Raw genomic sequence first — 115,343 nt, 5'->3', positions numbered from 1 at the left:
GCACGAGTGCGCTGGTGAGTGGGCCGGCGCATACCGGACAGGTGGGGTCGTACCGGCCGGCGGCGACATCGGCCTCGCGACGTGGGGCCGGTCGAACGACCCCGTGCCGGGCGCACGTGTATCGCCCTTCACCGTAGACGACCATGGAACTGGCCAACACCAGACGAGACACACCAGTCCGGTGCATCGCCGCCAGTAGTACCGCCGTGCCGTAGTCGTTGTGGCTGACGTAGTCGGGAGCATCCGACGGGTCCAGTCCGTGCCCGACCATCGCCGCCTGGTGACACACGGCATCGACCCCGGCCAGGAGATCGTCGAGCAGGTGCGGATCGCGGATGTCGCCAACGACCGGATCATGGCGGCGGAACCACGCGGGCAGCACGCTCCCGTGCGCCTGGGGCAACAGCGCGTCCAGGCACACCACCTGGTGCCCCTCCGCGACGAGCAGGTCCGCGACCTGCGATCCGATGAACCCGGCGGCGCCGGTGACGAGTACCCGCATTGCGTCACGCTAGGTCAGCGGGGCGGCCGTCGGGGCCGGTTCGGCTCCGACGTCAGCACTTCGTAAGGGGACGGCCGGTAAGCCTTCGGTAATGCCGCAAAGCCCGCCCGAGGGCGCCGTTGCCGGTTAGCGTCCTGCACGAAGCCCGTCGCGTCCGGTTCGACGCCCTCGCCGACTGGAGGAACCGTGCCAGCCGACCCGCCGTCTGACGATCCACCTGCGGGAGCTGACCGTGGTGAGCCGAGGCGCATGTCCGACGGGCCTGGGCGGTCCGCCGGGGCGATCGGTAAGCGAATGGACGCCTACCCGGCGCGGCTGTGGCGTGCGTTGGATCGGCATCGCCCTCCTGGAGCGGACGCCGCCACCAACGCGTGGCGCAGTCCGGTGCGTGGCCCGTGGTTGACGTCCGTGTTCGGCGTCGTCCTGCTCGCCACGCTACCGTTGGTGATCATCACCGGCCTCCTGGACTGGATCGCGTACGGCCCTCGGCTCGGTCAGGCATTTCCCCGCGACGTGGGCTGGTTGCGCCCTCTCGTCTTCGACTGGCCGACCCGCCCCGCCTGGTTGTTCCGGCTCACCCAGGGGCTGCACGTGACGCTCGGCATCGTGTTGGTTCCGGTGGTGGTGGCGAAGCTCTGGTCGGTGGTACCCAAGCTGTTCGACTGGCCGCCGGCCCGTTCGCTGGCCCAGGTGCTCGAACGGCTGTCGCTGCTGCTGTTGGTGGGCGGAATCCTCTTCGAGATGGCGACCGGCCTGCTCAACATCCAGTACGCGTACCTGTTCGGGTTCGACTTCTACACCGCGCACTGGTACGGCGCCTGGATCTTCACCGCCGCCCTCGTCACGCACGTGGTGATCAAGCTTCCTCGTACGATCTCCGCGCTGCGTGGCCCGCGCTTCACGCGTACGACGGCGGAGGAGACCACGCCGGAGCCGGCGGATCCGGACGGGCTGGTAGCCCGCCGGCCCGGCCCGGCGACGATGAGCCGACGTGGCGTTCTCGCCCTGACCGGGGGCGGCGCGTTGCTGTTGGCGGCGCTGACCGTCGGGCAGAGCCTGGACGGGGTGCTGCGCCGGACCGCGCTGCTGCTACCCAGGGGGCGGCAGCCCGACGAAGGACCGAACGGATTCCCGGTCAACCGGACCGCCGCCGCGGCCGGTATCCGACCCGCTGACACCGGGGCCCGGTGGCGACTGACGGTGCGCGGCGGCAGCCGTACGGTCGAGGTGGACCGCGATGGCCTGCTCGCGATGACGCAGCACACCGTGGACCTGCCGATCGCCTGCGTCGAGGGTTGGTCGACGACGCAGACCTGGACCGGGGTCCGGCTACGGGACCTCGCCGCTGTGGTCGGCGCACCCGACAGCGCCGTGGCGCGGGTCGAGTCGTTGGAACAGGGCGGTCTGTTCCGTCAGGCCCGGTTGCAGGTCAACCAGGTCCGCCACCCCGACTCGTTGCTCGCCCTGCGGGTCAACGGCGTCGACCTCTCGGCCGACCACGGCTATCCGGCGCGGATCATCGTTCCTGCGCTGCCTGGCGTGCACTGCACGAAATGGGTCCGCGGAATCACCTTCGAGGAACAGCCCCATGACTGAGTTCCGGCGCACCTATGGCGCCGCGCTCTGGCATCTACTGCTCCTGCTCGGCTGCTTCGCGGTGACCGGCTGGATAGCCTTGCGGCTGGCCGCAGAGCCGACCGCGGGGCGGATGCTGCTCTGGTTCATCGGCGCGGTCATTGCCCACGACCTGTTCCTGTTCCCGCTCTACGCGCTGGTCGATCGGGCGCTGCGCGCGGCGATGGGTGGCCCCGAGCGTCGATCGGCGCTGAATCACGTGCGGGTGCCCGCGCTTGCCTCCGGGCTGCTCCTGCTCGTCTACCTTCCCGGCATCCTCGGACTCGGCGGCAACACGTACACGGCTGCGACCGGCCTGCCCCCGCAGCCGCTGCTGGCCCGCTGGCTGGTGGCCAGTGCAGCGATCTTCGCCGTCAGCGCGGTGCTCTACGCGCTACGGCGGCGTCCCACTCAGAAGGTTGAGGGTTCGAGTCCGGACACACCTCGTGACCAGCGCAGATAGTGGACCGCCCCGGACGCGACCGAGGGCAGGGCAGGGGCGGGGCGTCGCGGCAGGAGATTCCCGCGACGCCCCGCTGTCCGTCAAACGGGACTGCCGGTGACCGAGCTACCGGACTTGGTCAGGCGGTGCGGGTCACGTAGACCTGGTCCGCGGACGCGGTGGCGGACCGGGTGGGCCTTTCTGACGTACTGCACATTCATCAGGGAACTCTTCGCCACCGTGTCGAAGGTGATCAACGGCCGGGCCGGGTCGCCGCGGACACCCGGGCGCGCGTCGAGGCGGCCATCAACCAGCACGGATACCGTCGGCCGTCACCAGTCACCCGCAGCAACACGATGGAGCTGGCCTTCGACGAGTGGCCCAGCTGGACGAGATGCAGCGCCGCCGGTTGCACGTCGGGGTATCCCGTTCGTGGTCTTCGACCCCACCATCGAGCTGACTGACGATGTTCCGTTCGTCGGAGGCGACGAACCGGGCCGGCGGCCGGTCCGCCACCCGCCACCTGATCGGGCTGGGGCACCGACGCATCGCGATGATCGGGGGCCCCGAATCGGTTCTGTGCTGCCGAGCCCGGCTGGACGGCTGCCACTCCGCCCCCGACGCGGCCACTCTGCCGGTGGATCCCGACCTGGTGGTCCACGCCGGCCTGAACCACGGGACGGCATGGCGGCGGCGCTGGAGCTGTTGAGCCGTCCCGGCCGCCCGACGGCGATCTTCGCCTGCAACGACCTGCAGGCCCCCGGCGTCTACCGGGCTGTCCGGGTCAGGGGCCTGCGGGTCCCCGCCGACCTCAGCGTGGTGGGCTTCGACGACCTGCCGATGGCCGCCCTGGTCGACCCCCCCACTGACCACCGTTCACCAGCCGCTGATCGAGATGGCCGTCACCGCCACCGGGTTGGCGCTCACCCTGGGGCGGGGGAGCGGGCGGCGCAGCTCCGGCTGGAACTGGCGACCACCCTCACGGTCCGTCACCACCGCGTCCCCGCAACCTGACGTACGCCGGCGGCAGCGCGGCGCGACAAGACGCAGCCCCGAACCCGCCGCTCGGCCGGCAACGATATCGCTAACAGGAGTTGCCGCCGACTTCTCTGCCCAAGGTCGCCGCACGGGGGCACCCGGTCGGGATGTCGCGGTCGGGCGTGGCCGAGGTCGGCTTCTCGTTCGCCGCAGCCGATCGCGCGGGCGTGCGCCGAGGGTGATGCGGGCCGAGTTCGGCGCGCTCCGACGGTGTCCCGGCTGTGTGGCATGGCGGCGTTTGCACGTCTTGACGAACCTGATGTTATCGCTCACCCTCGATGTCGAGGATGACGGCAGCCGTGGCTCACCGGGCGAGCTCGCTGGCCGGACCTCGCGTCCAGGGCATCCCAGGCGCCGCCTCAGGACCATCAGCAGCCGTGCACGACAGCCGATAGGGCCGCCGTGCCAGCGCGGACCGGCCGATGACCGGCGGAGCGCGCCCGGGGGGGCATCGCTACCACCCGTCCGACCGTCAGCGAACCGCGTCCGCCGTCCGGACCGGCTTGCCTGAGCGAAATGGCACATCACCACCACCGCTGAGGACAACGAGAAGGAACGACATGAGAACCAAGAGAACCCTGCTGTCGACGGCGACTCTCGTCGTCGCACTGACTGCGGGTATGACGGTGGCGCTGGCCTCGACGGCCAGTGCCGGCACGACCCTGAAAGCGTCCGCCGCCGAGAAGGGTCGCTACTTCGGCGCGGCCGTCGCGACGGGCAAGCTCTCCGACAGCCAGTACGTTGGCATCCTCAACCGCGAATTCAACAGTGTCGTCGCCGAGAACGAGATGAAGTGGGACGCCACCGAGCCGCAACAGGGTCGGTTCAACTACACGGGCGGCGATCGTCTCGTCAGTCACGCACGGGCCAACGGCATGAGCGTGCGCGGTCACGCCCTCCTGTGGCACGCGCAGCAACCGGGTTGGGCGCAGGGACTGTCCGGCACCACCTTGCGTAACGCCGCGATCAACCATGTCACCCAGGTGGCCGCCCACTTCCGTGGGCAGATCCACTCCTGGGACGTGGTCAACGAGGCGTTCGCCGACGGCGGCAGCGGCGGTCGGCGTGACTCGAACCTGCAGCGTACGGGCAATGACTGGATCGAGGCGGCGTTCCGCGCAGCCAGGGCGGCCGATCCCGGCGCCAAGTTGTGCTACAACGACTACAACACCGACGGCGTCAACGCGAAGTCGACCGGCATCTACAATATGGTGCGGGACTTCAAGGCCCGTGGCGTGCCGATCGACTGTGTCGGTTTCCAGTCCCACCTGGGCACCTCGGTCCCGGGCGACTACCAGGCCAATCTGCAGCGCTTCGCCGACCTCGGCGTCGACGTGCAGATCACCGAACTCGACGTCATGACCGGCTCCAACCAGGCCAACATCTACGCGACGGTCACCCGCGCCTGCCTGGCCGTCTCGCGCTGCAACGGCATCACCGTCTGGGGTGTGCGGGACAGCGACTCCTGGCGCGGCACCGACGACGCCCTGTTGTTCGACCGATCAGGCAACAAGAAGGCGGCGTACACCTCCGTTCTCAACGCCCTCAACGCCGGCGCCAACCCGCCCTCCACACCTCCGCCGGGCACCCCGGTGGACACCAGTGCCTGGTACGTGCTGGTGAACCGGCACAGTGGCAAGGCGTTGGACGTGTACAACCTCGCGACCAATGACGGCGCCCGGATCACCCAGTGGGCCAGGAACAACGGCAACCAGCAGCAGTGGCAGTTCGTGGACTCGGGTGGCGGCTACTACCGGTTGAAGTCCCGGCATTCCGGCAAGGTGCTGGACGTCTACAACTTCTCCACCTCCGATGCCGCAGCGATCGTGCAGTGGAGCGATGGCAACGGCACGAATCAACAGTTCCGGCTCGCCGAATCAGCCGGCGGTTACGTGCGTGTGATCAACCGCAACAGCGGCAAGGCCGTGGAGGTGCAGAATGCGTCCACCGCCGACGGTGCCAACATCGTCCAGTACGCCGACTGGGGTGGCAACAACCAGCAGTGGCAACTGATCCGCATCGGTTAGGACGGCCGTACCGTCGGCCCAGCGAACCGCACCAGGATTCCTGAGAAGGCGTCGGCTGGTCGCGGAGGTTGTGAACCGGTACCCACGGTGGCGCGGACGGCATCGTCCGCGCCACCGTGAGGCGTCGCTCACCCCGAGAACCACCTCGCGCTCGACCCCACGTGCAGGGGCAGGCCGTCGAGGGCCTGCCCTCCGTTCACTGCGCAGCGGTGGTACTCGTCCAGTTCTGCCAGCCGCCGGTGCCTCCCGCGGTGCAGGTGCCGACGACCGGGCCGTTCGTACTGTCCAGCCGCAGCTCGATCCACCGTTGGGCGGTACGCCCGCAGCTGGCGAGTCCGGGAGCTGCGGGGCTGGCGGGCGCAGCGTCCCCTCACTACCGGAGTCGCCGGCTCGCAGGCCTGGTGCGACCGAGGCGGGCAGGTGCTGGCGGATCTGGCCCCGCGCCGGCGGCAGACCTCGGGCTGACCCGTGGCCGGGGCGGGTGGGTGCGGGTGGTGCGGTACCTGCACCCACCCGCCCGAACGCGATGCGACGAGCGTGGTGGGGAATCTTCAGAGGGTGAAGACGACCGTGGAGATGCTGCGTGCCCCGATGTTGACGCTGACCTGCCCTCCGTTCACGCTGGTCGGCTGGCTGGCCGCATTGGCGTTCTGCGAGGTGAGGTAGTGCTCCGCCCTCGTCACGTCCTGCGGTGCCTGGATCACGGCATTGTCGACCGCGCTTGCCGAGCGGTTGAGGATCACCAGCGTGATCCTTCCACCACCCTGGTAGGCGGTGACCTCCAACGGTGAGGCCTTGGAACTCTTCGTCAGGGCGACCCGCTGGTAGCCGGGGCGGACGTGCTTGGCGTACTGCGAGAACGCGTACCCACGCTTCAGCGGAGCACCCGCGGTCGTGCCGTAGGCGGCCTCCCCGTCGCCGATGAAGGAGTAGTCACCGGGGGTGCTGGAGGGGCTGTCGGCCGCCCTCTCCGACCCTTCGAGTGCCTCCACCACCGACACGGCATCGCCCACCGTCGGTCAATCAGGTGGCGGGGAAGTCGCCGCCGTCCCGGGAAGTCGGAATGCCATGACCGCCGCACGGGCGGTAGTCGCGGAGCGGCTTCTAGTAAGGCGTCATCGACGGAACCTGGAATCCTGCTTGAATATGCCAAGTGTGGACAGGAGTCGTCCCGTGTTGGCTGACGATGATCGGGGCCACTTGAACCGGCCTAAATCCCCTGACGCGTTCCAAGTGTCCAAGCGCCAAAGACGCTCAACCCGTCCAGGTCGCCAGCCTTTCCAGCAGTGAAGATAGCCAGGGGTGGCCTCGAACGCGGGGGAAAGATCCCACCGCCGCTAGGGCGCCTAGGCGGATGCTTCGGAGCCGGGCGCCGGGATGAGCAAATACGACCTGTACCAGACATAGCGTGCGAATGCGGTTCCTTGCGTGGTACGGGGGGCGCGGCTACGCTCGCCCCATCGAAGATCGCTTATTGGCGCGAACTGCAGTTCCACGCTCCGTTGCTTGCGCCATTGTGTAGTCGCTCCACGGGGGAGTTGGCTTGATGTCTGCTGACGGCAGACATCGAATTCGTCCAGCGCCGCCGATCGCGCCTTCCCTTGTGGATCGTCGCACCTTCCTCAATGACTGTCTTTCATTCGAGGCGGTCTGACCCGCAGGCGATGTCACGCGCCGCAAGGCGCGGATTTGCGCTGCGGTCCGGCCGTGCAACAGCGTAACGGAGGTCTTCAGTTGCAGCTCGTACCCGAGGGCTCCGCCCTGATGTCGGGACGCTTGTCCAGCGGTCCGTCCCGTCAGGTGCATGAAGAAATCCTCCGGCCGCAGTTCATCTTCGACATGACTCACCTGCTTCCTCACTATCTCGCCGTGGAAGTGGCTCTCCTGTTCGAGTACGAGCGGATGGGAGTCATCACCGGCGATCAACGGCGAGACATCACGGACAAACTCGGCAGGATCGACGAATCCACGCTCAGCGCGGACCCCGCCACCAACATGTCCGACACGTCGATGGCCATCGAGCAGTGGGTGCATCGTCAGCTGACCGAGCCCGTCCCGACCTGGCACGTCGACCGCAGTCGCAACGACTCCCAGGCGACCGCACACGCTCTCGCGGCACGCGAGTGGTTCGGTGGCGCGGCGGAGGACCTGCTGGGCCTCGGTGAGGCTGTCCATCGACTCGCCAACGCTACGACCGACATCCTGATGCCGGGATACACCCATCTCCAGGCAGCCCAGGTGATCACTCCCGGCTTCTATCTGGCCGCCCTCTCCCAGCAGATCCTGCACAACCTGCGCCGCTGGCTCGCCACCTATGACAGCAACGACCTCTCGCCGCTCGGCGCGGGCTCGATGGCAGGTCAGCAGATGCCCTGGGACCGTCACCGCATGGCGCACCTGCTCGGCTTCGCGGGACCGGTTCCGCACGCCCTCACCGCGGTCGCGTCCCGGTCGCTGGCCCTGGAGATGATGGCGGAATTCTCCATTCTCAGTGTCGAACTGAGCCGCTTCGTCACCGACCTCATGACCTGGGGTAGCAACGAATATGCCTTCATCGACCTACCTGACGGGCTTTCCGGAATCTCGGCGGCGATGCCGCAGAAGAAGAACTTCCCGATCCTGGAGCGGATCCGCGGAAAGCTGGCGCATCTCGGCGCCTTCGGTGTGGACATCGTCCTCGCCCAACGCTCGACGCCCTATTCCAACATGGTGGAGGTGTCCAAGGAGGCGACCGCGAACCTCCACGTCTCCGTCTCCACCACGCGGACGGCTCTGCGGCTCTTCTCGACCGTCATCGACAACCTGCGTTTCCGATCCGACCGGATGCGGGAAGCCTGCCGGCGGGAGTATCTGGGCGCGTTCGCACTGGCGAACGACCTGACCCTCAACGACGGGATCCCCTGGCGCGAGGCCCAGATCGTCGTCGGGCAGTACATCGCCGCCGCCGTCTCCTCCGACATCCCGCCCCATCCCGGAGACCCCGGGCTGTTGACCGAGGTCGCCGGCCGGCACGGATATCAGGTCTCCGACGCCGAACGCGTGCTAGCCAACGCCTTCGACATCGAAAACGCAATTCGTGACAAGCGGTCGACGGGCTCGGTCAATCCCCAGGCGATGACCGACCTGCTCGCCAGCCAGGCAGACGATTTCCGACTCCTCCGGCAGCAGTGGGACGACCGTCGTGAACGGCGAGGTTCCGCTCGGGCACTGCTCGGACGTCAGCGTCGAATCGGGGAAGAATGACGATCTTGAGCGGAACAGTCCGGATGGGCGCGAACGACGTCGGCACCTACGCACGATCGGGGGCCAGCGCGTGATCTTCCAGAACGTCGTCGACGCCATCGGGCACACGCCGTTGATCAGGCTGAGGATGGATGTCGACCCGCGCGTCCAGGTGTACGCCAAACTCGAACTCCAGAACCTCTTCGCGATGAAGGACCGAGTCGCCCGCCACGTGATCCTCGAGGCCAGACGGCTGGGCGTACTCCAACCGGGCGCGCCGATCGTCGAGAGTTCCTCCGGCACGATGGCGCTGGGAGTCGCACTCGTCGGAACCGCCCTCGGACATCCGGTGCACGTCGTCACCGACCCCCGGATCGACCCCGTGACGCTCGCCAAGCTGCGCGCCCTGGGCTGCCGGGTGCACGTCGTCGACCGGATGTCCCGCCAGGGCTGGCAGGGTGCCCGCCTCGAACGGCTGCACGAGCTGCTCGAAGGCCTGCCGGGTGCGTTCTTCCCCGAGCAGTACCGGAACCCGGACAACCCGGGTGCGTACCGGTCCCTGGCCGCAGAGCTGCTGGGGGACCTCACCTCCTTCGACGTCCTGGTCGGGGCGGTCGGCACCGGTGGATCGCTGTGCGGCTCGGCCCGTGCGCTGCGACGCGCGCTGCCCGAGCTGCGAGTGGTGGGGGTGGACTGCGTCGGCAGCGTGCTGTTCGGTCAACCGGACGTGCCCAACAGGCTGCAGGGCGGCCTCGGCAACAGCCTCGAACCCGCCAACCTGGACCGTCGCCAGATCGACGAGGTGCACTGGCTCAACGACCGGGAGGCGTTCGGCGCCACCCGTGACCTGGCCCGCGAGCAGCAGATCTTCGGCGGGAACACGTCGGGATCGGTCTACCAGGTGTTGAAGGACGTGGCCCGCCGGGCGGAGCCCGGGACCCGCATCGTCGGCATCTTCCCCGATCGCGGCGACCGGTACGCGCAGACCGTCTACGACGACGGATGGGCCACCGACCGCCTCCACGAAATGGACGCGGCGGACCGGCCGCGTCCGATCAACCCCGGCGAGGTCGCCGTGAGCTGGTCGCGGACAGCCGACGTCCCGCGCACGGCCGACGAGCGGTACCTGCTGTTCCTGGAGGCGAACACGAGCGGGACCGGCGTGCTCGCCCTGAGCGTCGCGCGACGGATGGGGCTGCGTCCGGTACTGCTCACCGACCGTCCCGACCGCTACCCGGGGCTCGCCGACACCGACTGCGAGGTCCTCGTCTGCGAGACTCACGACCTGCCGGGCCTACGCTCGCTCATCCAGGGCAGGTTCCGTCGTGAACAGCTCGCCGGGGTGACGACGACGAGCGACTTCTACACCGTGCTCGCCGCCGAACTGGCCGACTGGCTGGGACTGCCGGGCAACCCGCCGGCAGCCGTGGCCGCCTGCCGGAACAAGGCCCTGCTGCGGGAGGCGCTGCGGGACAGCGGGATCCGGCAACCCCGCTTCGTCGCGGTGACGGACCCGGCACGGGCCGCCGCCGCGGTGAGCGAGGTCGGACTGCCGTGCGTGGTGAAGCCCGCGGACGACTCCGGATCGAACGCCGTACTGCTCTGCGCCACCGTCGAGGAGGCGACCGCGCACGTGGAGGCGGTCCTGGGGATGCGCTTCAACGTCCGGGGAATGCCGACCGCCCGCTGCGCACTGGTCGAGGAGTACGTGCGGGGTGCCGAGTTCAGCGTCGAGGTGTTCGGCGAGAGCACCGGGAACCGCTGTCTCGGGATCACCGAGAAGCGGGTGACCGGTGGGCCGCACTTCGTGGAGCTCGGTCACGTCTTTCCCGCGGACCTGCCGGCGGATCAGGCGATCGACATGGTGGATGCCGTCCTGCGGGCGCTCGCCACGGTCGGGATGTCACACGGAGCGACCCACACCGAGGTACGCCTCACGCCGTCCGGCCCGGCCATCATCGAGATCAATCCCCGCCCGGCCGGCGGGATGATCCCCGAGCTCTACCGCCTCGCCACCGGCTCCAACCTGCTCGCCGCGCAGCTGGCGGCGGCCGTCGGCGAACCGACCCGGCTCTCCTCGACCACGAACTCGTACGCCGGGATCGAGTTTCTGGTGGCTCCGCGACCCGGGACGCTCCGGGGTACCGCGGGCGGGGCGGAGATCGAGCGCCTCGACGGCGTCGAACAGGTGACCGTGACGGCGTCCCCCGGCACGTCCGTGCGACCACCACGAAACGCCTACGACCGCCTGGGGCACGTCATCGCCACGGGCTCCAGCAGAGCGGAGGTGATCCACCGGATCCACACCGCCGTGGACCGGGTCCAGCTGCTGGTCGACGAGGAGCGCCCGGAAGTCTTCAGCGACGAAGCGTCCCTGGCCCCGGCCCACTGAGAGACGACCATGACGCACACCTCTCTCATCGCGGCTCTGTCAGCCTGGGCGGACACCCGGGCCGACGAGCACGCTCTGACCTTCGTCGACAGTGCCGGGGCGGCGACCAGCACCACGTACGGGCAGCTCGACGAGGGCGCCCGTACCGTGGCCGGCCACCTGCGGTCGATCGCTGAGCCGGGCGACCGGGCGCTGCTGCTCTTCCCGCCCGGCCTCGACTACGTCACGGCCTTCCTCGGCTGCCTCTACGCCAACGTGGTCGCGGTCCCGCTCTACCCGCCGGGCCCCAACGCGCGCCTCGACCGCGTCACCACCGTCGTGCGCGACTGCGGAGCCACCCACGCGCTGACCACCGCGAAGCTGGTCGAACCGCTGTCGGGGCTGGCGGCCGAGCCGGACGGATTGGCGGTGCACCCGATCGAGGCGGTGCGGGCGCAAGCCGCTCCGGTGGGGCCCCACCGGCCGGGGCAGGACGACCTCGCCTTCCTCCAGTACACCTCCGGATCGACGGGCGATCCCAAGGGGGTCATGGTCGGCCACGGCAACCTCACCGACAACCACCGGGCCATCGCTGCCGGCTTCGGGATCACCACCGACGACGTGGTGCTCAGCTGGCTGCCGATGTACCACGACATGGGTCTCATCGGCACCACGTTGCTGCCGCTGTTCGTGGGCATTCCGGCGATCCTGCTCGACACGTTCGCGTTCGTCCGGGATCCGCTGCGGTGGCCGGCGGAGGTGTCCCGTTTCAAGGCGACCTGTTCCGGGGGACCCAACTTCGCCTATCAGCTCCTGGCGGACCGCTTCGACGCCGGGCTGCTCGACGGGACAGACCTCAGCTCGTGGCGGATCGCCTTCAACGGCGCGGAGCCGGTGGACAGGCGGACGATGGACGCGTTCTCCGCCGCGTACGCGCCGCTCGGGTTCGACCGCCGGGCGTTCTATCCGTGTTACGGCCTGGCGGAGGCGACGCTCTTCGTCAGCGGCCCCGAGGCGTCGACCGGCTACCGTGCCAGCACCTTCGATCGGGACGCTCTCGAAACGGGTCGGCTGACCGAGGCGACCGGAGCAGCAGGGACGGACTCGGTCACGCTGGTCTCCTGCGGTACCCCGCCACCGGGTACGACGGTCGCCGTGCGCCGCCCGGACGGCGAACCCTGCGCCGAGGGCGAGGTCGGCGAGATCTGCGTGAGTTCCGGCGGGGTGGCCGCCGGGTACTGGGGCAGGTCCGACTCCGCCGCGACGTTCGCCGCCACCGTCGGCGGCCGGCAGGGGACGTTCCTGCGTACCGGGGACCTCGGCGCGATGTACGACGGCGAACTCTACGTCGCCGGGCGCCAGAAGGACCTGATCATCCGAGCGGGCCGCAACTACCACCCGCACGACATCGAGGCCTTCGCCACCGCGGGCGACGAGTACCTGCGCCCGGGCGGTGCCGCGGCGTTCCAACCGGAGACCGGTGATCAACGGGTGGCGCTGGTGGTCGAGGCCTCCCGCAGCGGGCTGGCGCGTCTGCGCGCGGACCCCGCGCTGCTCACGTCGTTGACCGGTGGGCTGCGGCGTCGGGTGGTCACCGAGTGCGGGTTGGACCTCGACGACGTGGTCGTCGTCATGCCCGGCGCGATACCGAAGACCTCCAGCGGGAAGATCCGCCGGCGTGCCACCAGGGAGCAGTTCGTCGGCGGACGGCTCAAGCTCGTCGTGCCGGCGGTCCCGTCCGCGGCACCCGAGCGGGCCGCCGCCGACACCCACCCCGGCGACCGGTCCACTGCGGTGGAGCAGCTCGTGCGGCGGTACGCGAACCTCGGCGGGGCCGAGTTGGACCCGTCGCTGCCGCTGGCGGCGCTGGGACTCGGTTCGCTGCGACTGATCGAACTCAAGGCGGCGGTCGAGCGGTTGGTGAACGGCACCCTGGACGCCGAGCTGTTCTTCGGCGACCGGTCGGTGGCCGAGCTGGTCGCCGCCGCCGCGGCTCCCGGCCCGGCCGCCGTACCGCTGCCGGCGCAGACCGGCGCGGTGAGCCCCGCCTCGGCCGGCCAGGTCGAGCTGCACTTCTACGACGAGGTGTCCCGCGGCAACCGGGCGAACAACCTGGCGATCGCCCTGCGCCTCTGCGGCCGCGTCGAGGAGGAACTGCTGCGTGCCGCGATCGACACGGCCGTCGCCCGGCACCCCGCGCTGCGCACGACCCTCGGACCGCTCGGCTCCGGCGTCCAGACCGTCCACGACCACGGCACGGTCGACTGGGAGTGCCGGGCCTTCCCGGACGGCCCCGACGAGGCGGTACGGGCCTACCTGCACGAGCGGGCCTACCGCCCCTTCGACCTGGTGAAGGGCCCGTTGGTGCGGGCCGGGGTGGCGTACCCGCCGGACGGCACGGTGCTTCTCGTGGCGTGTCACCACGCGGTCGTCGACCACTGGTCGCTTCAGCTTCTGCTCGCCGAGATCCTGCCCCGGATCACGGGCGGCGACGCCCCGCCGGCCACGGGGGGACCGGGCGCGGCGGACGCCACCGACTGGGCCCGGCTACAGCAGCAGGCGCGACTCGATCCCGGTTGGCGGGACCGGGTCACGGCCCTGGCGCAGAAGTGGCGGCCACTGCGTGACCTCGTCCTCTTTCCGGAACGACCTGCTTCAGCCCGCTCGCCACGACGACGACCGGACCCGGACCGGCACCGGGCCGGCTGGATCGACTTCGAGGTCGACCCGGACGTCGTACGGACGCTCCACCGGCACGCGGCGAGGCGCGGCTTCACCCCCTTCGTCTCCCTGCTGGCCGCCTACGCCGGAGCCCTGCACCAGGTGACCGGCGAGCCGCGGATCGTGATCGGCGCGCCGCACCACGGGCGCACCGACCCGCGCTTCGCCGGCACCGTCGGCTACCTGGTCAACATGGTGCCCCTCCTCGGTGACCTGACCGACCGGCCCGATCCGTCGGCGCTCGAGGAACGCCTGTGGCGGGAACTCCGGGCGGCGCTGTCGACCGCGGACGTTCCCTTCAGCGACCTGGTCCGGGCACTCGCTGCGGATCGGCACGGCCAGAATCCGCTCTTCCAGGCGACGTTGACGCTCCAGCAGCCCGTGGACGGCAGCGACGTGGGACTGTCCGTGCCCTGGATCCGCCGGCGGCGACGGCTCGGCTCCCACGACGTCGAGACGTTCGACATGCCACCCGTGGACGTCGCCTTCGCGACGAGCCTCTACGGCGCCCTCGACGCGGACGGACTCGCGTTCCGCCTCGTCCACCAACGCAACCTCGTGTCCGCGGAGGCGGCAGCCGAGGTGTGTCGGCGCTTCTCCGAGAATCTCGCCCGGTTGGTCCGACGGCCGTCCACACCACTCGCTCACGACCCGGTTCGACTCAGCTAAGGCGGAGATGATGACTGCTTCCGATGGTGCCGTCGGTAATCTGGTGGAGTCGTTCGACGAGGTCGTCCGACGTCATCCGGACAGCATCGCGGTGTGCTGCGCAGACCGGCGGATGTCGTACGCCGAGGTGGCCGCCCGGTCGACGGCTCTCGCCGCGGCGATCAGGGCGCGGGTCGACGACCCGTCGCGTCCGGTGCTGCTGCTCCTGCCGCGTTCGGCGGACATGGTGGTCGCGAGCCTGGCCGTGCTGCGGGTGGGCGCGGCGTACGTGCCGGTCGATCCGTCCACTCCCGCCGCCCGGCTGAGGCTGATCGTGGCGGACGCGACGCCCTCGGTGGTGTTGACGACTCCCGAGCTGGCGGAACTGCTGCCACCGGACACCCCGGTGATCAGGCCGCAGGACGTCGCGGAGGACCGGAGCGACGACACCGACGGGCGGTGCCCTGCGGCGTGGGACACCCGCGCCTACGTGATCTACACCTCGGGCACCACCGGGCGGCCGAAGGGCGTGGAGGTCAGCCACGGCAACGTGCTGCGCCTGATCCGCGCCACCCGGCCGCAGTTCGGCTTCGGCGCAGGAGACGTCTGGACGATGTTCCATTCGTTCGCCTTCGACTTCTCCGTCTGGGAGATGTGGGGGGCGCTGCTGTCCGGTGGCCGGCTGGTCGTCGTGGGACAGGACGTCGCACGGGACCCGGTGGCCTTCCGGGCGTTGCTCGCCGACGAACACGTGACGATGCTCAGCCAGACGCCCACCGCCTTCAACAGCCTGGTGGCGCACGAGATCTCCCAGCCCGACAGGCTGCCGCTGAAGTGGGTGGTCCTCGGCGGTGAGGCGCTGCGCTTCGGTGACCTCCGGCCCTGGGTGGACAGGTACGGCGACCAGCAGCCGCAGCTGGTCAACATGTACGGCATCACGGAGACGACGGTCCACTCCTCGTACCGCAGGGTCCTGGCGGCCGACCTGACGAGCACGGCCAGCCTCATCGGTCGTCCGCTGTCGGATCTCGACTTCCTGCTCTGGGACGAGCAGGGCCAGCCGGTGGCCCCGGGCCAGACCGGTGAGATCATCGTGACCGGGCCAGGGGTGGCCACCGGATACCTGGGCCAGCCCGGAGCGACCGCCGAGCGGTTCCTCGACCTGACCGTCGACGGCAGGCCCGTGCGGGGCTACCGGTCCGGTGACCTCGCGCGCCTGACTCCCGCCGGGGAGTACGAGTACCTGGGGCGGGCCGACGACCAGGTCAAGATCCGTGGGCACCGGGTCGAGCTCGGGGAGATCCACGCGGCGCTGACCGCGGTACCCGGCGTCGAGCAGGTCGCGGTCACCGTCCGTCGGACGCGGCCGCAGCGCAATCCGGTGGTGAAACAGGAGGCGGTGTCCGGGCGGATCTCCTCGGTGCGCAGTCTCGTCCGGGCCGGGCAGCCGGCGGCGTCGGGCACCGGCAACAACCGGGCGCAGATCGTCGCATACGTGACCCACGACCCCGGCTGCGAGCTGGGGGAGATTCCGGAACTGCTGCGGGCGAGCCTGCCGTCGTACATGCTTCCGGCCTTCATCGTCCCGGTGCCGGAGATTCCCGTGAACGCCAACGGGAAGGCCGACTTCACGCTCCTACCCGCACCGACCGCGGCCAACCAGCTCCGGGCGCCGATGGCCACGGAGGCGGACGCCGACGCCTCGTCGGCGACCCTGGAGCGGGCGATCTGCGCGCTGTTCGAGGAGGTGCTCGGCGTCGAGGGGGTGGGACCCGACGACTCCTTCTTCGGCATCGGCGGGGACTCCATCATCGCGGTGCAGCTGCGTGCGGCCGCGGCGAACCGCGGGATGACGCTGGACCTGGCCGACATCTACGAGCTGAAGACGCCGCGTGCGCTGGCCGCGAACGCGGTCGCCACCGACGAGTCGGTCGACCCGCCGGTCGAGCCGTTCAGCCTCATCGACGCGGCGGACCGGGTGCGCCTGCCGGCCGGCGCGGTGGACGCCTACCCGTTGGCCACCCTCCAGGCCGGCGTGCTGTTCCACAGCGCGTACGCCGAAGGCGTCAACATGTACTGCGACATCTTCATGTTCCGGTTGCGCGCCAGGTTCGACCAGGACGCGATGAGCCGCGCGCTCGCGCGGGTGACCGAGCGCCACGAGATCCTGCGGACGTCGTTCCACCTGTCCGGCTTCTCGCAACCGCTCCAGGTCGTCCACGCGCAGGCCCGAACCCCGCTGAGCGTGGCGGACCTGAGCCGGTTCGACGAGGATCGGCAGCTGGCCGAGTTCGAGGCCTGGCGACGTCGGGAGATGAGCAACCCGTACGACTGGGCGCGGCCACCACTGGTCCGGTTCACGGCGCACCTGCTCGGCCCGGACGAGTTCATGTTCTCCATGAGCTTCCACGACACGATGTTCGACGGGTGGAGCGAGACGTCCCTGCTCGCGGAGATCCTCGTCGACTACTGGCAGGACCTGCGGGGCATCGCGTCGCACGACCGTGCCCTGCCCGTGCGCCGGTACGCCGACTTCATCGCCAAGGAACAGGCCGTGCTCCGCGACGAGGCGGTCCAGGAGTTCTGGCGACAGGAACTGGCCGACGTCGAGCCGAGCCTGCTGCCCCGCCTGGCCCGGGGCTCCGGCGCCGTCCACGAGGGGCGGATGGGCTTCCTCAGCGTGGACCTCCCGGCGGAACTCTCCGACCGCCTGCACCAGCTCGCCGCCGCCTGCGGGGTGTCGGTCAAACACGTGGTGATGGCCGTCCACTCGCGGGTGGTGATGGCGCTCACGGGACGCGACGACGTCGTGCTCGGCGTCGCCGCCAACGGGCGGATCGAGGAGGAGGGCGGCACCGAGGTCATCGGCCTGCACCTCAACCTCGTACCCTTCCGGCTCCGGCCGCGGGGCCGCACCTGGCGCGACCTCATCGCGGCCACCAGCGACAAGGAGCGGGAACTGCTCCCGGTGCGGCGCTTCCCGCACGCCGAGATGCTCCGCCTCGCCGGCGTACCCGAGCTGACCGACATCATGTTCAACTACACCCACTTCCACGGCTACGAACGGCTCGCCCACGCCACGGGCATCGAGGTGGTGGACGGCTTCGGCTACATCCAGACGAACTTCACCCTGCGGGCCGAGTTCAACAAGGATCCGTTCAGTCGACTGCTCACGCTCGACCTCGAAGCGAACATGGAGCGGATCTCGGAGGACCAGCTCCACGACGTGGCGGACATCTTCCTGCGGGCGCTGACGAGCATCGTCGACCAGCCGGACGACGAGCCGACGCAGGTCGCGCTGCTCGGTGAGCAGCGGTACCGGGCGTTGCTGGCGATCTCACGCGGGCCGGTCGAGCCGGCGACGGCGACGGGCTTCCTCGACCGGATGGCCCGTTCGGTGCAGACGTTCCCCGACGAGGTGGCCGCCGTCTGCCGCGGCCGCGAGATCACCTACCGGGAGCTCGCCGTGCACGTCGAGCGGGTGGCCGGATGGCTGCGTGAACGGCAGGTGGGTCACGGCACCGTGGTCGGCCTGGCCAGCGGCCGGAACATCGACTACCTCGTCGTCACCCTCGCCATCCTCCGCCTCGGCGCGGTGTACCTGCCGCTGCCGCAGGGCCCGGCCGCACGCGTCGCCCGCATGGTCCGACGGGCGGAGGCGAGGCTGGTGGTGTGCGACGAGACGCACCGCGCCGCGTTGGCCGCGATCGGTGAGGTGGAACTGGTCGATGTGGCGGACGTCCTCGCCGCCGCTGCCGGCGCCCCGGTCGCGCTCGGACCCGCACCGGGCGGTCGGGACAGCGCGTACATCATCTTCACCTCGGGATCCACGGGCGAGCCCAAGGGTGCCCTGATCCGGCACGACGGCATGCTCAACCACCTCGACGCCAAGATCCAGCAACTGGACCTGCGGCCCGGCGACCGGCTGGCCCAGGACGCCGCCGCCACCTTCGACATCTCCGTCTGGCAGTTCCTCGCACCACTCGCCGTCGGCGCCACGACCGTGATCTACCCGGACGAGATCGGTCAGGACGCGGCGTCGCTACTGCGGGCCGTGGCCGAGGACGGGGTCACGGTGCTGGAGGTGACGCCGTCCGTGCTCAACATCATGTGCGCCGAGCTCGCGTTCTACGGCGTCGACGCGTTCGCCCCGTTCCGCCTGCGCTGGGTCGCCTCGCAGGCGGAGACGCTGACCCCGCAGTCCGCCAACACGTTCCGCCGGCTGCTGCCCGGGGTGGGGCTGCTGAACATGTGGGGGACGACCGAGACGTCCGACGACGTCCTGCACCACCTCGTCGCGGCGGACGTCGACGAGCGGGACGCCTCCGTCCCCATCGGACGGCCAGTGCGCAACACCGCCCTGTACGTGTTGGACGGCGGCCGGGAGCCGGTGCCCACCGGCACGCCGGGTGAGCTGTACGCCGGCGGCATCTGCGTCGGTGGCGGCTACGTCAACGACCCCGACCGTACCGCCGCGGTCTTCGTCAGCGATCCCTTCGCCGTCGACGGGGACGGCATCATGTACCGCACCGGTGACCGCGGCCGCCGGCTGGCGGACGGCTCGCTGGAGTTCCTCGGCCGGATCGACAACCAGCTCAAGATCAGAGGGAACCGGGTCGAACTGGACGAGGTCAGTCGCGCCCTCGCCGGCGTCGAGGGCGTCCAGGAGAGCGTGGTGATCGTCCGGCAGTCCGATGACGGCGGTAAGCAACTCGTCGGATTCTTCGTACCGGAAGTGGTCTCCGGCGGTGCCGGCGGTTCGGCCGAGGGCTCCCTGCTCCGCCGGGACCTGCGGCCCGAGGAGGTTCGCTCCGGGCTGAGCCAGGTCCTGCCACGCAACGCCATTCCGGACTTCCTGGTCCGCATCGACCAGTTGCCGCGGACGAGCCACGGCAAGGTCGACACCCGGTCGCTGGCGGCGACAGCCCTGTCCCCGGTCGACGAACCGACCGAGGAGAGCTGCGCCCCGATGACCTCGACGGAGGAGGCCGTCGCCGAGATCTGGGCCTCCGTGCTGTCCGGTCGCCGGCCCGGGCCCCAGGTCAGCTTCTTCGACCTGGGCGGCCACTCCCTGCACGCGACGCAGGTCCTCGCCCGGCTGCGCGACCGCCTCGGGGTCCGCCTGCCGATCCGGGAGCTGTTCGAGAACCCGACGCTGCGGGGTTTCGCCGCCCGGGTCGAGGCGGCGCTGACAGACGACCGGGAATCGGGCGTGCCGATCCCGGCGAGGCCCGCCGGCCTGCGGGAGTTTCCGCTGTCCATGGCGCAGTCGAGCCTCTGGTACCTCGACCAGCTCGACTCCGACGGCGCCTACACCGACGGTTACCTCCTGCATCTGCACGGCGACCTCGACGTGACGGCGCTGCGGACGGCCGTCGACCGGCTCGTCACGCGGCACGAGGTGTTGTCCAGCCGGATCGTCGAACGCGACGGCGTGCCGTTGCTGGTCGTGGATCCCGAAGCGAAGCCGCGCCTGCGGGTACGGCAGGCCACTGACGCAATGGTCGCTCAGGGGGACACCGAGGCGATGCTGGAGTACGTCCGGCAGCGGGCGACGCGGCGCATCGACCTCGGTGGGGTGCTGACCCAGGCCACCCTGTACCGCTTCTCCGACCGGGACCACGTACTCGAATGGACGAGCCATCACGTGGTCACCGACGGCTGGTCCAACGAGGTGATCCTGCGGGAGATCGCGGAGTCGTACGCGGCCCACCGGGCGGGACGGGAGGCGGACCTGGCCCCGCTCCCGATCCAGTACGGTGACTACTCCCGCTGGCAGCAGAACTACCTCGAATCGGCGCCGGCCCGACGCGAGGGCGACTTCTGGCGGTCCTACCTGAAGGGTTACGACGGGGAACTCGCCCTCGCGACCGACCTGGAGCGGACCGAGGACCGTGCGCGGGCCGCGGGCCGGCACCGCCGGGAGTGGGACGAGACCTTCTCCGCCGAGGTGAGGGCGTTCGCGCAGCAACACCACGTGACCCTCTTCATGGTCGTGCACGCCGTCAGCGCGGTGCTGATGGCCAAGCTCGCCCAGCAGTCGGATGTGGTGATCGGTGCGGCCGTCGCCGGTCGGCACCCGGCGGAGACGAAGGACCTCGTCGGCTTCTTCGCCAACACCGTGCCGTTCCGCTACCAGGTCGACCCCGAGCACAGCGCGCGGGCCGTCGTCGCGGTGGTCCGGGACAGCGCCCTGAACGCCCTGGATCACCAGAGCCTGCCGTTGCAGAAGATCGTGGACCTCGTGGGAGCACCCCGTCGACCCGGAGTCAGCCCCCTGGTCCAGGTCGTGGTCTCCGTCGCCCGGTCGATGCGCGGTGCCGCCGCGCTGCCGGGCCTGGACACGACCGTGACCCAGCTGGGCGCGCAGACGAGCCGCTTCGACCTGTTGCTGCACTTCACCGACGAGGACCGGATCGGGCTGACCATCGAGTACGACCGGTCGCTGTTCACCCCGGAGGCCATCGACCGGCTGGCCGGGGCGGCCGACCGGCTGCTGAGGTTCTTCTCTGGCAGCCCGGACCGGCCGGTGGAGGAGGCGACGCTCGTCGACGACGAGGACCGCAGGGCGCTCGGGGAGATCTGGCGGGAGGTGAGCGGCCAGTCCCTGGAGATCGACCACCGCGCGACGGCGACGCTCATCGACTCCCCGCACTGGGGCGCGTACGTGTCGCGGGTCGAAGCGGCAGGGCTGATCGTCCCGCTGGTGCTCGCCCTGTGAGGACCGGCGGGACGAGACCTGGGGAGAACCGCTCATGACGTCGACCGATCGCGCGCTACGGCTGCGTCGGCGGCTCGCCGGACGCCACGACGTGTCCGTACCGGCGCTCGGCCGGGCCGGCACCGCGACGGTCACCGCCGACAACCTGGTCGCCGCCTTCGACGAGGTCGCCGCTCGGCACCCCGACCGGGCCGCCGTCCGCTGCGACCGGCAGGCCCTGACGTACCGGGAGCTGGCCACCGCCTCCCGGGCCCTGGCCGGCCGGATCGCGACGGTCGCGCCACCCGGCCAGCCGGTCGGCGTGCTGCTGCCGCGCTCGGCACGGATGATCGTGGCGGCGCTGGCGGTGCTCCGGACGGGTGCCGCGTACCTGCCGCTCGACCCGGAGGCGCCCGCCGTCCGTACCGGCATGATCGTCGGTGACGCGGCGCCGTCCCTAGTGATCACCACGGGTACGCTGGCCGGCTCCCTGCCCGCGACGGTCGCGGCGGTCCTGCTCGACGCGTCGGACAGTGGCGAGGAACAGCCGGACCCGCCCGCCGCACCGGTCCGCCCGATCGCGCCCACCGATCGGGCGTACGTCATCCACACCTCGGGCACGACCGGCCGCCCCAAGGGAATCGAGGTCTCCCACGCCAACGTCCTGCGCCTGATCGGCACCACGCAGCCACTGTTCGGGTTCGGGCCAGCAGACGTGTGGACCATGGCGCACTCGTTCGCCTTCGACTTCTCGGTGTGGGAGATGTGGGGGGCGCTGCTCACCGGCGGGTGTGTGGTCGTCGTCGAGGGCGAGGTCATGCGGGACCCGGTCGCCCTGCGGCGCCTGCTGCGGGCGGAGCGGGTCACGATGCTCAGCCAGACGCCCACCGCCTTCAGTTCGCTGGCGGCCCAGGAGGACGAGTACGACGACCGGCTGCCGCTGCGGTGGGTGGTCTTCGGCGGTGAGGCGCTCCGGTTCGGGGACCTGCGGCCATGGGTCGCCAAGTACGGCGACACCGCGCCCGACCTGGTCAACATGTACGGGATCACCGAGACCACCGTCCACGCCTCGTACCGCCGGATCCTCGCCTCCGACGTCGCCAGCACGACCAGCCTGATCGGTGCCCCACTTCCCGACCTCGACTTCCTGTTGTGGGACGAGGACGATCAGCCGGTCGCCGACGGTCAGATCGGGCAGATCATCGTCACGGGTGCGGGCGTGGCCCTCGGATACCTGGGACAACCGGAACTCACCGCGCAGCGGTTCATCACCGTCACCGACGCGCAGGGCCGGCCCGTAGGCGGATACCGCTCCGGGGACCTCGCCCGGCGGACGCCTTCCGGCGAGTACGAGTACCACGGGCGCAACGACGACCAGGTCAAGGTCCGCGGCTACCGCCTGGAGTTGGGGGAGGTGCACGCCGCCCTGGTCGCCCTGCCCGGTGTGCGGCAGGCCGCGGTGGTGCCGCACACCGCACCCGGCACGGGAACCCGGCTGGTGGCGTACGTCGTCGGCGGCGGCGACGCCGGTCCGGCGCAGCTGCGCTCCTCGATGGAGGGTCGGCTTCCGGCGTATGCCGTTCCGTCCGCGTTCATCCTCGTCGACGCGCTACCGCGAACCGCCAACGGCAAACTCGACCGGGCAGCCCTGCCCGACCCGGGCCCCGTCCTGACGCCACATGTGCCCGCAGGCGTCGACGACGTCACGCGGTCCCTGCTGGCGATCCTGGCGGAGCTGCTGCCCGGCACCGAGGTCGAAGCGGACACCGACTTCTTCCGGCAGGGCGGCAACTCCCTGCTGGCGACCCGCCTGCTGGCCGCCGTACGCCGACAGTTCGGTGTCGTCGTCCCGCTGCGCGACTTCCTGAGGGCGCCGACGGTACGAGCGGTGGCGGGCGCGGTCCGTCGGGCCCGGCCGGCCGGACGGAATGCGGCGTCCCGCCGCCCGGTCGACCTGATGCCGCTGGGGGACTCCATGGCGGGCCGGGCGCCCGTGGTGGCGCTGCCCGGCGTCTTCGGGATCGGCGCCTCGATGGCGCGGCTGTCGACGCACGTCCGGGGCCGCCCGTTCTCCGCCCTGCACACCCGCGACCTCCTCCGCGCGCGGGACGGCACGCCGTCCGCCGCCGTCGCCGCGCAGGCCTGCCTGACCGAGCTGCTGCCCGTCGCCGATCCCGGGGTCCACCTCGTCGGACATTCCCTGGGCGGAGCGATGGCGCTGCACCTCGCCCACGCGCTGCGGGCGGCCGGCCGCCAGGTACGGAGCATCACCCTGCTCGACGCGCCGAGCCCACGATGTCTCCACCAGCGCCTTTCCGAGGATCACCGGAGTCGGCTGGTCGCCTTCCTCTCCGACGTCGCCCTCGCGTTTCCCGAGCACACCCGCCGGTGGCGCGAGCTCTCCCCGCAGTCCGCGGCCGGGTTGGCCGACGCGGAACTCCTGAGCTGGGCCACCTCCACCGCGGCGCCCGCGCTGGCTGCCACGATCGGCGGGCTCGCCCGCGCCTTCGCGGACTACCGGACGATGGGACGGATCATGGCGGAGCCCGCGCCTGCCCTGGCCGTGCCCGCACTGCTGCTGGTGGCGGGCCTGGAGAGGTCCGACGACGATGACGGGCACACCGAGGGCTGGCACCTGGTGCTGCCGAACCTGACCGAGACGGTGGTGGCCACCAGCCACGAGGGCATGCTGCGTGACCCCGGAGCGGCTACCGTCGCCGAGGCAATGACCGAGTTCCAGCGCCAGCAGGACAAGACGGAAGGAAACCCGAGTTGACCCGGGAACCGGCTGCGAGCGCAGCGTTCCGCCCACCGCGACTGGCCAGGATCCTCGTCGGCGGTTCCGGCGTGATGAGCCTGGCCAACGGCGTGACGATTCCCTTCCTCGCCATCTACCTCCGCAACGAACTCGGCCTGTCCGTCTCGACGGTCGGCCTGGTCATCGGCTCCTCCGTCCTCTTCGGCATCTCCGGTGGGTTCCTCGGCGGCGCGCTCTCCGACATCGTGGGACGCCGCCGGGTCCTGCTCTCCTGCCTGCTGGTGGTGATCGGCAGCTTCGTCGGGTTCTTCTTCGCGCGCGACGCCGTGACGGCGTTCGTCTTCAACTCGTCCATGGCGTTCGCCACCAGTGCCTTCAGCCCGGTCGCGAAGGTACTCATCAGCGACCTGCTCCCCGTTGCGCTGCGGGTGAAGTGGTTCTCCTACCAGTACCTCGCGATCAACGCCGGCTACGCCGTCGGTCCGCTGATCGGCGTGGCCCTCGGGTTCACCGGCGCCCGGATCTCCTTCCCCGCCGCCGCCGTCGTGTACCTGGTCTACCTCGCCGTCCTCTGGGCGGCCACGCGGCAACTGCCACGACCGTCCCTCGGGGACGCCGGGCTGGCGACGCTCGGCCGCAGCACGGGCGCCATCGTCCGCGGACTGGGCGAATCGGCCCGGGCCGTGATGTCGGACCGCCGCCTGCTCCTCCTGCTCATCGGCGCGATCCTGTTGGAGACGGTGCACAGCAGGATCTCGGTGCTGCTCGCCCAGAACTTCGTCATCGACTTCGCCGACAGCGCCCGGGTGCTCGCCGCAGTCATGACCACCAACGCGGTGGCGGTGATCATCCTCCAGCTCTTCGCCGCCGGTTACGTGCAGCGCTACAACCCGCTGAACGCCATCACCCTCGGCGGGATCCTCACCTTCGTCGGGATGGCCGGCTTCGCGATCTCCGAGCAGATGTGGCACTACATCCTGGCGATGGTGGTGTTCACCGTCGCCGAGACCCTGATCGTGCCGTCGGAGTTCGCGCTCGTCGACCGCATCGCGCCCGAGGACCGGCGCGGAGCCTACTTCGGCGCACAGACCTTCGCGCAGGTCGGCGGGTTCACCGGACCGTTCCTCGGCAGTCTCGTCCTCGCGTCCTTCGGCGGGCCGGTCATGTTCCTCGCCATCGGCTCCCTGGCGATGGTGAGCGTCGCGATCTACCTGCTGGTCGGCCGGCGCATCCCTGACCTGAATCGCCACGACACTCTCCCGGAGACGGAGACCGAAAAGGCGTCATGAGAGCCGCGGCGGGCATCCTGCGCCTGGTCGCCTGGCCGAGCAGTCGTGCGCTCCGGCGCACCCGGGTGCTTTCTCTGGCGGCCCTGCACGGGACCGTCGACATCGACCGCGACGGACGCGGCATCCCGTGGATCCGTGCGCGCGACGAGCGCGATCTCTACGTCGGCGTCGGGGTTGCGATGGCGTACGACCGGCTGTGGCAGATGGACGTCCTGCGCCGGCGGGCGACCGGACGACTGGCGGAGGTGTTCGGCCCTCGCGCCGCCGGTTCGGACGTGCTCGCCCGTACGCTCGCCTTCGAGCGGGCCGCCCGCCAGAGCGAGGCGCTGCTCTCAGCGCCTGCCCGCGCCAACCTCGCGGCCTTCGCCCACGGGGTCGACACCGCGGTGCGCCGGATGCGCCGCCGCGGGCAGCTCCCGCCCGACTTCCACCTGGTGAGGTACCGGCCGGGCCCGTGGTCGGTCAGCGACTCGCTGGCCATCGTCAAGCAGCTCGGCTTCCATCTGGGCCGCAACCTGCAGCAGGAGATCTTCCGCAGCCGGCTGCTGGCGGAGCGACCGGACCTCGTCCGCAGCTTCCTGGCGCCGAAGTACCCGCCCGGCGGCAGCGTCACCATCGGGTCCGACGCCCCGGCAGGGCCGGCGGCACGGCGCGGCGACACCGCGCTGCTGTCCGCGGCCGGCGCCGCCCACCTGGGCGACCTCTTCGCGGGCCGGCAGGGGAGCGGTTCGAACGCGTGGGCGGTGTCTGCGGCCAGGTCCGCCACCGGCTTCGCCGCGCTGGCCAACGACCCGCACATCCTGTTCACCCAGCCGAGCCTCTGGTATCAGCTGGGTCTGGACCTCGACGGCGAACGCGCGTACGGCGTGACGGTGCCGGGCGTGCCCGGACTGGTGATCGGCGCCAACCCGGATCTCGCCTGGGGGGTGACGAACTCCACCATCGACACCCAGGACCTGGCCGTGGGGGAGCGGGCGGACCCGCCGGGAGAGTCACGGTGGTCGCAGACCAGCGTCGTGCGGGTGCGCGGCGGAAACGAGATCTCCGTGACCGCCGCAGGCGGGCCGGGATACGTCGACCTGCCGGGCCCACGCGGTGCGGAGGCGGACCCGGTGGCCCTCTACTGGAGTGGCCTGCACCCGTCCACCGAGGCCGAGAGCTGCCAGCGCATGTGGCGGGCGCGCGACTACCCGGCGTTCCGCGAAACCCTGCGGGGTTTCGGCGTGCCCGTGCTCAACCTCGTCGTCGCGACCCGTGACGGTGCGGTCGCGCTGCGGACGGCCGGGATCGTGCCCCGCCGCGACCGTCAGGAGGGCCTCGCCCCGGCCGGCGCGGCCGAAGTGGCCGCTCGCTGGACCACCACGCTCGCGTTCGACGAGCTGCCGGAGGTCGTCGATCCGCCAGCGGGCTACGTGGTCAGCGCCAACCACCAGATCCTGCCCGACGGAGTCGCCCCGCACCTGGGCAGCGACTGGGGCGGACCGTACCGGGCCGACCGGATCGGGGAGCTGTTGACGGCGATGCCGACGGCCCGTCCGGACGACTTCGCCGCGTGGCAGATGGACCTGCGCAACGGCCGGGCACAGCGCATCCTGCCCACCTTGCTCAAGGCGCTCGACGAGAATCCACCCGAGTCGCCGCTGGCCCGGTTCAGCCATCAGTCGCTGGCCACCTGGGACGGCAGGGACGACGCCGATCAGGCCGCACCTCTGGTCTTCGGGGCGCTGGCCCGGGTGCTGACCGGGCGCTGGATCACCAGCCGGCTCGGTGCAGCCGTCGCAGACGCCATGACCGATGTCACCCTTCAGGTGGATCACCTGGTGATGGACGCGGACGCCCGCCGGCGGCTCGGCGAGACGGAGGAACTGCCGGTCGTCGTCGCCGACGCCCTCACCGAGGCGGCGCGTCGACTCGCCGACAGATTCGGCGACGACCCCACCGGCTGGTGCTACGGCAGGTTGAACCGGATCGCGGACCAGCATCCCCTGGCCGCGGTGTCGGACACGCTGCGTTCGCTGTACGGATCGCCCCCGACCCCGGTGGGCGGTGGCGGGCAGAGCGTCTGTCTGATGTATCCCGACCGCGACGGCCAGGTGGTCGAGGGCGCGCCGTGGCGCTTCGTCGTCGAGTTCGGCCCCGCCGGCAGCACCCGCATCCGCGACGTGCTCCGCCACGGCAGCTCGGGCAATCCCCTCTCGCCCCACTACGGGGACCAGACGCCGGCGCACGCCGAGGGGCGGCTGTACGAGGTACGCCTCGACAGCCTGCCGGAGGTGCGCAGACGCCTGACCCTGGCGCCCCGGACGGCGGGGCGGTCGGATCGCGCACGTCGAGGGTGATGTCGCGGCGCACGAGCTCACGGACCGGCGGTGCAGCCGGGGCGGGGTCGTGGTGCAATCCGCCACGGGCCTTGGACGCGATGGTCGCCCACGCCGAGCGACGGGTACGACGCGACCAACGTGGACCGCGACCGCGATGATCGTGCTGGGTGTGGTCGTACGCTGGGTGATCGTGCTCATCGCCGGCCCGGCTCGCGGTCCGGGGAGCCGGGTCGCGGTGTGACACATTTCATAATGTTCTTAATTCGTGGATTCCCCGGGCGGCGTGGGGAGTGCGCGGGTCCCTTCCCGCGTCAGCGGAAGGGCCACAGAGGGTAGTCGCGGGGTAGCCCATCGCCCGGCCCCGGACCTCCGGCGATGCCCTGGTGGCTGCGGCTGTCCCCATGTGGCCAGTCAGCGGAACGGCGCGGAAGGGTCACGCTGTGTCGCAACGGCGGAAGCGGTCGTCCGGGCGGCATGCCCCCAGATTCCACCGTCGGATTAATACATGTAACTGGTTGATCAAGTTGAGGCGGTGTGTAAGTGTTCCTCCTGGTGGGCGACGGGGGGAGGCCGCGTGTCTGATCCATGCCTGGAAGTTTCCGACTATGTGCTCGAGGAGCTCGAGGACATAGTCGGCGGAAACACCACAGGAGCGATCTCCGCGGGCGTCACGGGTGACGTCAACGCCGTCTTCGGGATCGAGTTGACCGAGTGTGAAATCGCCACCGCGGACTCCCTGGTTGCCCTCGGCGTTCTCGTGCAGACGGCGCTCGTCAGCCGTTCCGTCGCCGGAACGGCTGACGACGAGCCCCGGCCCGATCGCCCGGCCGATGAGGAGGTGCCGCTGTCCGGCGCTCAGCGGCGCATCTGGTTCATGCAGCAGTTCTCCCCGTCCTCAACCGTCTACAACGTGCCGACCAGGTTGGAACTGACGGGCCCACTCGTCGTCGAGGCTCTGCACGCGGCGCTTACCGACCTCCTTGCCCGGCATGAGATCCTGCGGACCTACTACCCGGCGCGCTCGGGTGTGCCGTCCGTCGCGGTCCGGCCGGCGGGGCCCGCTGACGTGTCGCGGGTCGACGCGTCCACGGAAGCCGAGGTGGACCGGCTGGCCGAAGCGCAGGCGCGGATCCCGTTCCGGCTGGAGCGGGACCTGCCCGTCCGGTTCGTGCTGGTCCGCCGCGCGCCCGACCGACACATCCTGATCAGCACGTTCCAGCACATCGCCGTGGACGGCCTGACACTCGATCTGCTCAGCCGGGAACTGGGCGCCCTGTACAGCCGGTACGCCGGCCCGGGCCCGGCTCCGACCCCGCCGGCCGCCCGCCAGTACGCGGAGTTCGCTCGCGCCGATGCGGCGGCGGCCATCTCCGAGGCCCGGCGGAGGGCTGTCGCCGAGCGGGCCGCGCAGCTGAGCGGGATGCCGTTCCCGCTGGAACTGCCCACCGACTTCCCGCGGCCCCGGTCTCCCCGGTTCCAGGGTGACGCGGTGGCCGTGGCGCTCGACGAGAGCCTGACAGCGGGAGTGCTCGGCCTGGCCAGGCAGCAGCGGGTGACGCCGTTCGCGGTGCTGCTCGCGGCCCTCGCGGTCGTGCTGCGCCGGGCCGCCGGACGTCCGGATGTCGTCGTCGGGACGCCCGCCGCCGGGCGTCTGCTTCCGGAGTGCCACGACGTCGTGGGCTGTTTCATCAACATGGTGCCGGTGGCGGTCACGGTGCCGGACGGCAGCACCGGCGCCGGGGTGATCGCCGGCGCGGCGGAGTCGGCGTGGCGTGCCCTGGAGCGGCAGGACGTGCCGTTCGAGGACCTGATGCGCACGCTCACCCGCCGCAACGTGCAGCCGCTCACCGTCATGTTGTCGTACCAGGTCAGCGGTCCGCCGGTCCGCTTCGCGGGGCTGGCCGACACCACGCTCACGGTGAGCCGGCCCGCGGGGACGGCCAAGTACGACTTGAGCTTGTACGCCGTCGCCACCGGCCCCGCGATGCGGCTCGAGCTGGAGTACGACACCGACCTGTACACCGCGGAGACGGCGACCGCGATCCTGGGTGCCTTCCGCGCCCAACTGAAGGCGTTCGTGGCGGACCCGGCGGCGGCCGTGGACCTCCACGGGCCGAGTGGATTCGACAAGTCCGAACGTGTGGAGTTCTGATGACGCGGCTGGAGCCGGGCCTACGGGCCTGCGTCCATGAGCTGTTCTCCCGGCAGGTGCACGCTCGGCCGGACGCCGTCGCGGTCACCCGGGACGGCCACGACATGACCTACCGCGACCTGGACCGGCGGGCCAACGGCCTGGCCCACCGGCTGCGCCGGTTCGGCGTCGGGCCGGATGTGCCGGTCGCCGTCTGTGTCGAACGGTCGGCCGAGGCGGTCGTCGCGCTGCTCGGCGTGCTCAAGGCGGGCGGGGCGTACGTGCCGCTCGATCCTGAGCACCCGGACGAGCGGCTGGCCTTCATCTGCGGCGACTCGGGCGCGACCCTGCTGGTCACCGACCAGCGGGAGCGGACGTTCGGGATCGCGCGATCGATCCTGCTCGACAGCTCCGACGAGGAGACCTCGGGCGAGGACACGCAGCCGCCGCCGGTGGAGGTCCGGCCGGAGCACCTCGCGTACATCATCTACACCAGCGGGTCGACCGGCACGCCGAAGGGCGTCATGGTCGAACACCGCAACCTGGTGGCGCTGTTGGGTAGCACCAGCGCCCGGTTCGACTTCCGACCGGACGACGTGTGGACCCTCTTCGCGTCGCTCGCCTTCGACGTCTCGGTGTGGGAGATGTGGGGCGCGCTGCTGCACGGCGCCCGGCTGGTCGTCGTGCCGAACGAGGTGCGGCGGTCGCCGGCGGCCTTCCACGCCCTGCTGGCCCGGGAGGGCGTCACGGTGGTCAACCTGACACCCGCCGCGTTCCGCCAGCTGTCCCGCTACGACGAGGACGCCGCGCCGGCGCCGGTCCGTACCCTGCGCTGGCTGATCTTCGCCGGCGAGTCGCTCACCCCGGGCATGGTCGGCGCCTGGATGCGGCGGCACGGTGACGAACAGCCGGCGCTGGTCAACATGTACGGCATCACCGAGACCACGGTGCACAGCACGTGGCGGCGGATCACCCTGGCGGACCTCGCCGAGCCGGAGGCCAGCCTGATCGGCCGGCCGTTGGAGAACTGGACGGCCGTCCTCCTCGGCCCGCAGGGGGAGAGTGTCGCGCCGGGTGAGCCGGGCGAGCTCCACGTCGGCGGTGCCGGAGTGGCACGCGGTTACGTCGGCCGGCCCGACCTCACCACGGCCAGATTCGTGGACGGCCCGGACGGCGCGCGGCTCTACCGCTCGGGTGACGGCTGTCTGCTGCGGCCGGACGGGGAACTGCAATACCTGGGCCGGCTCGACCACCAGGTGAAGCTGCGGGGCTACCGGATCGAACTGGGGGAGATCGAGGCCGGGCTGCGCGGGCATCCCGCGGTGCACGAGGCCGTGGTGATCCTCGATCCGGACGGGGCGGCCGAACCCCGGCTGGTCGCCTACCTGGTTCCCACGGGCGCGGAGGCGCCCGCGCCGCCGGACCTGCGGGCCCACCTGAGCCGCACGCTTCCGGAGTACATGCTGCCGGCGCTGTACATGGTGCTGGACCGTCTGCCGCTGACCCCGAACGGAAAGATCGACGTCGCCGCGCTGCCCGCCGCGAGCGCGGAACGTCCGGAACTGTCCACACCGCTGGTCGCCCCGTCGTCACTGGCGCAGCAGCGGCTCGCCGAGATCTTCGCCGAGGTCCTCGGCCTGGACCGGGTGGGCCTGGACGACGACTTCTTCGAGTTGGGAGGGCATTCGATGCTTGCCGTACAGGTGGCCGCCTTGGCCCAGGAACGCTGGGAGATGCCTGTCTCGCTGCGGACGATATTCGACGCGCCGACGGTGCGGTTGCTGGCCGCGGAGGCGGACGCCGCGCCGGTGCTGGAGGCGCGGGCATGATCCCGGACAACGCCGTCGCCGTCATCGGCATGAGCGGCCGCTTCCCCGGAGCTCCGGACGTCGAGGCGTTCTGGCGGCTGATCGTCGACGGCGGTGTCGCCGCGACCCGGTTCACCCGTGACGAGTTGCTCGCCGCGGGCGTTCCCGCGCACGAGATCGATGCCGACGGACACGTTCCGGTGGGCTATCCGCTGGACGGGTGGGCCGAGTTCGACGCCTCGTTCTTCGGCTACTCGCCCGCCGAGGCGGCGATGATGGACCCGCAGCACCGGCTGGCCCTGCAGACCTGCTGGCAGGCGCTGGAACGGGCCGGATATCCGCCGCGCGGCACGCGGGAGCCGATCGGGGTGTTCCTGAGCGCTTCGTCCAGCGCCTATCTGGAGCAGCGGATGCCGCCGCGGGACGCCGCCGAGCGGGGCTCTGACGAGCTGCAACGGGTGATCGGCACCGACCCGGGGATGCTGGCGCTGCGGGTGTCGTACAAGCTGAACCTCACCGGTCCCAGCCTGACCGTCCAGACGGCCTGTTCCTCGTCCCTGGTCGCCGTGCACCTCGCGGTGCAGAGCCTGCTCACCCGCGAGTGCGACACCGCTCTCGCCGGCGGTGCGGCGATCCGGTCGCTGGACCCGCGCGGCTACCGGTACGAGGAGGGTTCGATCCTGTCCCCGGACGGGTCGTGCCGTCCGTTCGACGCCGAGGCCGGCGGCACCGTCTCCGGCGACGGCGTCGGCGTCGTGGTGCTCAAGCGGCTCGAGGACGCGCTCGCCGCCGGGGACCACATCGATGCGCTGATCATCGGCTCGGCCGTGAACAACGACGGCAGCACGAAGATCGGATTCACCGCGCCTTCGAGCGCGGGACAGGCCGCGGCGATCGACGAGGCGCTGGCCGTCGCCGCCGTGACCCCGGCCGACGTGCAGTACGTCGAGGCACACGGCACCGGGACGCCGCTCGGCGATCCGATCGAGGTGCGTGGGCTGACCGAGGTGTTCGCCCGTACCCCGCGTGCCGAGGCGTGCCTGCTCGGCAGCGTCAAGTCGAACATCGGCCACCTGGACGCCGCGGCCGGCATCGCCGGCCTGATCAAGACGGTGCTGGCGATGCGGTACGGCATCGTCCCGGGCACGGCCCACTTCCGGGAATCCAGCTCGCAGCTCAAGCTCGACCCGGCGCTGTTCCGTGTCCGCGGCGAGAGTTCGGGGTGGCCGTCCCCGCCGGCCGGGGCGCCGCGCCGGGCCGGGGTCAGCGCCTTCGGCGTCGGCGGCACGAACGCCCACGTGGTGCTCCAGGCGGCGCCCGCGCGCGCGGAAGCCGCCGACGACGGCGCCGGGAGGCGGGTGCTGCCGTTGTCCGGGCGTACCGCCGAGGGTCTGCTCACCACCGCCGGCAAGGTGGCGGCCGTGCTCGCCGGTCCGCATCCGGTCTCGCTCGCCGACGTGGCCCACACGCTCCAGCGGCGGCGCCGCCCGCTGACGGCTCGCACCTCCGTGGTGGCCCGTGACCTCGACGAGGCGATCAGCGCCCTGAACGCGCTCACCCCGCAGGACGTGGACACCGTCGGCGCCGACGACGACCAGCCGCCTGGCGTGGTCCTGATGTTCCCGGGCCAGGGCAGCCAGTACGCCGGGATGGGTGCCGACCTCTATCGCGACGAGCCGGCGTTCCGGCGGGCGATGGACGAGTGCGCCGAGGCCTTTCGGCCGCATCTGCGCTTCGATGTGCGCGAGGTCGCCTTCGGCGACGACGAGGAGCTGCTCGGGCAGACCGAGTACACCCAGCCCACGGTCTTCAGCGTGGGATACGCGACGGGCTGGCTGCTGCTCGACGCCGGGATCGAACCCGCCGCGATGATCGGGCACAGTCTCGGTGAGTACGTCGCGGCCTGCCTGGCCGGGGTGTTCAGCCTGCCGGACGCGGCCCGGATCGTCGCCGCCCGTGGTGCCCTGGTCCAACGGGCCACCCCCGGCCGGATGATCTCGGTGGCGCTCGGCCCGGAGGAACTCGCCACGGTGGTCCGGGACCACGGCACGATCGCCGCCGTGAACGGCCCCGAGCTGTGCGTACTGGCCGGCACCGACGACCAGATCGCCGCCGCCGAGCGGCTGCTCGCCGAACGGGACGTGCCGGTCCGCCCACTGGCGACGTCCCACGCCTTCCACACCACGCTGATGGACCCGATCCTGGCCGAGTTCGCCGCGGTCGTCGCCGACGTCACCCGCACCGCGCCGCGACGTCCGTTCGCCTCCAACGTGACCGGTCGCCTGATCACCGCCGAGCAGGCCACCTCCCCGGACTACTGGGTCGCGCATCTGCGCCAGCCGGTCCGGTTCGGGGACGGCCTGTCCGGGCTGCTCGGCACCGGCGACGACCGGCGCGTACTGGTGGAGGCCGGCCCCGGGTCGGCGCTGACCGCGATGGCCCGGCTGACCGGAACGACCGCGGCCCTGGTGCCGTTGCTCGCGCGACGCGACCGGCCGCCGTCGCCGCTCGCCGCGGTGTGGCGGGCCGGCGTGGAGATCGACTGGGCTGCCCAGGGTTGCGCGGGCCGGGTGGTTCCGCTGCCCGGCCTGGAGTTCGACCGCCAGGAACACGCGCTGCCGCGCCGTGATCCCGCCGACGGACGGACCGACGAGCCGGCCGAGCCGCTGCGTTGGACGTACGCGCCGGTGTGGCATCGCGGCGGCCGGGTGGCCGCCGACCCGGCGGGGACGCCGGAGACCTGGCTGGTGATCGAGGACGAGGTCGGGCTCGCACACCGCATCGGTGTGCTGTTGCGGGCGGCCGGGCACGAGGTCGAGTCCGTCACGGCGTCCGCCCTGACGGATCCGCAGGAGGCACAGCGGCTGGTGCAGGGGCTGGCCGCCGAGGGTCGGCTGCCGAGCCGGGTGCTGCACGCCGGGGCGATCCTCGGCGCCGACGCGGGCGATGCGATCGGCTCCTTCGACCTCGTGCAGGGTCGCGGCCTGCTCGGCCTGGTCGGGCTGGCGCAGGCGCTCAACGAACTGGGCCACCTGGACGGGCTCGGCGTCGTCGTGCTGACCGACCGGTTGCAGGAGGTCGCCGGGTCCGTTCCGGTCCGCCCCGAGCGGGCCACCGTCCTCGGGGCGGTGACGGTGCTGCCGCAGGAGTTCACCGGCCTGCGCTGCCGCGGCGTCGACGTGGAACTGCCGCCGCCCGGTGCGGAGGCCCGGTGGGCCGAACTGGCCACCACGCTGACCGGCGAACTGCTGGCCGCGGTGCCCGACGACCTGTTCGTCGCCTACCGTGACGGCTTCCGGTGGCGCCGGGCGTTCGCTCCCGTCGAGCTGGCCGGCGGCGTGGCGGTGTGGCGTCCGGACGGCGGCTACCTGCTGCTGGGCGCCGACACCGAGACCGGGCTGATGGTGGCCGAGGAACTGATCGCCCGCGGGGCGCGGGTGGTCGGCGTGACCGAGCCGGCCGCACCCCCGCAGGACCGGCGGGCTCGGCTCACCGACCTGCAGGAGCGGGCCCGGGGGCAGCTGACGCTGCTCACCGCCGATCTGCTGGACGCGGTGCAGGTCACCGCCGTGATCCAGGAGGCGCTGGTCCGGCTGGGCCGGCTGGACGGCGTGTTCCACCTGCTCGACCACCGGGCCTCCGGCATGGTCGCGATGAAATCGGCGACCGACATCATGGCCACCCTGAACGCCCGGGTGCGCACCACGTTGCTGCTGGGCGCGGCCCTGGACCAGATGACCGGCGACGGCTTCGACGGTTTCCTGCTGCTCGGCTCCTCCATCACGGGCGTGGTCGGCGGGTTCGGGCAGCTCGAGAACTGCGCGGTGGCGGCCTTCCTGGAGGCCTACGCCCACACGCACGACGTGCCTGGGCGTACCGTCACCGCCCTGCACTGGGGACAGTGGAGCTGGGACGACTGGTTCGAACAGCAGATGGCGGGTCTGCCGGAGATCCGGGCCGACTACGAGCGGCAGCGCCGCCGGTACGGCATTCCGGTCGCCGAAGGGCTGGAGCGCACCGAGGCCGCGCTGGCCGGTGGGCTGCCGTCGGTGCTCGTCTCCACCCGCGATCTGCGGGACGTGCTCAGCGAGCAACTGCAGCTGACCGCCGCAGGGTTCGCCTCGGCGGTCGTGGCACCCGGCGAGGCGGCCGATCCAGGCTGGGACCCCGCCCGGCTGTGGCCGGACGACGAGGTGGCTCAGCAGGTCGCAACCGTTTGGCGGGAGGTGCTCGGCGTCACTCTCGACGAGCCGGACACCGACTTCTACACCGTCGGCGGCAACTCGCTCTTCGCCATCCAGGTGGTCGCCCGGCTCCGGCAGATCTTCGGCCCGCTGCCGATGAGCGTGATCTTCGAGGCGCCGTCCGTGGCGGGTCTGGCCGCCGCAATCCGTGCCCATCAGACCCGAGCACTGGCCGACGAGGAGATAGCGAGCATGCTCGACGAGGTCGAAGCCATGTCACCCGAGGAACTCGAAGCGCTGCTGGCGAGCGACCATGGCTGAGGCCACGGCGTCCCGCGACGAGCTCCAGCGGCGACTCGCCACCCTGACCCCGCAGCAGCGTGCGGCATTCGAGCGTCGCCGCCGTGAGCGGGCGGCCGCCGCCGGACCGGTCCCGGCCGTCCCGCAGGCGAGCGGCCCGGCCGCCCCCCGCCGCCGGCGACGCCCGGGCAGCACGATGGACTTCAGCGTCTTCTTCTTCTCCGGGGACGGGTCCAGCGTCGAGGAGAACCGCTACGACCTGTTGCTGGAGTGCGCCCGGATAGCCGACCGGGAGGGATTCGCCGGCATCTGGGTGCCGGAGCGGCACTTCGTCGACTTCGGCGGTCTCTACCCGAACCCGTCGGTGATCGCGGCGGCGCTCGCCGTCGCCACCGAACGGATCCAGATCCGTGCCGGCAGCGTCGCGCTGCCGCTGCACCACCCGGCCCGGATCGCCGAGGAATGGTCGGTGGTGGACAACCTCTCCCACGGCCGGGTGGCGATCTCGGCGGCCTCCGGGTGGCATCCGGACGACTTCGTCCTCGCCCCCGGCGACGGCGCCCAGGTCTACCAGGACCGCAAGAACGTGATGTTCAGCCGGCTGGAGACGGTGCAGCGACTGTGGGCCGGTGAGACCGTCGAGATGCCCGGCATCACCGGCACACCGACCGCCGTGCGCACCCTGCCGCGCCCGATCCAGCCGCGGCTACCGGTGTGGGTCTCCTCGCAGGGCAGCATCGACACGTTCGTGCAAGCCGGCCGGGTCGGCGCGAATCTGCTCACCGGACTGGTCGCGCAGCAGCCGGAGCAGGTCAAGGCGAAGATCGCCGCCTACCGGCAGGCACGCGCCGACGCCGGACACGACCCGGACGCCGGCGTGGTCACCGCGATGGTGCACACCTTCCTCGGCTCGGATCTCGACGAGGTACGCGAGATCGTCCGCCGCCCGCTGATCGACTACCTCGGCACGTTCCTGCGCCAGCAGGACAGCACCGGCAGCGGGTACGCGCTGCTGTCCGAAGCCGAGCGTGAGGTGATGCTGTCGGCCACCTTCGACCGGTACTTCGACCATCTGGCACTGCTCGGGACGCCGGACACCGGTGAGAGCTTCGTCGAGGACCTGATCGACCTGGACATCGACGAGGTGGCCTGCCTCGTGGACTTCGGTGTGGCGCCCGACCTGGTGATCGAGGGACTGACCCACCTGACCGAGTTGAAGAACCGCTACCAGGGGACCCGGGGTGTCGCATGACCGAGCTCGCACAACGGCTGGCGCAGCTGACTCCGGCACAACGGGCGGTGCTCGACCGCCGGTTGCGGGAGAAGGGTGCGCGGGCGCCCGAGGTGCCGCCGGTCACCCGCCGTAGGGACATCGGCGGCCACGCGCTCACCGTCGACCAGGAGCGGATCTGGCTGATCCACCAGTTCGACCCGGACGACCCGGCGTACAACATCTTCTTCGCCGCGCGTCTCACCGGGCGGCTGGATCTCGACGCGTTACGCCGGGCGGTCGGCGACTTCGTCGCCCGGCACGAGCCGCTGCGGACCACGTTCGTGGCAGTGGACGGGCGGCCCCGGGCGGTCGTGCACGAGCAGGTTCCGGTCGATGTGGTGGTGACCGACCTGCGGCACGTGCCGCGGGACGAGCGGGAGGCGGTGGCGCAGCGGCTCGCGCTCGACGAGATCCGTACGCCGTTCGACCTGACGGTGTGCCCGCTGATGCGGATCCGCCTGCTGCGGATCGCCGACGACGAACACATGCTGCTCGGCACCGTCGACCATCTGATCTGGGACCGGGCCTCGCTCACCGTGTTCAACGCCGAGTTCCCGGAGTTGTACAACGCGCACGCCACCGGGCGCGCGCACACGTTGCGACCGGTGGAGCTGCACTACGGCGACTACGCCGAATGGCAGCCCGGCTGGCTGAGCCGGGAGGTGGCGACCCGGCACCTGCCGTACTGGAGGGAACAGCTCGCCGGGGCCGCGCCGGCGTTGGAGCTGCCCACCGACCGGCCGCGCCCGCCGGTGCAGACCTTCCACGGCGCGCGTCACCAGTTCCGCCTCACGCCGGAACTCACCGCGGCGATCCGGGAGCTGGCCCGCGCGGAGAACGTGACCGTGAACGTCGTCCTGCTGGCCGCCTGGCAGCTGCTGCTGCACCGGCTGTCCGGCCAGGAGGACGTCGTGGTCGGCACCACCTCGTCGACCCGGGGGCGGCCGGAGACCGAGTCGATGATCGGCTACTTCCTCACCATGCTGCCGCTGCGTGTGCGGGTGCGCCCGGAGATGAGCTTCCGGGAGCTGCTCGGCGAGGCCCGGACGGCCGTGCTGGGTGGGTTCGACCATCACGATGTGCCGTTCGGGGTGCTGCTGGACGCACTCGACGTGCAACGCGACCCGAGCCGGAACCCGGTCTACCAGTCGACGTTCATCTACGTCGACTTCGTGCACGAGGAACGCGTGCCGCTGCACGGACTGCGCACCGAGACGGTCATGCTGGACAACCTCACCGCGAAGGACGACATCACCCTCGGCTTCTTCGACGATCGTTCGCTCGGCGACGACCACTTCTACGGCCTGCTGGAGTACAACACCGACCTGTTCGACGCCGAAACGGTGGAGCGGATCGGCGAGCAGGTCGTCCAGCTGCTGGAGCAGCTCGTCGTGGACCCGGGGCGCACCGTCGCCGACTACCAGCTGATGGACGCCGAGCAGGTGCACCAGGTGGTGGTGGAGTGGAACGCGACGGCGGCCGAGCGGGACCCCGACGCCACGGTCGACCGGCTCGTCCGCGAACGGGCGCTGCGCACACCGGACGCGGTCGCGGTCCGGTGCGGTACGCAACAGTGGACGTACCAGCAGCTGATCGATCGTGCGGCGGTGATCGCGCGGCGGCTGCGGCTGCTCGGGGTCGGCCCGGAGGTCGTGGTCGGCGTCGGACTGGAGCGCTCCTGCGACCTGGTGGCGGCGCTTCTCGGCGTCCTCTGGGCGGGCGGCGCGTACCTTCCGCTCGATCCGTCGCACCCACGCGAGCGGCTGGCCGGCATCGTCGAGCGCTCCGACGCGCGCGTCGTGATCACCACGGCGGAGCACAGCGACGGTGTGCCGGCGCCCGAGGTGCTCCTCCTGGACGACCTGCCGCAGCGGGAGACGGAGCAGGAGCCGTCCGCGTCGGGTGACGGCCGACGGCTGGCGTACGTGATGTACACGTCCGGTTCGACCGGCACGCCGAAGGGCGTGGAGATCACCCACGGCAACTTGATCAACGTACTGCTCGACCTCAACGACCGGGTCGGCGTGGAAGCCGGCGAGGTGCTGGCCGCGGTCACCCCGGTCACCTTCGACATCGCAGGTTTCGAACTGTTCGGGCCGCTGCTGGCCGGAGCCACCGTCACGGTGCTGCCACGGGCGGACACCCGCGAGGGCGGTCGGCTGGCGCGGGCGCTGGCCGAGTGCGGCGCCACCGTGATGCAGGCGACGCCGACGACCTGGCGGCTGCTGCTCGACGCCGGCTGGCGCAACCCGGCCGGCCTGCGGATGCTGGTCGGCGGCGAGGCGCTGCCGCCCACCCTGGCCGCCGAGATGGGTTCGCTACCCGGTCGCGCCTGGAACGTGTACGGGCCCACCGAGACCACGATCTGGTCGACCATCTGGCCCATCCCGGCCGAAGGCGGGCCGGTGTCGATCGGCCGGCCGCTGGCGAACACCCAGGTCTACGTGCTGGACGCGGATCGCCGGCCGGTGCCGGTCGGCGTACCCGGCGACCTCTACATCGGCGGGGCGGGCGTGGCCCGCGGCTACCGCGGCGCCCCGGAACTGACCGCGCAGCGGTTCCTCCCCGACCCGTTCCGCACGGGCGGCATGCTCTACCGGACCGGCGACCGGGCCCGGTGGCAGCGCGACGGCACGCTGATCTTCCTGGGCCGTGACGACAACCAGGTGAAGCTGCGCGGACACCGGATCGAACTGGGCGAGATCGAGTCGGCGCTGGAGCGGCATCCCGGCGTACGACGCGCCGTGGTGATCGTTCGCGAGGACCGTGTCGGCGACGCGCGGCTGGTCGGTTACGTCGAGCCGGCCGGCGAGGACCTCCCCACCGCGCCCGAGCTGATCGCGGACCTGCGCGGAACCCTGCCGGACTACATGATCCCCGCCGCGGTCGTCGTGCTCGACACGCTGCCGATGACGGCCAACGGCAAACTGGACCGCACGTCGCTGCCCGCGCCGTCGATCGACCGCGCCGCGGCCAGCTACGCCGCGCCACGCAATCCGTTGGAGCTGCGGATCGCCCGGATCTGGGAGGACGTGCTCGATGTCCGGCCGGTCGGCGTCCACGACCGGTTCTTCGACCTGGGCGGGCACTCGCTGCTGGTGCTGCGGCTGATGGCCGAGCTGGAGGCGGCGTTCGGCGTGACCCTGCCGATGGCGGCGATCTTCCAGGGCGCGACCGTCGAGCAGTTCGCCCGCATGGTGCGGGACGGCTTCCGTCCGGAGGGCGACGTGCACGCGATCCGGCTGCGGGCCGGCGCGGACACCGAGACACCCATCTTCTTCGTGCATCCGGCGGGCAGCGAGGTGGTCTGCTACATGCCGTTCACCGAGCTCGTCGAGCCGGCCGAGCGACCGCTGTACGCCCTGGCGTCGCCCGAGCCGGTCGACGGCCGGTTCCCGTACGAGACGTTCGAACAGCGCGCGGCCGCATTCGCCGGGTTGGTCCGCGAGCTTCAGCCGTCCGGCCCGTACGAGCTGGTGGGCTGGTGTTATGGCGGTTCCAACGCCTATGCCGTGGCCGCCGAGCTGGAACGTGCCGGTGAGACCGCGTCGGTGGTGCTGATCGACGCCCACCCGCCGGCCCCGGTGGACGTCGAACCGGACCGCGCCGAGATCGTCGCGGCGATCGCCGCCAATCTGCGCTGGGACCACCAGGACGACACGGCTGTCGACGACCTGCGCGCGATGAGCGACGACGAGCACATCGACCACCTGCTGCGCATCGCCCGTGCGGCGAACTACCTGCCGGCCGACAGCGGGCGGGCGCAGATGGCGTCGGTCGTCGAGATGTGGCTGGCGAACCTCCGCCTGCTGTGGAGGTACGAACCGCCGCCGCTGCGCGGCCCGGTGACACTGGTCCGGGCGGAGGCCGAGGAGCTCGTGCCGTTCCGCGCGTGGCAGTCGCTCGCGGCGGGGCGGTTCCGGGAGGTCGAGGCGCCCGGAAACCATTACACGGTGGTGCGGTGGCCCCACGTCAGAGTGGTGGCACAGGTCGTGAGCGATGCCCGTAACCGGGCGCTAGGGGACGAGTCGTGAGAGAACTGCTGCGGGACAGGGTCTACATTCGCTACTGGCTGGCGGTGGTCACCTCCTTCCTGGGAGACGGCATCGCCAAGGTCACCGTGATCTTTGTGGCGGCGGACCTGACCGACTCGCCGGCGCTGTTCATCGCCGCCATCGTCATCGCGCAGCTGTTGCCGTCCGGGGTCCTCGGCACGTTCATCGGCCCGCTGGTGGACCGGATGTCGCCGCGCGTGCTGCTGGTCGGCGCGGACCTCGCCCGCGTGGTGATCGTCCTGGCGATGATCTTCGCGGTGGACTCGGCATGGCTCCTCGTGGTGCTGATCTTCCTGGAAGGGCTGGGCAAGGCGGTGTTCGAGACCGCCCGGATGGCCGCCATCCCCAAGGTCGTCGGCAAGCACAGCATCCCGGTCGCCATCGCACTGTTCCAGAGCACCGTGCAGGCGCTGAACCTGGCCGGCCCGCTGCTCGGCGGCTTCCTGATCCTGGTCGCCGGGGTCAAGCTGGCGTTCGTGGTCAACGCGGTGACCTTCGTGGTCTCGGCGCTCCTGCTGGGCAGCATCGCGGTGCTCAAGGAGGCCACCGTGACCGCAGCCGGGCCGGGCCAGTACTGGAGTTCGCTGCGGACCGGTGTCACCGGCGTGCTGAGCATCGGGTCGCTGCGCCTGGTGGCGTGGGCGATGGTCCCGGTGATGCTGGCGATCGGGCTGTTCACCACGAACGTCAACACGCAGTTGCTGGCCGGGTTCGACCTGCCCGCCTTCGAATTCGGCCTCGCCCAGGCGATGCTCGGCGGCGGCGCGATCATCGGGGCGTTCCTCGGGCCGGCCCTGGTCCGGCGGCTCCCGCTGACCGGGCTGCTGGCCGGCGCCGTCGCCCTGTTCGCCGTCTCCCTGCTGGTGCTGTGGCCGATCGACGACCGCTGGCCGGGCAGTGGTGTGGCCCTGGTCTGCGCGTGGTGCGCCCTGGTCGGCCTCGGCATGAGCCTGGTGCAGGTGCCGGTGGCGAACATCCTGCTCCGGGACCTTCCCGAGGACCTGCGGGGACGAGGGATCGCCCTGCTCAACGCAGTAATGATCAACTTCTCGATCGTCGGCGTCCTGCTCGGCGGCGTGGTGGCCAACGCCATCGGCGCGGCCGCGTCGATCGTCCTCACCGGTGTCGTCCTGCTGCCGCCGGCCCTGGTGCTGTTGTCCAGGTCGCGCACCGAGAAGAACAACCTCGCTCCGGCTGCCGACACCGAGGCGGGGGTCCCGCGATGAGCGCGGACAACCTCGCCACGCCAGTCGACGCGGAGCTCGGCCTGCCGGACGCGGAGTTGGTCGCCGCCTGGGCGATCGTCCGTGCCGCCGCCCTCCGGCAGCAGGCGCTCACCCTCCCGCTCGACCTGCGTGGGCAGTCGACCGAAGTGGACGTCGACCTGGCCGCCACCCCGACCACCAGCGACCTGATCGCGCACTGCGCGTCCGCGCTGGCGGTACGGCGGCCGGCTGGTCGAGGCCCGGCCGTCGACCCGATCACCCTCGCCGTCACCGAGGCAGGGGCGGAACTGCGGCACCGGTCCGGCGCCGTCGACCCGATGCAGGCCACGCTGCTGGCCGAGCTGGCGGGCCGGGCCGTACGGGAGCTCCACCGCGCGCCGCACAGCCCGCCGTCCGACCTGGACCTGCTCAGCGACGACGACCGGCGCCAGCCGCAACGCTGGCGGCAGGCCGCTCACCAGGTCGTCGACGGGCCGGCGCCCGAGCGCCACCGGGCCGTCAGCGAGCAGGCACGCCGGGACCCCACCCGGCTCGCCGTGATCTGCGGGGAGCAGCGGCTCACCTACGGCGCACTCGACGCCCGGGCGAACAGGCTCGCGCACCTGCTCGCCGACCGGGGCGTCGGCGCCGACGTCCGGGTCGCCCTCTGCCTGCCACCGGGCATCGACCTGGTGGTGAGCATGCTCGCCGTGCTCAAGGCGGGCGGTTGCTACCTACCGGTCGACCCGGGGTTCCCGACCGCCCGGATCGCGTTCCTGCTGGACGACGCCGACGTCGCGGTGGTGCTTGTCGACGACGCGACGCCCGCCGCCGCCACGGCGGGACGGCCGGTCGTCCGGCTCGGCACGGAGCAGGCGCGCGAGCAGTTGGCGGCCTGGCCCGAGACGCCGCCGGCCGACCCGTCCGACACCGGACGGCTGGGCTACATCCTCTACACCTCCGGATCCACCGGCGAACCCAAGGGCGTTGCGGTTCCCGAGGCAGCGGTCGGCAACCTGCTGCGATCGCTCGGCCGGTACGTGACGTTGCGGCCCGGCGACACCGCACTGGCCAGCTCCGCGCCGGTCTTCGACATCTCCACCGTCGAGATCTTCCTGCCTCTGGTGAACGGCGCGCGGGTCGTCGTCGCGACCCGCGACCAGAGTCGCAGCCCGGCCGAGATGGTCCGGCTGATCGACGCGTACGACGTGCGGTTCGTCCAGGCCACGCCGACCGCGTGGCGTCCGCTCACCGACGCCCTGACGGCCGGTGGGCGACGCGAGCGCCTCCAGGCGCTGACCGGCGGCGAGCCGCTGACGGCGGACCTCGCCGCCCGGATGACCGCGGTGGCCGGTCAGGTGATCAACGGGTACGGCCCGACGGAGACCACCATCTACTCCACGTTCGCGCGGATCACCGACCCCGCCGACGTGACGATCGGGGAGCCGGTCGACGACACCACCCTCTACGTGGTCGACGCGCGGGACCGGCTGGTTCCCGCCGGCGTCCCGGGTGAGCTGCTGATCGGCGGCCGCGGTGTGGCCCGCGGCTACCTCAACCGGCCCGAGCTCACCGGCCGGCTGTTCGTCCCGGACACCTGGGGACCGGCCACGCCCGGCGAGACGGTGTACCGGACCGGCGACCTGGTGTGGTGGGCGCCGGACGGCCGGCTGCGGGCGATCGGGCGCATCGACACCCAGCTGAAGGTCCGCGGCCACCGGATCGAACCGCGCGAAGTGGAGGCCCGGCTCGACGCGCACCCGGACGTCACCGCGTGCGCGGTGCGGGCGCGCGAGTTCGGGCCGGACGACACCCGGCTGGTCGCGTTCGTGGTCACCAGGGACGGCCGTCCGCTGTCCCTGGCCGACCTGCGGAGCTGGTGCGCCGACACGCTACCGGAGTACCTCGTCCCGACCGTCTGCCTGACGCTCCCCGAGCTGCCACAAACCGGTAGCGGCAAGCTCGACGAGCGTGCCCTGCCCGACGCCGCGCGGATGCGGGACGGCCTCACCTCCACCCCCGGCGGAGAGCACAGCCGGGTGGAACCGCGTACCGCCGCGGAACGGGCGGTGGCCCGCATCTGGCGGGAGGCGCTGTGGGCGGACGAACTCGGCGTGCACGACGACTTCTTCGAGCTGGGCGGCGACTCGCTGGTGGCCACCCAGGTCACCCTCCGCCTGCAACAGGAGTTCGTGCTCGACGTGCCGATGCGCGCCATCTTCCAACACCCGACGGTGAGCGAGCTCGCCGCCGCGCTGGTTCGGGCGCGCCGCGCCGGCGGATTCGACGTCCCGGCACGCGCCGGAGCCGGGGAGGGGCGCGATGGGTGACCGCGAGACCCTCCTCGTCGTCTACGACCGGGGCAGCCTGGCACCCACCCGGCTGGCTCACGCCGCCGAGGCCAACGACGTGGAGCTGGTTTTCCTGGTCGGCGCCCAGACCCTGGGCGGCGGCGTACGGGACCGGCAGGCCGAGGCGCACACCGAGCTGATGCTGCCGACGCTGCGGATGCTCGGGGAGACGATCGACGCCACCGGTACGGGCGAGGACGAACTGCTCTCCCTGATCAGTGGGCACCGACCAGCCGGCATCGTGACCTTCAGCGAGTTCCAGCTGGAGTCGACCGCCCGGCTCGCCGACCGGCTCGGCCTGGCCCACCACCGGCTCGCCGATCTGCCCGGGATCACCCAGAAGGACGTGCAGCGCCGGCGATTCGCCGAACGGGGGGTCGACGCCGTACGGGTCGCCACGATCACCGGCACCGACCAGGTCGACGCGGCGGTCGCACACGTCGGGCTGCCCGCCGTGGTCAAGCCGGTACGTGGCGCGTCCAGCCGGAACACCGTCGCCGTGCACACCGTGGCGGAGGCGCACACGTTCGTGGCCCGGGCCCTCGCCGGTGACGGACCGGGCCCCCGCGAGTCGGCTCTGATGCTGGAGGAGCTGCTCGTCGGCCGGCCGACGCCCGCGCCCTGGGGTGACTACATCGCGGTGGACTGCGCGGTCTCCGCCGGGCGGGCCGAGGCGATGTTCGTGACCAGCAAGTTCGCGCTGGCCGAGCCGTTCCGGGAGCGGGGCGGCTACGGCGGCCGGTCGTTCGTGGAGGACTCCCTGGTCGCCGAGGTGGAGGCGCTCGCGTGTCGGGCGGTGGAGGCGGTCGGCGTCACCACCGGCATCGCCGACGTCGAGATCAAGCTGACCGGGGCGGGTCCACGGGTGATCGAGGTGAACGGCCGCCTGGGGGCCTGGGTCGACGATCTCGCTGTCCGCTCCGGCTTCGCCGACCCGGCGGACGTCGCTGTCCGCGCGGCGCTGGGCCGCCCGTTCGAGGCCCGCCGGCGGCCCGCGCCGGACAGCCCGATCGCGTTCCACTACCTGCTCGTGCCGCCGGTGCACGCCCGCCGGGTGCGGAGCATCCAGAACGTGTCCGCGCTGCGCCGGGTGCCGCGCGTCGGGCGGGTCTCGGTGCTGACCGCTCCGGGGGAGCCGGCGGACTGGCGGCTCGGCGCGGCGGCGAACGCGGCCGCGGTGACCGGCGCCGCCGGATCCCACGCCGAGCTGGCCGACACCGTCGCCGCACTGGAGGAGGTGCCGTGGATCGCCTACGACTGAGCGGTGGCGACTCCGCGGCGATCGAGCTGCCACCGTCGCGGTGGCTGCGGCCGTGCGCCCCGACCGGAGCTTCCGGTCCCTTGCGCGCGGTGCTGGTCCTGCTGCCCCATGCGGGCGGCGCCGCGCACACCTACAGCGCCTGGGGCCCGGCCCTGCCGGAGGGCGTCACCGCGCTGGCGGTCGAGTACCCGGGCCACGGCACCCGGATGAGCGAGCCGCCCAGCGCCGACCTGGGCAGCGTCGTGACCGAACTCAGCGACCTGCTCGTCGCGGTGCAGGATGCGCTCGACGGCCGTCCGCTCATCCTCGGCGGGCACAGTTTCGGCGCCCTGCTCGCCCACGAGATCGCCGGTGAGCTCCAGAACCGTGGCCGGCCCGTCCCCGACCTGTTCCTCTCCGCGGCGGCGCCGCCGCACCGCCGGGCCGGGCTGCCGGACATCAGCCGATGGGACGACGACGCGCTCGCCGCGGCCCTCGGCGACATCGGCGACCTGCCGCGGGAGATCCTCGCCGACGTCGAGGCCCGCGCCCTGTACCTGCCGATGATCCGACACGACTTCGTGCTCGCGCGGCGGTACGGCCCCGACGCCCGCACCGCCGCCACGGTGGTGCGGACCCGGGCCGTGATCGTCGGCGGTGCGGAGGACGGCCGGTGCCCCGCCGCCGACCTCGCCGCCTGGACCGATCTGATCGACGGCCCGGCACAGGTCACCGTGCTGCCGGGTGGCCACTTCTACTACCGCGACCAGCTCGGTGCGGTCGGCCGGCTCATCGACGGCCTGGTGACCGCGCCGCGACCCGCCACGCCACGCCACTGAAGGAGGGACCCGAATGACCATGAGACGACTGCACTTCACCCCCGCCACCGGCACGACGACCGAACTCATCCCCGGCTACCAGGGCCGGTTCGTCCACGGTGACCAGTTGACGGTGGCGATCTGGGACGTCAAGGCCGGCAGCGAGGTGCCCAGCCACAGCCACCCGCACGAGCAGATCGTGAACTGCCTGGAGGGCACGTTCGAGATGCGCGTGGGCGGCGAGGTCTTCCTGATGGGACCGGGTGACAGCGTGGTGGTGCCGGGTGGCGTCGAGCACTCGGCCGTGGCCCACACCGACGCCCGCTGTCTGGACGTCTTCCACCCCGTACGCGCCGACTACCGGATCTGAGGACGGTGACGCTGATGGAGTCCCAGGTGCACGTCCACACCCTCGGTCCGTCCGGCACGAACTGCGAGGCCGCGGCTCACCACTGGCTCGACCGGCAGGGGATCGACGACCACCGGGTGACCTTGTACGGCACGCTGGAGGAAGCCGTCGAGGTGGTCACCACGGCGCCCGCCGCACACGTGCTGCTCGGCTGCGTCGTCTATCCGGACCTGCACCACATCGTCTTCCGTAACCTCGACGCGCTGGCCCTGGTCGAGTGCTTCGTGATGCCGACCCACCACATGGTGGTGGCCGGTGACATGTCCAAGCCGGTGCCGACGGTCGCATCGCATCCCGCCCCGATCAACCTGCTGGACGCGTGGACGCCGGAGATCAGGTTCGTCGACAGCAACGTACGGGCCGCGCTGACCGTCGCCAGCGGCGCGGCGGACGCGTGCGTGACCACCTCGGTCGCCGCCGCCGAGGCGGGCCTGCCCGTGGTGAAGGACTTCGGTCCGGTGCCGATGGGCTTCACCATCCACGCCAACCGCACCTACCGGCGACAGCATGGCTGAGCCGGCGGTCTGGTTCGACGGCCGCATCCACACCGGTGTCACCGCCGAGCCCACGCTGAGCACCTTCGGCCTGCACTACGGGTACTCGGTCTTCGAAGGGCTGCGGTCGTTCGACGTCGGCGGCACCGCGTCGATCTTCGCCCTGCAACCACACATCGACCGGCTGCTCGGCTCCGCGGCCACCCTGGACATCCCCATCCGGTACGACAACGACACCCTTGTCGCCGCGCACTACGAGGTGCTCGCCGCGAACGGGCTGACGGAGGCGTACATCCGGCCGATCGCCTTCTTCGGCGACGGCCTCGCTGGGCTCGGCACCCAGCGGCACCAGGCACACCTGGCGATCCTGGCCTGGCCGTGGGCCAACCCGGCACCGGGCGGAGGCGGTGTCCGGTTGGCGATCGCCAGGCGTCGGCGCCCGTCGCCGGAGAGCCTTCCGCCGCACGCCAAGGCCGCCGGGAGCTACCTGATCGCCAAGCTGGCCCACAACGAGGCGACGGCCCGCGGCTTCGCCGACGCGATCATGCTGGACGACCGCGACCACGTCGCGGAGGCCACCAGCATGAACGTGTTCCTGGTGCGCGACGGCGGCCTGCTCACCCCGACCACCCGGGCCTGCCTGCCCGGCATCACCCGGCGGACCGTCATCGACCTGGCCCGCCGGACGGGCATCGGCGTACGGGAGGCCGACCTCACCGTGTCCGACGTGCTCGGCGCCGACGAGGTGTTCCTCACCAGCACCGCGGCCGGCGTTCGTCCGGTGCTGGCCGTCGAGGACCACGTGTTCGGCGACGGCCGCCCCGGCGCGCTCACCACCCGCCTGCTCGGCCACTACGACGAGCACGTTCTCACCCACTCCACCCCGTCGGCCGCGTTCGCCGGTCCCGCACCGCGCGGGACGTCCGGCCCGGCCGCCGTTCTGATCCCGGAAGGCCGCGCATGACAGAGACCCGAGACATCGTCGCGAAGACGATCGGTGACGTGGAGCTGAGCACCTGCGCGCTCGTCGACGTCCTGGACGGGCTGGGCGTCACCTCCGCCGTGCTGCCCAGCACACTGCAGCAGCGGGCCGGCCGGCCCGCTCTGGCCTACGGGACCGCGTACACCGTGTCCTGGGTGGAGGTGCGCAAGCAGGCCTCCATCCACCAGCCGGCGCCGAGCACCTGGCAGCAGGTCCGGGACTTCCTGGTCCCGGAGATCACGGACGGCGCCGGCCGGATCTACGTCGGCGGCGCCGGCGAGCTGCTCACCCACGCCGCGCTGGCCGGCGGCATGTCGGTGACCTACCTGCTGGAGCAGGTCGGCTTCGAGGCGATCGTGCTGGGCGGCGCCGTGCGGGACCGGGCGGTGGTGGAGGCGGCGGACCGTCCGGTGATCGCCAGCAACTTCACCCCGACCGACACCCAGGGCGCCTACCGGGTCGCCGCCACCGGCACCGAATGCCGGATCGGCGACGTACGGGTCGTCACCGGCGACTGGGTGTTCACCGACGGCAACGGCACCGTCGTGATCAAGGACGAGATCCTGCTCGAGGTGCTGACGAAGGCGGTCGCGGTGGAGAACGCCGAGGCCCGCATCCTGGCGCAGGTCCGGGCCGGCCGGCCATTGCACGAGATCGTGGACGAGGGCGGGCAGATCTGAGTGGGCCACACAGTCGTACCGCTGTCGCCGGCACAGGAGCGGCTCTGGATCTCGACCCAGATCCGCCCCGGTGACCCGTTCTTCCACATCCCCTTCGTCATCGACGTCGCCGGCCGGCTCGACGACGCCCTGTTGCACGCCTGCCTCGGTCAACTGATCCGCCGGCACGTCGCCCTGCGCGCCCGCGTCGCCTGGCGCGACGGCCGGATCTGCCTGAGCGCCCCGCCCGCCGACGAGTCCGTCCTGGACTGGTTCCGGGGTGCGGTGCTCGACGTCCCGGACGAGGCGGCCGCCGATCGGGAGATCGACGCCATCGGGCGCGCGCCGTTCGACCTGACCGCCGGGCCGCCGCTGCGGGTCCAGCTGATCCGGCTCGCCGAGCGGCGGCACCGGCTCGCGGTCACCGTGCACCACCTGGTCTTCGACGGCTGGTCGATGGACCTGTTCGTCGCCGAGTTGGCCGCCCTGTACCGGGCCGGGGGCGATCCGGAGCAGGCGTTCGCCGGGCCGCCGCCGGACTACGCCGACCACCTCGCCCGGCGCGACGCCGGCCGGTCACCCGACGCGGACGTCGAGTTCTGGTCCGCCCGGCTGGCCGGCGCGCCGGCCGCGATCCCGCTACCCAGTGGCCGGGTGCGCCCGGTGACCACCGACCATGCCGCCGCCCGCTACACCCGGGTGGTGCCGGCGGCCGCCGTCGAGCCGCTGCGGCAGCTCGCCCGGTCGCGCCGGGCGACGATGTTCATCCTGCTCAAGGCCGCCTGCGACGTCGTGCTCAGCCACTACGGCGGTGCCGACGTGCTGACCGGCGTGGCGCTGGCCGGCCGCGACCACACCGAGAGCCACGGCCTGATCGGCTATCTGGCCCGGCCGGTCGTGCTGCGCAGCGACCTGGGCGGCGATCCGTCGTTCCTGACGCTGCTGAGTGCCGTACGCGGGGACCTGCTCGACGCCCACGAGCACCCCGAGCTGCCGTTCGACGCGGTCGTACGGGCCCTCGGCGTGCCCCGCGACCCCAGCTACAACCAGCTCTACCAGGTCATGTTCGGCTACTCCGGTGAGCGGGCGGCGCATCGGGCCGGCGAGCTGCGGCTCACGGTCACCGAGTTCGCCCCGGCCACCATGAAGGTCGACCTGTCGGTGGTCTGCACCGACACCCTCGGCGGCCTGCGGCTGGACCTCGACTACCGGCGTGACCTCTTCGCCGAGGCCGATCTCGCCCGGATCGCGGACCGGATGGAGGCCGTGCTCGCGCGGATCGCCGTCGACCCGACCGCGACCGTGTCACAGCTGAGGCAGCTCAGCGAGGTCGAACTGCGCGCGGCGGTGGACGAGCCGAACCGTCCGGCCGCGCTGCCGGACCCCGGTCCTGTCGCGCTGCACGACCTGGTCGCCTCGGTCCTGGACCGTGCGGCCACCACACCGGACGTGATCGCCGTCAGGGCGGCCGGAAGCACGCCGGAGCTGACCTATCGGGGTCTGGCCGCGGCGGTCGCCGCGACCACCGGACGGCTGGTGGCGGCCGGGGTCAGGCCGGGGGACCCGGTCGCCCTGTGCGGCGAGCCGTCCGGTGCTCTGGTGGCGGCCCTGCTCGCGGTGATCCGGCTGGGTGTACGCGCGGTGCTGCTCGATCCCGGCCGGCACTCCTTCGAGCTGCGCAACGCCCAGTCCGAGGCGGGCTTCCGGGTGGTGCTGGCCGACGCGCACGTGGCCCGGCTGTTCGACCGGTCCCGGGTCGACGTGCTCGACATGGGCGCCGCCGGCACTGCCACGGACGACGTCGACGCCGGGCACGGCGGAGCCGCGTTCGTCGCGTACGACGACGACGCGGAGCAACAGGCCGTCGTCCTGTCCGACGAACTCCTCTCGGTGGTGCTGGGCACCCTGCGGCGCGAGGTCGCCTCGCCGCCGGCGGTGGTGCTGCCGCTGGTCAGCTCGACCGCTTCGATCAGCGTCGTGATCGAGGCGCTGCTGGCTACGACGGCGGGCGGAACTCTCGTACCGGCACCGTCGGCCACGGCCGACGCCACCCTGGTCCTCGCACCCGCCGACGGCATCCACCGGCTGGCCGGGGCGCTGCCGGCCGGTGCCGTCGTGGTCGCCGGCCACGTCGACGCGGTGCCGCCGGCCGCCGTGCGGCGCCTGCTCGACGGGCACGGGCTGCGGGCGGTGCATCAGGTGTTCGGCCCGCTCGCCGCGGGCGGGCTGGCCCTGCTCGACGGCCGTCCCCGGCCGGGAATCCGCGCCTACGTGCTCGGGCCGGACGGTACGCCGGTGCCGCCGGGCGCCGCCGGCGAACTGTTCCTCGGCGGGGACCTGATCGCCGACGGTTACCTCGACGAGGAAGCCACCGCCGCCACCTTCCGGCCGGACCCGCTGGCCGGCCGTCCGGGTGCGCGCCGGTTCGCCACCGGGCGGCTCGCCCGCCTCACCGCGGACGGGCGCTTCGAGATCCTCGGCGACGCCCGCGAGCCGCTGCTGCGCCAGGGGCTGCGGGTGGATCCGGGGCCGGTCGAGGACGCCCTGCTGGAGCATCCCGGGGTCGCCGCGGCCCGGGTGCTGCCGTGGCGCCCCGAGCATGGTGGACCGGAGCTGCTCGCGCTCGTCGCCCGTACCGCCGCCACCGCCGAGCCCGGTGCCCTGGCCGTCCACCTGGCCGCCCGGCTGCCCGGCTATCTACGGCCGGACCGGATCGTCGTCCTGGACGCGTTGCCGGCCGACCACGACGAGATCGAGCGGGTTCTGGCCGACGCGCGTAGCAGCGCGGACGCGGCGGAGCCGATGGCGGCGGACGGGCAGGCGATCGCGGCGGCCTGGGAGAAGGTCCTCGGGCGCGCCGTACCGGCGAACCTCAACTTCTTCGAGGCCGGCGGCAACAGCCTGTTGCTGATCCGGTTGCGCGACGAACTGCGGACGGTCCTGGGAACCGAGGTGTCGCTGACGGACCTGTTCAGCCACCCGACGATCCGGGCGATGTCCGACGCGCTGGGCCAGCCGGTGGCAGCGCCGCCACCCGCGGCCAACCGTGGCGAGGCCCGGCGGTCCACCCACATCCGTCGTGGCCGCTGACCCGTGGCCGGGACAGACCGCCGCACCGATTCCGATCTGGGAGACGTCATGCTGAAACGGACGCTGTATCAATGGTTCGAGGAATCGGCCCGCCGGCACCCGGAGGCCACGGCGCTGAAGGCGGGCGGAACCGCGCTCAGCTACGCCCAGCTGGAACGGCGGGCGCTGGCCGTCGCGGCCGACATCATGGCCGGGCGCGACCGCCCGCCCGCGCGGATCGCGCTGGTCGCGCCGCGCACCACGCCCTCCGCGTACGTGGGCATCCTGGCCGTGCAACGGCTCGGTGCCACGGTGGTGCCGCTGAATCCGGATCATCCGAGTCACCGCAACATCGACATCGCCCAGCGGGCGAACGTCGAGGTGGCGCTGGTGGACCGTGAGGTCCGTGACCCGTTCCAGGACCTGCCGCGGCGGTTCCGGCCGGCGACCCTGGTGGTCGGCGACACCGACCCGGTCGGGCACGCCGACGTGGCCGGACTGCCGCCGGTGGGCGAGGACGCCGACGCCGAGGCGTACCTGCTGTTCACCTCCGGCACCTCCGGCATGCCGAAGGGGGTGCCGTACAAACACCGGCACATCTCGCCGTACCTCACGCACAACCTGTTCCGGTTCGAGGTCGGCCCTGGCTGCGGGGTATCGCAGACGTTCGGGCTGACCTTCGACGCGTCGGTCGGCGCGACCTTCATGACCTGGGCAGGAGGCGCCACCCTCGTCGTGCCGAGCCGTGAGGAGCTGTTCCAGCCGGTCGACTTCATCGTGCGCAACCAGCTGACGCACTGGTTCTCCGTACCGTCGGCGGTCCGGGTGGCGCAGCACCTGGGCAACCTGCCGTTGGGCGTCGCGACGTCCGTGCGGCACAGCCTCTTCGGCGCCGAGCCGGTCACGCTCAAGCACGCCCGGCTGTGGCGCTCGGTCGCGCCGAACACCGACATCTACAACCTGTACGGCCCCTCCGAGGCGGTGGTGAACTGCACCGAGTTCCGGCTGACCGGCGATCCGGCGGGCTGGACGGCGGCCAGCAACGACACGCTGCCGATCGGGGTGATGTACCCGGGCATGGAGTCCCTGGTCATCGACCCGGACGGCAATCCGGTCGACGACGGCGAACTGTGTCTGCGGGGATGGCAGAGGTTCGACGGTTATCTCGACCCGCGGGAGAACGACGGCCGGTTCGTGGCGTACGACGGCACCGGCCCGGCCACCCCGCGCCCGCCCGGCCAGGCGCCGTCACCCGAGGACTGGTACCGCACCGGCGACCGGGTCAGCCGCGAGGGCGTGAACCTGGTCCACCGGGGCCGCCTGGACCACCAGGTCAAGGTGATGGGACACCGGATCGAGATCGGCGAGGTGGAGGCCGCGATCCACCGCCATCCGGGCGTCACCGACGCCGCGGTGATCGCGATCCGCGTCGACGACGACACCCAGCTGGTCGGGGTGCACACCGGCGCCGGGGTGGCGGCCGCCGAACTCGACCGGTGGCTGCGCCGCGAGCTGCCGATCCACATGGTGCCCACCCGGCTGGAACACCTGCCCGCGATGCCGCTGAACGACAACGGCAAGATCGACCGGCGGGCGCTGACCGACCGGTTCGCCACGCGGGACGCCGCGACGCTCGGCGCACGGCGGTGACGGCACCGGAGTTGGTCATCTTCGACCTGGACGGCGTGCTGGTGGACACCCAGGCCGCCGAGACCGGGGCGCTGAACCACCTGGCCGGGCTGATGGGCGTGCGACTGTCCGCCGACGAGGCCGCCGAGCTGTTCGCCGGCAAGCGGATGGCCGACTGCATCGACGCGATCTCCGATCGGGCCGCGGTGGAGCCGCCGCCGGGCGCGGTGGAGCTGGTCCGGGCACGCTGCGAGGAGCTGATCGGCGACCGCCTGGAACCGATCGACGGCGTACGACATGTGGTCGACGCCGTGGACCGACTGATGTGCGTGGCTTCCAACAGCCCTCGCGAGCTGATCCGTAAGCGGGTGGAGGCGGCCGGGATCGCCTCGGCGTTCGGTGAGCGGCTCTTCTCCGCGTACGACATCGGCAGTTGGAAACCCGCCCCCGACCTGTTCCTCTGGGCGGCCCGGGAGTGCGGCGTGCCTCCAGCCTCGTGTGTGGTGATCGAGGACAGCCCGGTCGGGGTGGCCGCCGCGATCGCGGCGGGCATGCCGGTGCTGCGGTACGGCCCGGACGGCACCCCGGCCGACCACGCCGCGATCAGTCCGCACCTGCCGCCCGGCACTGCTGTCACCGGCCTGAGTTCCTTCGCGAAGATGGCCGACCTGCCGGCGCTGATCTCGCATTTCTCCGGTCCTCGTGCATGAACGCGTTGGGAGAGTCACACGATGGTTGATACCCGCAAGGCAATGGTGATCGGCGCCGGGGACCTCGGCAGCCGGGTCCTGCAGGGCCTGGCCTCGGGCGGTTCCGGACGCGAACTCCGGCTGGTCGGGCGCGACGGCGAGGCGACGCTGCGCGCGGCGAACCTGGCCGCCCTGAGCGCCCTGCAGACGGGCCACCGCAACGTGGTGTCCGACGCGGTGAGTGACCTGTTCGACGTCGACCGGACCGCCGAGACGATCAGCGCGTTCCGGCCCGACGTCATCTTCCTGACCGCCAGCCTCCAGTCGTGGTGGGTGATCTCGACGCTGCCGCAGCCCGCCTTCCAGCGGCTCTACCAGGCCAACTTCGGTCCCTGGCTGCCGATGCACCTGGTCCCGGTGCTGTACGCGATGCGCGCGATCCGGGCCGCCGGCAGCGACGCCGTGGTGGTCAACGCCGCGTTCCCCGACGCGGTCCACCCCGCGCTGGCCGGCGCCGGCCTGTCGCCGCACGTCGGCATCGGCAATGTCGCGAACAACGTGCCGGGCATCCGGAGGGCCGCCGCCGACCTGCTGGGTGCGGACGTCCACCGGGTGGAGATCCGGTTCATCGCCCACCACTACGTCTCGCACCGGCTGTCCCGCACGGGCGACAGTGGCGCCGCCGAGATGATCCTGCGGGTGCTCCTCGACGGCAGGGACGTCACCGGCCGGTTGGACCTGGGCGAGATGCTCCGCGCGCTGCCCGGGCGTTACCGGCGCACCGGAGGCCGCGACGGGCAGGTGATGACGGCGGCGTCCGCGCTCAGCGTGCTCGCGCCGCTGCTGGACGGCCGGAAGGCGATCGTGCACGCGCCGGGACCGCTGGGGCGGGTCGGCGGCTATCCGGTGGCGTTGTCGCCGTCCGGCGTCGACGTGGTGCTGCCGGACGGTGTCAGCCAGGCGGAGGCCGCCGCGGTCAACCTCAGTGGGCAGCGCTGCGACGGCATCACCGAGATCGACGGCGCCGGCACGGTCGTCTTCGAACCGGAGGCGGCCGACGTGCTCGCCCGGGAACTCGGCTACCACTGCACCCGGATGCAGCTCGACGAGGCGGAGGATCGGGCCCGGGAGATCGCCGAGCGGTTCGCGGCCTACCGCGAGCGGGTGCTGATCGACCCGGCCTACCAGGCCGGGGCGCGATCGGCCGTGACGGTGTGAGCACGCTACTGGTGCTCGGCGGGACCCAGTTCCTCGGCCGGGCGGTGGCGGAGGAGGGGGTCCGCAGGGGAGCGCGGGTGGTGGTCGCGCACCGTGGCGAGCATGAGCCGCCGCCCGGCGTGACCGCCGTCCGCGGCGACCGGACGGATCCGGGCTCGTGGGCCGAGGTCGAGGAGCGGCTGGCCAGTGAACACTGGGACCTCGTGGTCGACACCTGGTCCGGCGACCCGGCCGCGGTCCGCCGGTCGACCGCTGCGCTGCGCGAGAGGGCCGACCGGTACACCTACGTGTCGAGCCGTTCGGTCTACGCCTGGCCGGCCGTGGACGGTGCCGACGAGGACGCGCCAGTGGTCGATCCGCCGTCCGGCGACGATCCGGACGAGCTCGGCTACGCCGAGAGCAAACTGGCCGCGGAACTCGCCGTCGAGCAGGCCTTCGGCGCACGGGCGCTGATCCTGCGCGCCGGCCTGCTGGTCGGGCCGCGCGAGAACACGGGTCGGCTACCGCGCTGGCTGGCCCGGCTGGCCGCCGGCGGTCCCGTACCGGTGCCAGGGCCCGCGGACCTGGACTGGCAGTACGTCGACGCCCGCGACCTCGCGGCGTGGACGTTGCGGGCCGCGGCCGACGGACTCGGCGGGGTGTTCGACGCCGTCGGCCCACCGGGCGGAACGACCACGGCCGAGCTGCTCGAGTTGGGCGTGGGGATCACCGGGGGCGGGAGCACGCTGCACTGGCGCGATCCGGCGGCCTTCGCCGCCGCCGGTGTCGAACCGTGGACCGACCTGCCCGGTTGGTTCCCGCCCGGCCCGGAGCACGCCGCGGTGCATCGCGGCGCGGCGGCCAAGGCGGCCCGGCACGGGCTCGTGCAGCGCCCGTTGCGGGACACCGTGACCGACACCTGGGCCTGGATGTGCACCGCCGAAGGCCGCGCGGCCTGCCGGGACCTCGATCCGCTGTGGTCCCCGGAGGTCGAGCGGCGACTTCTGGACGCGGGCTGAACGCAGCCCGGGCCGGCCCGCTGACGACGTGCGAGGAGCCGCGATCGGCTCTCCGCCGGGGTTCGACTGTCCTGTTGGAGTTCGTGCCGAGGTTTGCGGGCTGTGGGGCGGACCGGCCGGGACTGGCGAGTGCCCGTCCCGGCCGGCTGTCGACTCAGGTCACCTGCTCAGGAGTGGTTGCCAGCCGTCGCGGTAGCGCAGGCCGCGAGGTTGCAGTCGGATCTGGTCGTGCACTGCTCCGGAGACCGGCTCGGTTCGTACCGCCTGGGGCCGCTCCACCACGACGCAGACGTCCTCGCCGGGCCACCACCAGCCGCAGGAGCGGGCCAGGCCGGCCCAGGCGTCGAGGTGCTCGGCCTGGTCCGGCTCGTACCGGGCAAGGCCGAGTCGATGCAGGACGTCGTAGTAGGCGATCCATGAGGCGTCCTGCTGCCCGTACCAGCACACGGGCACCGGGCCGTCGTCCGCGAGCGCCGCGCGCACGGGTAGGTAGTACCCGTGCGCGAGGCTCCGGTGCATTGCCGTGCGTACGCCCTGGTGCAGCACGACAGCGAGCGGCACGCCGCTGTCGAGCGCCTGCGCCGGCGCCAGTTCGGGCCATGGTTCCTTGGTCTTGCTCGTGCGCACGGGTGACAGCTCGGGATCGGTGTGAGTGACGCCCGCGCTCAGCGCACCGCGCAACTGGGAGGCGATCATGGCGAGGTCGCTGGCCAGCGGTGGTGTTCCGCGCGGCCGGGGGGCCCGGATGCGCTCGTAGAGTTGATCGAGGGTGGGCCAGCCGGTGGTCAGGGGCCGCGCCTTGTCTGGCGAGTCGACCCATTCGAACCGAGGTCGCGGCCGCGATGCCCTGGCGTAGATCGCGGTCAGGCACCGTTCGGCGGTCGGCTTGTCAGCCGGCTGTGTGGACAGGGCGTGATCGAGCCATTCCTGGCGGATCCGGATGGCCTGCTGCCACAGGTCGTGCGGGTTGCCGCTGCGAACGGCCTGTGGAGGTTTCGCGGCGTCGTTGCGCCGCGTGGGGGCGCTCACAGCGCCAGGGCGTCGCCGCCCTTCCGGTACGAGATCATGCAACGACTATGGCCCACGACTTGGCACCGGCGCAAGGCGGTTCCCCACCCGCAGCGCCCCGTCAGGGGCGTGGCGCGACGTGCTGCACGAACTGACCGGGACGGCGGCCGGGAGCTTGCGCCGGGGCCTGCCCGGAACGTAAGTTGCCGATGTATCGGGCCGATATATCGGATCGATACCGACAGAGATCCAGGCGGCGAGGCCATCGCGCGCGCAGCGGGGGATGGTGACAGTCAGGGAGGCAGCGACATGTCCAGCGCGCAGCTGTACGACACCATCGGCGCCACCTACACCGCGACACGGTGCACCGAACCGCGGATCGCCGCCCGGGTCTGGGCCGCCCTCGGCGACGCGCGGACGGTCGTGAACGTCGGGGCCGGAACCGGCTCCTACGAGCCCGTCGACCGTGACGTCACCGCGGTGGAGCCGTCGGCGCTCATGCGCGCGCAGCGCCCCGCAGGCGCAGCCCCGTGTGTGGCTGCCGCTGCGGAGAGCCTTCCGTTCGAGGACCAGTCGTTCGACGCGGCGATGGCCTTCGCCACCCTCCACCACTGGCGCGACCCGATCGCGGGCCTGCGTGAGATGCGGCGCGTCGCCCGCCGCCGCGTGGTGGTGTTCACGCACGACACCAGTGACGCCGGGTGGCTTGATCGATTCTGGCTCACTCGCGACTACCTTCCCGAGGTCGCGAGCCTCCTCGTCGACCGGCCGTCGCTGAGCGAACTGGCCGCCGCGATCGAGGCCCGGGTGGAGCCGGTACTCATCCCGTGGGACTGTGCTGACGGCTTCTTCGAGGCCTACTGGCGCCGGCCGGAGGCGTACCTGGACGAGAGGGTCCGCCGCGGCATGTCGGTCTGGACCAAGGTCGGGCCGGACGCCGAGCGAAGGGCGGTACGCAGCCTCCGGGACGACCTCGCCTCAGGCCGGTGGGCGGAACGCAACCGCGACCTCGCCGATCTCGACACGGCAGAACTCGGCCTGCGCCTGCTCGTGAGCTGAGTCCGATCGGGCCGGCGAGCTGGGTCCGGCCGTGGGCCGGCGAGCAGAGTGCCGCCGTGGGCCCTTCACGGCGTGGTCGGGTTCGTCGGGGTGTCGGCGAGCTGGGTGACGAGGAAGTCGAGGCGCTCCTCCTGCGCGTCCGGGGGGATGCGGCCGCTTTCCGACAGGACGGCCATGCCGTGCAACGCGCTCCAGACGACCTCGGCGAACAGTTCCCGCCGCTTGTTGTCCGGGCGGAAGCAGCTGACGAACTCGTCGAAGGCGGCCCGCAGCGGAGGCGGTGTCTCGACGCTTGCGAACTTCAGGTCGGTGGGCAGGATGAACATGGCCTGGTACAGGGCGGGTCGTTCGGTCGCGAAGTCCAGGTAGGCGCGGCAGACGGCGCGCAGGGCCCGCCCGGGATCGGGGGCGGCCTGCCGCGCGCGGCGCAGGTGGACGGCGAGTTCGCCGAAGCCGTCCAGGGCGACGGCGCTGACGATGGCGTCCTTGCCGGTGAAGTGGCTGTACAGCACCGGCTGGCTGTACTCGACGCGCTCCGCCAGCCGTCGGGTCGTCACCGCCTCCCAGCCTTCGGTCTCCGCGAGTTCGCGGGCGGCCGTGATGATCAGCTGATGACGGTGGGCGCGTTCACGTTCGCGGCGCTCGCTGATGGCGGACATGACGACATCCTAGCGGCGCTAGACCTACTGTCGACGTTAGAGTAACGTCGCTCTCATCGCTAGCGCCGCTAGATTCGCTGCTTCGTCGAGGGGGACACCCATGCTCATCACCGTCGCCAACGTGCTCGCCGGCCTGATCGGCGTGAGCATCAGCTTCATCGGCGTACGCGCCTTCTGGGCGCCACAGGCCGCAGCCGGCTTCGGCATCCCCGGCACGCCGACCGGGGACCGCACCTTCCAGGCATGGCTGTCCGTCAAGGCCGTGCGCGACATAGCCGCGGGGCTCTTCATCTTCATCCTGCTGGCGGGAGCGACACCCGACCTGCTGGGCTGGTTCATGCTGGCCGCCGCCGGCATACCCGCCGGCGACGCACTGGTCGTGTGGCGCAGCAACGGGCCCAAGGCGGCCGTCTACGGCGTCCACGGGGCCACCGCCGTGGTGATGCTGGCGATCGGCGTGATCCTGCTCGTCGCCTGACCGGATGTTGCGCCGCTCCGGGCGGCCAGGACGGCCACTGACGGACGGGGGAAAGGTGTCCAGCCATGCTCAGCTACCAGATCACTCCGATAGGTACGGTCCGAAACGACCGTACGGACGTCCAGCACACCGACAACTGGGGTGCCGTCCGCAGCACGGTCACCATCGACGAGCGCTTCGGCGAGGCGTGCCTCCAGGGCCTGGAGGGCTTCTCCCACGTGGAGGTCCTCTTCCTCTTCGACCAGTTCCCGGAACACGACGACTACCGCGAACCCCGCCCCAACCGTGGCCGTTCCGACCTCCCGCCCGTGGGCGTCTTCGCCGGCCGCGGCCCCCGCAGACCGAACCGCATCGGGGTGACGTGCTGCGCCATCGAGTCCGTCCAGGGCCGCGAACTGACGGTGGTGGGCCTCGACGCGGTGTCGGGCACCCCGGTCATCGACCTGAAGCCGACGATGACGGAGTTCCTGCCGGTGGACGTCAAGCAGCCGGAATGGATCAGCCGCCTGATGTCGGAGTACTTCCGGCCGTAGCCGGGACCTGGGGCGAAGCTCGACGCCGGTCGCGCAGGAGCTTCGCCGAGTGCGCCTGTCCCGGAGGACTCGACCGTGGAGCCGCCGTCGCGTACCCCCGGGGACGGTGACCGGCTCGGCGGTCAGCCGTCGGCACAGGCCTCCCGGAGGGTCTGGGCGTCGCGGTCCGTTCTGGCCTGCACCGCGTCGGGGTCGCCCGCGACCATGCCCGACAGGATGAAGCGCAGCTCCGAGAAGTCCTGCGACAGCGTCACCGTGGCCTGGTAGACCCCGCCCTGGGCGTTCAGGCTCGCGCCCATCATGCCCTGGTACGCCGTCGTGGCGGCGGCCTGCCGGCTCTGCCTGGTCGAACCCGAGGTCCGGTAGAACCGGTCGACGACCGCGAGCGCTTCCTCGCAGCCGGCGGGTCGCAGCGGCGCCACCGACGGCAGTCGACCCAGGGCCGGCGTCCGGGACGTCGCGCTGGTGGGGCGGGGCGTCGTCACGCCGGGCTCCGGCACGGTCGTCGGGGCCGGCGTCGTCCGGTCGGGCGTGGCCCGGCCCGGCGTTGTCAGGTCGGGCCCCGTGACTGGACCCGCTCCGGTTCCTGAGGCCGGCGGCGGCACGGGCGGCTCCCGTGGCAGCACGTACGTCAGCAGGGTGAGAAGGGTGGCCGCCACACCGGCGATCGCGCCCACCGCGGCCCAGTCCGGCTTGCGCGGCGTGGAGCCGCCTCCGGACGGGCTGCGAGCAGGCCGTTGACTGCTGATGCCTCCAATGTAGCGCCCGGCGCCATCCGGGAGCGTCCGCGCCGTCCGCCGGGTGCTCCTCGCCCCGACCGGCGACGGCACCCCTGCCGCGCGCGGCCAAGCAGGCATCGGCTAGGAACGTGACATGCCCCGCTACCTGCTCTTTCCCGGCCGCCACCACCTGCTGACCCGGTTCCAGGCCGGGTACCTGCGCCAGCTCGCGGCGCAGGGCGACGGCCCCCTCGCCGACGGTGACGGTGCGACCGGGGGCGGGGACGCCGGCGGGGCGACCGTGGTGTGGGCGGTCACCTCGGCCAACCACGAGAACACCCGGCGCAACCCGGTTCCGTACCACCGGCGGGAGGCGGCGATCGAACGGTTCAGCGTGCTCGCCGGGCTCCGGTCGGTGGTGGTGCCGATCTTCGACACCGCGCCGACCGACCGGTTCGCCGAGGTGACCCTCAAGACCGTCGCGGCGTCCACCGGGCTGGAGCTGACCCCGGCGGACACGGTGGTCGCCTGCTCCACGCCGGAGGTCGCCGCGATGTACGAACGACTCGGGTTCCGCATCGCCGGCGTGGAGGCCGACGTCGAGCCGGCCCCGGTGCGGCCGTGGGACGTCCTGCTACGGCTGGCCGACGACGACCCGTCGTGGCGTGAGCTCACCCACCCGGCGACCGTCGACGTGTACCGCCGCTACCGGCTCGACGACCTGGTCCGCTCGGTGGTGAACGACCCGGTGGTCGGCGACGAGGGCGGACTGACCGCAACCCGCGACTACCGGACGTACGCCGAGGCGTTCAGCGACGCCGCGCAGCGCAAGTGGGACGCGGTACGCGAGCACGTGCGGCCGGGGCGGATCGTCGACGTCGGCTGCGGCGCGGGCGCCGTCCTGGAGCTGGCCGACCGGGAGCCGGCCCTGCGTGAGAGCGACCTGATCGGCGTCGAGGTGGCCCGGCAGCTGTTCGAGGAGTGCGTGCACAAGAAGGCGCAGGGCGTGTTCACGAACCCGAACGTCTTCTTCTACCGTCGCAACGTGCTCGGCGGGGCGGTGTTCGCGCCGCGCTCGGTGGACACCACCATGACCTTCGCGCTGACCCACGAGATCTGGTCGTACGGCGAGCGGATGGCCTCGCTGCGCCGGTTCGTGCAGGCCCTCTACGACCACACCGTGCCCGGCGGGGTGTGGATCAACAGTGACGTGTGCGGGCCGGACGGCAGGGACCGGACGGTGCGCCTGCGGCTGACGGTCACGGACGGCGTCAACCCGCCGCGGCCGCGTACCGACCTGGCGGGCCTGCCGCCCGGCGAGGTGGCGGCGTACGTCGGCGGGCTGTCGACCCGGGCCCGGCTGGGCCAGTTCGCCGTCGACTACCGGTTCCCGTTCGCGTACCGGCCGGTGGCCGGGGCGGACGACACGGTCGAGCTGACCCTCGGCGCGGCGATGGACTTCCTCACCCGCAAGGACTACACCGACAACTGGCTGTCGGAGACCCAGGAGCAGTTCTGCGGCATGGAGTACGCCGACTGGAAGTCGTTGCTCACCGACGTCGGCTTCGAGATCGACGGCGCGAGCGGGACGTCCCGTAACGACTGGATCGTCACCAACCGTCTCGCCCCGGTGGCCGCCCTCAGCACCCCGGCGGGCGAGCCGCTGGACTGGCCGGTCACCCACGTACGCCTGGTCGCCCGCCGTCCGGTCAACACCTGACACCTGCTGGCCGGTCGGGCGAGGACCACCCGGTCGTCGACGCTGCCTGGTGCGGCTCCGGTGGCGCCCGACCTGCCGTCAGCGCCGTAGGGCGGCCGACCCGGACATGGCGGTGGCCGGGCCTGTCCGGCCCGGCCACCGCCCGGCCCACACCTCGGGTGCCCCGGGCCCTCCACCGACCGGCGGCACCGATCGGGCGTCGCGCTCGGGCCGCGGCTGGTCACCGGCCTGTGGCGTACGCGGGCCGGCGGTCAGCCCGTCGTGCAGGTCAGCCCGTCGAGGGTGAAGCCGACCGGGCGGTTGTTGCTCGTCTTCCAGCCGGCGAGGAAGCCGAACTCGACCGTCCCGCCGGCGGGCAGGGCGGAGTTCCAGGACGCGGGGGCGACCGTCACCTCCGGGCCGTCCTGCCGGACCGTGCCGTTCCAGAGCTGGCTGATCAGCTGGCCGTCCGGGAACCGCCAGCGCACGGTCCAGCCGTCGTGCGCGGACACCCCGGTGTTGGTGATCCTGAGGCTCGCCTGGAAGCCGCCCGGCCACTGGTTGGTGACGGTGTACGTCGCCCGGCAGGTGTCCAGCCCCGTGGTCGGCGTGGCAGTCGGGGAGGCCGTGGGGGAGACCGTCGGGCTGACCGTGGGGGAGGCCGTCGGCGTCGGAGTCGGGTCGATCCGGGTCGGGTCGACGATCCCCCAGTACGCCGACTTCGCCTGGAGTTCCGTGTCGAACAGCAGCGGCGCGTCCTTGCGGGCCACCGGGAAGGTGTCCAGCCAGGTGTCGTCGTCCGCCAGCCCCCAGAGGGTCACCGAGGTCAGTTCGTCGGCGTAGCGGCGGTAGAGGGCGAACAGGTCCCGGTACCGGTACGCCTGGGTCAGCAGCCGGTCGGCCGGCGGGGTGGGGAAGGACTCGTTGTCGGCGACGTAGATGCTGACGTCCATCTCGGTGACCTGTTGCTCCACGCCGAGCGGGATGAACGCCTGGAGCATGGCCTCGGTCTCGGCGATGGACGGCCACTGGACGTTGACGTGCATCTGGTGCCCGACGCCGTCGACCGGCACCCCTTCGGCGCGCAGTCGACTCACCAGGTCGCGCAGCTTGTCGCGCTTGGCCGGCACGTTGGTGTTGTAGTCGTTGATGTAGAGCTTGGCCGTCGGCGCGACCTCCCGGGCCACCCGGAACGCGGTACGCAGGTAGTCCAGCCCGCTGATCTCGTACCAGCGGCTGCGCCGCAGCCCGTCGGACTGGTTCTCGTCGATCACCTCGTTGGCGACGTCCCAGACCCCGATGGCGTCGCCGTAGCGGCCGACGACCGCCCGGACGTGCGCCTCCAGCCGCGACAGCAGCAGGGCCTTGTCGGCCGGGTCCGAGGTCAGCGGGGTGCCGTCGGTGTCGGTGAAGACCCAGGCCGGGGTCTGCTGGTGCCAGACGAGGGTGTGTCCGCGTACCGCCAGGTCGTTGTCGGTGGCGAAACCGACCTGCGTGTCGGCGTCGGCCCACCGGAAGGCGCCCTCGGTCGGCTGGGTGGCGTCCCACTTGAGCGCGTTGCCGGGCGTCACCGTGTCGAAGTGCCGGCGCAGCAGGACCGCCTGGTCGCCGATGATCTGCCGGTTGCCGATCGCCGCCCCGATCGGGAAGTCGGCGGCGAGCACCTCCCGCAGGGCCGGGATGTCCGTCTGCACGGGCCTGGTCGGCTGGTACGCCATGGCGAAGTCGTCGACGTGCAGGTCGGCGGTGCCGTCGGCGGTCTCCACGTACGCCGACAGTCCGTCCACGTCGTGGGCGAGCACGTACGTGCCACTGAGCCGGACCCAGGCGTCGGCGGTGACCGCGGTGTCACCCACCACCTGGTCGTAGGCGGAGGTTCCGCCGGAGTCGCGTTGCACGCTGAGCCGCGCCTGGCCGGGCGACTCGCCGGCGGCGAGCCGGACCCACACCGTCAGCGTGTAGCGGGTCCCCTTGACCATCTCGTCGAGCAGGTCGATGGCGGGGCCCTGCCAACTCGCGGTGCGGCCGGAGGTGAGCAGGCTGCGGGTGCCGCCGTGGGCGACGGCGGTGCTGACCGCGACGGTCTCACCGGCCCGGGGCCGGAAGCCCTGAATGGTGCCGTCCTCGAAGGTGGCGTCGAGGACCAGGACGGGGTCGGCGGCGCGGGCGGGCGGGGTGGTCAGCGGAACGGCGGCGGCCACGGCGACGGTGGCGAGGCAGGCCAGGGCCAGCAGCCCCGGCAGGAGGCGGCGACGGCGCGTCCAGGGAGCGCGCATGGGGGTGTCCTTCCGGTGCGGGTGGATGCGCGCGGACCGCTGGGCGAGGTTCTCGCGGATGCGGTCGCACGCCGGTGGACCGGCATGAGCCCGCATGCCGGTGGTCGGTGGTCCCGCTCCGCTCGCGACACCCGTGCCGGGCGCCGCTGTCGAGGACCGATGGTACGGATCACGGGCGCGGCGCTCCAGGGCCCGTGCCGACCGACGGGCAGGAGCGGCCGTCCGCGTGCCCGCTGCGCCACGGCGTCGGGCCGGCGCTGTCACCGTCCGACCACGTGATCGATCTTGTCAAATATTTACCAACCCGTATATCGTGCCGGTGCTAAGTTCCGGACCCGGACGAAGGGCGGTCGCATGGCAGCCAGAGGTGCGCCGGTGACGCATCGTGCGATCGATCAGAACCGGTTCACGCTGGACGGTTCACTCGACCTCAGCGCGCCGTTCACCTCCGTGGCCGACGTGACGATCGGTGGCCGGCTGCACGAGTTCACGGCCGGCGCGATCGGGCTCGCGGACGACGTGGCCCGCACCCTCGGCGTCGAGACGTTCGACGAGGAACTCACCTACCAGGGCGGAACGCTGCTGACCGCGCGCGTCCGGTCCTACGACCCCCAGATCCAGTTGGCCGAGGAGCGGCTCGTGGCGGTCTGGCGGGGGCGGCGACACTGCTTCTTCACCGAGATGTACGGCGCGGCGACCACCGACCTGCTCGGCGCGCTGCGGGCACTGCGCGTCGAGGAGCACGACGACGGGCTGGCCCTGCGCCCGACCTCGAAGACCGGCGCCAGGTTCGCCGAACCCGCCACCGTGCTCAAGGAGGTGCCCGGGCTCGGCCTGCTGGAGATCGCACCGCTGACCAAGCAGCGCGTCGGGCAACTGCCCTCCTGGCGTGGCCTGCGGACGCAGGCCGGTGAGCTCTTCCGCGACGTCCTGCCCGACGGGCAGCCCTACTTCGTACTGGCTGCGGCCGACGCCTGGCTCAGCCTGGTGCCGTTCGCCGACACGGACGTGGAGCAGGTGCCCGCCCTGGTCGACCGGCTCCGCGTCCGGACGGCCGGGTAGGCCGCGATGTCCGTACTGCTGGCCGGCGTGGCCGCGTACACCGTCCTGTTCACCCTGCTCGTCAGCACCGCCGAGCACCTGTCACGGCCGGCGGCGCTCGCCGGGGCCCTGGCCGCGCACCGGATCCTTCCCGCCCCGGCCGCGCTCGCCGCCGTCGCCATCGTCGGCGAGGCGGTGCTCGCCGGTGCCGGGATCGTGGCGCTGCTCCGTCCCGGCGGCGAGGGCCTGCTCGTCGGGGTCCTCGCCGGCAGCGCCGCGCTCCTCGCGCTGTACGCCGGCTACGGCCTGCTCGTGAGGTCGACGGGGCGCGCCGGGCCGTGCGGATGCTCCCGGGTGGAACTGCCGATGACCGGCTGGGTGGTGGCACGAGCGGCGGTGCTCGCCGGGCTCGCGCTGGTCGCGCTGTCGCTGTCCGACTCGATCGTTGCGCCGCACCGCGCCGACGCCGCACTCGCCGTCGTGCTGCTGGCCTCCGCCACGTTCACCGCGCTGCTGTGGCACCTGCCCGCCGCGATGAACGACCCGGCGACGACGCCGGCCGGGCGCCCCGCGACCGGCCGGTCCATCGGCACGACGGAGAAAGGCCTGCCCGGATGAGCTTCCAGACCAGCGCACTGATCCTGAGCTGGATCGCGATACTCCTGCTGGCGTTCACGGTCTCGGGCCTGGTACGCCAGGTGCACGCGCTGTCGAGTGGGGCGGTGCAGCGTCGTTCCGAGTCGGTCGGCCTGCGTCCCGGCACACCGGCCCCCGGAATCGCCCGGTTGGCGCCGGCGGCACCGACGGTTCCGCTGGTGCTGCTCTTCCTGGAGCCCGACTGCGGGACCTGCACCGAGGTGCTGGCCGAAGCGACCGACCACCACGAGCGCCCCGGCCTGGAGTTCCGGGTCCTCTACCGGGAGGACCCGCCGGCGCGGGCCGCACAGCTGCCGATCACCGTGCTCGGCGGGCAGGCGGAACTGTTCGAGCGGTACGACGCCATCGCCACCCCGTTCGCCACCGTCGTCGACCGGGCCGGCCGGGTGCTCCGCGCCGAGCCGATCGGCTCCCGCGCGGCACTGCACCGCCTGCTCGACGAGGTCGACAGCCCACCCGGCGGCTCCGCACCGGCGGGCGCCACGAATCAGGGAGGCCGGGCATGACCGGTATCGACACCGTCCCCTGGCTGCGCGGCGACGACCCGGGGACCGGGCCCGCCGTGCGGCGGGTGCCGCTGGAGCGGGGCGGCCGCAGGCGCGGGGGGTGGGAGCTGTCGCGACGCACCCTGCTCCGGGCGGGCACGGCGGTGGGCATGGCCGCGCTCAGCGTGTTCCCGGCAGCCCGCCGCGCGTACGCCGACGGCTACACGATCTACGCCGGATGCCCGACGTACGCCAGCGACCACAACTGCTCCCCGGGGTGCGGCCCGAGCACGATCTTCGCCGATTCCTGCAACACCAGCGGCACGTACACGGGGTTCCACAAGAACGACGGCGTCACCTGGATCCTGCGGCCGAACCAGTGCTACGGCGGCACCTACGACGGCTGGCTGTGGGCCTACAACGGGGCGTGCGGCGCCTGCGCGTGCTCGGTGGAACGCCGGTGCCACGACGGATACAAGAAGACCAGCGCGGGCTGGGTGAAGTCGATCTGCCGCTGGAACACCAAGTGCGGATGCCTGGGCGCGGCCAGTTGGCCCACCACCCGGCGGAGCAACACGGGGGTCAACGTCTACACCGTGCAGCACCTGCTGACCGTCCGCGGGCACCCGACCGACATCGACGGGATCTTCGGTGGCGACACCGAGGCGAAGGTGAAGAGCTTCCAGACGGCGGCCGGCCTCGGAGCCACCGGTGTCGTCGACGCGACCACCTGGCCGAAGCTCGTGACCACGGTCCGCTCCGGGAACAACGGCCACGCCGTCAGCGCCGCCCAGCGCCAGCTCAACAGGCGCGGCTACGCGCTGGTGGTCGACGGTTCCTTCGGGCCGGCGACGGACAGCGCGACGCGGGACTTCCAGCGGCAGAACGGGCTGACGATCGACGGGGTGATCGGGGGCAACTCCTGGCGGACGCTGACCGGCGCCGCCGTATGACCCGGACGCTGCCGGGAGGTGCCCGGGCGGTCCTGCGCCGGGGCGGCGACCCCCTCGTACCCCTTCTGCTGCTCGCCGTCGGCGCGCTCGCCGCCGCCGCGTACGGGCACGTCCTCACCTGGGCGATGATCGGGGGGCTCGCGGGTTACACGCTCTCCGGCTCCGTTTGAACGCACAACAGCGCGCACGCGCTGGCCTCGCCCGGGTGGCGGGATCGAGATCGGCAGGGCGTCGTGCTCACCCTGTTCGTCGTGGGGTTGATCGCCGGTGGCCTGCTCAGCGGATCGGTGCTGTGGTTGCTCTCCGGCCTGTCCGCGCCCCTGCCCGTCCCGTGGCGGTACGCGGGCATCGTGGCGGTGGCGGTGCTGGGGCTGCTCCGCGAGGTCGGCCTGGTGCCGATCCGGCTGCCGCAGAACGCCCGGCAGGTGCCGCAGGACGTGCTCCAGCGCAGCCTGCGGCGCGGGGCCCTGCAGTTCGGCTTCGAGATGGGCACCGGGGTCCGCACGTACGTCTCGGCGAGCGCCCCGTACGTGCTGGCGGTCGCTGTGCTCCTCGGCGGTCAGCGCCTGCACGTCGCGTTGCTCGCCGGGATCGGGTTCGGCGTCGGACGGGCGTCGACCCCGCTGGCCCGCCGCGCCGCCGGCACGGGCGACAGGTGGGACGCCGATCTGCGGCTACGGATCCGGACGATCACCGTCACGGCGGGCGCCGTGCTCATGGCGGCCGTCAGCCTGCTGGCCGTGCGGCAGTTCTGAACGCGGCGCGAGCCGCTCCTGTCCCGGCAGCCGCGGCTTCCCCTCGATGACGGCCGGGAGTACGGTGACGGCAGGTGCGCCGGGAAGTCTGGTCGGCAGTTCGAGTCCTGCTGCTGGCCTATGGAGGCTCCGATGGGCATTGCCGCCCTGCACACCGAAAACCTGTCCAAGCGGTACGGCCGGCTGCTCGCGGTCGACGACGTCACCCTCGACGTCGCGCCGGGAGAGGTGTTCGGCTTCCTCGGCCCGAACGGCGCCGGAAAGTCGACCACGATCCGGCTGCTGCTCGGCCTGGCCCGGCCGACCTCGGGCCGGGCGTGGATCTTCGACACGGACGCTGCCGACGTCGCCGCCGCGCATCGCCGGCTCGCCTACGTGCCGGCGGACGTGGCGCTGTGGCCGCGGCTGACCGGCGCCGAGGTCCTGGACCTGCTCGGGCGCATCGGCCCCGGCGTCGATACCGCCTACCGGGACGAGCTCGTCGAGCGGTTCGCGTTGGACGTGTCCAAGCCGGCCGGCACCTACTCGACGGGTAACCGGCAGAAGGTGGCCCTGGTCGCGGCGTTCGCCACCCGGGCGCCGCTGCTGGTGCTCGACGAGCCGACGAGCGGCCTGGACCCGCTGATGGAACTCGAGTTCCGGCGGGCCGTCGGGACCGCCCGCGACAACGGGCAGACGGTGTTCCTCAGCTCCCACCAGCTCGTCGAGGTCGAGTCCGTCTGCGATCGCGTCGGCATCCTGCGCGCCGGCAAGCTGATCGAGGTGGCATCCGTCGCGGGGCTGCGCCGGCTGCACCGCACCGAGGTGGCCGCCACGTTCACCGGCACGCCACCGGACCTCACCGGCGTCCCGGGCGTCGACGCCCTGCGCGCCGACGGCGTGTCGGCCCTGCGGTTCACCCTGAACGGCCCGCCCGCGGCGGCGCTGCGCGCCCTGGCGGACGCCGGCGTGGCGACGATCGCGGTGCGCGAACCCAGCCTCGAGGAGATCTTCCTCGCCTACTACGGCCGGGACGCCCGATGAGCGCCCCCACGCTGGCAGCGGTGCGTCCCCGGCGGGTGCTGAACGCTCTCGCGGCGCGACAGGTGCGCCGCGGCGCCGCGGTCGTCGTCGCGGTCTGCGCCGGCATGTCCGCGCTGATCGTGGCCACCTACCGTACGCAGCCGCTGGATCCGGCCGCGTTGGCGGCGCTGACGCGCAACCCGGCGATCCGGACCCTGTTCGGCGAGCCGGTCGCGCTCGACGACGCGGGCGGGTTCACGGTGTGGCGGACCGGAACGGTCCTGGCCGTGCTGCTCGGTGTGTGGTCGATGCTGGCCGCCACCCGGATCACCCGTGGCGAGGAGGATGCCGGTCGGTGGAGTCTGCTGCTGTCCGGTCGTACCACTCTTCCCGAAGCGGTCCGCTGGCACCTCGGCATCCTCGCGGTCGTACCGGCTGTGGCCGGCGGGGCGACCGCGGCGGCGATGATCGCCGCAGGAGCGGGCGTCACCGGTTCGGTGCTGCACGGCACCGCCCTGGCCGTCGTCGGGTTCTTCTTCGTCGTCGTGGGTGGACTCGCCGCGCAGCTGTTCGCCGGCCGGTCGGCGGCCAACGGCGCCGCGGCCGCCGTTCTGGTCGTCGGGCTGCTGATGCGGATGGTGGGCGATGGCGTAGCCGCCCTGGCCTGGCTTCGGTGGCTGTCACCGTTCGGACTCATGGCGCTGGCCCGCCCGTTCGACACCGACCGAGGGCTGCCGGTGCTGGTGCTGGGGTTCGCCGCAGTGCTGCTGACGGCCGGCACGGTCCGGCTCGCGGCGCGCCGCGACGTCGGCGGGGCGATCGTCGGTCCGGCCGGCGGCCGGTCGGCACACAGGGCGCTGCTCGGTTCCGTGCCGGCCTTCGCGGTGCGGCGCACCCTGCGGCCGTTGGCCGGGTGGTCGGCCGGCATCGGCGCGTACTTCCTGCTCATCGGGGTGATTGCCCGGTCGATGACCGACTTCCTGACGGCCAGTCCGGAGTTCGCGACGAGGGCGGCCGCGGCCGGCTTCGGGGAACTCGGCACCGTGCGGGGCTACGCGGCGACCATGTACGCCCTGCTCGCGGTGCCCGTCGGGGTGTTCGTCGCGGTCCGGCTCGCGGCCGTCGCGGCGGACGAGAGTGCCCGGCGGCTCACGTTGGTGTTGGCCGCGCCGGTGACCCGGCTGCGGCTGCTGGCCGCCGAGACGGCCGCCGCGATCGGCGGCGCGTTTGTCCTGGTCACGGTGGCGGGTCTCGCCATGTGGGTCGGTACGGCCACGGTCGACGCGGGACTGGGCGTGGGCGACGCCCTCGCCGGTGCCTGGAACGTCCTGGCCGTCGTGGCGCTCTGCCTCGGCGCCGCGGTCCTGGCGCTGGGCTGGATGCCCCGCGCCGTCGCGGCGATCGGAGCCCTGCCGGCTGCCGGTGGTTTCCTGTGGCACGTCGTCGCGGACAGCGTCGGCGCACCCGCCTGGCTCGCGGCGTCGACTCCCTTCGCGCACCTGGCCGCCGTGCCGGCCACGACACCGGACTGGGCCGCAGCCCTGGTCATGGCCGGCCTGGCAGCGGCCGGGCTCGTCGCGGGCGCGATCGGATACCGCCGCCGCGACCTGCACGCCTGAGCGCCTGCGACACGGTCTCGGCCCTGCGCCGACGGTTGCGGTGACGCGCGGGGCGGCCGGAGTCGGGCATCCGGCCGCCGGTGGGCAGCCGGCCAGGTCGTGCTCAGCGGACGGCGCCGCCGCGGGCCCGGCAGGTGTCCCGCACGTGCCAGAAGTCGCGCAGGTACTCGTCGTGCATGCCGCGCCCCATGATCCGCAGCAGGGTCTCGTCGGCCTGTCGCAGGGCCGAGACGGCGTAGTTGTGGCTGCCGGTGAAGACCCGCGGCACGATGTCGTCGTCGTACGCGCCGTCGATCAGCATGTACTTGTTGTGGGTCCGGATGTCGCGCCCCGGGCCGACGTTGAAGTTGCACCTGGTGAGCTGGATGTTGCCGCCGAGCGCGTTGAGCACGGCGGTGTTCGCCTCGGTGTAGACGACGTCGACCCAGCAGCCGGCGTTGCGCAGGGCGGTGAGTCGCTTGGCCACCTCGGGCCGGTTGAACGAGTACATGTTGACCCGGATGTCGGTCTGCCGGCGGGTGCCCGCGTCGTCGTAGCTGCACGAGGTCACGGCGTTCAGGATGCTGACCACGGTGTCGGTGGCGGGGTCGGAGAGCGGCTGACCGGAGCGTTCGCGGCGGGGGAAGAAGTGCGCCTTGTAGGTGCTGCCGGTCGGCGTCACCCAGTAGTAGTCGTTGTCGCCGGTCGAGCTGTACCGGTGGGAGCGCAGGTCCGCGAAGTACGTCCGGTAGGCGTTGTAGGTGGTGGCGTCGCTGAACGTCACCCCGTTGTTGTACGCCTCGTTCGCGTCCCACCACGTCAGGTTCGCCGAGCCCTGAAAGACCACGTTGGACACGCTCGCCCCGGTGCCGAGCACGATCCGCGAGGCGGTCAGGAACTTGTTGTGGTTGTACGCGGTGACCGTCGAGTCGGTGTACTGGATCGCCCGGGTGCCGATGCAGCCGCGGTCCTGGCTCGGAAAGCGGTCCGCGCAGTGCACGATGTACGAGCCGGCGGTGTCGGTCGAGCCGAGGACCGGTTGCAGCCGTTGGAACGGGCGCCCGGTCGCCGAGGACTGGTCCACGATGATCTTCACCCGGACGCCCCGCTGGTACGCGGAGACGAGGCGGCCGGGGATGTCCGGCGTGGTGGCGGAGTCCGTCACGTCCGAGAACGAGAAGTGGAACCACGACATCTGGATCTCCTCGCCCGCCGGAACCCGGTCGATGATCCCGGCCAACTGCATGAAGATCGCGTTCTGCTCGGCGACCGAGCCGAGCGGCCGGCTGAACACCGGCTTGTCCAGCACCGGGTCGGGCCCGGCGGCGCTGGCCGGCGCGGGGCGGAGGGCGGGGACGCCGCTGGCGGCGAGGACGGCCACGAGGACCAGCGCCGAACGGGTCGCGAGTCGCGTCATGAATCGATTGGCATCCATCAATGGAGGATCCCATCGGCGCCGGTCGGCGGGCTACCCCCTCGCCGTAGCGGCCGGAAAGGGCGCGGACCGCCCTTCCCTGCTGCTCCCGCGAGCGTCCACGCGCCCACCGCCGTCCACGACGCCCAGCCAAGGTGTATCAGGACCTCCTGGACCCTGAAGCAGCCGGGCGACGTCCATGGCGTCCTGATCACCATGCGGGCCTCCCGCGTTCGCGCTGTCGGTGCGCGGCGGCGGAGGAGGTGGACAGGCCGGTGGGCGGCCCGCGCCGTGCATCTCCCGTGGCAGCGCGGAGGCCCGACGAAAGCCGATGTCCTAGGACGCTTAAGGGGGTGTGCCGGCTGTCGCCGGCCTCACCCGACGACGCCTGCCACGCCCGCGCCATCCGGCGATGGCGCACGGCGGTAGCGGCGCAGGTCGCCGGTGGGTGGGGGTGCCATGCGGACCCCACCGCAGCGCATTCGCCGGCAAATGCGATGGCCATGCCGAAACGGCGGGTGCGATGATCGACACCTGGGTCGCTAGCTCAACTGGCAGAGCATTCGACTGAGTAGCGCGTCCGCTCTCCGCCTGTGCGGGCATGGAGGCGCTTCCTTCTCCTTGTTGGATCGAAGGGTTCGGGGTTCGAGTCCCCGGCGACCCACTGTGCCGCGGCTGCGGGTTGGCAACCGCCGGAGTCGAGCGGAACGGGGGACCACGTGCTCGAGAAGCTGATCATCCAGAAGACACTGCGGGTACCGGCCAGCACCGGCGCGGCCGGCGACGGCGGGCCGGTGGCCCGGCAACTGGACGCGGCGCTGCTCGACGTCGGGTTCTCGGCGTCAAGGGCGCTGCTGGAGCACATCGGCGCCCTGGCGCCCGCGCCGGCGATGGACCTCGCCGCCACGGTCGTCGGGGCGGTGCGCGAGCTGGTGGGCGACCACGTCCAGCACAACGCCTATTTCATCGGCTTCCCCGACGACGTGCCGGACACCATCGAGTTCTGGACGGACCGCCTGCGGGCGGCCGTACTCACCGGCGGAGGCACGGCGAGCGACGCCCAGCTGCGCGACGCCGTGGCCTCGGGCGGCGTGAACCTGCTCGACCTGCCGGCCTACGGGACCTACCAGCACACCTGGGCCGAGCTCCTTGCCGCACACGACGATCTGATCAGCGCAGCCGGTGACCGGGTGACGGTGCTGCGTCTCGGCGACGCCGTCGACGTGGAGACAGAGCGGCTCTATCTTGCCCTCGCCGGCAGCGCGACGCCGCACGGCGAAGCGGACCTCGCGATCCTCAGCGAGCTGGCGGTCGCCTGCGTGGACGGCACGCAGCCGGCCGAGATCCCGGTACGCGAGAACCGGGCCGTGCTCAACGGGATCCGGCTCGTCCTCGGGCGGCCGCTGGTCGGCGTCGACACGACGACCGACGTGCTGCGCCTCGCCTGCCAGGTCTCCGGCGGCGACGCCTCGCTCGTGGCACCCACGCGCTTCCGTGCGTTCCGGCGCCCGGAGCGGCGGATGCTGCTGGCCGCGCTGGACGAGGTCGTCGGCGCGAGCCCGGCGAAGCTCGCCGACGTCGTGCGCCACGCGGAGCGGTGGAAGCGGCTGGGGGAGCGGCTGCACCCGCACGAGTACGGCCAGTGGCCGCACGCGCAGGCGGTGTTCGCGGTCGCGCGCGGCGAGCGGCCGGTCCGCACCATCGCCGGCCGCGCGGAGGCCGCGATCCGCGCCGGAGCCGTCGGTCGGGCCGCATCGGTGCTGTCGGCCGCGCCGGGCCTGCTCCTGCGCTCCGCCGACCGGCTGCTGCGGCTGGCGCCGCCGGCGCAGCGAACCGCTGTGGTCGAATCGGTCACCGGTGCGCTCGCCTCGGCGTCGGGCCGGGTCCTCCTCTCCTTGCGCGAGCATGTCGACAACCGGCTGACGCCCGCGTCCGCCCGGATGTACGCGAGCCGCTCGCGCAACGCGTGGGTCGGGCCCGACGAGCGGCCACCGCTGCCGGCCGGGCTGGTGGCCGAGCTGTCGTCGTTGCTGGACGCCGAGATCAGCGCCCGGCTGCCGGAGCTGGAACGACCGCTGGTGGTGGATCCGGAGGTGCTCGACGTCGCACTGCCGCTGTCCGGCAAGGCCGCCGAAGGCGGTTTCGCGGTGCTGCCGAGGGGCTCGCGCGCGGCGGTCTCCGGCGAGCTGCTCCGCTTCTTCACGTACTGGCGTCAGAGCAGTCGTCGCACCGACTACGACCTGTCGGTGCTGCTGCTCGACGACGGGTTCCACAGCGCGGGCCAGGTGTCGTGGACCAACTACCACCACGACGGCGTGGTGCACTCCGGCGACATCACCGAGGCGGGGAACGGTGCGACCGAGTTCATCGACGTGCCCCTGACGGTCGGTGGGCGCTACGTGGTGCCGCAGGTCAACATCTACGCGGGCGAGTCGTTCGACGAGGTCGCCGAGTCGATGTTCGGGTACCAGACCCGTTCGCGCGACCAGCTCGGCGCCCCGTTCGACGCGCGCACCGTGCGGGCGCGTTCGCACCTGCGGGGCCAGGGCCGGGTCGCGCTGCCGATGGTGTTCGTCAGGGGCGAGGAGGGCTGGCAGGCCGTGTGGCTGCACCTGTACCTGCGCGGCCGGCCCTCGTTCAACCGGGTGGAGGGGAACACGTTCACCACCGCCGACCGGGTGCGAGCTCTGCTGGAGCGGCGATACCTCACGGTGTCGTACCTGGTCGACCGCTGGCGGGCTGGGGCGGAGGTGACGATGTGGGACGGCCAACTGCCGGAGGAGCCGGTCACCTTCGTCGGCATCGAGGCCCCCGAGGGGCTGCCGGACGGGTCGGAGGCCTATACGCTTGATCGGCTCAGTGAGTTGATCCCTGAGTAAGCGGCGAGAGCCGAGGCCATGCGGGCGCTTCCTGCTATCCCGTTCGATTCGGTACCTCCGCCACGCGGGGGATTGGTATTCAGCACCCGCGCTCTCCTCGGCCCTCGCCCGCTCAGGCGGTGTCCTCAGGCCAGCAGGCCCTCACGCATCCGCGCGCCCAGGTTGATCGCACCCACCGCCCGGGGGCTGGTCGGGTCGTACACGTCGTAGGTGTTGTTGCGGCGCATCAGCTCCCGGACGGCAGGCGGCAGCCGGGGCGGGTCGTCCATGGCCGCGAGGACCTGCGCGGTGCTCGAGATCAGGCGATCGGCCAGGGTGGCGGCGTCGGTGTCCAGCCGCACCCGGCCGTACTCCCAGCCGGCCGTGGTCAGGTCGAGCACCTCGAACATGCGGGTCACCAGCGGGTCCGGGTCGGTCACCCGGTCGAGCCGGGACGCCTGGCTGCCGAGCACCGTGACGGCGGCGGCCACCTGCGCGTACGGATGAAAGCCGCACGGCAGCGCGGACAGCGGCCATCGCAGGGCCTGGCCGGCTTCCTTCCACAGCGGCCGATAGTTGCGGCGGTTCACCAGGAGCCGCCGGCCGGTGCGTCGGTGCACCTCGTGGGCCTGGCCCTGCAGGTCCGCGTGGGCCTCGTCGGCGACCTGGCTCACGATCCGGGCCGCCACCACCAGGCCGTCGTCGTCGCCCAGTATCGCGGTGACCGCCTGGGCCTGCTCGCGGAACGGGATTCGCGCGTGGGCGCCGTAGCGGTGCTGGACGTCCCGCAGCAGCGCCTGCTGCCGACCCTCATCGAGTTGGATCCGCCCGCCACCGCCCAGTAACCCCCGGAGCCACCGCATTTCGCCTCGTTTCAGCAGAGCCGTCCCGGACCGCGGCAATGCTAGTGCGTCAGACCTTTCCCGTACGGATCGGGTGGCTTGATCGCCACGGCGCCCGTGATCCCCGCCCCGGGCGCCCGTCGTGGCCCTTCGCGCGGCGGGCCAGGAGCACCCGTGGCTCTTCGCGCGGCGACCATGAGCACCGTGGCCCTCCGCGCGGCGGGCCAGCGGCAGACGTGCGGGGACGCCGCCGTCGCAGCCGTGTTCGCGTGCCGTGGCCCGTCGCCGGCTGGCGGCCTGGCGACGTTACGGCTTGACGAACGGCATGTTATCGCTGACAGTCGATGACTAGGGACGGCGGCGGTGTGGTTCACCGGGCGGCCACGCTCGCCGCCTCGGGCCAGGCTTCACCAGGGCGTGCACGAAAAGTGTTAACGCTAACTAGCGCGCGCCCGGCGCGCCGCCACGCGTCGCGGTGCGCCCGTCCGTACGCCATTTCCCTGTGTTTGAGGAGGATCATGTCTGCCTTTCGTCAGGCTCCATCGATCGCGCCGCCGTCGCGGCGGCGCGGGCTGCTGCTGCGGTTCGTCGCCGCCGGCGTGGCCCTGTTGGTCGGCGGTGCCGCCGCGGCGGTGGTGTCGTCGACGCCCGCCGCCGCGGCGACGGTCGACACGAGCGCGTGGTACGTGTTGATCAACCGAAACAGTGGCAAGGCCCTGGACGTCTACAACCTGGCCACGAATGACGGCGCGCGCATCGTGCAGTGGGCGCGCAACGACGGCAACCAGCAGCAGTGGCAGTTCGTGGACTCCGGCGGTGGCTACTACCGGTTGCGGTCGCGGTTGTCCGGCAAGGTGCTGGACGTCTACAACTTCTCGACCGCCAACGGTGGCAGCATCGTGCAGTGGGCCGACAACAACTCGGTCAACCAGCAGTTCCGGTTGGCCGACTCTGCCGGTGGCTACGTCCGCCTGATCAACCGCAACAGCAACAAGGTGGTGGAGGTCCAGGGCGCCTCGACCGCCGACGGTGGCAGCGTCGTGCAGTACGACGACTGGAACGGCAACAACCAGCAGTGGCAACTCGTCCGCGTCGACGGTGGAGGAAACCCCACCACGCCGCCGCCTGGTACGTGTGCTCTGCCGTCGTCGTACCGGTGGTCGTCGTCGGGTGCGTTGGCGCAGCCGCGGGCGGGATGGGTGTCGCTGAAGGACTTCACCCACGCCCCCTACAACGGCCGCCACCTCGTCTACGCCACCACCCACGACACCGGCACCACGTGGGGTTCGATGAACTTCGGTGTCTTCACGAACTGGTCCGACATGGCCTCGGCCAGCCAGAACCCCATGCCCTTCGCCGCCGTCGCACCGTCACTGTTCTACTTCGCCCCCAGAAACATCTGGGTCCTGGCCTACCAGTGGGGCGGACCCGCCTTCTCCTACCGCACCTCCACCGACCCCACCAACGTCAACAGCTGGTCGTCGCCGCAGACGCTGTTCTCCGGCAGCATCTCCGACTCCGGCACCGGCCCCATCGACCAGGCGATCATCGGTGACAGCACGAACATGTACCTGTTCTTCGCCGGCGACAACGGCAGGATCTACCGGGCCAGCATGCCCATCGGCAACTTCCCCGGCAGCTTCGGCTCCACCTCGACGGTGATCATGAGCGACACGACGAACAACCTGTTCGAAGGCGTTCAGGTCTACAAACTCCAGGGCCAGAACCGGTACCTCATGCTCGTCGAGGCGATCGGCGCGCAGGGTCGCTACTTCCGCTCCTTCACCGCCACCAGCCTGGGCGGTACGTGGACACCGCAGGCCGCCACCGAGAGCAACCCCTTCGCCGGCAAGACCAACAGCGGCGCCACCTGGACCAACGACATCAGCCACGGCGAACTGATCCGCAGCAACGCCGACCAGACCATGACCATCGACCCCTGCAACCTCCAACTGCTCTACCAAGGCCGATCCCCCAACTCCGGCGGCGACTACGGCCTGCTGCCCTACCGACCGGGCGTGCTGACGCTGCAGCGCTGACGACGTGACACCGGTTCCGCTCGGCTGTTCCTGACGTCCGCGGGCGCCGGCGAGTGCCGGCGGTCAGCGTCAGGGTGCGGGGCCAGGATCGGAAAGTCGCCAGGGGCGGGCTCGGCGTGACGCCGAGCCCGCCCCGGGCCACGCAGAGGGTACGTGGCGCGTGAAACGATCGATCTCGTGCCGGACGCCCGGCGCGCGGGTTTCCTGCCGGCCAGCGGCATCCGCTTGACCCTGGCTTCGATGACACGACAGATGTCGACTGCTACCCGAGTTCGGATAGCGACATCGATCATCGCCGACAGGAGAGGGCCGCGCGGCGACGGTCGAGCGTCACCGCACAGCCCTCTCCCGAGGCCGACCCGGGCGCGGGACCACTGCACGCTGGCGGCGGAGGTCGCAGGTGCCGGAGGCCCCGCTGACCGCGCAGGTGGAGGTGGTCCACGTCTGCCAGCCGCCGGCACACGTGCCCGCGAGCGGGCCGGTGACGCTGTCGAGTCGTACCTCGATCCGACCGCCGGCCGCTCCGGAGGCCACCCGGGCGCGGAGGAACTCGCGTCGGCGCCGAATCGCCAGCGCCCCGGTCACCGTCGCCAGCACCCGGTCGCGGTACAGGCCCCGGCCGGAGGTCTCCGGCGGGCGGATCTGGGTGCTGGCCAACGCCGACATCCGACCCGGCTCGGGGCGGCAGGAGAGGTTCTCGTACAGCACCGACGGGGTCACCTTCGTCGCGCTGGGCAACGCGCTGACCCTCAACAACGCCTGGCAGTTCTTCATGGGATACCGGTTCGGCATCTTCAACTACGCCACCCAGTCCCTGGGCGGCGCGGTGACGGTGCGCCGGACCGGACGGCTCAGCCGCACTCTGGGCGACGGGACGGCTGGCGTAGACTGTCGACGTTCCAACCTCGGTCACCCGGCACACGTCGCCGTGGCGGATGGGAGGGCGGCTTCAGCACCACGAAGGCCGCTCCTGTCGACGTCGGCGTGCGCGATCGCCGACGGGCGGGCGGGGGAGGTGAGGTGGCCGTGCGGAGTCCCGCGATGACAGACGTTGCTCGCCTCGCCGGCGTCTCCCACCAGACGGTGTCCCGGGTGCTCAACGGGCACCCGAACGTGCGTGAGCAGACCCGGCTTCGCGTGCAGGCGGCGATCGCCGAGCTGGGCTACCGGCCCAACCGTGCGGCCCGGGCACTGGTGACCGGTCGGTCCCAGGTGATCGGTGTGGTCGCACAGAACACCACCCTCTACGGTCCGGCGTCGTTGCTGGCCGCCCTGGAGCAGGCGGCCGCCGAGGCGGGGTTCGCGGTCAGCGTCGGCAGCGTGAGCGACCTGGACCACCGGTCCATCTCCGCGGCGGTGGAGCGGCACCTCGCGCACCGGGTCGCCGGCATCGTCGTGATCGCGCCGGTCGAGTCGGCCGGGGAGGCCCTCGAACGACTTCCTCAGGACGTGCCCCTGGTCACCGTCGACGGTGACCCGCGCCGACCGATCCCGCTGGTGACGGTCGACCAGGTCGCCGGCGCCCGGGCGGCCACGCAGCACCTCCTCGACGCGGGGCACCGGACGGTCTGGCACGTCTCCGGCCCGTCGGACTGGTTCGACAGCGCGGGGCGCATCGAAGGATGGCGGGAGGCCCTGCGACTGGCCGGCGCCGAGGTGCCGCCGCTGGTCTCGGCGGACTGGTCCGCGGCGGCCGGCTACCGGTGCGGTCAGATGCTCGCCCGGATGCCGGAGGTCACGGCGGTCTTCACCGCCAACGACCACCTGGCGCTCGGTGTGCTGCGGGCGTTGCACGAGCACGGCCGACGGGTGCCCGACGACATCAGCGTGGTCGGCTTCGACGACGTGCCCGAGGCGGCCTACTTCATCCCGCCGCTGACCACCGTGCGGCCCGACTTCGCCGCCGTCGCCCGGGCGAGCCTGGACATGTTGCTCGCCCAGATCGGGTCCCCGGACCTCGCCGGCCCGCTGCGGCAGACGGTCGCACCGAGCCTGGTCGCCCGCGCCAGCGTCGCGGCCCCGCCGCGCCGCTAGCCACCCCACCGCGCGTGGGCGCGGTGCGACGGGCTTGTGGCGTACGCCTTCGCGGCCAGCGGGCACGCCAACCACAGGTCGCGGCAGGCCGCGTCCCGACCGCCGGAGCGCCCTTCCGCGGCGTCGATTTTTCGGCGCGTGGCCTTGTCCCGGCATGCGGTCGTGGTGGGCGAGCGGGGTCGTCCGGTGGGTCGCGGGCCGGGTCGACTGACCTGCTGATTCTCGGCCGAATACTCCCTAATCGCCGCAGGCGCCACTGGTCGAGCTGTCCGGACCCAAGGTATGAGAAGTGGCTGAGTCCGACCAACCATCACTCTTGCAACCAATATGAGATCTATGAATACCGCGCTCTTCAGCGGAAGTACCGCCCTGGGCCTGACCTCCGGTGGCAGCGGCAACTGTTCCTCCGGCGGAACCACCTACTTCCAGCCGGTCACCGAGGCGCTGAGCGTCTACGGGGTGGAGATCGTCTGAGGGACGGCACACCAGCGGGGCCGCCGGGACACCGGCGGCCCCGCTGGTGTGCCCGCGCCCGAGCCGCCGACCCGGCCGGGGACGCCGGTAAGGGTCATCGATATTGACGTTCGACGACGGCACGGACAGAATCACGGCACCCACCATGATCCCTCTGGGAGATGCCATGACCCGTCCCCGCCTGCCGTTGCTCCGGGCGGCCAGCCGGCTCGCCGCGTTCGCCGCGGCCACCGCCGGTGTGCTGCTCGCCTTCGCCGTACCGGCCAACGCCGCCGCACCCACCGGGCGCTACGTCGCGCTCGGTGACTCGTACACCTCCGCCCCGCTGGTCCCCACCCAGGTGGACCTGAACTGCCTGCGCTCCAACCGCAACTACCCGTCGCTGGTCGCCGCCTCCGCCGGTTCGTCGTCGTTCGCCGACGTGAGCTGCTCCGGCGCCACCACCGAGGACATCCTCGTCGGCGGCAGCGGCGCACTGGGCATCTCGCTGCCGCCGCAGCTCAGCGCCGTCACCTCGAACACGAGCCTGGTCACCGTGCAGATCGGCGGCAACGACATCGGCTTCTCCGGCATCATCAGCGACTGCGCGGAGGCGAGCCTCAAGAGCCCGCTCGGATCCCCGTGCAAGAACCGGTACACCGCCGGTGGCGTGGACCAGTTGCAGGCCAGGATCGCCGCCACCGCGCCGAAGGTGACCGCCGTGCTGCAGGCGGTCCGCCGGGCCGCCCCGGGCGCGCGGGTCGTGGTGCTCGGGTACCCGGCGATCCTGCCCGACAGCGGCTACGGCTGCTGGCCGGTGGTGCCGATCGCCTACCAGGACGTGCCGTACCTGCGCAGCGTCCAGAAGTCGCTGAACACGATGCTCGCCGCCACCGCGGCCGCGAACGACGCCAGCTACGCCGACGTCTACGCCCCGTCGGTCGGCCACGACACGTGCAAGAGCAGCGGCACCCGGTGGGTCGAGGGGCTGATCCCGCAGAACGCCGCCGCCCCGTTCCACCCCAACGCCAGGGGCGAGCAGGGCATGGCCAACGCGCTGCTGGCCAAGCTGAACAGCTGACCGACCCGTCGGCCCACCGGGCCGCGCTCTGCCCGGTCTCCGGACCGGACAGGGCGCGGCCGCCGCCTCACGCGCAGGGCCCGCGGACCCGACCGGTTTCGGGCCGGGGTCACGCGATGATGTGATGGCCCGCCTTGACGACCTGGTCGTACTCGCTGCGCCGGGCGTCGTAGGCGGCCTCCAGGAAGGTCTCCGAGTCCGGTCCCACCGGCAGCCGTAGCGGCGGCGACTCCATCTGACCGAGCCGCCAGACCACGTCCGCGAAGAGCGCGGGGGAGTTCACCTCGACCTTGGTGTTCATGCCGCGCAGCGCGCCGAGCAGGCCGTCGCTGATGGGCGTGTAGTCCGCGATCCGGTGCTCCGGCATGACCAGGTTGGCGCTGTAGCCGGTGGCGAAGCCGCCCGGCTGAAGGATGGTGACCTTCACCCCGAGGTGCCCGGCCTCGGCGGCCAGCGACTCGGCCGCTCCCTCCATCGCGAACTTGCTCGCCGTGTACGCGGCCAGCCCGGGAAAGGGGACCACACCGGCGACCGAGCTGACGAAGACCGCGTGCCCGCGGCGCTGCGCCCGCCACACCGGCAGTACGGCCCGGGTGAGCCGCCACGGCCCGAAGACGTTGGTGTCGAACTGCGCGGCGACCTCCGCGTCGGAGACCTCCTCGAAGGTGCCGAACTGCCCGTAGGCGGCGTTGTTCACCAGGACGTCGACGCCACCGAAGGCGTCCACCGCCCGCTCGACCGCCTCCGCGCACTGCGCCGGATCCCGTACGTCCAGGGCGGCGGCCACCAGGTTGCCCGGATGCCGGGCCACCAGTTCGTCGAGGGTCTCCGGCCGTCGGGCCGTCGCCACCACCTCTTCCCCCTCGGCGGCGAGCCGGGCCGCGAGGGCCCGACCGAGTCCGCTCGAACATCCCGTGATCAACCAACGCTTCGCCATCGCTCTCGACCTGCCCCATCCGAAGGGTAACCCATCGGATGCAGAGTGTCAGGATCGCCGACGCGGGTGAAGGGACACCGGCTGTCGCCAACCGGATTCGTCGGGTACCCGGCGCACCGTCCTGATCCATCAGCTGACTCGTTTGGATCGATCAGCTGCGCCCGTCAGGCGGCGAAGTCGCACGGGAAGCAGCCGTCGTAGGGTTCAGCGTCCGTTCGCCCGCGACCACGGCGGACAGCCAGCGATCCTCGGCAAGGAGCTCCGCCGGCGGGCCGTGCGCGACGACCCGGCCGTCCCGAACCACCGCCACCGCGTCCGCATCCAGTGCCCCCAACAGGTCGTGGGTCACGACGATCGTGGTGCGTTCGAAGCGCAGCAGGCGGGTGGCCTGCTGCACGGCTCGGTCAGTCTCGACGTCCAGGCTGCTGGTCGCCTCGTCCCAGATCAGCACCGCCGGGTCCGCCATCCACGCCCGTAGGATCGCGACCACCTGACGCTGACTCGCGGACAGCGCCGCCCCGCGCACGCCCACCTGAGTGCCGAGGCCACCGGACGTGGCGGACAGGACCGGCCAGATCCCCAGCTTACGGGCGGCCGCCTCGATGTCGGCGTCGGTGGCCGTGGGATCACCCCACCGGATGTTGTCCCCGACGGTACCGGTGAAGAGGAACCCCTCCTGCGGCACGTAGGCGACCGCCCGGCGCAGGTCCGCGTGGGTCAGCCGGCGCAGGTCCACCCCGTCGAGGGTGATCCGGCCCCGCCGCGGGTCGTAGAAGCGCAGCACCAGCTTCGCCAGCGTCGACTTGCCGGCCCCGCTCGGGCCGACGACGGCGAGGGTGCTGCCGGCCGGCACGGTGAGGTTCACCTCGTGCAGCACGTCGGGTCCGGTGACGCCGTCGGCGTCGGGGTAGGCGAAGGTGACGCCGGACAGGACGACCCCTCCGCGCGGCTTCACCAGCCGTACCGGAGACGCCGGTTCGGCCACGGTCGCCGGTGTCGCCATGATGCCGTTGACCCGCTCTGCGCCCGCGACTGCGGCCTGCACCGTGTCGTACACGGTGGACAACTCGTAGATCGGGCTGAAGAAGCCGCGCAGGTAGAGCAGGAAGGCGGTGAGGGTGCCGATCTCCAGGCCGTCGGTGACGACGGAACGGGCGCCCATGGCCAGGACGGCGACGGTGGCGAGCGTCGAGCAGAGGTCGATGGTGGGGAAGTAGACGCCAGCGCTGCGGACTGTCGCGGCCTTGGCCAGCCGCTCCTCGGCGTCCACCGCGGCGAGCCGGGCCAGTGTGGCCCGTTCGTGGCGGAACGCCTGGATGACCGGCACAGCGGTGAGCATCTGCTGCACCTGAACGGTCACCGCCGTCGCGGTCTCCCGCACCTGTCGCCAGGCCACCGCGGACCGGCGGCGGAACCATCTGGTGGCCAACACCAGCACGGGCACCACGACCAGGCAGGCGAGGGCCAGCCCTGGATCAAGTAGTACGAGGACGACCGCCGTGCCGGCGAAGGTGAGCGTACTGACGAAGAGGGTGACGAATCCCTGGGTCAGCAGCCCCGTCATCGCCTCGATGTCGGCGGTGAGGCTGGCCACGAGCCGGCCGGGGCGACTGTGTTCGTGGTACTGCATGGGCAGCCGCTGGAGGTGCGAGAACAGCGCCACCCGGGCGGTGCACAGCATGCCGTGTCCCGCCCGCGCGACCGCGCGGACCTGGGTGCGGGCCGCGAGCACCTCGATGCCAGCCAGCGCGATGCCGGCTATTGCCGCCAGGGACAACACCCCGGCGTTCCCGGTCAGGATCCCGTCGTCGATGGCGACCTTCACCAGGTACGGGATGGCGAGCGCGGCGGCGGTCTGGACGACGGCCGCCGCGACACCGAGCAGGACCTGTCCTCGGTGCGCCCGCGCCAACGGGCGCAGCAACGCGACCGTGCCCCCACGCCGCGCGGTCACCGATGACCACCGCCCGCCTCGGTGGCCTCGCGCAGAACGCCTGCGTCGGTCAGCGTCACCACCCGGCCGGCTTTGTGTCGTGCGGTGCCGGGTCGTGTCAGGTGCAGCACCGTCACCGTGCCGACCAGTTCGCCCAGCCGGTCGTGCACGCGGCGTCCGGTCTCCATGTCGAGCTGGGTCAGCGCGTCGTCGAGGACGAGGATCCCAGGTTCCGTCAGGAGCGCCCGGGCGAGGGCCAGGCGTTGGCGTTGACCGCCGGAGAGAAGGTGTCCCTGGTCACCGACCACGGTGTCCAGACCCTCGGGCAGCGATCGGATCACCTCGTCGGCAGCGGCGAGGCGCAGGGCCCGCTCGAGTTGCGCGTCGGTGGCCATGGAACGGCCGATGAGCAGGTTGTCCCGGATGGTGCCGTGGAACAGGGTGGCTTCCTGCGGCACGTAGCCCACCGTGCCGCGCAGGGAGGCGAGCGTGACGTCGGAGACGTCGACGCCGTCGACCAGCAGGCGACCGGAGTCCGGCGGCCAGAGCCGTACCAGGAGCCCGGCCAGGGCCGACTTGCCGCAACCACCGGGGCCCTCGATCGTCACGTGCTCACCGGCCATCACGTGCAACCGGATCCGGCGCAGGCCCGGCCATGTCCCGCCGGGATGCCGGAAGCAGAGGTCGTCGAGGGTGACGGAAGCCCCGCCGGAAGGTCGGGGCAGGTCGACCGCGCCAGGACGGTCGGTCATCGTCGGGCGTTGGTCCAGCACCTCGAAGACGCGTACAGCGCTCGCGGCGGCCCGCCGGGCGGAGCCGAACAGCCCGACCATCGAGGCGACCGGCCAGACCAGCAGCGCCATGTAGGTGCTCAGCGCCACGAGGGTGCCCACAGTCAGCGATCCCCGGATCGTCAGGTACCCGCCGAACCAGACGATGAGCACCAGCCCGATCTCGGGCAGCCCGATCGTCCAGGGCAGGTAACGGGCCTGGAGAGCGGAGGCGGCCACGTTCTGCTCGCGAACCTCGATCGACCTGCGGGTGAACGCCCGGATTTCCTCGTCCTCCCGGCCGAGCCCCTTGACGACCCGGATTCCCGCCGCGTTCTCCTCGGCGTGTGTGGCCAGCGCGGCCACCCTCTCCTGAAGGGTGGCGGAGACGGCGAACGTCTTGCGGCCGTAGCCCACGGTGACCAGCCCGAACAGCGGCAGGACGCAGGTGGCGGCGAGTCCCACCGGCCACGACAGCACCCAGATCTGGGTCAGTGCGGCGGCCGCGGTCAGCGAGTTGAGGATAATGAACAGAGCGGAGTAGGAAACGAAGGCGCGGACGATCCGCACGTCGGATCCGACGAGGGAGAGCACCCGGCCGCTCTCGACGCGGCTGTGCCAGCCAACGTCGAGCGAGAGCAGGTGTCGGAACAGCCGGGCCCGCAGGTCGGCCTCCAGTCGCAGCCCGACGCCTCCGCTGGCCTCCCGACGGACGACGTCGCAGAGCCAACGCAGGGCGGCCAGGCTGAGCAGGAGCCACAGGCCGTCGATGGTGGCGTCGCTGTCGCGGGGCACCAGTCCGTGATCGATGATGTGCCGGATCACCAGCGGCAGTGCGTTGGTGAGGAGGATGACCAGGACGCCCAATCCCACTGCCGCCGCGGCCGCCCGCCACTGGGGCCGCAACAGTGCCATTACGCGGAGCAGGCCATCCCGCTCGTCGACGGTGTCGGTCGGCATAGGACTGCTGGTCAGCCGCGCAGGGAAAGGGCCGGCCGGCGGGCCTGCTCCGTCATGAAGTCGAGCATGGTGAATCCGTCGGGCAGCACGCCCCGGTATCGGATGAAGATCTCCCGGTACAGGTTGAACACCAGCAGGTCGGACTTCTGGTCGAAGTACGCGCCGTACTCGTCGTCGCGCAGGTAGTCCGCCGGCAGCACCTGCTCGCAGAGGCGGATGAACCGCTCCCGGTGCCCGAGTACCGAGGTGGGTGCCCCGATCTTGCGGCGCAGCACGCTGCCCACCAGGTTGACCTCGTCGCCCCAGGTGGTCAGGACGGCATGCTTCAACAGTCGCTTGGCGATGCCCAACTCCCAGTCGACCCGGTACGCAAGCGGCTGACGGAAGGCGAACTCGACCACTCGGTGGTCGAGGAAGGGCACCCGCATCTCCAGGCTTGCCGCCATCGAGGAGGCATCGAGGAGCTCCAGGTGGTCCCGGGTGAGCTGTTCCCGCATGTTCTCGGCGAACAGCGTCCGCAGGTACTCGGGGAATGGCTGGTCGGCCGTGAGGGAGTCCAGGAACTGCCGGCCCCGACTGCTGACGCTGTGGCCCGACGTTTCGAGGGCGGCGAGTCGGTCGAGCATGCGACGGGTGCGGAACCGCCGGTCGACGTACTCGCCGTAACCACCGAAGACCTCGTCCGCGCCCTCGCCGTTGAGACACACCTTGACATCGCGGCCGATGCGTCGGCAGAGGACGTTGAGTGCGATCCCGCCAAGACCGGCGGGCTGCTCGGCGGCGGTGAGGTAGCGGGGGATGGCGGCGACGAAGTCCTGGAAGCTCAGGATCGACACATGGTGGTCCAGTCCGAACTGCCCGGCCAGCCGTCGGGCCTGCACCACGTCGGGATGGTCCGGACGGTCCCCGATCGTGTACGCGCGGATCGGGCCGTCGTGCAGCTCGCGCATGAGCCGTGCCAGGAGCGTCGAGTCCAGCCCGCCGGAGAGCGTGACGCCGACCTCGACCTCGGCCATCAGGTGCGATTGGACGGTGTTCCGCAGCAGGTCCATGAGTTCGGCGGCGGCCTCGGGTAACGGGACCGGATCGGGGTCGACGTCCGGCAGCGTGTGGTAGCGGGTGAGCGCGGTGACCAGCCGGCCCTCTGCCACGACCGCGCTGAGCACGTGGCCGGGCGGCAGGCTCACCACCCCGCGCAGCAGGGTGCCCGGGCCGGCGGGATGGCCGAGCACGACGGTGTCCACCAGCGCCTCGCCGTCGATCTCGGGCGTCAGCGAGGAGTTCTGTAGCAGGGCCTTGACCTCGGAACCGAACAGCAGGGCACCGTCGACCTCGGCGTAGTGCAGCGGCTTGATGCCGAATCGGTCGCGGGCCAGCAGCAACCGTTCACCGTCGACGACCGCGAAGGCGAACATGCCCTGGAGATGATCGACGCAGCGGTCGCCGTACTCCTCGTACAGGTGCACGATCACCTCGGCGTCCGAGTCGGTACGGAAGTCGTGTCCCCGCCGCCGCAACTCGTCCCGGAGTTGTCGATAGTTGTAGATCTCGCAGTTGGCCACCACGTACACCTCGCGGCGGTCGCCGCGGATCGGTTGGGCGCCGTTGTCGATTCCTATGATGCTCAGGCGTCGATGACCGACGCCCACGACGCCCGCGTCGTACCGGCCCTCGTCGTCGGGGCCGCGGTGGCGCAGTACGTCCGTCATCGCCGTCAGAGCCGACCGGTCCTGACTGCCGAAGATTCCGGTGATGCCGCACATCCTCAGCACGTCCTTCCGGTCGTCAGCGCGATCGCCCCGAACCGGTGCAGGGCGCGGAGCGCCTCGACGACCGGGCGCGGGTCGGGATAGGCGGAAGCGATCTCGTCCACCGTGCGGACGCCGTCGCACCGGCGCCACACCGACTCCATCGCGACGTTGAGCCGACAGGTCTGTACGAGGGCCTTCAGCGGCCGCTTGACGAACAGGATCCGTACCGGCTCGGCCAACGGCGGCACGTGCTCGGGCACATCACCGGACTGCAACCTTGGCAGAAGGGCGGTCAGGTCGTGTCGGAAATGGTCGACGAGCACATGGGGGCCGGTGATCGGCACGTGGTCGCCGAACGACCCTGGCGGGGTCGTCCGGTGCGCGAACTCGGCGGCGCTGGCACAGGATGCGACACCGAACCCCTGCACCAGCAGGTGTTTCTCGTACCGGAGCAGATCCCAGGCGTACGCGGGCCGCAACTCGCCCTCGGCGAACAGCTTCTCCGCGAACTCGCACAGCCGGGTGGTGGCCAGGATGACGGCGCTCTCCGCGACCGGGATCGGGGGATACTCCCGACAGAAGCGGACCAGGTGGCGGTCCAGTTGGGTGTGCAGGACCAGCGCCGACAACGGCGTCGACTTGAGCGCCAGGCCCAGCCGGGCGTGCGCGAGGTTGCCGGCGTGCAGCCGCAGTCGCTTCCGGTCCATCCGCCGCAGGCTGTCCAACTCCCGTTCGGTGAGGTCGTATCCTGGCGGCCGGTCCGCGCCGTCGGCGAAGAACTCCCGCTGGAAGTACGGGTCGGTGAGTAGCCGGCTGAACACCCGTTGCATGTCGAGCAGGCTCATGAGCCGGCTTCCACCCGGTCGGGCAGCAGGTCACGTGCGCGGTCCAGGTGGTCGAGCAGCTCTGCGAACTCCGGCCAGTCAGAGTCCCACTCGAGCAGGATCGCCTTTACCGGCGCGCGTTCCACCACGTGGGCCGCCAACTGCCAGACATGCTCGTTGACGGGGCTGCTGTGGGTGTCGACGATCATCCCGGCCATCTCGACCCCGCCGGCGATGTGCATCTGCACCACCCGCTCCAGAGGTATGGAGTCGAGGAACTCGTACGGGTCGAAGGCCAGGTTCACCGAGTTGATCCACACGTTGTTCACGTCGATCAGTAGGCCGGTGTCGGTTTCCTCCAGCACCCGGGTGAGAAACTCGCCCTCGCTGAGGTCGTTGCCGGGGACGGGAAAGTAGTAGGTGACGTTTTCCAGCAGGAAGGGCGGATCCGGAATTCGCGCCTTCAATTGCCGGACATTCCGGCACACGGCGTCGAGGCTCTCTTCGGTGAACCATACCGGAGTGAGCTGCTCAACATCGACCTCGGGCACCTTGGTGAAGCTGAGGTGGTCGCTGAACCAGTGGCCCTTCGTGGCCTCCACGAACTGCGCGAGCCTATTCAGGTAATCGTCGTCGAGAGGCGCGGCCGTGCCCACGGAGAGGCCGACGCCGTGCGGAATCAACGGGAAGGTGTCGCTGAGTTCCAGAAGCCGAAGGAGTTTCTCCGGCGGGGCGTGGAGATATTGGTCGGAAATTACCTCGAGAAAATCGATTCGGTCCGCGTTGGCGACAATGTCGTGGTGCAGCGCCGTGCGGTACCCCAGGCCGGCGCCGAGCCGTGGTAGAGCCTTGCTCATTGCATCCTCCTGTGGAAAATTGTGAGGAGTGCGGGCTGCGGTGCCGGCCTAGGGCATCAGCGGCTTGGGTCAGAAGGCGGTCAGGCCTCCATACCGCAGCCCGTGCACCCACCGCAGCTCGAGCAACTCGCGCAGCCGGGGGCGTCGGTGTCGGGGACGTTGCTGAGCGAGAGCTCCTCCATCTCGAACACGATGTCCTCCTTGGTCTCCATGTGGTTCACCTCCCTTCGTGGTCGAGTGGCCGACCGACGGTGCGGACGCACTGCCGGGGTCTCAGGGAGTGCCGTCTGGGGCGGCTTCCTCCAGCACCACCGCGCCCTCGCCGCGCAGGCGCACGAGGGCGCCGATGACGTCGGCCTCCGGGGCCGGGGCCAGCGCGGCGACGATGTCGCCCACGGTGCGGGTACCGTCGCAGAGGCCGAGCAGGCGACGGGTGCCGTCGTTGAGACGCAACTCGCGGTGCTCGAGGTTGGGGTACCGGACGAAACAGACGACGCAGCCTCTGCCCGCCTCCCCGGCAGCGGCGCGGACCGGGTCGGAAGGCTGGCAGAACAGCTCGGTCACGTCGTGGTCGAACGACTCCACCAGGGTCGTGCGGGTGCGGCGCGGTACCATCCGCCGCAGGACCGGCGTCGGGAACCGGGTGCCGGCGTGCACGTCCCGGTCGTACGGGCCGTCCTGACTGGCCCAGAGCCGGCCCCGCTGGTAGCGCAGCACGTCGGCGAGGTAGGCCGGGGTGACGGCGGCAGCCGCCGCGGCCCGGTCCAGGTGCCGGGCCAGGTGGTCACAGAACGCCTCGGCGACGGCGAACTCGTCGGCCGGCGGTGTGGCGTCCCGCGTCGCCACGAACCCGGCGACGACGTCGGACCAGGCTGTGCCGAACAACGCGGCCAACTTCGGCGTGAGCTCGGCCAGCAGGTCGGGCAGGTGCGGGGGTGCGGGCATACCCCGGGCCGACGAACCGATGTCGACCAGCGATTCCCAGGCGTCGGCGAAGACGTCGAAGGTGTCGAACTCGGTGCCGAGCATCCCTCCCGCCGCGCCGATGCGGGCGGCCTTGTCGGGGTCGCGGATGACCAGCTCGAGTTGCGCAGCCAGCTTCTCGTGCTCCTTGGGGTCAGCGACAGTCAGGACGTTCTCCTGGTCGATCAGGCGGTGGGCGTACGACTGCTTCTCCAGGATCTCCCCGGACAGCACCAGGCAGGTGCCGCAGGAAAGCACCTCCCGCGGTACGACCGGACCATGGATGCCGATCGGAAAATCCCGCTCCAGGAAGCACACCGCCGTGCAGGTACGGATGAACCGGGCCACCCGCCACGGCGGCACGAACCCGAGGATCGTGCTCCGGTCGGCGAGACCGGCGGCGCGGATCTCCGAGCGCATCCGGTCGAGCTGGGACTCCCCGCTGAGGAAGAGCGCGTTGAAGCGAAGTCCCCGGCCGGCGAGGACGGCCATTGCCGCGATCAGGTCGAACGTGCCCTTCCGGTCGCCGGGTTTGCCGTACATGCCGATGGTCGGTAGCGCCGGGTCGAACTGGACGCCGAAACCGTCGATGGATGCGGCGGCGATCTCGGCGGGGTTCATCGGCTCGGCTTCGGGTGAGAACGCCGATCGCGGCAACGGGTAGGGCGGGCCGGCCCGCAGCGCGTTGCGCTCGACACCCATGCCGAGGAACCGGCGTACCAGGGAGGGTTTGGTCGCGACGGCGGTGGCCGAGCGCAGGATCTCCTTGTAGACCGCCGCCAGTTCGGGCAGGCGCATGAGCCGGTCGAGGTCGCTACCGGCATGCTCGACCAGCATCGGCGTGCCGGTGAACGTCGACGCGAGGTGTCCGGCCACCACGTACGGCTCGAAGTAGTAGGCGACGATGAGTTCGCAGTCGTGTTCGCGAATCGTCGCGGTGGCCAGGCCGGCGAGCTTCGAGACGAATGGGTTGCTCAATGGGATGTGTGTCATCCGGCGCGGCGTCATCGGTTCCGGGTTTAGCACCCTGACCCCGCCGCCCGAATCGGGGAATTGCGGTTCGTAGTGCTCCGCGTCCCCGTCGTCGAGGCGCTGCCGGAAACGCGCCTCGACCTCATTCGCGTTCGTTACCACGAATACTTGGTGACCACGGGACGCCAAAGCCCTCGCGGCCCAGTAGTTCTGGGCACTGACTCCGCCCTCGATCGGAGGATACTTGCCGATAAAACATATCCTCAAGGATCCGCTCCTCTGGGTGAGGGGAGTTGCGAAGCGAGCGTATGGGGAGGTCGAGTTTTCCGTCAACGGATCGGAGAATCCTGGGCCGGGTTGAAGGTGCATCAAATGGCGGGTAGACCCCGGAGGGGTGTCACGCTCGGTCATGTCTGGCCCAATGGATCAACAGTCTGGCTGCCGGAACGGGAAAGGCTCCTGAAACCGCCGGCCAACGGGAATCGCACAGCCTGTCGGGCATTCGCGTCGAGGCCGCCGGCCAGCTCCGCCCCGGGCTGCCTGTCCGACATGCGTGACATCGGCCAGTGATGCCTGGGCCACGCATCGTGACGGTCGTGGCTGGAGAATGCAAAGCATTGGTAAGCCGTTGACCAAACAGGTCATCAGGGAACAGGAGGAGCCATTCCCTGCTAGCCCGAGCCCATTTTTAGCCTGTTCGGCGCTCGTTGCGCAGTGCGGGATACCGGACAAGACGCCCCGCCGGACGGTGCGCCCGGGGGTCTTCCCACGTCCGTAGCGCGGCGCGACGCTGGAGAAAGCTGGGCCTTGAAGATCTTCCCGTACGAGGAAGCGGGACGACGAGCCAGGGGTGCGCGCCGATCGGACGGACCGCCGGGCGGCCCACCAGGACGCCGCCACCACCGTCGGCAGCCCGCCGATCCCGCCAGGGCGGCGTGCGTTCCGTGCCGACGAGACGGTCAGGTGGCGACGGTACGGTGCAGCCGGAGGAAGGACTCGGTGAATCCGAGGGCCGGCCAGGCGCGCGACGCGAGCAGGTTCGTCACCCGCCAGTCGGTCGCCACGCTGTCGAATCCACTGTCGGCGGCCCAGTCGATGACGGCCTCGCCGAGCGCCCGGCCCGCGCCCCTGCCCCGCGAGTGGGGGAAGACAGCAGCGAAGCCGAGGAATCCGGCGTTGTCCGGGCGGGCCAGACCCAGATGCGTACTCGACTTCTCCAGAGCGCATCCGATGGCCGAACCGACGACGTGGCCGTCCGACTCGGCCACGAACGTGACGAGTCCGGTGTCGGCGATGCCCTCCTCCCACTCGGCCAGGTTCTCCTTGACGGTCGACAGCACGCCGGGGGAGAACGTCGGGGACGATCCGTGCTGCCGGGGAAGTTCCAGGTCGAGCTCGGCGAGTGCCGGGATGTCCCCACGAACAGCCCGACGCACCGACAGCCCCGCGACGTCGACGGTCCGCGTCCTGACCGCAGGCCTGACGGCGTGCGCCTGCTGCTGTCCGAAACCGAGTCGGAACCAGGCCCGGACGAGGTCGGCGTCGTGCGCCGGCACCAGCACGTAGTGGGCCGTCCGGCCTTCTGCGACCCATCGGGTCGCCGCCGCCGCGTACAGGTCCCGTATCACCTCTGCGTCGGTCACCGCCTGCCCCGCCGCTTCCACCCAGATGTTCGGCCCCCACACCGGTGACGATTTAGGCGATCCGAGGACGAAGCCGACCGCAACGGCGTCGCGCAGTGCCACCGCGCCTGACGCGCCGGTCATCTCGAACGCGACGGTCAGCTCGCGCAGTGCGGCGTCGACCGCACAGAACCGCGCGGACAGCAGCGGCTCGGCCATCCGGTGCCGGCGGTGCCGTTCGGCCAGCAGCGCGCCGCACGCGGCCAGATCGGCGGACTCCATCGGCCGTACTCTGACTCGGGACATGTCCCGCAACGGTAGCCACCGGCCCGTCCGCCGGCATCGGATTTTCCGGGACGGGCAGCGACAGGCACGTCACGGGTCACGACTCAGGACCCTGCGTCGGATCCCGCCTACGCCGGTACCGCCTGCGGATCCTCGGCGGCGTCGTGCGCGGCCATGGTCTCCTGCCGCAGGGGTTCCTCGCGCAGGATGGCGCAGTGCAGCCACGCGTCCGGGATGCCGAAACCGTCGACGAGGGTCCGCATGTGCGGGCGCAGCTCCTTGAGCAGCCCGTTCACCACGCCGGTGATCGCCTTGCTGCGGGCCGGCGTGAGACGGCCGTGCTCCAGGAACCATCCCTTGTGGGCCTCGATGACGCTGAGCGCGTACAGGTCGCAGACCCGGGACAGCAGCGCCCGGACCGCCGGGTCCGGGGTGTCCTCGATGCCGGCGACGAACGCCTCCAGGGTGACCCGGTCGACGTGCGCGGCGGCGACGGCGAGGACGTGGTCCTGGACGTCGTTGAAGATGTCGAACGGGCGGTCCTGCTTCGTGGCCGCGCCGTTGCGCAGGCGCCGGACGGCGCCGTCGAGGAGGTGCCTCTCGCGGTCGTCGAAGACCTTGAGCTGCCAGCCGCGGTCGGTGACGGCGACCTCGTCGTCGCGGCCGGGCACCGCGCTGATCATCCGCTCGATGAGCGAGCGCGCGGCGGTGCGCTCGAGCACCATCTCGCGGACCTGTTCGGCGACGAACGAGGCGCGCCCCCAGCCGTCCAACGAGCCGAACTCGTCCCGGTAGCCGGTGAGCAGCCCCTTGGCCACCAGTTGCAGCAGCACCGTGTTGTCGCCCTCGAAGGTGGTGAAGACGTCGGTGTCGGCCTTGAGGCTGGGCAGCCGGTTCTCGGACAGGTAGCCGGCGCCGCCGCACGCCTCGCGGCACATCTGGATGGTGCGGGTCGCGTGCCAGGTCTGCGCGGCCTTGAGACCGGCGGCCCGAGACTCCAGCTCCCGTTGCCGGTGCTCGTCGACCGGCTCGTCGCCGCCCTGCGCCTCGCTCAGCGCGACCACCAGCTCGGCCTGGGCGAAGTGCAACGCGTACGTGGTGGCCAGGGCGGGCAGCAGCTTGCGTTGGTGGGCCAGGTAGTCGTTGAGCAGCACCTCCCGCTCCGCGTCGGGCGTGCCGAACTGGCGGCGGATGTCGCCGTAGCGCACCGCGATGGCCAGCGCCGACCTGGTGGCCGCCGACGCGGCCCCGCCCACGCTCACCCGGCCCCGGACCAGCGTGCCGAGCATCATGAAGAAGCGCCGGGAGTCGTTCTCGATCGGGCTGGAGTACGTCCCGTCCTCCGCGACCTGACCGTAGCGGTCCAGCAGCATGTCCCGGGGCACCCGCACGTGGTCGAAGCTGAGCCGTCCGTTGTCGACGCCGAGCAGGCCGGCCTTGGCTCCGGCGTCGCCGATGGTCACGCCGGGCAGCGTGTTGCCCTGCGCGTCGCGGATCGGGACCAGCCACGCGTGTACGCCGTGCCGCCGTCCATCGGTGATCAGTTGCGCGAAGACCACCGCCATCCGCCCGTCCCGAGCCGCGTTGCCGATGTAGTCCTTGCGGGCCGCCTCGTGCGGGGTGTGCAGGTCGAAGGTCTGCGTCTGCGGATCGTACGTGCAGGTGGTGCGCAGCTGCTGGACGTCGGAGCCGTGGCCGGTCTCGGTCATCGCGAAGCAGCCGAAGATCTCGCCCGAGACGATGTCCCGCAGGTAGGCGTCGTGGTGCCGCCGGGTGCCGAGGGCCGCGACCGCGCCGCCGAACAGGCCCCACTGCACGCCCGCCTTGACCATCAGCGACAGGTCGACCTGCGCCAGCATCTCGCAGGCCACGATCGAGCCGCCGATGTCGCCCCTGCCGCCGTACTCGGTGGGGAAGGCCGACGCGATGCCCAGTCCGACGGGGAGCTCGGAGAGCAGCCGGGTGATCCGCTCACGTGCCTGGTCGCCGGTCTCGCCGTACACCGGGAGGAAGCGCGCGTCGAGGTGGTCGCGGTGCGCGTTGCGGACGTCGGCCCACGGCCCGTCGAGCGTTTCCCGCAGGCGGGCGGGGTCGATGCGGTCGGACGCGTGATCGGCCATGGTCACCCCTCGAAATGGCGGACATATCGGTACGTCTCTGCCCAATCAACACTACCCGCCACCTACCATGGCCCGGCGAGCGAGATCGCGGTGAGACGGGACACCATCGCCGTGTCGTAACGTCGGCGGCCCCCGCACGGTCGTGCTCGTCGCCGGCCGCTCCCGTCGTCCCCGACAAGGCACCTACCCGCACAACGGCAGGCGCACACGTCCGATCCTCCCGTCGCCATGGCTCGTCACCGTCCCGGGCGTGAATCGTCACGAGGCTGTCGTATTGCGGCGGAGCCTGCGGGGTAGGGCTCTCCGGGAGACGCCAAGACGTGAGGAGCGAGTCGTGACGTACCCCTGGTTGTTCCCCGACGGCCTGCCGTCGCAGTTCCGTGCCGAGCCCACCTCGGCGGACGCCCGGCTGGCCTGCCGGCTGCTCGACCGGATGCAGCGCGATCCGCTGCTGCGTCCCGAGCGCATCTGTATCGAGGTGCAGAACCGCGTGGTGATCCTGGAAGGAACGGTCGGCGAGCCCGACCTGAAGGCTCGTGCCCACGCCCTCGCGTGGAGCACCCCTGGCGTGCACGACGTGAACAACCGGCTGTGCCCGCCCTCCGACGCGTGATCGCACAGACCTGAGAAGAATCTCCACGGCGATGTCGAGAATCCGGGACTGGCTCCGTCCCTGCCATGAACGCGACCACAATGGTCGGCGCCAGCACCGAGGAGAGACATCATGGCCAAGTACCTGCTTCTCAAGCACTACCGTGGCGCACCGGCCGCGGTCAACGACGTGCCCATGGACCAGTGGACGCCGGAGGAGATCTCGGCACACATGCAGTACATGGACGACTTCGCGACCCGGCTCGAGGGCACCGGCGAGTTCGTCGACGGCCAGGCCCTCGCCCCCGAGGGGACGTTCGTCCGGTACGACGGTGAGGGGCGCCCGCCCGTCACCGACGGCCCGTTCGCCGAGACCAAGGACCTCATCGCCGGCTGGATGGTGATCGACGTCGACAGCTACGAGCGCGCCGTCGAACTGGCCGGGGAACTGTCGGCGGCCCCGGGGGCCGGCGGGAAGCCGATCCACGAGTGGCTGGAGCTGCGTCCGTTCCTGACCGCACCGCCCACCATCACCGAGTGACCTGATGGACGAGGCGCTGCTCCGGAGCCTCACGCCGGTGGTGCTCGGCGTCCTCGTCCGCCGCGGAGCCGACTTCGCGGCGGCCGAGGACGCCGTTCAGGACGCGCTGCTCGACGCTGTCCGGACGTGGCCGGCCGACCCGCCGCGCGACGCGAAGGGCTGGCTGGTCGCCGTGGCCTGGCGCCGGTTCCTCGACGCGACCCGCTCCGACGTGGCCCGCCGCCGGCGGGAGGACCTGCTCGACGAGGAGCCGACGCCCGGGCTCGTGCCCGCGGTCGACGACACGCTCCAGCTCTACTTCCTGTGCGCCCACCCGACGCTGACGCCGTCGTCCGCGGTCGCGCTCACGCTGCGCGCCGTCGGCGGACTGACCACCCGCCAGATCGCCCAGGCGTACCTGGTGCCCGAGGCGACCATGGCGCAGCGCATCAGCCGCGCCAAGCGCACCGTGGCCGGCGTACGGTTCGACCAGCCGGGCGACGTCGCCACCGTGCTGCGCGTGCTCTACCTGGTCTTCAACGAGGGCTACTCCGGTGACGTCGACCTCGCCGCCGAGGCCATCCGGCTCGCCCGGCAACTCGCGGCCGCGATCGACCACCCCGAGGTGGCGGGGCTGCTCGCCCTCATGCTGCTGCACCACGCCCGGCGTCGCGCCCGGACCGCGCCCGACGGCAGCCTGGTGCCGCTGGCGGCGCAGGATCGCGGCCGGTGGGACACCACGTCGATCACCGAGGGCGTCGCCATCCTCCAGGCGGCCCTCGCCCGCGACCGGCTGGGCGAGTTCCAGGCCCAGGCCGCCATCGCCGCGCTGCACGCCGACGCGCCCACCGCCGAGGAGACCGACTGGGTGCAGATCGTCGAGTGGTACGACGAACTCGTGCGCCTGACCGACAGTCCGGTCGTCCGGCTCAACCGCGCCGTGGCGGTCGGCGAGGCCGACGGGCCGCGCGCCGGACTGGCGGCGCTCGCGGCGCTGGACGATTCGCTGCCCCGCCACACGGCGGTGGCGGCCTACCTCCGCGAGCGCGACGGCGACCTGACGACGGCGGCCCGGCTGTACGCCGAGGCGGCCCGGAAGGCACCCAACCTCGCCGAACGCGACCACCTGACCCGCCAGGCCGCCCGGCTCAACACCCGCCGGTGCCCCTGACAGCCGGACCGGTGGTGACACCGGCAACGGTCCACCGGTCGCGCGGACAGCAGCGCCGGCCCGCCCCCTGGGGGGACGGGCCGGCGTACGCGCTGCGCGTCAGCGAATCCGACGGCGACCGTAGGCGCCCGCGACGACGGCCACACCGATCGCGGCGAAGATGACCTGGATGGCCAGCTCGATCCAGTCGATGCCCCTGGTGTCGTCGACACCGAGGGCGCCGGCGACGAGGGTGCCGAGGATCGCGGCGACAACGCCGATGAGCAGGGTCAGCCAGATCGGGATGTTCTGCTTGCCCGGTACGACCAGCCGACCCAGCGCGCCGATGATCAGGCCGATGATGATCGCGGTGAAGAAGCCGGTAACTTCCACGAGAGTCGTCCCTCCAGAGGGGTTGTCGTCGGTTCTGATCTTGCCCAGCCCCGTCGGCGTCGAAACCCTCGCCGTGTCGGCCGTCAGGCACCTCAGCAGGTACGGAGGACGCTCCGCACCGGCGGCCGGCGGCACATGATCACGGAGAGTGAGTCAATGCCTACCTCACCGTAACCCGAACCGGACCCGGCGGGCCGGAACACGCGCAACGCCGCCACACCGTCCGCCGTCGGCGGGAACCCGGCCGGGTGCCGCGGTGCGTACGGCACCCGGCCGGGTTCCGCGTCAGGCCGCCTTGACCCAGTCGAGGGTGAAGCGGGCGAAGTGGATGCCTCCGGTGTTGCCGACCTCGTACAGGTTGCCGATCCTTCCGTCGGACAGCACGGCCATGGTCGAGTAGCCCGCCCCGCCCGGCTTGATCAGCGCCCGGGCCGGCCAGCTGGCGCCGTCGTCGGTGGACAGCCGGACGGTGAGGTCGTTGCGCGCGGTGGGGTGGGCGTTGTTGCTGAACAGCGCCGTACGGGTGCGCACCGGCGCCCCGTTCGCGCCCACGTCCGACGGGCGCAGGTAGGACAGTTCGTCTGCGTTACACAGCGGATCGGTCAGCGCGGCGCTGGCTGTCGCCGGGCCGAACGTCGCGCCGCCGTCGGTGGACGTGGCGTAGAAGCGGCTGCGGGTCGAGTTGTGGCGCATGTTCTGCACGACGGCTCCGGTGCCGCGCTCGATCGCCTTGCTCTCGTTGATGTTCCCGCCAGCGGAGCCGCCCCGCCGCCACGTCACGCCGTGGTCGTCGCTGTAGATGTTGCCGGCGTGGCTGGTGCCGGCCGCGTCCCGGTAGGCGATCGGCTGGACCAGGCGCCCGGTGCTGGTCTGGATGCCGTGGCCGGAGGAGAAGAACACCTGCCGCCACGCCGGGTCCTTGATGGCCGGGTTCAGCTCCACCGGCGCGCTCCAGGTGGCGCCGTCGTCCCGGCTCGTGATGTACCGCAGGTGCATGCTGTTCGGGTCGTCGGCGGTGTTGAGTCCGGAGCTGCCCGACCAGAAGCTGATGCCCGGCCTGGGGGAGTACGTGAAGAAGCAGTAGACGGTGCCGGTGGCGCGGTCGACCAGCAGGCTGGGATCGCCCGCCCCCTCACGGGTGGTGGCGGGGGCGTGGATGACGCGCGGCTGCTCGAAGGTGCGGCCGCCGTCGGTGCTGCGGATCATGGCGATCTGGATGTTGTTGGTGCCGCCGCCGAGGTCGTACGAGCCGTCGACCCGCGCGTCGGCCACGGCGATGACGGTGCCGCTGTTCGTGACGGCCATCCCGGGGATGCGGACCGAGGCGACGGTGCCGTCGTAGCGGCCGCCCGCGCCGTTGAGGTTGCGGATGACGGTCTGCGTGGTCAGCAGCGTCGTCGTGGTCAGCTGCGGGTTGCCGGCGGCCATGTCGCACGCGGTGGTGCCCCGCAGTGTGGTGTCGAAGCCCGGGGCGGTGACCCGCAGGGTGTACGGGGTGCCGCTGCCGACCGTCCAGTAGTGCAGGAAGTTGCCGCCTGCGGCGACCGTGCGGGTCCATGGCGAGCCGGTGCGCCCGGGCCACGTGACGGTGAAGTCGCGGGCGGTGGTGGTGCGGTTCTCCAGGATGAGCTGGAGACGGCCGGCGGTGCAGTCGAAGCCGGTCTGCGCGGACATGCCGGTGCCGCAGTGGAACACGCCGGCGGAGGTGTCGTCCAGACCCGTCGGGGTGGTCGTGCGCAGCGTGTAGGCCGTGCCGGCCGCCAGGGTCCAGTAGAGCTGTGCGCTGCTGCCGGCGGTGACCGTCCTGGTCCACGGGGAGTTGGCGCGCCCGGGCCAGGTGACGGTGAACGTCTGTGTGGTGGTGCTGCGGTTGTCCAGCAGCAGGAGCAGTCGGCTGGTCGTGCAGTCGGCGCTGACCGTCGCGCCCACTCCGGCGGGAGCGGCGTGGGCCGGCGTGGCGGGCAGGAGCGCGGCCAGGCCGAGGAGGGCGGCCACGACGGCTGTCACTCGGCGCGGTATGGCGCGGGCAGGAGGCACGGGGATTCCTTCCGGGGGAGGTGGGGAATCGGAGAGCCGAATCAGCCATAAGACGTCGGATGTCCGATGTCCTGACGCTAAGGGGCGCCGCGCCGGCCGTCAAGAGATCGATCGATGGGCAGGCGTCGGCGCCGGCGCGGGACGTGTCCACGTGCCACCGCCCCGGAGCTGTCCGGTCGACGGCGGGTGATGGCGGGTCTGGCCGCCGGGCGCAGACCGGGCGGGCGCGGGAGCCGGCCGGACGGCACGCTCCGCCACGGCGGGCATCCTCGTGCCCGCCGGTGGGCCGGGGCCGTCGGCCGGCGCGGCGACGGTGCGGCGTACGCCATCGGTCGGGTCGCCCGCGAGCGCGTGCCGGCCGCGAGCCTGGTGCTGCGGGCGCCGTCGCGGGGCGTGCGGGGTGGGGGGGAGGTGGGCCGCCGTCTGCCGGCTCAGGGCTGTACGGCGCGCGCGATGCTCGCCCGGATGGGCGCGTAGTGCTCGGCGATGGCGGAGCGCAGGCCGGCGGGGTCGCCGGCCGCGACCGCGTCCACGATCGCCCGGTGCCGCTGCGCGGTGATCACCCGGTCCTCCGGCTCGGTGCGCAGCGTGGGGGCCACGATGGCCTGGACCTGCCAGAACGCCTCGGTGAGCTGGAGGATCAGGTCGTTGCCGAGGGGCTCCATCAACTTGAGGTGGAACGCCCGATCGACCTCGAGGAAGTCCTTGCCCTGGGCGGCCAGGTTCTCCATCTCGTCGGCGAGCGCGGAGAGTTCCGCGCGGTGCTCCTCGTCGAGGACGTCGATGGCCTGGGCCGCCAGCCCCTGTTCGAGGGTCTGCCGGACGTCCACGACCTGCCCCAGTACGTGGTGGTCCTCCTCGCCGCTCAGCAGGCCACGGAAGGCGAGGCTCTCCACGAGGGCGTTGAGGGACATGCGCCCGACGAAGGTGCCGTGACCGTGCCGCACCTCGACGATGTCGAGGGCGGAAAGGATCTTGACTGCCTCGCGGACGCTGGAGCGGCTGGCTCCCACCGCCTCGCACAGCTCGATCTCGGTGGGCAGGAGGTTGCCCGGCTTGAGGCGGTTGCGCAGGATGTACTCCTTGATCCTGGTCGCGACCTCCTGCCGGCGGGGACCCGGGCGCTCCGTGCCGCGTAGCGGAGTCGCGTCAATGGTCGTCATCTGCCCCTTGCCCTTCGTTCATGAATCTGACACGCTCAGCCTATCGGCATCAGACGTCAGACGTCATACCCATAACTTCGAATCCCCCAAGCGCGAGCGGTGACGCGAGCGCATGAAGAGCCTATGGAGGCATCTCCGTGAGCACCACTGGTAAGCCGCCGAGGAGCCGGCGCGTCCCCGCGCGCCGAGTCCGCCCACTGGCCATCGCGTCCGTCGCAGCGACCCTGGCGATCGGGCTGGCGGCGTGCAGCGGCGGCCCTGCATCGACCAACGCCGTCGGCGACGGTAAGGGGGGATCGTCGATCGAGACCACGTTGGCGTTCACCCTCTCCAGCGGGTTCGATCCCGCCAACGCCTCCTCGGCGGTGGCGACGGCGGTCAACCAGCACATCTTCGAAGGCCTCGTGGATCTTGACCCGGTTACCCGGGAACCCTACCGGGCGCTGGCCAAGGACGACCCGACGGCCAGCGCCGACGGGCTCACCTACACCGTGTCGCTGCGTGACGGCGCGAAGTTCTCCGACGGCACCCCCGTCACAGCGGAGGACGTGGCCTGGTCCTTCACCCGGGTGCTCAAGCCGGCGGACCCCAAGACGCCGCCGCTGATGCAGGGGTTCGTCTCGTTCATCGACTCGGTCGAGGCCAAGGACGCCACGACGGCCGAGTTCACGCTGAAATACCCGTTCGCCCTGTTCGCCGAGCGCATCTCGGTCATCAAGATCGTCCCCAAGGCGAAGACGGCGGACGCCGCCGCCGCGAAGGCCTTCGACACGGCACCGATCGGCTCCGGCCCGTTCAAGATGGACAGCGCGTCCAAGGAGTCGGGCATCAAGCTGAGCAGGAACCCGAACTACGCCGGCCCCCGGCCCGCCAAGGTGGACACGATGACGTGGAACACCACCACCGAGGCCTCGGCCCGGGTGTCGGACCTGCAGGGTGGCCGGGTCCAGGCCATCGAGTCGGTGCCCTACCTCAACGTCGACGCGCTCAAGGGCAAGTACACCGTCGACGTGAAGCAGGCCTTCAACCAGGTCTTCCTCATGTTCAACTCGGCGGCGGCGCCGTTCAGCGACAAGCGGGTGCGCCAGGCCCTGCACCACGCGATCGACAAGGACGCGGTCATCAAGACCGCGCTCAACGGCTACGGCAGCCCGGCGACGAGCTACCTCGACGAGGGCAACAAGGACTACCAGAAGGCCGCCACGGTCTACGACTACGACCCCGAGAAGGCCAAGGCCCTGCTCGCCGAGGCCGGCGTCACGAACCTGTCCTTCCGGCTCGACACGACGGACAACTCCGTGGTGAAGGACGTCGCCCCGCTGGTCATCGAGCAGTGGAAGAAGATCGGCGTCAACGCCAGCCTCAACACGGTGCCAAGCTCGGCCATCTACGGCGACATCGTGCCGAAGGACACCTTCCGGGTGCTGATGGCCACCGGGGACCCCAGCGTCTTCGGCGTCGACACCGACCTGCTGATGCGCTGGTTCTACTACGGCGAGACGTGGCCGGGACAGCGCTACCGCTGGAGCGACGCGAACCGTAAGGCCATGGCCAACCTGCTCGACAAGGCGGCCCAGACGTCCGACGAGGCGGCCCGCAAGGCGCTGTGGAAGCAGGCCCTCGACCTAGCGGCCGAGGAGGCCGCGCTGTACCCCGTCCTGCACACCAAGGTCGTCACCGCGTACGACCCCGCCAAGCTCACCGGCTTCTCGGGCGCCGCGACCACCGGCCTGTACTTCCTGGGCGCCAGCCGGAGCGGCTGAGCCCGCCCCGGGGGCCCGGCCCCCGGCCCTGCGCGTCCCGCCCGGCCCACGCCACCCGCGGACCGGGCGGGACGCCTCGGCGGCCCTCGACGAGAGAAAGACACCATGCTGAGCGTTCTGAGCCTGGTCGCGCGACGACTCCTGACCCTGGTTCCCCTGGTGCTGGGCATCACGCTGTTCGTTTTCGTGATCATGCAGTTCTCCCCGATCGATCCCGCGCTGTCCGTGCTCGGTGACCAGGCGACCCCCGCGCAGGTCGCGGCGTTCAAGGCCGCCAACGGCCTCGACGACCCGCTGCCCCTGCGCTACCTGCACTTCCTGGGCGACCTGGTCCGGGGAGACCTGGGCATGACCTTCCCGCCCTCGGTGCCGGTCGCCGACAAGATCGCCACCGCGCTGCCGCTGACCATCCAGCTGACCGCCCTGGGCGTCGTCGGCGCGCTGGTCATCGCGTTGGCCCTCGGCATCCCCGCCGCGCTGTACCGGGACCGCTGGCCCGACCAGGCCATCCGGTTCGTCTCCATGGCGGGCATCGCCACGCCGTCGTTCTGGCTGGCGCTGCTGCTCATCCAGGAGCTCTCGGTGCGGCGCCCGGTCTTTCCGACGGGCGGCTACGTCAACCCCGCCGACTCGGTCGGCCTCTGGTTGCAGTCCCTCGCCATGCCCGCGCTGGCCCTCGCGGTTCCGGTCGGCTGCTCACTCGCCCGGATCGTGCGCACGTCGATGGTGGAGGAACTCGACAAGGACTACGTCCGTACGGCCGTCGGCGCCGGACTGCCGCCCCGGGTGGTGATCGGCCGCAACGTGCTGCGCAACGCGCTGGTCAACCCGCTCACCGTCCTGGGCCTGCGGATCGGCTACCTCATCGGCGGCACGGTCGTCATCGAGGCCATCTTCTCGCTGCCCGGCATGGGCACCCAGATCATGAGCGCGGTGCAGCAGAACGACACCGCCCTCGCGCAGGGAACCGTCCTCACGATCGCCGTCGGGTTCGTCGTCGTGAACCTGGTTGTCGACATCCTCTACCTCTTCGCCAACCCTCGACTGCGCGGAGCCCACTGATGCGTCGCACCCTCACCGCCCGGCTGTCGCGTCCCGGCATCGCCTTCAGAAGGCTCACCGTCACCTCCCGGATCGCGCTCGGCTTCGTCCTGCTCATCGTCCTGGTCGGCATCTTCGCGCCCCTGCTTCTCCGGCACGATCCCGCCCAGGCAGGGCTCGGCCCGGCCCTGACGGGCCCGAACGGCGAGCACTGGTTCGGTCTCGACAAGCTCGGGCGCGACGTCTTCTCGCGGCTGGTGGCCGGCACCCGGCGTTCGCTGATCGTCGGCTTCGGCGCCGCCGGCATCGCCCTGTTCGTCGGCGCGATCCTCGGCGCGCTGGCGGGAACCAGCCGGACCGCGGTCGACGAGGCGGTGATGCGCTGCCTCGACGTCGTCATGGCCTTCCCGGCCATCGTGCTGTCCGCCCTGCTGATCATCTCCTTCGGGAAGAACAGCCTGCTGGTCCTCGTGATCGCGATCGGCTTCGTCTTCACCCCGTCCGTCGCGCGGATCGTGCGCGCCAACGTGCTCTCGCAGTACCGGGAGGACTACGTGGCGGCCGAACGGATCATCGGCGCACGCCGGCTGCACATTCTCTGGCGACACGTCCTGCGCAACTGCGCCGCGCCGATCCTCGTCTTCGTCACCGTCATGGTGGCCGACGCCATCGTCTTCGAGGCGTCCCTCTCCTTCATCGGTGGCGGGCTGGCCCCCCAGGAGGCGGAGTCGTCGTGGGGCTCGGTCATCGCCTTCGGTAAGGAGATGGTGCAGATCGGCGGCTGGTGGGCCACGTTCTTCCCCGGCCTGCTGATCCTGCTCACCGTGCTCGCCCTGAACGTGCTCTCCGAGGGGATGTCCGACGCCTGGGCCGCCCCGGCGGCCCGGCGCGCCACCAGCTCGCCGGCCGCCGACCCGCTGGCACGGGCACAGCCCGGCTCCGGCGAGGTCGTGCAGCTGCCCGGCCTGCCGGAGGCGGCGCGGCGGCTGCGCGAGCGCGCCCGCCCTCTCCCGCAGGGCGAGCCCGTGCTCCAGGTCAGAGACCTGTCGATCGGGTTCGAGGGACGCCACCGGGGCGTCGACATCGTCGACGGCCTGAGCTTCGACGTGCGCCCCGGCGAGGTCGTCGGCCTGGTGGGGGAGTCGGGCTCGGGCAAGTCGCTGACGTCCCTCGCGGTCATGGGGCTGCTGCCCCAGGGGGCCAGGGTGCGCGGTGCGGTCCACTTCGCGGGTACGGACCTGCTCACCCTAGGCGCGAAACGGCGGCGTGCCCTGATGGGCCGCGAGATCGCGATGATCTACCAGGACGCCCTCTCGGCGCTGAACCCCTCGCTGCGCATCGGCCCCCAGCTCGCGCAGATGATCCGCCGCGGCGGCACCCGGTCGGCCGAGGAGCTGATGGGACTGGTGGGCCTGGACCCCGGGCGCACCCTGGCGGCGTACCCCCACGAGCTCTCCGGCGGGCAGCGGCAGCGCGTGGTGATCGCCATGGCCCTCTCCCGCGACCCGCGCCTGATCATCGCCGACGAGCCGACCACCGCGCTCGACGTGACGGTCCAGGCGCAGGTGATGGAACTGCTGCTGCGGCTACAGGAGCGGCTGGGCTTCGCCCTGATCCTGGTCAGCCACGACCTCGCGCTGGTCAGCGACGTCGCCGACCGGGTCGTCGTCATGTACGGCGGTCAGATCGTCGAGAGCGGTGTCACCGCCGACGTGGTCGGGGCCCCGGCGCACCACTACGCCCGGGGGCTGCTCGGCTCGGTGCTCTCGCTGGAGGCCGGCGCGCAACGGCTCACCCAGATCCGCGGCGTGGTGCCGTCCCCGGCCGACTTCCCACCGGGATGCCGCTTCGCGGACCGCTGCCCCATGGCGACCGAGGTCTGCCGCGACACGGCGCCCCGCCTGACGGGCACCGCCGCCCACGGGTACGCCTGCCACCACCCGGCCGTCACCGTCAGCGAAGAGGAGCTGGCCCGATGAGCGCGACAGCCACGCGACAGCCGATCGTCGAGCTGTGCGACGTGCACGTGGTCCACCGAACCCGCGGTGGCGGCATGTTCAACCGGGAGCGGGTGTACGCCCTGACCGGCGCGGACCTGACCGTCCGCGCCGGCGAGACCATCGGCGTCGTCGGTGAGTCCGGGTGCGGCAAGTCCACCCTGGCCAAGGTGCTGGTGGGGCTCCAGCGGCCGACGAGCGGCACGGTCACCTTCGCCGGCTCCGACGTGTGGTCGATGGCCGCGTCGCAACGGCGCCATCTCATCGGCACCGGCATCGGCATGGTCTTCCAGGACCCGGCCACGTCGCTGAACCGCCGGATGCCGGTACGCGACATCCTGCGCGACCCGCTCGACGTGCACCGCCGGGGCAGCAGGAGCCAGCGGGAGGAGCGCGTCGCCGAGCTGATGGCCCTGGTGGGACTGCCCAACTCGGTCGCCGACGTCCTGCCGAGCCAGCTCTCCGGCGGGCAACGCCAGCGGGTTTCCATCGCGCGCGCCCTGGCCCTGGAGCCGGGCCTGGTGATCGCCGACGAGCCCACCAGCGCCCTCGACGTCTCGGTACGCGCGCAGATCCTCAACCTGCTCCTGGACCTCAAGGAGCGCCTCGGCCTGGCCATGGTCTTCGTCTCGCACGACATCCAGACCGTCAAGCGGATCAGCGACCGCGTGGTCACCATGTACCTCGGCCGGATCGTGGAGCAGGCGCCCGCCGCCGGGCTCCCCGAGGGCGCCCAGCACCCGTACACGCGCGCGCTCTTCTCCGCCACGCCGGGCCTGCTCTCGCCCATCGACCCCATCCCGCTCGTGGGTCCCGTCCCCCTGGCCACCCGGCCACCCAGCGGATGCCCGTTCCGCACCCGCTGCTGGCAGGCCACCGACGTGTGCGCCTCCGACATGCCACCGGTCGAGCCGGGCGCCGACGGCGGTGGCCACGAGTTCCGCTGCCACCACCCCGTGCCCGCCGGGTCCAGCAACGCCGAGTTGATGGAACTCGCCAGAGCAGCGACGGGCCGCACCACCCCCCTACACGTCGAGGAGACAGCGTGACCACCCCAGCCCCGCGGATCGCCGGAGTCGTACCGCCGGTCGTCACCCCCCTGACCGAGGAGGGCACGGTCGACATCCGCTCCCTGGAGCGGCTCGTCGAGCGGCTGCTCGCGGCCGGCGTCGACGGCATCTTCGCGCTCGGCAGCTCGGGCGAGACGGTCTTCCTCACCGACAACCAGCGGGACCAGGTCCTCGAAACCGTCGTGAAGACCGTCGGTGGGGCCGTACCCGTCATCGCCGGCTGCATCGAACCGACCACCCGGCGGGTCCTGGACCGCGCGGAGGCGTCGGCGCGGCTGGGCGCCGACGGCCTGGTGGCGACCGCGCCCTTCTACGCCATCGTCGGCCCCCACGAGATCGAGCGGCACTTCCGGTCCCTCGCCTCGTCGGTCGAGCTGCCCCTGTTCGCGTACGACATTCCCGTCTGCGTGCACACCAAGCTCTCCACGGACCTGCTGACCCGGCTGGCGGCCGACGGGGTCGTGGCCGGCGTCAAGGACTCCAGCGGGGACGACGTCGCGTTCCGCCAACTGGTGCTGCGGATCGCCGAGCGGGCGCCGGACAGCGGCTTCAGCCTGCTGACCGGGCACGAGGTGGTCGTCGACGCGATGATGCTCGCCGGCGCCTCCGGTTCCGTTCCCGGGCTGGGCAACGTGGACCCGGCGGGCTACGTGCGACTGCACCGGGCCTGCGTCGGCGGCGACTGGGACACCGCCCGGCGCGAGCAGGACCGCCTGACCCGGCTGTTCCGGATCGTCGACGCGGCCGACCCCGCCACGACGGCGGGGGCGACGAGGGGTGTGGGCGCGTTCAAGACCGCCCTGGCCCTGCTCGGTGTCATCGACGGCAACGCCGTGTCGCTTCCCCTGCGGCCGCTCGACGCCGACGAGACGGCCCGCGTGCGTACGCAGCTGGAACTGGCGGGGCTGCTCTGAGCATGTCCGAGGCACGCGATCGCGGAGCCGGCGCCGACGAGGCGGTCGCCGCGCTCGACATCGGGGGAACGAAGACGGCAGCCGCCCTCGTGACGGGGCAGGGGCTCGTCCTCGACCGGATCACCGCCGCCACCCCGGGCAGGGCGGGCGCCAGCGCCGTCCTCGCCACCGCCGCCGACCTCGTCCACCGGCTGAGGGCGAGGGCGCCGGGGACACGCGTACGCGCCCTCGGGGTCGGCAGCGCCGGGGTGGTCGACAGCCGGACGGGCCGGGTGCTCTCGGCCACCGACGTGCTGACCGGCTGGGCCGGCACCGACCTGGCCGGGCGGCTGCGGGAGCTGACGGGCCTGCCCGTGGCCGTCATCAACGACGTGCACGCGCACGCCCTCGGCGAGGCGCGTCACGGCCCGGCGGCCGGGCACGAGACGATGCTCTTCGTCGCCGTCGGCACCGGCATCGGCGCCTCGTTCGTCGTAGGCGGCGGCGTGCTCGCCGGCGCCCACAGCGCGGCCGGCCACGCCGGTCACCAGCCCTCCCCGTACGCGGGGTCGCTGCCCTGCACCTGCGGCCGGCTCGGGCACCTCGAAGCGATCGCCGCCGGGCCCGGCCTCGCCGAGGAGTACGCGCGGCGCACCGGCCGGCCGGTCGACGACCTGCGGTCCGTGGCCGCCCGCGCCGAGGGCGGCGACGACACGGCCCGGGAGGTCGTCCGGCTGGGCGGGGCGGCCGTCGGCTCGGCCGTCGGCGGGCTGGTCAACGTGCTCGACCCGCACGCCGTGGTGGTCGGCGGCGGCGTCACCGGGCTCGGCGAGCCATGGTGGCGGGCACTTCGCGACGCCGTACGGCGGGAGACGCTGCCCGGCCTGGCGGACGTGCCCGTGCTGGCCTCGACCCTCGGCGCCGACGCACCCCTGCTCGGCGCCGCCTCGCTCGCCTGGGAGACCGTCGCATGAACGCGCTCGTCGCACAGCTGCGCCACCGCCTGGTGGTCTCCTGCCAGGCGTACCCGGGCGAGCCGATGCGCGACCCGGAAACGATGCGCCGGGTCGCCCTCGCCGCCGCCGCCGGCGGCGCCGCCGGCATCCGCGCCCAGGGGCTGGCGGACATCGCGGCCATCCGGGACGCGGTCGGCCTCCCGCTGATCGGGCTCTGGAAGGACGGCGACGACGACGTCTTCATCACCCCGACGCTCGACCACGCGCTGGCCGTGGCCCGCGCCGGCGCGCACGTCGTCGCGCTCGACGGCACGTCCCGGCCGCGGCCCGACGGCCGTACCCTCGGCGAGACCGTCGCCGCCGTCCACGAGCGGACCGGGGCCCTGGTGATGGCCGACTGCGCCACCTTCGAGGAGGGGGTGGCCGCCGCCGAGGCGGGCGCAGACCTGGTGGGCACCACCCTGGCCGGCTACACGGCGTACACCCGCAAGCAGCCCGGCCCGGACCTGGACCTGGTCGCCCGGCTCGCCCGCGAGGTCGACGTGCCGGTGGTCGCGGAGGGCCGCATCCACACCCCCGCGCAGGCGGCGCAGGCGCTGCGGGCCGGCGCGTGGGCGGTGGTGGTCGGCACGGCGATCACCCACCCCACCACCATCACCGGCTGGTTCGCGTCCGCCATGGCCGGCGCCCGATAGCGACCGGGGCGTACGGCGGCCGCCCCTCGGCCGTCGTCGCCGGTCGCACCCGCACGACGACACCCGACGATCCTGTCTGGCACGGAGGTCACACTGTGGCGCTGAGCGATCTGACCCTCGCCGACTGCCGGGCGTACCGGCCCGAACTGGCCGTTCCCGAGGACCTGGACGCCTTCTGGGCGCGGACGCTGGGTGACGGCGGGGCGGGACCGGCGGCGTACGAACCCGTCGACACCGGCCTCACCCAGGTCCGTACGTTCTCGGTCACCGTCCCCGGATACGGTGGCGAGCCCGTGCACGGCTGGTTGCATCTGCCCACGAACGTCGCAGGGCCGCTGCCGTGCGTGGTCGAGTACCTCGGTTACGGCCGAGGCCGCGGCCTGCCGCACGAGAAGCTGTTCTGGGCGGCGGCCGGCTTCGCGCATCTGATCATGGACACCCGGGGCCAGGGCTGGAGCGCCGCCGCCGGCAGCACCGCCGACCCGCACCCTCATCCGGGCGGCACCGTGCCCGGCTTCCTCACGCGCGGCGTCACCGATCCCGACGACTTCTACTACCGCAGGCTGATCACCGACGCCGTGCGGTTCGCCCGCGCCGCGCGGGAACATCCCGCCGTCGACGCCGACCGCGTCGCCGTCACGGGCGTCAGCCAGGGCGGTGGCCTGGCGCTGGAGGTGGCGGCGCTGTTCCCGGGCGTGGCGGCGGCCATGCCCGACGTGCCGTTCCTGTGCGACTTCCGCCGTGGCGTGCAGGTCGCCCTCCGCGGCCCCTACGGCGAGATCGCCGAATACCTGAAGCTGCACCGCGACCGGGCCGGCCGGGTGTTCCGCACGTTGTCCTACTTCGACGCCGCCGTGCTCGCGCCCCGCGCGACCGCGCCCGCGCTGTTCTCCATCGCGATGCTGGACCAGGTCTGCCCGCCCTCGACCTGTTTCGCCGCCTACCACCGCTACGGCGGCGAGAAGGAGCTGCGCGTGTACGAGTTCAACGACCACGAAGGCGGCGAGGCGGCGCATCAGCTCGAACAACTCACCTGGCTGCACAAGGTCCTCGGCCGGCGGTGACGGGGGCGGTCCGCCGATCCGGTCGGCGCCGCGGCCACGGCTGCCCGCGCCGCGGCGCCCACCCCGTCCCGGCCGGTCGTCGCGGCGGTCAGCCGGTGCGCCGGGAGCGAACCATGGCGAGCCCGCCGAGGACCGTGGCGGCCAGCCCCAGCACCAGGGCCAGGTAGGCTCCGCCCCGCCCGTTGCCGGTGCCGATGCCGCTGTCGGCGGTGAGCACCACCACGGCGCCGAGGGCCATGCCGGTCAGCGCCGCCGCCAGGGCCAGGGTGGCGCCGAGCCGCCCGGCGCCGGTGCCGATCCGACTGGTGGGGCGGGCCAGGGCCAGCCCACCGACGATCACGCCGGCCAGCGCCAGCACGCCGGCGGCGGCCGCCGTGAGCCGTCCGGCGCTCATGGCGTACGCCTCGGCGGCCGCCGGTCGGGTCGCCACGTGTGCGGCCGCCGGCGCGGCGAGCCCGAGCCCGCCGAGCGGGGCGGCCACGGCGGCGGCCAGCATCAGCCGGGCCGACTTCAAGGTTCGTGACGAGCTCATGTCGTCTCCTCCTGCGTGCGTCTCGTTGCCGAGCTTCGGATGTCGCCCGATCATGTCGCCGGGCACGCCGCCGGTCGTCGTGCGTACGGATGCGGTTCGCGCTGCCGTGGCCGCCGCAGCCGGCTACCGCGGACGCGGTAGGCGACGGCGCGCGTACCGCGGGCGCGGCAGGCGGCCGCTCGGCTGCCAGGAGGAGTCGCGGGCGGCGGGATCTGGCTAAGGTGCGCCCATGCGCACAGGACGGTCCGGCGTTCCGGCCGGTGTCAGAGACTGGGCGGTCGCCGTCGGCGTGGCGGCGACGCTGCTGGTCGCGGGGCTGTCCGGGGACCGACCCGACGCCGACCCGCTCGGCTACGTGCTGTTGGTGGCCGGCGGCCTGGCGTTGGCTGCCGCACGGCGCGCTCCCGTCGCGGTCCTGGCCGTCACCGGGCTGTGCGCGGCGGGCCACCAGGCGCTCGGCCTCGACGTGCCCGCCGTCGCGTTCCTGTTCGCGGTGTACGCCGCCGTACGGGCCGGGCACCGCGTCGTCACGATCGTGGCGGCGGTGGCGATGCTGGCCGCTCTGCCGCTCGCGGCCCTCGCCCCGCCGTCGGACCTGTCCCTGGGCGAGGCGCTCGTCCGGTCCCGGGGCGCACTGGAGCTGGCCTGGCTGGTCGCCGCCGGGGCGGCGGGCGAGGCGCTGCGGCAGGCCGAGCGGCGCGCGGACGAAGCCGAACGCACCCGGGAGGAGGCGGCGCTGCGCCGCGCCGACGAGGAACGGCTGCACATGGCGCGGGAGCTGCACGACACGCTCACCCACCAGATCTCGGTCATCAAGGTGCAGGCCGAGGTGGCCGTCCACCTGGCCCGCAGGCGGGGCGAACCGGTGCCGGAGGCCCTGCTGGTGATCCAGGAGGCCGGCCGGGAGGCCGCCCGGGAGCTGCGAGCGACCCTGGAGGCGCTGCGCGACGACGGCAGGACCCCGCCGCACGGGCTCGCGCACCTACCGGACCTGGTGCGACGTGCCCGGGTGTCCGGTCTGGACGCGACGTTGACCATCGCGGGGCGGCGGCAGGACGTGCCCGTCGCGGTCGACCGGACCGCCTACCGGATCGTCCAGGAGTCCCTCACCAACGTCGCCCGTCACGCCGCTGCCGCCACGGCGTCGGTCCGCGTCGACTACCGGCCGGACATTCTCGCGATCCGCGTCGACGACGACGGCAGGGCCACGCCGGACGCGCCCCCGGTGCCGGGCATCGGACTGCTCGGGATGCGCGAACGCGTCACCGCCCTCGGGGGCCGGCTGCGCGCGGAGCCCCGCAACGGGGGCGGCTTCACCGTCCACGCCGAGCTCCCCGTGGGCGGAACGGCATGATCCGCGTCCTGCTGGTCGACGACCAGCCGCTCCTGCGCAGCGGCTTCCGCGCGCTGCTCGACGCGGAAGACGACATCGAGGTGGTGGCCGAGGCCGCCGATGGCGAGGAGGGCCTGGCGCTCGCCAGGGAACGCCTGCCCGACATCGCGCTCGTCGACATCCAGATGCCGGTCATGGACGGCATCGAGACGACCCGCCGCATCGTCGCCGACCCGGCCCTGGCCCGGGTGCACGTCGTCATCCTGACCAACTACGGCCTCGACGAACACGTCTTCCACGCGCTGCGCGCTGGCGCGGCCGGCTTCCTCGTCAAGGACATCCAACCGGAGGACCTCCTGCACGCCGTACGGGTCGCCGCGCGCGGCGACGCGCTGCTGGCGCCGTCGATCACGCGCAGGCTGATCGACAGGTACGTCAGCGAACCGCTCCACGACGGTGCCGAGGCGGGGCTGCGGGGGCTGACGAACCGCGAACGCGAGACCGTCGCCCTGGTGGCGAAGGGCCTGTCCAACGAGGAGATCGCCGAGCGTCTGGTGATCAGCCCGCTGACCGCGAAGACCCACGTCAACCGGGCGATGGCCAAGCTCCACGCCCGGGACCGCGCCCAACTCGTCGTCCTCGCCTACGAATCCGGTCTGGTCGCCCCTCGCAACCGCTGACGTCGCCGGCCCGGACGCCCTCGGGGGTGCGGAGCTGCGCCGCCTCAGGCTTCCGTTCGACCCGTGTCGCGCCGGTTCAGTCGACGACCGCGGTGGCTTCGATCTCCACGAGGAGATCGGGGCCGGCGAGCGCGCTGATGCCGAGCCCCGTGAACGGCGGGGCCGAGGTGACGCCGAGTTTCGCGGCGGCCCGGGCGATCCCCTCCATCAGCGCGGGCATCTTGTCGGGCGTCCAGTCGACGACGTAGGCGGTCAGCTTCGCCACGTCGGCGAAGGTGGCGCCGGCCGCGGCCAGGGCGGTGGCCACGTTGAGGTAGCACTGTTCCGCTTGGGCGGCGTAGTCGCCCGCGCCGACCGTGTTGCCGTCGGCGTCGACGGCGACCTGGCCGGCGGTGAAGACCAGCTTCGTGCCGGTGGCGACGGACACCTGCCGGTAGAGGTCGACCGTCGGCAGTCCTTCGGGGTTCACCAGGGTGATGGCCACGTTTCTTCCTTGTCCTCGAAGCCGGGTGTCCGCCGAAACATAGCACAGCTATGTTATGTATCGTCGTGGCATGGCGAGGACGAAGGATCCGGCGGTACGCACCCTGCTCATCGAGCGCGCCGCGCACATGCTCCGCACCCGCGAACCCGTCACCCTCCGCTCGCTGGTCGCCGGGACGT

Annotated in this window: 82 protein-coding genes, 1 tRNA gene and 4 pseudogenes (2 of these 87 cut by a window edge); 62 read left to right on the top strand and 25 right to left on the bottom strand. The window is 71.9% G+C overall.

Annotated elements, in window-relative coordinates:
- Positions 1-502, bottom strand: partial view of an NAD-dependent epimerase/dehydratase family protein gene (locus ACTMS2_RS15025; protein WP_441175906.1) — the start only. 560 nt of this gene lie to the left of the window's left edge; only the first 502 of its 1,062 coding nucleotides appear in the window; its start codon is at positions 500-502; the stop codon falls past the left edge of the window.
- Between the two features lie 249 nt (positions 503-751).
- Between ACTMS2_RS15025 and ACTMS2_RS15020 the strand changes: the two genes are divergently transcribed.
- The 4 genes and pseudogenes from ACTMS2_RS15020 to ACTMS2_RS15005 all read left to right on the top strand — a co-directional run bounded on the left by ACTMS2_RS15020 (position 752) and on the right by ACTMS2_RS15005 (position 5,623).
- Positions 752-2,098: a molybdopterin-dependent oxidoreductase gene (locus tag ACTMS2_RS15020; RefSeq protein ID WP_441175905.1), complete on the top strand. Its 1,347-nt coding sequence runs from the start codon at positions 752-754 to the stop codon at positions 2,096-2,098.
- Positions 2,091-2,579, top strand: coding sequence for a hypothetical protein (locus ACTMS2_RS15015; RefSeq protein ID WP_441175904.1), 489 nt, complete (start codon positions 2,091-2,093; stop codon positions 2,577-2,579). Before ACTMS2_RS15020 ends, ACTMS2_RS15015 begins: the two co-directional genes overlap by 8 nt.
- Before the next feature lie 663 nt (positions 2,580-3,242).
- A pseudogene (locus tag ACTMS2_RS15010) lies at positions 3,243-3,410 on the top strand (substrate-binding domain-containing protein); the annotation flags it as partial.
- A 746-nt stretch (positions 3,411-4,156) separates the two neighbouring features.
- The gene (locus ACTMS2_RS15005) at positions 4,157-5,623 is read left to right on the top strand and encodes an endo-1,4-beta-xylanase (RefSeq protein WP_441175903.1); all 1,467 of its coding nucleotides are present in this window, start codon (positions 4,157-4,159) and stop codon (positions 5,621-5,623) included.
- 196 nt (positions 5,624-5,819) lie between these two features.
- Here the strand turns inward: ACTMS2_RS15005 and ACTMS2_RS15000 are convergent, their stop codons facing one another.
- Positions 5,820-5,924, bottom strand: a complete 105-nt coding sequence (locus tag ACTMS2_RS15000) for a carbohydrate-binding protein (RefSeq protein ID WP_441176018.1) — start codon at positions 5,922-5,924, stop codon at positions 5,820-5,822.
- Between the two features lie 250 nt (positions 5,925-6,174).
- Positions 6,175-6,615 carry a hypothetical protein gene (locus tag ACTMS2_RS14995; RefSeq protein WP_441175902.1) on the bottom strand — a complete coding sequence of 147 codons (441 nt, stop codon included), beginning with the start codon at positions 6,613-6,615 and terminating at the stop codon, positions 6,175-6,177.
- Positions 6,616-7,330: 715 nt separating this feature from the next.
- On the opposite strand from ACTMS2_RS14995, the gene ACTMS2_RS14990 reads away from it, so the two are divergent.
- The 25 genes from ACTMS2_RS14990 (at position 7,331) to ACTMS2_RS14870 (ending at position 57,165) form a co-directional block, all read left to right on the top strand.
- The gene (locus ACTMS2_RS14990) at positions 7,331-8,866 is read left to right on the top strand and encodes an argininosuccinate lyase (RefSeq protein WP_441175901.1); all 1,536 of its coding nucleotides are present in this window, start codon (positions 7,331-7,333) and stop codon (positions 8,864-8,866) included.
- Between the two features lie 70 nt (positions 8,867-8,936).
- On the top strand, positions 8,937-11,237 hold the full coding sequence (locus ACTMS2_RS14985; RefSeq protein WP_441175899.1) for a pyridoxal-phosphate dependent enzyme: 2,301 nt from the start codon (positions 8,937-8,939) through the stop codon (positions 11,235-11,237).
- Positions 11,238-11,246: 9 nt separating this feature from the next.
- Positions 11,247-14,606 (top strand): AMP-binding protein, encoded by a 3,360-nt coding sequence (locus ACTMS2_RS14980; protein WP_441175898.1) that lies wholly within the window; start codon positions 11,247-11,249, stop codon positions 14,604-14,606.
- Positions 14,607-14,616: 10 nt separating this feature from the next.
- Positions 14,617-21,306 (top strand): amino acid adenylation domain-containing protein, encoded by a 6,690-nt coding sequence (locus ACTMS2_RS14975; protein ID WP_441175897.1) that lies wholly within the window; start codon positions 14,617-14,619, stop codon positions 21,304-21,306.
- A 34-nt stretch (positions 21,307-21,340) separates the two neighbouring features.
- Entirely contained in the window at positions 21,341-24,061 is a 2,721-nt protein-coding gene (locus tag ACTMS2_RS14970) for an amino acid adenylation domain-containing protein (protein WP_441175896.1), read from the top strand.
- Positions 24,058-25,332: an MFS transporter gene (locus ACTMS2_RS14965; RefSeq protein WP_441175895.1), complete on the top strand. Its 1,275-nt coding sequence runs from the start codon at positions 24,058-24,060 to the stop codon at positions 25,330-25,332. The genes ACTMS2_RS14970 and ACTMS2_RS14965 overlap by 4 nt, the downstream gene beginning before the upstream one ends.
- Positions 25,329-27,671, top strand: coding sequence for a penicillin acylase family protein (locus ACTMS2_RS14960; protein WP_441175894.1), 2,343 nt, complete (start codon positions 25,329-25,331; stop codon positions 27,669-27,671). Before ACTMS2_RS14965 ends, ACTMS2_RS14960 begins: the two co-directional genes overlap by 4 nt.
- Positions 27,672-28,260: 589 nt before the next feature.
- Positions 28,261-29,805: a condensation domain-containing protein gene (locus tag ACTMS2_RS14955; protein WP_441175893.1), complete on the top strand. Its 1,545-nt coding sequence runs from the start codon at positions 28,261-28,263 to the stop codon at positions 29,803-29,805.
- Entirely contained in the window at positions 29,805-31,613 is a 1,809-nt protein-coding gene (locus tag ACTMS2_RS14950) for an amino acid adenylation domain-containing protein (protein ID WP_441175892.1), read from the top strand. Before ACTMS2_RS14955 ends, ACTMS2_RS14950 begins: the two co-directional genes overlap by 1 nt.
- Positions 31,610-36,097 (top strand): type I polyketide synthase, encoded by a 4,488-nt coding sequence (locus ACTMS2_RS14945; protein WP_441175891.1) that lies wholly within the window; start codon positions 31,610-31,612, stop codon positions 36,095-36,097. The genes ACTMS2_RS14950 and ACTMS2_RS14945 overlap by 4 nt, the downstream gene beginning before the upstream one ends.
- Positions 36,090-37,328: a MupA/Atu3671 family FMN-dependent luciferase-like monooxygenase gene (locus tag ACTMS2_RS14940; protein ID WP_441175890.1), complete on the top strand. Its 1,239-nt coding sequence runs from the start codon at positions 36,090-36,092 to the stop codon at positions 37,326-37,328. Before ACTMS2_RS14945 ends, ACTMS2_RS14940 begins: the two co-directional genes overlap by 8 nt.
- Entirely contained in the window at positions 37,325-41,383 is a 4,059-nt protein-coding gene (locus ACTMS2_RS14935) for a non-ribosomal peptide synthetase (protein WP_441175889.1), read from the top strand. The genes ACTMS2_RS14940 and ACTMS2_RS14935 overlap by 4 nt, the downstream gene beginning before the upstream one ends.
- Positions 41,380-42,630: an MFS transporter gene (locus ACTMS2_RS14930; protein ID WP_441175888.1), complete on the top strand. Its 1,251-nt coding sequence runs from the start codon at positions 41,380-41,382 to the stop codon at positions 42,628-42,630. Before ACTMS2_RS14935 ends, ACTMS2_RS14930 begins: the two co-directional genes overlap by 4 nt.
- Complete coding sequence (locus ACTMS2_RS14925; protein WP_441175887.1) at positions 42,627-44,939, top strand: non-ribosomal peptide synthetase; 2,313 nt, start codon at positions 42,627-42,629, stop codon at positions 44,937-44,939. Before ACTMS2_RS14930 ends, ACTMS2_RS14925 begins: the two co-directional genes overlap by 4 nt.
- A complete protein-coding gene (locus tag ACTMS2_RS14920) occupies positions 44,932-46,221 on the top strand; it encodes an ATP-grasp domain-containing protein (RefSeq protein WP_441175886.1) in 1,290 nt (429 codons plus the stop codon). Before ACTMS2_RS14925 ends, ACTMS2_RS14920 begins: the two co-directional genes overlap by 8 nt.
- Entirely contained in the window at positions 46,203-47,039 is an 837-nt protein-coding gene (locus tag ACTMS2_RS14915; protein ID WP_441175885.1) for a thioesterase II family protein, read from the top strand. The genes ACTMS2_RS14920 and ACTMS2_RS14915 overlap by 19 nt, the downstream gene beginning before the upstream one ends.
- Positions 47,040-47,052: 13 nt before the next feature.
- A complete protein-coding gene (locus ACTMS2_RS14910) occupies positions 47,053-47,388 on the top strand; it encodes a cupin domain-containing protein (protein WP_441175884.1) in 336 nt (111 codons plus the stop codon).
- A 14-nt stretch (positions 47,389-47,402) separates the two neighbouring features.
- A complete protein-coding gene (locus tag ACTMS2_RS14905; protein WP_441175883.1) occupies positions 47,403-47,942 on the top strand; it encodes a hypothetical protein in 540 nt (179 codons plus the stop codon).
- Positions 47,935-48,885: an aminotransferase class IV gene (locus ACTMS2_RS14900; RefSeq protein WP_441175882.1), complete on the top strand. Its 951-nt coding sequence runs from the start codon at positions 47,935-47,937 to the stop codon at positions 48,883-48,885. Before ACTMS2_RS14905 ends, ACTMS2_RS14900 begins: the two co-directional genes overlap by 8 nt.
- Complete coding sequence (locus tag ACTMS2_RS14895) at positions 48,882-49,583, top strand: hypothetical protein (protein ID WP_441175881.1); 702 nt, start codon at positions 48,882-48,884, stop codon at positions 49,581-49,583. Before ACTMS2_RS14900 ends, ACTMS2_RS14895 begins: the two co-directional genes overlap by 4 nt.
- The gene (locus ACTMS2_RS14890; RefSeq protein WP_441175880.1) at positions 49,584-52,652 is read left to right on the top strand and encodes a condensation domain-containing protein; all 3,069 of its coding nucleotides are present in this window, start codon (positions 49,584-49,586) and stop codon (positions 52,650-52,652) included. It begins immediately after the preceding gene.
- 48 nt (positions 52,653-52,700) lie between these two features.
- Entirely contained in the window at positions 52,701-54,281 is a 1,581-nt protein-coding gene (locus ACTMS2_RS14885) for an AMP-binding protein (RefSeq protein ID WP_441175879.1), read from the top strand.
- A complete protein-coding gene (locus ACTMS2_RS14880; RefSeq protein ID WP_441175878.1) occupies positions 54,278-54,970 on the top strand; it encodes an HAD family hydrolase in 693 nt (230 codons plus the stop codon). The genes ACTMS2_RS14885 and ACTMS2_RS14880 overlap by 4 nt, the downstream gene beginning before the upstream one ends.
- 21 nt (positions 54,971-54,991) lie before the next feature.
- On the top strand, positions 54,992-56,167 hold the full coding sequence (locus ACTMS2_RS14875; protein WP_441175877.1) for a hypothetical protein: 1,176 nt from the start codon (positions 54,992-54,994) through the stop codon (positions 56,165-56,167).
- Positions 56,164-57,165, top strand: coding sequence for an NAD-dependent epimerase/dehydratase family protein (locus ACTMS2_RS14870; protein WP_441175876.1), 1,002 nt, complete (start codon positions 56,164-56,166; stop codon positions 57,163-57,165). The genes ACTMS2_RS14875 and ACTMS2_RS14870 overlap by 4 nt, the downstream gene beginning before the upstream one ends.
- A gap of 159 nt (positions 57,166-57,324) precedes the next feature.
- Here ACTMS2_RS14870 and ACTMS2_RS14865 read toward each other — a convergent pair whose 3' ends face one another.
- Positions 57,325-58,194 (bottom strand): DUF6745 domain-containing protein, encoded by an 870-nt coding sequence (locus ACTMS2_RS14865; protein ID WP_441175874.1) that lies wholly within the window; start codon positions 58,192-58,194, stop codon positions 57,325-57,327.
- Positions 58,195-58,491: 297 nt separating this feature from the next.
- Here ACTMS2_RS14865 and ACTMS2_RS14860 point away from each other — a divergent pair.
- Positions 58,492-59,232 (top strand): annotated as a pseudogene (locus ACTMS2_RS14860) (class I SAM-dependent methyltransferase); the annotation flags it as partial.
- 65 nt (positions 59,233-59,297) lie between these two features.
- Here ACTMS2_RS14860 and ACTMS2_RS14855 read toward each other — a convergent pair.
- On the bottom strand, positions 59,298-59,891 hold the full coding sequence (locus tag ACTMS2_RS14855) for a TetR/AcrR family transcriptional regulator (RefSeq protein WP_441175873.1): 594 nt from the start codon (positions 59,889-59,891) through the stop codon (positions 59,298-59,300).
- Between the two features lie 100 nt (positions 59,892-59,991).
- Between ACTMS2_RS14855 and ACTMS2_RS14850 the strand changes: the two genes are divergently transcribed.
- Both ACTMS2_RS14850 and ACTMS2_RS14845 read left to right on the top strand, forming a co-directional pair.
- Positions 59,992-60,369 carry a DUF4267 domain-containing protein gene (locus ACTMS2_RS14850; RefSeq protein WP_441175872.1) on the top strand — a complete coding sequence of 126 codons (378 nt, stop codon included), beginning with the start codon at positions 59,992-59,994 and terminating at the stop codon, positions 60,367-60,369.
- A gap of 65 nt (positions 60,370-60,434) precedes the next feature.
- Positions 60,435-60,902 carry an SAM-dependent methyltransferase gene (locus ACTMS2_RS14845; protein ID WP_441175871.1) on the top strand — a complete coding sequence of 156 codons (468 nt, stop codon included), beginning with the start codon at positions 60,435-60,437 and terminating at the stop codon, positions 60,900-60,902.
- 122 nt (positions 60,903-61,024) lie between these two features.
- On the opposite strand, the gene ACTMS2_RS14840 is transcribed toward ACTMS2_RS14845, so the two are convergent.
- Complete coding sequence (locus tag ACTMS2_RS14840) at positions 61,025-61,387, bottom strand: hypothetical protein (RefSeq protein ID WP_441175870.1); 363 nt, start codon at positions 61,385-61,387, stop codon at positions 61,025-61,027.
- 388 nt (positions 61,388-61,775) lie between these two features.
- Here ACTMS2_RS14840 and ACTMS2_RS14835 point away from each other — a divergent pair, with 388 nt between their 5' ends.
- Positions 61,776-63,341, top strand: a complete 1,566-nt coding sequence (locus tag ACTMS2_RS14835; protein WP_441175869.1) for a class I SAM-dependent methyltransferase — start codon at positions 61,776-61,778, stop codon at positions 63,339-63,341.
- Positions 63,342-63,592: 251 nt separating this feature from the next.
- On the opposite strand, the gene ACTMS2_RS14830 is transcribed toward ACTMS2_RS14835, so the two are convergent.
- Positions 63,593-65,596 (bottom strand): endo-1,4-beta-xylanase, encoded by a 2,004-nt coding sequence (locus ACTMS2_RS14830; protein ID WP_441175868.1) that lies wholly within the window; start codon positions 65,594-65,596, stop codon positions 63,593-63,595.
- A gap of 375 nt (positions 65,597-65,971) precedes the next feature.
- Between ACTMS2_RS14830 and ACTMS2_RS14825 the strand changes: the two genes are divergently transcribed.
- The 8 genes from ACTMS2_RS14825 (at position 65,972) to ACTMS2_RS14790 (ending at position 72,108) form a co-directional block, all read left to right on the top strand.
- The gene (locus ACTMS2_RS14825) at positions 65,972-66,658 is read left to right on the top strand and encodes a hypothetical protein (protein ID WP_441175867.1); all 687 of its coding nucleotides are present in this window, start codon (positions 65,972-65,974) and stop codon (positions 66,656-66,658) included.
- Positions 66,659-66,664: 6 nt separating this feature from the next.
- Positions 66,665-67,255, top strand: a complete 591-nt coding sequence (locus tag ACTMS2_RS14820) for a MauE/DoxX family redox-associated membrane protein (protein ID WP_441175866.1) — start codon at positions 66,665-66,667, stop codon at positions 67,253-67,255.
- On the top strand, positions 67,252-67,800 hold the full coding sequence (locus ACTMS2_RS14815; RefSeq protein WP_441175865.1) for a hypothetical protein: 549 nt from the start codon (positions 67,252-67,254) through the stop codon (positions 67,798-67,800). Before ACTMS2_RS14820 ends, ACTMS2_RS14815 begins: the two co-directional genes overlap by 4 nt.
- Positions 67,797-68,732: a peptidoglycan-binding domain-containing protein gene (locus ACTMS2_RS14810; protein WP_441175864.1), complete on the top strand. Its 936-nt coding sequence runs from the start codon at positions 67,797-67,799 to the stop codon at positions 68,730-68,732. The genes ACTMS2_RS14815 and ACTMS2_RS14810 overlap by 4 nt, the downstream gene beginning before the upstream one ends.
- Positions 68,729-68,902 (top strand): hypothetical protein, encoded by a 174-nt coding sequence (locus ACTMS2_RS14805; protein WP_441175863.1) that lies wholly within the window; start codon positions 68,729-68,731, stop codon positions 68,900-68,902. The genes ACTMS2_RS14810 and ACTMS2_RS14805 overlap by 4 nt, the downstream gene beginning before the upstream one ends.
- Positions 68,903-68,965: 63 nt before the next feature.
- Positions 68,966-69,487, top strand: a complete 522-nt coding sequence (locus ACTMS2_RS14800; RefSeq protein ID WP_441175862.1) for a hypothetical protein — start codon at positions 68,966-68,968, stop codon at positions 69,485-69,487.
- Between the two features lie 132 nt (positions 69,488-69,619).
- Entirely contained in the window at positions 69,620-70,510 is an 891-nt protein-coding gene (locus ACTMS2_RS14795) for an ABC transporter ATP-binding protein (protein WP_441175861.1), read from the top strand.
- Positions 70,507-72,108, top strand: a complete 1,602-nt coding sequence (locus ACTMS2_RS14790) for a hypothetical protein (protein WP_441175860.1) — start codon at positions 70,507-70,509, stop codon at positions 72,106-72,108. The genes ACTMS2_RS14795 and ACTMS2_RS14790 overlap by 4 nt, the downstream gene beginning before the upstream one ends.
- Positions 72,109-72,211: 103 nt before the next feature.
- On the opposite strand, the gene ACTMS2_RS14785 is transcribed toward ACTMS2_RS14790, so the two are convergent.
- Positions 72,212-73,504, bottom strand: a complete 1,293-nt coding sequence (locus ACTMS2_RS14785) for a phospholipase D-like domain-containing protein (protein ID WP_441175859.1) — start codon at positions 73,502-73,504, stop codon at positions 72,212-72,214.
- 533 nt (positions 73,505-74,037) lie between these two features.
- On the opposite strand from ACTMS2_RS14785, the gene ACTMS2_RS14780 reads away from it, so the two are divergent.
- A tRNA-OTHER gene (locus ACTMS2_RS14780) sits at positions 74,038-74,165 on the top strand.
- 55 nt (positions 74,166-74,220) lie between these two features.
- Positions 74,221-76,380, top strand: coding sequence for a hypothetical protein (locus tag ACTMS2_RS14775; RefSeq protein WP_441175858.1), 2,160 nt, complete (start codon positions 74,221-74,223; stop codon positions 76,378-76,380).
- A gap of 125 nt (positions 76,381-76,505) precedes the next feature.
- On the opposite strand, the gene ACTMS2_RS14770 is transcribed toward ACTMS2_RS14775, so the two are convergent.
- The gene (locus tag ACTMS2_RS14770; protein WP_441175857.1) at positions 76,506-77,222 is read right to left on the bottom strand and encodes a hypothetical protein; all 717 of its coding nucleotides are present in this window, start codon (positions 77,220-77,222) and stop codon (positions 76,506-76,508) included.
- 497 nt (positions 77,223-77,719) lie between these two features.
- Here ACTMS2_RS14770 and ACTMS2_RS14765 point away from each other — a divergent pair, with 497 nt between their 5' ends.
- Positions 77,720-79,240, top strand: coding sequence for a non-reducing end alpha-L-arabinofuranosidase family hydrolase (locus ACTMS2_RS14765; protein ID WP_441175856.1), 1,521 nt, complete (start codon positions 77,720-77,722; stop codon positions 79,238-79,240).
- A 330-nt stretch (positions 79,241-79,570) separates the two neighbouring features.
- On the opposite strand, the gene ACTMS2_RS14760 is transcribed toward ACTMS2_RS14765, so the two are convergent.
- Positions 79,571-79,906, bottom strand: coding sequence for a carbohydrate-binding protein (locus tag ACTMS2_RS14760; RefSeq protein ID WP_441176017.1), 336 nt, complete (start codon positions 79,904-79,906; stop codon positions 79,571-79,573).
- On the opposite strand from ACTMS2_RS14760, the pseudogene ACTMS2_RS14755 reads away from it, so the two are divergent.
- The 4 genes and pseudogenes from ACTMS2_RS14755 to ACTMS2_RS14740 form a co-directional block, all read left to right on the top strand.
- Positions 79,866-80,081, top strand: a pseudogene (locus ACTMS2_RS14755) (glycoside hydrolase); the annotation flags it as partial. The gene ACTMS2_RS14760 and the pseudogene ACTMS2_RS14755 overlap by 41 nt on opposite strands.
- A 200-nt stretch (positions 80,082-80,281) precedes the next feature.
- Positions 80,282-81,274 carry a LacI family DNA-binding transcriptional regulator gene (locus ACTMS2_RS14750; protein WP_441175855.1) on the top strand — a complete coding sequence of 331 codons (993 nt, stop codon included), beginning with the start codon at positions 80,282-80,284 and terminating at the stop codon, positions 81,272-81,274.
- A 345-nt stretch (positions 81,275-81,619) separates the two neighbouring features.
- Positions 81,620-81,748: pseudogene (locus ACTMS2_RS14745) on the top strand (S1 family peptidase); the annotation flags it as partial.
- A 166-nt stretch (positions 81,749-81,914) separates the two neighbouring features.
- On the top strand, positions 81,915-82,808 hold the full coding sequence (locus ACTMS2_RS14740; protein WP_250101454.1) for an SGNH/GDSL hydrolase family protein: 894 nt from the start codon (positions 81,915-81,917) through the stop codon (positions 82,806-82,808).
- A gap of 109 nt (positions 82,809-82,917) precedes the next feature.
- On the opposite strand, the gene ACTMS2_RS14735 is transcribed toward ACTMS2_RS14740, so the two are convergent.
- From ACTMS2_RS14735 to ACTMS2_RS14690, 10 genes are all read right to left on the bottom strand, one after another.
- Positions 82,918-83,745: an SDR family oxidoreductase gene (locus tag ACTMS2_RS14735; protein ID WP_441175854.1), complete on the bottom strand. Its 828-nt coding sequence runs from the start codon at positions 83,743-83,745 to the stop codon at positions 82,918-82,920.
- Between the two features lie 151 nt (positions 83,746-83,896).
- Positions 83,897-85,699 (bottom strand): ABC transporter ATP-binding protein, encoded by a 1,803-nt coding sequence (locus ACTMS2_RS14730; protein WP_441175853.1) that lies wholly within the window; start codon positions 85,697-85,699, stop codon positions 83,897-83,899.
- Positions 85,696-87,408 (bottom strand): ABC transporter ATP-binding protein, encoded by a 1,713-nt coding sequence (locus ACTMS2_RS14725; protein WP_441175852.1) that lies wholly within the window; start codon positions 87,406-87,408, stop codon positions 85,696-85,698. Before ACTMS2_RS14725 ends, ACTMS2_RS14730 begins: the two co-directional genes overlap by 4 nt.
- Positions 87,409-87,419: 11 nt before the next feature.
- On the bottom strand, positions 87,420-89,171 hold the full coding sequence (gene asnB / locus ACTMS2_RS14720; protein ID WP_441175851.1) for an asparagine synthase (glutamine-hydrolyzing): 1,752 nt from the start codon (positions 89,169-89,171) through the stop codon (positions 87,420-87,422).
- A 2-nt stretch (positions 89,172-89,173) separates the two neighbouring features.
- On the bottom strand, positions 89,174-90,004 hold the full coding sequence (locus ACTMS2_RS14715) for a hypothetical protein (RefSeq protein WP_441175850.1): 831 nt from the start codon (positions 90,002-90,004) through the stop codon (positions 89,174-89,176).
- A complete protein-coding gene (locus ACTMS2_RS14710) occupies positions 90,001-90,840 on the bottom strand; it encodes a DUF692 domain-containing protein (RefSeq protein ID WP_441175849.1) in 840 nt (279 codons plus the stop codon). Before ACTMS2_RS14710 ends, ACTMS2_RS14715 begins: the two co-directional genes overlap by 4 nt.
- 80 nt (positions 90,841-90,920) lie before the next feature.
- A complete protein-coding gene (locus ACTMS2_RS14705; protein WP_269458869.1) occupies positions 90,921-91,052 on the bottom strand; it encodes a hypothetical protein in 132 nt (43 codons plus the stop codon).
- A gap of 61 nt (positions 91,053-91,113) precedes the next feature.
- Entirely contained in the window at positions 91,114-93,144 is a 2,031-nt protein-coding gene (locus ACTMS2_RS14700; RefSeq protein WP_441176016.1) for a glycosyltransferase, read from the bottom strand.
- Positions 93,145-93,734: 590 nt separating this feature from the next.
- Positions 93,735-94,679, bottom strand: coding sequence for an N-acetyltransferase family protein (locus tag ACTMS2_RS14695; protein WP_441175848.1), 945 nt, complete (start codon positions 94,677-94,679; stop codon positions 93,735-93,737).
- A gap of 131 nt (positions 94,680-94,810) precedes the next feature.
- Positions 94,811-96,802 carry an acyl-CoA dehydrogenase family protein gene (locus ACTMS2_RS14690; RefSeq protein WP_441175847.1) on the bottom strand — a complete coding sequence of 664 codons (1,992 nt, stop codon included), beginning with the start codon at positions 96,800-96,802 and terminating at the stop codon, positions 94,811-94,813.
- A 334-nt stretch (positions 96,803-97,136) separates the two neighbouring features.
- Between ACTMS2_RS14690 and ACTMS2_RS14685 the strand changes: the two genes are divergently transcribed.
- From ACTMS2_RS14685 to ACTMS2_RS14675, 3 genes are all read left to right on the top strand, one after another.
- On the top strand, positions 97,137-97,415 hold the full coding sequence (locus ACTMS2_RS14685; RefSeq protein ID WP_441175846.1) for a BON domain-containing protein: 279 nt from the start codon (positions 97,137-97,139) through the stop codon (positions 97,413-97,415).
- A 111-nt stretch (positions 97,416-97,526) separates the two neighbouring features.
- On the top strand, positions 97,527-97,934 hold the full coding sequence (locus tag ACTMS2_RS14680; protein WP_101410960.1) for a YciI family protein: 408 nt from the start codon (positions 97,527-97,529) through the stop codon (positions 97,932-97,934).
- A 4-nt stretch (positions 97,935-97,938) separates the two neighbouring features.
- Positions 97,939-99,084 carry an RNA polymerase sigma factor gene (locus ACTMS2_RS14675; RefSeq protein ID WP_441175845.1) on the top strand — a complete coding sequence of 382 codons (1,146 nt, stop codon included), beginning with the start codon at positions 97,939-97,941 and terminating at the stop codon, positions 99,082-99,084.
- Positions 99,085-99,183: 99 nt separating this feature from the next.
- Here the strand turns inward: ACTMS2_RS14675 and ACTMS2_RS14670 are convergent, their stop codons facing one another.
- From ACTMS2_RS14670 to ACTMS2_RS14660, 3 genes are all read right to left on the bottom strand, one after another.
- Positions 99,184-99,456 carry a GlsB/YeaQ/YmgE family stress response membrane protein gene (locus ACTMS2_RS14670; RefSeq protein WP_357720257.1) on the bottom strand — a complete coding sequence of 91 codons (273 nt, stop codon included), beginning with the start codon at positions 99,454-99,456 and terminating at the stop codon, positions 99,184-99,186.
- Positions 99,457-99,741: 285 nt separating this feature from the next.
- Positions 99,742-101,463 (bottom strand): exo-alpha-sialidase, encoded by a 1,722-nt coding sequence (locus tag ACTMS2_RS14665; protein ID WP_441175844.1) that lies wholly within the window; start codon positions 101,461-101,463, stop codon positions 99,742-99,744.
- A 461-nt stretch (positions 101,464-101,924) separates the two neighbouring features.
- Entirely contained in the window at positions 101,925-102,656 is a 732-nt protein-coding gene (locus ACTMS2_RS14660; RefSeq protein WP_088999715.1) for a FadR/GntR family transcriptional regulator, read from the bottom strand.
- A 137-nt stretch (positions 102,657-102,793) separates the two neighbouring features.
- Between ACTMS2_RS14660 and ACTMS2_RS14655 the strand changes: the two genes are divergently transcribed.
- The 8 genes from ACTMS2_RS14655 (at position 102,794) to ACTMS2_RS14620 (ending at position 112,135) form a co-directional block, all read left to right on the top strand.
- On the top strand, positions 102,794-104,419 hold the full coding sequence (locus ACTMS2_RS14655) for an ABC transporter substrate-binding protein (protein WP_441175843.1): 1,626 nt from the start codon (positions 102,794-102,796) through the stop codon (positions 104,417-104,419).
- A gap of 105 nt (positions 104,420-104,524) precedes the next feature.
- Positions 104,525-105,481 carry an ABC transporter permease gene (locus ACTMS2_RS14650; RefSeq protein ID WP_441175842.1) on the top strand — a complete coding sequence of 319 codons (957 nt, stop codon included), beginning with the start codon at positions 104,525-104,527 and terminating at the stop codon, positions 105,479-105,481.
- Positions 105,481-107,439 carry a dipeptide/oligopeptide/nickel ABC transporter permease/ATP-binding protein gene (locus ACTMS2_RS14645; protein WP_441175841.1) on the top strand — a complete coding sequence of 653 codons (1,959 nt, stop codon included), beginning with the start codon at positions 105,481-105,483 and terminating at the stop codon, positions 107,437-107,439. The genes ACTMS2_RS14650 and ACTMS2_RS14645 overlap by 1 nt, the downstream gene beginning before the upstream one ends.
- Complete coding sequence (locus ACTMS2_RS14640) at positions 107,436-108,506, top strand: oligopeptide/dipeptide ABC transporter ATP-binding protein (protein WP_441175840.1); 1,071 nt, start codon at positions 107,436-107,438, stop codon at positions 108,504-108,506. The genes ACTMS2_RS14645 and ACTMS2_RS14640 overlap by 4 nt, the downstream gene beginning before the upstream one ends.
- Positions 108,503-109,441 carry a dihydrodipicolinate synthase family protein gene (locus tag ACTMS2_RS14635; RefSeq protein ID WP_441175838.1) on the top strand — a complete coding sequence of 313 codons (939 nt, stop codon included), beginning with the start codon at positions 108,503-108,505 and terminating at the stop codon, positions 109,439-109,441. The genes ACTMS2_RS14640 and ACTMS2_RS14635 overlap by 4 nt, the downstream gene beginning before the upstream one ends.
- A 2-nt stretch (positions 109,442-109,443) precedes the next feature.
- Positions 109,444-110,394: an ROK family protein gene (locus tag ACTMS2_RS14630; protein WP_441175837.1), complete on the top strand. Its 951-nt coding sequence runs from the start codon at positions 109,444-109,446 to the stop codon at positions 110,392-110,394.
- Positions 110,391-111,071, top strand: a complete 681-nt coding sequence (locus ACTMS2_RS14625) for an N-acetylmannosamine-6-phosphate 2-epimerase (RefSeq protein ID WP_441175836.1) — start codon at positions 110,391-110,393, stop codon at positions 111,069-111,071. Before ACTMS2_RS14630 ends, ACTMS2_RS14625 begins: the two co-directional genes overlap by 4 nt.
- Before the next feature lie 95 nt (positions 111,072-111,166).
- Positions 111,167-112,135 carry an acetylxylan esterase gene (locus ACTMS2_RS14620; RefSeq protein ID WP_441175835.1) on the top strand — a complete coding sequence of 323 codons (969 nt, stop codon included), beginning with the start codon at positions 111,167-111,169 and terminating at the stop codon, positions 112,133-112,135.
- Positions 112,136-112,223: 88 nt separating this feature from the next.
- Here the strand turns inward: ACTMS2_RS14620 and ACTMS2_RS14615 are convergent, their stop codons facing one another.
- Positions 112,224-112,667: a DUF6223 family protein gene (locus ACTMS2_RS14615; protein WP_441175834.1), complete on the bottom strand. Its 444-nt coding sequence runs from the start codon at positions 112,665-112,667 to the stop codon at positions 112,224-112,226.
- Between the two features lie 229 nt (positions 112,668-112,896).
- Between ACTMS2_RS14615 and ACTMS2_RS14610 the strand changes: the two genes are divergently transcribed.
- Entirely contained in the window at positions 112,897-114,021 is a 1,125-nt protein-coding gene (locus ACTMS2_RS14610; RefSeq protein ID WP_441175832.1) for a sensor histidine kinase, read from the top strand.
- Entirely contained in the window at positions 114,018-114,680 is a 663-nt protein-coding gene (locus ACTMS2_RS14605) for a response regulator (RefSeq protein WP_441175831.1), read from the top strand. Before ACTMS2_RS14610 ends, ACTMS2_RS14605 begins: the two co-directional genes overlap by 4 nt.
- Positions 114,681-114,756: 76 nt before the next feature.
- Here the strand turns inward: ACTMS2_RS14605 and ACTMS2_RS14600 are convergent, their stop codons facing one another.
- Positions 114,757-115,164 carry a RidA family protein gene (locus ACTMS2_RS14600; protein ID WP_441175830.1) on the bottom strand — a complete coding sequence of 136 codons (408 nt, stop codon included), beginning with the start codon at positions 115,162-115,164 and terminating at the stop codon, positions 114,757-114,759.
- Between the two features lie 70 nt (positions 115,165-115,234).
- Between ACTMS2_RS14600 and ACTMS2_RS14595 the strand changes: the two genes are divergently transcribed.
- A protein-coding gene (locus tag ACTMS2_RS14595) for a TetR/AcrR family transcriptional regulator (protein ID WP_441175829.1) crosses the window boundary here: on the top strand, positions 115,235-115,343 show its start. 515 nt of this gene lie beyond the right edge of the window; only the first 109 of its 624 coding nucleotides appear in the window; its start codon is at positions 115,235-115,237; the stop codon falls past the right edge of the window.

Origin of the sequence: Micromonospora sp. SD12, assembly GCF_052068495.1 — a bacterium.
In the GTDB taxonomy this organism is placed as follows: Bacteria; Actinomycetota; Actinomycetes; order Mycobacteriales; family Micromonosporaceae; genus Micromonospora; species Micromonospora echinofusca.
The sequence above is the reverse complement of the archived record's forward strand: the minus strand, read 5'-3'. Positions and strand labels throughout refer to the sequence as shown.

Excerpts from the sequence above, each read along its gene's own strand:
- ACTMS2_RS15020 (WP_441175905.1), top strand. The coding sequence starts at position 752 with ATGTCCGACGGGCCTGGGCGGTCCGCCGGGGCGATCGGTAAGCGAATG.
- ACTMS2_RS15015 (WP_441175904.1), top strand. The coding sequence starts at position 2,091 with ATGACTGAGTTCCGGCGCACCTATGGCGCCGCGCTCTGGCATCTACTG.
- ACTMS2_RS15005 (WP_441175903.1), top strand. The coding sequence starts at position 4,157 with ATGAGAACCAAGAGAACCCTGCTGTCGACGGCGACTCTCGTCGTCGCA.
- ACTMS2_RS14980 (WP_441175898.1), top strand. The coding sequence starts at position 11,247 with ATGACGCACACCTCTCTCATCGCGGCTCTGTCAGCCTGGGCGGACACC.
- ACTMS2_RS14975 (WP_441175897.1), top strand. The coding sequence starts at position 14,617 with ATGACTGCTTCCGATGGTGCCGTCGGTAATCTGGTGGAGTCGTTCGAC.
- ACTMS2_RS14970 (WP_441175896.1), top strand. The coding sequence starts at position 21,341 with ATGACGTCGACCGATCGCGCGCTACGGCTGCGTCGGCGGCTCGCCGGA.
- ACTMS2_RS14960 (WP_441175894.1), top strand. The coding sequence starts at position 25,329 with ATGAGAGCCGCGGCGGGCATCCTGCGCCTGGTCGCCTGGCCGAGCAGT.
- ACTMS2_RS14950 (WP_441175892.1), top strand. The coding sequence starts at position 29,805 with ATGACGCGGCTGGAGCCGGGCCTACGGGCCTGCGTCCATGAGCTGTTC.
- ACTMS2_RS14945 (WP_441175891.1), top strand. The coding sequence starts at position 31,610 with ATGATCCCGGACAACGCCGTCGCCGTCATCGGCATGAGCGGCCGCTTC.
- ACTMS2_RS14940 (WP_441175890.1), top strand. The coding sequence starts at position 36,090 with ATGGCTGAGGCCACGGCGTCCCGCGACGAGCTCCAGCGGCGACTCGCC.
- ACTMS2_RS14935 (WP_441175889.1), top strand. The coding sequence starts at position 37,325 with ATGACCGAGCTCGCACAACGGCTGGCGCAGCTGACTCCGGCACAACGG.
- ACTMS2_RS14925 (WP_441175887.1), top strand. The coding sequence starts at position 42,627 with ATGAGCGCGGACAACCTCGCCACGCCAGTCGACGCGGAGCTCGGCCTG.
- ACTMS2_RS14920 (WP_441175886.1), top strand. The coding sequence starts at position 44,932 with ATGGGTGACCGCGAGACCCTCCTCGTCGTCTACGACCGGGGCAGCCTG.
- ACTMS2_RS14910 (WP_441175884.1), top strand. The coding sequence starts at position 47,053 with ATGACCATGAGACGACTGCACTTCACCCCCGCCACCGGCACGACGACC.
- ACTMS2_RS14905 (WP_441175883.1), top strand. The coding sequence starts at position 47,403 with ATGGAGTCCCAGGTGCACGTCCACACCCTCGGTCCGTCCGGCACGAAC.
- ACTMS2_RS14900 (WP_441175882.1), top strand. The coding sequence starts at position 47,935 with ATGGCTGAGCCGGCGGTCTGGTTCGACGGCCGCATCCACACCGGTGTC.
- ACTMS2_RS14895 (WP_441175881.1), top strand. The coding sequence starts at position 48,882 with ATGACAGAGACCCGAGACATCGTCGCGAAGACGATCGGTGACGTGGAG.
- ACTMS2_RS14885 (WP_441175879.1), top strand. The coding sequence starts at position 52,701 with ATGCTGAAACGGACGCTGTATCAATGGTTCGAGGAATCGGCCCGCCGG.
- ACTMS2_RS14875 (WP_441175877.1), top strand. The coding sequence starts at position 54,992 with ATGGTTGATACCCGCAAGGCAATGGTGATCGGCGCCGGGGACCTCGGC.
- ACTMS2_RS14855 (WP_441175873.1), bottom strand. The coding sequence starts at position 59,891 with ATGTCCGCCATCAGCGAGCGCCGCGAACGTGAACGCGCCCACCGTCAT.
- ACTMS2_RS14850 (WP_441175872.1), top strand. The coding sequence starts at position 59,992 with ATGCTCATCACCGTCGCCAACGTGCTCGCCGGCCTGATCGGCGTGAGC.
- ACTMS2_RS14845 (WP_441175871.1), top strand. The coding sequence starts at position 60,435 with ATGCTCAGCTACCAGATCACTCCGATAGGTACGGTCCGAAACGACCGT.
- ACTMS2_RS14835 (WP_441175869.1), top strand. The coding sequence starts at position 61,776 with ATGCCCCGCTACCTGCTCTTTCCCGGCCGCCACCACCTGCTGACCCGG.
- ACTMS2_RS14830 (WP_441175868.1), bottom strand. The coding sequence starts at position 65,596 with ATGCGCGCTCCCTGGACGCGCCGTCGCCGCCTCCTGCCGGGGCTGCTG.
- ACTMS2_RS14820 (WP_441175866.1), top strand. The coding sequence starts at position 66,665 with ATGTCCGTACTGCTGGCCGGCGTGGCCGCGTACACCGTCCTGTTCACC.
- ACTMS2_RS14815 (WP_441175865.1), top strand. The coding sequence starts at position 67,252 with ATGAGCTTCCAGACCAGCGCACTGATCCTGAGCTGGATCGCGATACTC.
- ACTMS2_RS14810 (WP_441175864.1), top strand. The coding sequence starts at position 67,797 with ATGACCGGTATCGACACCGTCCCCTGGCTGCGCGGCGACGACCCGGGG.
- ACTMS2_RS14805 (WP_441175863.1), top strand. The coding sequence starts at position 68,729 with ATGACCCGGACGCTGCCGGGAGGTGCCCGGGCGGTCCTGCGCCGGGGC.
- ACTMS2_RS14795 (WP_441175861.1), top strand. The coding sequence starts at position 69,620 with ATGGGCATTGCCGCCCTGCACACCGAAAACCTGTCCAAGCGGTACGGC.
- ACTMS2_RS14790 (WP_441175860.1), top strand. The coding sequence starts at position 70,507 with ATGAGCGCCCCCACGCTGGCAGCGGTGCGTCCCCGGCGGGTGCTGAAC.
- ACTMS2_RS14785 (WP_441175859.1), bottom strand. The coding sequence starts at position 73,504 with ATGACGCGACTCGCGACCCGTTCGGCGCTGGTCCTCGTGGCCGTCCTC.
- ACTMS2_RS14770 (WP_441175857.1), bottom strand. The coding sequence starts at position 77,222 with ATGCGGTGGCTCCGGGGGTTACTGGGCGGTGGCGGGCGGATCCAACTC.
- ACTMS2_RS14765 (WP_441175856.1), top strand. The coding sequence starts at position 77,720 with ATGTCTGCCTTTCGTCAGGCTCCATCGATCGCGCCGCCGTCGCGGCGG.
- ACTMS2_RS14760 (WP_441176017.1), bottom strand. The coding sequence starts at position 79,906 with ATGTCGGCGTTGGCCAGCACCCAGATCCGCCCGCCGGAGACCTCCGGC.
- ACTMS2_RS14750 (WP_441175855.1), top strand. The coding sequence starts at position 80,282 with ATGACAGACGTTGCTCGCCTCGCCGGCGTCTCCCACCAGACGGTGTCC.
- ACTMS2_RS14740 (WP_250101454.1), top strand. The coding sequence starts at position 81,915 with ATGACCCGTCCCCGCCTGCCGTTGCTCCGGGCGGCCAGCCGGCTCGCC.
- ACTMS2_RS14735 (WP_441175854.1), bottom strand. The coding sequence starts at position 83,745 with ATGGCGAAGCGTTGGTTGATCACGGGATGTTCGAGCGGACTCGGTCGG.
- ACTMS2_RS14725 (WP_441175852.1), bottom strand. The coding sequence starts at position 87,408 with ATGCCGACCGACACCGTCGACGAGCGGGATGGCCTGCTCCGCGTAATG.
- asnB (WP_441175851.1), bottom strand. The coding sequence starts at position 89,171 with ATGTGCGGCATCACCGGAATCTTCGGCAGTCAGGACCGGTCGGCTCTG.
- ACTMS2_RS14715 (WP_441175850.1), bottom strand. The coding sequence starts at position 90,004 with ATGAGCCTGCTCGACATGCAACGGGTGTTCAGCCGGCTACTCACCGAC.
- ACTMS2_RS14710 (WP_441175849.1), bottom strand. The coding sequence starts at position 90,840 with ATGAGCAAGGCTCTACCACGGCTCGGCGCCGGCCTGGGGTACCGCACG.
- ACTMS2_RS14705 (WP_269458869.1), bottom strand. The coding sequence starts at position 91,052 with ATGGAGACCAAGGAGGACATCGTGTTCGAGATGGAGGAGCTCTCGCTC.
- ACTMS2_RS14700 (WP_441176016.1), bottom strand. The coding sequence starts at position 93,144 with ATGCACCTTCAACCCGGCCCAGGATTCTCCGATCCGTTGACGGAAAAC.
- ACTMS2_RS14695 (WP_441175848.1), bottom strand. The coding sequence starts at position 94,679 with ATGGAGTCCGCCGATCTGGCCGCGTGCGGCGCGCTGCTGGCCGAACGG.
- ACTMS2_RS14690 (WP_441175847.1), bottom strand. The coding sequence starts at position 96,802 with ATGGCCGATCACGCGTCCGACCGCATCGACCCCGCCCGCCTGCGGGAA.
- ACTMS2_RS14680 (WP_101410960.1), top strand. The coding sequence starts at position 97,527 with ATGGCCAAGTACCTGCTTCTCAAGCACTACCGTGGCGCACCGGCCGCG.
- ACTMS2_RS14675 (WP_441175845.1), top strand. The coding sequence starts at position 97,939 with ATGGACGAGGCGCTGCTCCGGAGCCTCACGCCGGTGGTGCTCGGCGTC.
- ACTMS2_RS14660 (WP_088999715.1), bottom strand. The coding sequence starts at position 102,656 with ATGACGACCATTGACGCGACTCCGCTACGCGGCACGGAGCGCCCGGGT.
- ACTMS2_RS14650 (WP_441175842.1), top strand. The coding sequence starts at position 104,525 with ATGCTGAGCGTTCTGAGCCTGGTCGCGCGACGACTCCTGACCCTGGTT.
- ACTMS2_RS14645 (WP_441175841.1), top strand. The coding sequence starts at position 105,481 with ATGCGTCGCACCCTCACCGCCCGGCTGTCGCGTCCCGGCATCGCCTTC.
- ACTMS2_RS14640 (WP_441175840.1), top strand. The coding sequence starts at position 107,436 with ATGAGCGCGACAGCCACGCGACAGCCGATCGTCGAGCTGTGCGACGTG.
- ACTMS2_RS14630 (WP_441175837.1), top strand. The coding sequence starts at position 109,444 with ATGTCCGAGGCACGCGATCGCGGAGCCGGCGCCGACGAGGCGGTCGCC.
- ACTMS2_RS14625 (WP_441175836.1), top strand. The coding sequence starts at position 110,391 with ATGAACGCGCTCGTCGCACAGCTGCGCCACCGCCTGGTGGTCTCCTGC.
- ACTMS2_RS14615 (WP_441175834.1), bottom strand. The coding sequence starts at position 112,667 with ATGAGCTCGTCACGAACCTTGAAGTCGGCCCGGCTGATGCTGGCCGCC.
- ACTMS2_RS14610 (WP_441175832.1), top strand. The coding sequence starts at position 112,897 with ATGCGCACAGGACGGTCCGGCGTTCCGGCCGGTGTCAGAGACTGGGCG.
- ACTMS2_RS14605 (WP_441175831.1), top strand. The coding sequence starts at position 114,018 with ATGATCCGCGTCCTGCTGGTCGACGACCAGCCGCTCCTGCGCAGCGGC.